This is a genomic window from Cupriavidus sp. D384 (assembly GCF_001652915.1).
Taxonomy (GTDB): Bacteria; Pseudomonadota; Gammaproteobacteria; order Burkholderiales; family Burkholderiaceae; genus Cupriavidus.
This window is the reverse complement of record NZ_BBQI01000096.1, coordinates 1-110,836: the sequence shown is the minus strand read 5'-3', so window position 1 is coordinate 110,836 and position 110,836 is coordinate 1. Positions and strand designations below refer to the sequence as shown.

General features: G+C 65.6%; 108 protein-coding genes, 1 tRNA gene and 1 pseudogene. 57 read left to right on the top strand and 53 right to left on the bottom strand.

Annotated elements, in window-relative coordinates:
• Window positions 1-108 precede the first annotated feature (108 nt).
• Entirely contained in the window at window positions 109-789 is a 681-nt protein-coding gene (locus A9J21_RS24045; RefSeq protein WP_066739894.1) for a Crp/Fnr family transcriptional regulator, read from the bottom strand.
• Between the two features lie 240 nt (window positions 790-1,029).
• Here A9J21_RS24045 and A9J21_RS24040 point away from each other — a divergent pair, with 240 nt between their 5' ends.
• The 7 genes from A9J21_RS24040 to A9J21_RS24010 all read left to right on the top strand — a co-directional run bounded on the left by A9J21_RS24040 (window position 1,030) and on the right by A9J21_RS24010 (window position 9,552).
• Window positions 1,030-2,994, top strand: a complete 1,965-nt coding sequence (locus A9J21_RS24040) for a long-chain fatty acid--CoA ligase (protein WP_066739891.1) — start codon at window positions 1,030-1,032, stop codon at window positions 2,992-2,994.
• Between the two features lie 17 nt (window positions 2,995-3,011).
• The gene (locus A9J21_RS24035; protein WP_066739924.1) at window positions 3,012-3,977 is read left to right on the top strand and encodes an ABC transporter ATP-binding protein; all 966 of its coding nucleotides are present in this window, start codon (window positions 3,012-3,014) and stop codon (window positions 3,975-3,977) included.
• An 18-nt stretch (window positions 3,978-3,995) separates the two neighbouring features.
• Complete coding sequence (locus tag A9J21_RS24030; protein ID WP_066739889.1) at window positions 3,996-4,910, top strand: branched-chain amino acid ABC transporter permease; 915 nt, start codon at window positions 3,996-3,998, stop codon at window positions 4,908-4,910.
• A 12-nt stretch (window positions 4,911-4,922) separates the two neighbouring features.
• On the top strand, window positions 4,923-5,999 hold the full coding sequence (locus A9J21_RS24025; RefSeq protein WP_066739887.1) for a branched-chain amino acid ABC transporter permease: 1,077 nt from the start codon (window positions 4,923-4,925) through the stop codon (window positions 5,997-5,999).
• A gap of 53 nt (window positions 6,000-6,052) precedes the next feature.
• Window positions 6,053-7,390, top strand: a complete 1,338-nt coding sequence (locus tag A9J21_RS24020; RefSeq protein WP_066739921.1) for an ABC transporter substrate-binding protein — start codon at window positions 6,053-6,055, stop codon at window positions 7,388-7,390.
• A 76-nt stretch (window positions 7,391-7,466) separates the two neighbouring features.
• Window positions 7,467-8,282: an ABC transporter ATP-binding protein gene (locus tag A9J21_RS24015; RefSeq protein ID WP_066739884.1), complete on the top strand. Its 816-nt coding sequence runs from the start codon at window positions 7,467-7,469 to the stop codon at window positions 8,280-8,282.
• A gap of 19 nt (window positions 8,283-8,301) precedes the next feature.
• Window positions 8,302-9,552, top strand: a complete 1,251-nt coding sequence (locus tag A9J21_RS24010; protein WP_066739881.1) for a phenylacetate--CoA ligase family protein — start codon at window positions 8,302-8,304, stop codon at window positions 9,550-9,552.
• 33 nt (window positions 9,553-9,585) lie between these two features.
• Here the strand turns inward: A9J21_RS24010 and A9J21_RS24005 are convergent, their stop codons facing one another.
• The 7 genes from A9J21_RS24005 to A9J21_RS23975 form a co-directional block, all read right to left on the bottom strand.
• Window positions 9,586-10,065, bottom strand: a complete 480-nt coding sequence (locus A9J21_RS24005; RefSeq protein WP_082926580.1) for a YbaN family protein — start codon at window positions 10,063-10,065, stop codon at window positions 9,586-9,588.
• A 30-nt stretch (window positions 10,066-10,095) separates the two neighbouring features.
• The gene (locus tag A9J21_RS24000) at window positions 10,096-11,073 is read right to left on the bottom strand and encodes a nitronate monooxygenase family protein (protein WP_066739878.1); all 978 of its coding nucleotides are present in this window, start codon (window positions 11,071-11,073) and stop codon (window positions 10,096-10,098) included.
• Window positions 11,074-11,452: 379 nt separating this feature from the next.
• On the bottom strand, window positions 11,453-12,646 hold the full coding sequence (locus A9J21_RS23995) for a class I SAM-dependent rRNA methyltransferase (protein WP_066739876.1): 1,194 nt from the start codon (window positions 12,644-12,646) through the stop codon (window positions 11,453-11,455).
• A gap of 4 nt (window positions 12,647-12,650) precedes the next feature.
• Window positions 12,651-12,959, bottom strand: coding sequence for a DUF493 family protein (locus tag A9J21_RS23990; protein WP_066739874.1), 309 nt, complete (start codon window positions 12,957-12,959; stop codon window positions 12,651-12,653).
• Between the two features lie 31 nt (window positions 12,960-12,990).
• On the bottom strand, window positions 12,991-14,196 hold the full coding sequence (locus A9J21_RS23985; protein WP_066739872.1) for a D-alanyl-D-alanine carboxypeptidase family protein: 1,206 nt from the start codon (window positions 14,194-14,196) through the stop codon (window positions 12,991-12,993).
• Between the two features lie 43 nt (window positions 14,197-14,239).
• Window positions 14,240-14,884: an alpha/beta hydrolase gene (locus tag A9J21_RS23980; RefSeq protein ID WP_066739871.1), complete on the bottom strand. Its 645-nt coding sequence runs from the start codon at window positions 14,882-14,884 to the stop codon at window positions 14,240-14,242.
• 99 nt (window positions 14,885-14,983) lie between these two features.
• Complete coding sequence (locus tag A9J21_RS23975; RefSeq protein ID WP_066739868.1) at window positions 14,984-15,304, bottom strand: ferredoxin; 321 nt, start codon at window positions 15,302-15,304, stop codon at window positions 14,984-14,986.
• A 460-nt stretch (window positions 15,305-15,764) separates the two neighbouring features.
• Between A9J21_RS23975 and A9J21_RS23970 the strand changes: the two genes are divergently transcribed.
• The 4 genes from A9J21_RS23970 to cmdF all read left to right on the top strand — a co-directional run bounded on the left by A9J21_RS23970 (window position 15,765) and on the right by cmdF (window position 22,333).
• Window positions 15,765-17,054 carry a dicarboxylate/amino acid:cation symporter gene (locus A9J21_RS23970; protein ID WP_066739917.1) on the top strand — a complete coding sequence of 430 codons (1,290 nt, stop codon included), beginning with the start codon at window positions 15,765-15,767 and terminating at the stop codon, window positions 17,052-17,054.
• Between the two features lie 130 nt (window positions 17,055-17,184).
• Complete coding sequence (locus A9J21_RS23965; protein WP_066739865.1) at window positions 17,185-19,194, top strand: sensor histidine kinase; 2,010 nt, start codon at window positions 17,185-17,187, stop codon at window positions 19,192-19,194.
• Window positions 19,195-19,217: 23 nt separating this feature from the next.
• Window positions 19,218-20,540, top strand: coding sequence for a sigma-54 dependent transcriptional regulator (locus A9J21_RS23960; RefSeq protein ID WP_066739915.1), 1,323 nt, complete (start codon window positions 19,218-19,220; stop codon window positions 20,538-20,540).
• Window positions 20,541-20,728: 188 nt separating this feature from the next.
• Entirely contained in the window at window positions 20,729-22,333 is a 1,605-nt protein-coding gene (gene cmdF, locus A9J21_RS23955; RefSeq protein WP_066739861.1) for a tyrosine 2,3-aminomutase, read from the top strand.
• A gap of 42 nt (window positions 22,334-22,375) precedes the next feature.
• Here the strand turns inward: cmdF and A9J21_RS23950 are convergent, their stop codons facing one another.
• The 3 genes from A9J21_RS23950 to A9J21_RS23940 form a co-directional block, all read right to left on the bottom strand.
• Window positions 22,376-24,487: an ATP-dependent helicase gene (locus A9J21_RS23950; protein WP_066739859.1), complete on the bottom strand. Its 2,112-nt coding sequence runs from the start codon at window positions 24,485-24,487 to the stop codon at window positions 22,376-22,378.
• A 162-nt stretch (window positions 24,488-24,649) separates the two neighbouring features.
• The gene (locus A9J21_RS23945) at window positions 24,650-25,186 is read right to left on the bottom strand and encodes a TlpA disulfide reductase family protein (RefSeq protein WP_066739854.1); all 537 of its coding nucleotides are present in this window, start codon (window positions 25,184-25,186) and stop codon (window positions 24,650-24,652) included.
• Between the two features lie 138 nt (window positions 25,187-25,324).
• A complete protein-coding gene (locus tag A9J21_RS23940; RefSeq protein WP_066739851.1) occupies window positions 25,325-25,819 on the bottom strand; it encodes a thioredoxin fold domain-containing protein in 495 nt (164 codons plus the stop codon).
• A 233-nt stretch (window positions 25,820-26,052) separates the two neighbouring features.
• On the opposite strand from A9J21_RS23940, the gene A9J21_RS23935 reads away from it, so the two are divergent.
• Both A9J21_RS23935 and A9J21_RS23930 read left to right on the top strand, forming a co-directional pair.
• Window positions 26,053-26,589 carry a hypothetical protein gene (locus A9J21_RS23935; RefSeq protein ID WP_066739848.1) on the top strand — a complete coding sequence of 179 codons (537 nt, stop codon included), beginning with the start codon at window positions 26,053-26,055 and terminating at the stop codon, window positions 26,587-26,589.
• A 91-nt stretch (window positions 26,590-26,680) separates the two neighbouring features.
• Window positions 26,681-27,334, top strand: coding sequence for a LysE family transporter (locus tag A9J21_RS23930; RefSeq protein WP_066739845.1), 654 nt, complete (start codon window positions 26,681-26,683; stop codon window positions 27,332-27,334).
• A gap of 301 nt (window positions 27,335-27,635) precedes the next feature.
• Here the strand turns inward: A9J21_RS23930 and A9J21_RS23925 are convergent, their stop codons facing one another.
• The 3 genes from A9J21_RS23925 to A9J21_RS23915 form a co-directional block, all read right to left on the bottom strand.
• The gene (locus A9J21_RS23925) at window positions 27,636-28,469 is read right to left on the bottom strand and encodes a YEATS-associated helix-containing protein (RefSeq protein WP_066739842.1); all 834 of its coding nucleotides are present in this window, start codon (window positions 28,467-28,469) and stop codon (window positions 27,636-27,638) included.
• A gap of 11 nt (window positions 28,470-28,480) precedes the next feature.
• Window positions 28,481-30,019: a YifB family Mg chelatase-like AAA ATPase gene (locus A9J21_RS23920; RefSeq protein ID WP_066739836.1), complete on the bottom strand. Its 1,539-nt coding sequence runs from the start codon at window positions 30,017-30,019 to the stop codon at window positions 28,481-28,483.
• 84 nt (window positions 30,020-30,103) lie between these two features.
• Window positions 30,104-30,367, bottom strand: a complete 264-nt coding sequence (locus tag A9J21_RS23915) for an accessory factor UbiK family protein (protein ID WP_066739835.1) — start codon at window positions 30,365-30,367, stop codon at window positions 30,104-30,106.
• Window positions 30,368-30,888: 521 nt separating this feature from the next.
• Here A9J21_RS23915 and A9J21_RS23910 point away from each other — a divergent pair.
• From A9J21_RS23910 to bfr, 10 genes are all read left to right on the top strand, one after another.
• Window positions 30,889-31,695, top strand: coding sequence for a TorF family putative porin (locus A9J21_RS23910; RefSeq protein WP_066739833.1), 807 nt, complete (start codon window positions 30,889-30,891; stop codon window positions 31,693-31,695).
• 64 nt (window positions 31,696-31,759) lie between these two features.
• The gene (locus tag A9J21_RS23905) at window positions 31,760-32,098 is read left to right on the top strand and encodes a P-II family nitrogen regulator (RefSeq protein ID WP_066739826.1); all 339 of its coding nucleotides are present in this window, start codon (window positions 31,760-31,762) and stop codon (window positions 32,096-32,098) included.
• A gap of 32 nt (window positions 32,099-32,130) precedes the next feature.
• A complete protein-coding gene (locus tag A9J21_RS23900) occupies window positions 32,131-33,666 on the top strand; it encodes an ammonium transporter (protein ID WP_066739825.1) in 1,536 nt (511 codons plus the stop codon).
• Between the two features lie 607 nt (window positions 33,667-34,273).
• Entirely contained in the window at window positions 34,274-35,569 is a 1,296-nt protein-coding gene (gene gshA / locus A9J21_RS23895) for a glutamate--cysteine ligase (protein ID WP_066739913.1), read from the top strand.
• A 101-nt stretch (window positions 35,570-35,670) separates the two neighbouring features.
• Window positions 35,671-36,624 (top strand): glutathione synthase, encoded by a 954-nt coding sequence (gene gshB, locus A9J21_RS23890; RefSeq protein ID WP_066739823.1) that lies wholly within the window; start codon window positions 35,671-35,673, stop codon window positions 36,622-36,624.
• Between the two features lie 137 nt (window positions 36,625-36,761).
• Window positions 36,762-37,217 carry a PTS sugar transporter subunit IIA gene (locus A9J21_RS23885; RefSeq protein ID WP_066739820.1) on the top strand — a complete coding sequence of 152 codons (456 nt, stop codon included), beginning with the start codon at window positions 36,762-36,764 and terminating at the stop codon, window positions 37,215-37,217.
• Window positions 37,186-37,455, top strand: a complete 270-nt coding sequence (locus A9J21_RS23880; RefSeq protein ID WP_066739816.1) for an HPr family phosphocarrier protein — start codon at window positions 37,186-37,188, stop codon at window positions 37,453-37,455. The genes A9J21_RS23885 and A9J21_RS23880 overlap by 32 nt, the downstream gene beginning before the upstream one ends.
• A 49-nt stretch (window positions 37,456-37,504) precedes the next feature.
• Complete coding sequence (gene ptsP / locus A9J21_RS23875) at window positions 37,505-39,262, top strand: phosphoenolpyruvate--protein phosphotransferase (protein ID WP_066739813.1); 1,758 nt, start codon at window positions 37,505-37,507, stop codon at window positions 39,260-39,262.
• A gap of 226 nt (window positions 39,263-39,488) precedes the next feature.
• Entirely contained in the window at window positions 39,489-39,794 is a 306-nt protein-coding gene (locus A9J21_RS23870) for a bacterioferritin-associated ferredoxin (RefSeq protein ID WP_066739910.1), read from the top strand.
• Between the two features lie 158 nt (window positions 39,795-39,952).
• Complete coding sequence (bfr, locus tag A9J21_RS23865; RefSeq protein WP_066739810.1) at window positions 39,953-40,432, top strand: bacterioferritin; 480 nt, start codon at window positions 39,953-39,955, stop codon at window positions 40,430-40,432.
• A 333-nt stretch (window positions 40,433-40,765) separates the two neighbouring features.
• Here bfr and A9J21_RS23860 read toward each other — a convergent pair whose 3' ends face one another.
• From A9J21_RS23860 to gpmA, 3 genes are all read right to left on the bottom strand, one after another.
• Complete coding sequence (locus A9J21_RS23860; RefSeq protein WP_066739806.1) at window positions 40,766-41,518, bottom strand: molybdopterin-synthase adenylyltransferase MoeB; 753 nt, start codon at window positions 41,516-41,518, stop codon at window positions 40,766-40,768.
• 97 nt (window positions 41,519-41,615) lie between these two features.
• Window positions 41,616-43,226, bottom strand: coding sequence for a S41 family peptidase (locus tag A9J21_RS23855; protein ID WP_066739804.1), 1,611 nt, complete (start codon window positions 43,224-43,226; stop codon window positions 41,616-41,618).
• A gap of 205 nt (window positions 43,227-43,431) precedes the next feature.
• Complete coding sequence (gpmA, locus tag A9J21_RS23850; RefSeq protein ID WP_066739801.1) at window positions 43,432-44,178, bottom strand: 2,3-diphosphoglycerate-dependent phosphoglycerate mutase; 747 nt, start codon at window positions 44,176-44,178, stop codon at window positions 43,432-43,434.
• A gap of 144 nt (window positions 44,179-44,322) precedes the next feature.
• On the opposite strand from gpmA, the gene A9J21_RS23845 reads away from it, so the two are divergent.
• The 5 genes from A9J21_RS23845 (at window position 44,323) to A9J21_RS23825 (ending at window position 47,991) form a co-directional block, all read left to right on the top strand.
• On the top strand, window positions 44,323-44,736 hold the full coding sequence (locus A9J21_RS23845) for a rhodanese-like domain-containing protein (protein WP_066739795.1): 414 nt from the start codon (window positions 44,323-44,325) through the stop codon (window positions 44,734-44,736).
• Window positions 44,737-44,822: 86 nt separating this feature from the next.
• The gene (gene grxC / locus A9J21_RS23840; protein ID WP_066739793.1) at window positions 44,823-45,080 is read left to right on the top strand and encodes a glutaredoxin 3; all 258 of its coding nucleotides are present in this window, start codon (window positions 44,823-44,825) and stop codon (window positions 45,078-45,080) included.
• 197 nt (window positions 45,081-45,277) lie between these two features.
• A complete protein-coding gene (gene secB, locus A9J21_RS23835) occupies window positions 45,278-45,796 on the top strand; it encodes a protein-export chaperone SecB (RefSeq protein ID WP_066739790.1) in 519 nt (172 codons plus the stop codon).
• Window positions 45,797-45,940: 144 nt separating this feature from the next.
• Entirely contained in the window at window positions 45,941-46,966 is a 1,026-nt protein-coding gene (locus A9J21_RS23830) for an NAD(P)H-dependent glycerol-3-phosphate dehydrogenase (protein WP_066739787.1), read from the top strand.
• A 41-nt stretch (window positions 46,967-47,007) separates the two neighbouring features.
• Window positions 47,008-47,991: a tripartite tricarboxylate transporter substrate binding protein gene (locus A9J21_RS23825; RefSeq protein WP_066739785.1), complete on the top strand. Its 984-nt coding sequence runs from the start codon at window positions 47,008-47,010 to the stop codon at window positions 47,989-47,991.
• Window positions 47,992-48,051: 60 nt separating this feature from the next.
• Here the strand turns inward: A9J21_RS23825 and trmL are convergent, their stop codons facing one another.
• On the bottom strand, window positions 48,052-48,522 hold the full coding sequence (trmL, locus tag A9J21_RS23820) for a tRNA (uridine(34)/cytosine(34)/5-carboxymethylaminomethyluridine(34)-2'-O)-methyltransferase TrmL (RefSeq protein WP_066739782.1): 471 nt from the start codon (window positions 48,520-48,522) through the stop codon (window positions 48,052-48,054).
• A 51-nt stretch (window positions 48,523-48,573) separates the two neighbouring features.
• The gene (locus tag A9J21_RS23815; RefSeq protein ID WP_066739778.1) at window positions 48,574-49,317 is read right to left on the bottom strand and encodes a ComF family protein; all 744 of its coding nucleotides are present in this window, start codon (window positions 49,315-49,317) and stop codon (window positions 48,574-48,576) included.
• 102 nt (window positions 49,318-49,419) lie between these two features.
• Here A9J21_RS23815 and A9J21_RS23810 point away from each other — a divergent pair, with 102 nt between their 5' ends.
• The 8 genes from A9J21_RS23810 (at window position 49,420) to A9J21_RS23780 (ending at window position 56,212) form a co-directional block, all read left to right on the top strand.
• Window positions 49,420-50,358, top strand: a complete 939-nt coding sequence (locus tag A9J21_RS23810; protein WP_156546108.1) for a methyltransferase domain-containing protein — start codon at window positions 49,420-49,422, stop codon at window positions 50,356-50,358.
• A gap of 264 nt (window positions 50,359-50,622) precedes the next feature.
• Entirely contained in the window at window positions 50,623-51,204 is a 582-nt protein-coding gene (locus tag A9J21_RS23805) for a DUF2244 domain-containing protein (RefSeq protein ID WP_082926579.1), read from the top strand.
• Complete coding sequence (coxB, locus tag A9J21_RS23800) at window positions 51,201-52,466, top strand: cytochrome c oxidase subunit II (RefSeq protein WP_066739776.1); 1,266 nt, start codon at window positions 51,201-51,203, stop codon at window positions 52,464-52,466. The genes A9J21_RS23805 and coxB overlap by 4 nt, the downstream gene beginning before the upstream one ends.
• Window positions 52,467-52,508: 42 nt before the next feature.
• Window positions 52,509-54,140, top strand: coding sequence for a cytochrome c oxidase subunit I (gene ctaD / locus A9J21_RS23795; protein WP_066739775.1), 1,632 nt, complete (start codon window positions 52,509-52,511; stop codon window positions 54,138-54,140).
• A 69-nt stretch (window positions 54,141-54,209) separates the two neighbouring features.
• A complete protein-coding gene (locus A9J21_RS32060; RefSeq protein ID WP_197497556.1) occupies window positions 54,210-54,356 on the top strand; it encodes a cytochrome oxidase small assembly protein in 147 nt (48 codons plus the stop codon).
• Between the two features lie 72 nt (window positions 54,357-54,428).
• A complete protein-coding gene (locus A9J21_RS23790) occupies window positions 54,429-55,028 on the top strand; it encodes a cytochrome c oxidase assembly protein (protein ID WP_066739774.1) in 600 nt (199 codons plus the stop codon).
• Between the two features lie 11 nt (window positions 55,029-55,039).
• Window positions 55,040-55,255 carry a DUF2970 domain-containing protein gene (locus tag A9J21_RS23785; protein ID WP_066739769.1) on the top strand — a complete coding sequence of 72 codons (216 nt, stop codon included), beginning with the start codon at window positions 55,040-55,042 and terminating at the stop codon, window positions 55,253-55,255.
• A gap of 96 nt (window positions 55,256-55,351) precedes the next feature.
• Window positions 55,352-56,212, top strand: a complete 861-nt coding sequence (locus A9J21_RS23780) for a cytochrome c oxidase subunit 3 (RefSeq protein ID WP_066739766.1) — start codon at window positions 55,352-55,354, stop codon at window positions 56,210-56,212.
• Between the two features lie 118 nt (window positions 56,213-56,330).
• On the opposite strand, the gene A9J21_RS23775 is transcribed toward A9J21_RS23780, so the two are convergent.
• Window positions 56,331-56,540, bottom strand: a complete 210-nt coding sequence (locus A9J21_RS23775) for a twin transmembrane helix small protein (protein ID WP_066739763.1) — start codon at window positions 56,538-56,540, stop codon at window positions 56,331-56,333.
• Between the two features lie 57 nt (window positions 56,541-56,597).
• Here A9J21_RS23775 and A9J21_RS23770 point away from each other — a divergent pair, with 57 nt between their 5' ends.
• From A9J21_RS23770 to A9J21_RS23750, 5 genes are all read left to right on the top strand, one after another.
• Entirely contained in the window at window positions 56,598-57,359 is a 762-nt protein-coding gene (locus A9J21_RS23770) for an SURF1 family protein (RefSeq protein ID WP_066739761.1), read from the top strand.
• A 47-nt stretch (window positions 57,360-57,406) separates the two neighbouring features.
• Window positions 57,407-58,042, top strand: coding sequence for a cytochrome C oxidase subunit I (locus A9J21_RS23765; RefSeq protein WP_231907021.1), 636 nt, complete (start codon window positions 57,407-57,409; stop codon window positions 58,040-58,042).
• A gap of 72 nt (window positions 58,043-58,114) precedes the next feature.
• Window positions 58,115-59,218 carry a heme A synthase gene (locus A9J21_RS23760; protein ID WP_066739757.1) on the top strand — a complete coding sequence of 368 codons (1,104 nt, stop codon included), beginning with the start codon at window positions 58,115-58,117 and terminating at the stop codon, window positions 59,216-59,218.
• An 8-nt stretch (window positions 59,219-59,226) separates the two neighbouring features.
• On the top strand, window positions 59,227-60,153 hold the full coding sequence (gene cyoE / locus A9J21_RS23755) for a heme o synthase (RefSeq protein WP_082926582.1): 927 nt from the start codon (window positions 59,227-59,229) through the stop codon (window positions 60,151-60,153).
• Between the two features lie 95 nt (window positions 60,154-60,248).
• On the top strand, window positions 60,249-60,863 hold the full coding sequence (locus tag A9J21_RS23750; RefSeq protein WP_066739752.1) for an SCO family protein: 615 nt from the start codon (window positions 60,249-60,251) through the stop codon (window positions 60,861-60,863).
• 105 nt (window positions 60,864-60,968) lie between these two features.
• Here the strand turns inward: A9J21_RS23750 and rpoH are convergent, their stop codons facing one another.
• Window positions 60,969-61,904: an RNA polymerase sigma factor RpoH gene (gene rpoH, locus A9J21_RS23745; RefSeq protein WP_066739749.1), complete on the bottom strand. Its 936-nt coding sequence runs from the start codon at window positions 61,902-61,904 to the stop codon at window positions 60,969-60,971.
• Between the two features lie 355 nt (window positions 61,905-62,259).
• Between rpoH and A9J21_RS23740 the strand changes: the two genes are divergently transcribed.
• Window positions 62,260-63,132: a pirin family protein gene (locus tag A9J21_RS23740; RefSeq protein ID WP_066739745.1), complete on the top strand. Its 873-nt coding sequence runs from the start codon at window positions 62,260-62,262 to the stop codon at window positions 63,130-63,132.
• A 50-nt stretch (window positions 63,133-63,182) separates the two neighbouring features.
• Here A9J21_RS23740 and ybiB read toward each other — a convergent pair whose 3' ends face one another.
• The 5 genes from ybiB to A9J21_RS23715 form a co-directional block, all read right to left on the bottom strand.
• Window positions 63,183-64,172, bottom strand: a complete 990-nt coding sequence (gene ybiB / locus A9J21_RS23735; RefSeq protein WP_066739906.1) for a DNA-binding protein YbiB — start codon at window positions 64,170-64,172, stop codon at window positions 63,183-63,185.
• A gap of 73 nt (window positions 64,173-64,245) precedes the next feature.
• On the bottom strand, window positions 64,246-65,049 hold the full coding sequence (locus A9J21_RS23730; RefSeq protein WP_066739743.1) for an ABC transporter ATP-binding protein: 804 nt from the start codon (window positions 65,047-65,049) through the stop codon (window positions 64,246-64,248).
• 14 nt (window positions 65,050-65,063) lie between these two features.
• Window positions 65,064-65,933 (bottom strand): nitrate ABC transporter permease, encoded by an 870-nt coding sequence (gene ntrB, locus A9J21_RS23725; protein WP_066739740.1) that lies wholly within the window; start codon window positions 65,931-65,933, stop codon window positions 65,064-65,066.
• A gap of 102 nt (window positions 65,934-66,035) precedes the next feature.
• On the bottom strand, window positions 66,036-67,346 hold the full coding sequence (locus tag A9J21_RS23720; RefSeq protein WP_066739733.1) for a CmpA/NrtA family ABC transporter substrate-binding protein: 1,311 nt from the start codon (window positions 67,344-67,346) through the stop codon (window positions 66,036-66,038).
• A gap of 464 nt (window positions 67,347-67,810) precedes the next feature.
• Window positions 67,811-68,446 (bottom strand): ANTAR domain-containing response regulator, encoded by a 636-nt coding sequence (locus A9J21_RS23715; protein WP_066739731.1) that lies wholly within the window; start codon window positions 68,444-68,446, stop codon window positions 67,811-67,813.
• A gap of 175 nt (window positions 68,447-68,621) precedes the next feature.
• On the opposite strand from A9J21_RS23715, the gene A9J21_RS23710 reads away from it, so the two are divergent.
• Together A9J21_RS23710 and maiA are read left to right on the top strand one after the other, a co-directional pair.
• Complete coding sequence (locus tag A9J21_RS23710; protein WP_066739728.1) at window positions 68,622-69,323, top strand: fumarylacetoacetate hydrolase family protein; 702 nt, start codon at window positions 68,622-68,624, stop codon at window positions 69,321-69,323.
• Between the two features lie 4 nt (window positions 69,324-69,327).
• Window positions 69,328-69,975 (top strand): maleylacetoacetate isomerase, encoded by a 648-nt coding sequence (maiA, locus tag A9J21_RS23705; RefSeq protein WP_066739725.1) that lies wholly within the window; start codon window positions 69,328-69,330, stop codon window positions 69,973-69,975.
• Between the two features lie 270 nt (window positions 69,976-70,245).
• Here maiA and ftsY read toward each other — a convergent pair whose 3' ends face one another.
• Entirely contained in the window at window positions 70,246-71,577 is a 1,332-nt protein-coding gene (gene ftsY / locus A9J21_RS23700; RefSeq protein WP_404851413.1) for a signal recognition particle-docking protein FtsY, read from the bottom strand.
• A gap of 60 nt (window positions 71,578-71,637) precedes the next feature.
• Here ftsY and A9J21_RS23695 point away from each other — a divergent pair, with 60 nt between their 5' ends.
• The 5 genes from A9J21_RS23695 (at window position 71,638) to A9J21_RS23675 (ending at window position 76,341) form a co-directional block, all read left to right on the top strand.
• Window positions 71,638-73,173 (top strand): pitrilysin family protein, encoded by a 1,536-nt coding sequence (locus A9J21_RS23695; protein ID WP_066739721.1) that lies wholly within the window; start codon window positions 71,638-71,640, stop codon window positions 73,171-73,173.
• Between the two features lie 27 nt (window positions 73,174-73,200).
• Complete coding sequence (locus A9J21_RS23690; protein WP_066739718.1) at window positions 73,201-74,565, top strand: pitrilysin family protein; 1,365 nt, start codon at window positions 73,201-73,203, stop codon at window positions 74,563-74,565.
• 73 nt (window positions 74,566-74,638) lie between these two features.
• A complete protein-coding gene (gene rsmD / locus A9J21_RS23685; protein ID WP_197497555.1) occupies window positions 74,639-75,280 on the top strand; it encodes a 16S rRNA (guanine(966)-N(2))-methyltransferase RsmD in 642 nt (213 codons plus the stop codon).
• Between the two features lie 248 nt (window positions 75,281-75,528).
• Window positions 75,529-76,014: a pantetheine-phosphate adenylyltransferase gene (gene coaD, locus A9J21_RS23680; RefSeq protein ID WP_066739714.1), complete on the top strand. Its 486-nt coding sequence runs from the start codon at window positions 75,529-75,531 to the stop codon at window positions 76,012-76,014.
• Window positions 76,015-76,080: 66 nt separating this feature from the next.
• Window positions 76,081-76,341, top strand: a complete 261-nt coding sequence (locus A9J21_RS23675; RefSeq protein ID WP_066739904.1) for a YfhL family 4Fe-4S dicluster ferredoxin — start codon at window positions 76,081-76,083, stop codon at window positions 76,339-76,341.
• Between the two features lie 120 nt (window positions 76,342-76,461).
• Here A9J21_RS23675 and pth read toward each other — a convergent pair whose 3' ends face one another.
• From pth to A9J21_RS23640, 7 genes are all read right to left on the bottom strand, one after another.
• Entirely contained in the window at window positions 76,462-77,058 is a 597-nt protein-coding gene (gene pth / locus A9J21_RS23670; protein WP_066739712.1) for an aminoacyl-tRNA hydrolase, read from the bottom strand.
• Between the two features lie 103 nt (window positions 77,059-77,161).
• The gene (locus tag A9J21_RS23665) at window positions 77,162-77,773 is read right to left on the bottom strand and encodes a 50S ribosomal protein L25/general stress protein Ctc (protein WP_066739711.1); all 612 of its coding nucleotides are present in this window, start codon (window positions 77,771-77,773) and stop codon (window positions 77,162-77,164) included.
• 164 nt (window positions 77,774-77,937) lie between these two features.
• Window positions 77,938-78,891 carry a ribose-phosphate pyrophosphokinase gene (locus A9J21_RS23660; RefSeq protein ID WP_066739710.1) on the bottom strand — a complete coding sequence of 318 codons (954 nt, stop codon included), beginning with the start codon at window positions 78,889-78,891 and terminating at the stop codon, window positions 77,938-77,940.
• Window positions 78,892-78,986: 95 nt separating this feature from the next.
• Window positions 78,987-79,063: transfer RNA gene (locus A9J21_RS23655), tRNA-Gln, on the bottom strand.
• Between the two features lie 65 nt (window positions 79,064-79,128).
• A complete protein-coding gene (gene ispE / locus A9J21_RS23650; protein ID WP_066739902.1) occupies window positions 79,129-80,007 on the bottom strand; it encodes a 4-(cytidine 5'-diphospho)-2-C-methyl-D-erythritol kinase in 879 nt (292 codons plus the stop codon).
• An 8-nt stretch (window positions 80,008-80,015) separates the two neighbouring features.
• Window positions 80,016-80,630: a lipoprotein insertase outer membrane protein LolB gene (gene lolB, locus A9J21_RS23645; RefSeq protein ID WP_066739709.1), complete on the bottom strand. Its 615-nt coding sequence runs from the start codon at window positions 80,628-80,630 to the stop codon at window positions 80,016-80,018.
• A gap of 178 nt (window positions 80,631-80,808) precedes the next feature.
• Entirely contained in the window at window positions 80,809-82,626 is a 1,818-nt protein-coding gene (locus tag A9J21_RS23640) for a tetratricopeptide repeat protein (protein WP_231907020.1), read from the bottom strand.
• A gap of 270 nt (window positions 82,627-82,896) precedes the next feature.
• Between A9J21_RS23640 and mutM the strand changes: the two genes are divergently transcribed.
• The 3 genes from mutM to mutY all read left to right on the top strand — a co-directional run bounded on the left by mutM (window position 82,897) and on the right by mutY (window position 87,326).
• Window positions 82,897-83,799: a bifunctional DNA-formamidopyrimidine glycosylase/DNA-(apurinic or apyrimidinic site) lyase gene (gene mutM, locus A9J21_RS23635; protein ID WP_066739705.1), complete on the top strand. Its 903-nt coding sequence runs from the start codon at window positions 82,897-82,899 to the stop codon at window positions 83,797-83,799.
• 360 nt (window positions 83,800-84,159) lie between these two features.
• Entirely contained in the window at window positions 84,160-86,103 is a 1,944-nt protein-coding gene (locus A9J21_RS23630) for a dynamin family protein (protein ID WP_066739696.1), read from the top strand.
• A 71-nt stretch (window positions 86,104-86,174) separates the two neighbouring features.
• The gene (gene mutY / locus A9J21_RS23625) at window positions 86,175-87,326 is read left to right on the top strand and encodes an A/G-specific adenine glycosylase (protein WP_066739694.1); all 1,152 of its coding nucleotides are present in this window, start codon (window positions 86,175-86,177) and stop codon (window positions 87,324-87,326) included.
• Window positions 87,327-87,378: 52 nt separating this feature from the next.
• Here the strand turns inward: mutY and A9J21_RS23620 are convergent, their stop codons facing one another.
• The 11 genes from A9J21_RS23620 to A9J21_RS23570 form a co-directional block, all read right to left on the bottom strand.
• The gene (locus A9J21_RS23620; protein WP_066739692.1) at window positions 87,379-88,032 is read right to left on the bottom strand and encodes an LON peptidase substrate-binding domain-containing protein; all 654 of its coding nucleotides are present in this window, start codon (window positions 88,030-88,032) and stop codon (window positions 87,379-87,381) included.
• Window positions 88,033-88,090: 58 nt separating this feature from the next.
• Complete coding sequence (gene rapZ / locus A9J21_RS23615) at window positions 88,091-89,005, bottom strand: RNase adapter RapZ (protein ID WP_066739691.1); 915 nt, start codon at window positions 89,003-89,005, stop codon at window positions 88,091-88,093.
• Between the two features lie 139 nt (window positions 89,006-89,144).
• Window positions 89,145-89,489: a PsiF family protein gene (locus tag A9J21_RS23610; RefSeq protein WP_066739897.1), complete on the bottom strand. Its 345-nt coding sequence runs from the start codon at window positions 89,487-89,489 to the stop codon at window positions 89,145-89,147.
• 196 nt (window positions 89,490-89,685) lie between these two features.
• A complete protein-coding gene (gene hprK / locus A9J21_RS23605; protein WP_066739689.1) occupies window positions 89,686-90,657 on the bottom strand; it encodes an HPr(Ser) kinase/phosphatase in 972 nt (323 codons plus the stop codon).
• 68 nt (window positions 90,658-90,725) lie between these two features.
• The gene (gene ptsN / locus A9J21_RS23600; RefSeq protein WP_066739687.1) at window positions 90,726-91,181 is read right to left on the bottom strand and encodes a PTS IIA-like nitrogen regulatory protein PtsN; all 456 of its coding nucleotides are present in this window, start codon (window positions 91,179-91,181) and stop codon (window positions 90,726-90,728) included.
• A 500-nt stretch (window positions 91,182-91,681) separates the two neighbouring features.
• Window positions 91,682-92,035 (bottom strand): ribosome hibernation-promoting factor, HPF/YfiA family, encoded by a 354-nt coding sequence (hpf, locus tag A9J21_RS23595; RefSeq protein ID WP_066739680.1) that lies wholly within the window; start codon window positions 92,033-92,035, stop codon window positions 91,682-91,684.
• A 50-nt stretch (window positions 92,036-92,085) separates the two neighbouring features.
• Window positions 92,086-93,567: an RNA polymerase factor sigma-54 gene (locus A9J21_RS23590; RefSeq protein WP_066739677.1), complete on the bottom strand. Its 1,482-nt coding sequence runs from the start codon at window positions 93,565-93,567 to the stop codon at window positions 92,086-92,088.
• Window positions 93,568-93,744: 177 nt separating this feature from the next.
• Window positions 93,745-94,545: an LPS export ABC transporter ATP-binding protein gene (lptB, locus tag A9J21_RS23585; protein ID WP_066739674.1), complete on the bottom strand. Its 801-nt coding sequence runs from the start codon at window positions 94,543-94,545 to the stop codon at window positions 93,745-93,747.
• Window positions 94,546-94,568: 23 nt separating this feature from the next.
• Window positions 94,569-95,213: a lipopolysaccharide transport periplasmic protein LptA gene (lptA, locus tag A9J21_RS23580; RefSeq protein WP_066739672.1), complete on the bottom strand. Its 645-nt coding sequence runs from the start codon at window positions 95,211-95,213 to the stop codon at window positions 94,569-94,571.
• A 64-nt stretch (window positions 95,214-95,277) separates the two neighbouring features.
• Window positions 95,278-95,907: an LPS export ABC transporter periplasmic protein LptC gene (gene lptC / locus A9J21_RS23575; protein WP_066739670.1), complete on the bottom strand. Its 630-nt coding sequence runs from the start codon at window positions 95,905-95,907 to the stop codon at window positions 95,278-95,280.
• Window positions 95,908-95,910: 3 nt separating this feature from the next.
• Window positions 95,911-96,894: an SIS domain-containing protein gene (locus tag A9J21_RS23570; protein ID WP_066739666.1), complete on the bottom strand. Its 984-nt coding sequence runs from the start codon at window positions 96,892-96,894 to the stop codon at window positions 95,911-95,913.
• A 149-nt stretch (window positions 96,895-97,043) separates the two neighbouring features.
• On the opposite strand from A9J21_RS23570, the gene A9J21_RS23565 reads away from it, so the two are divergent.
• Window positions 97,044-99,023, top strand: coding sequence for a monovalent cation:proton antiporter family protein (locus tag A9J21_RS23565; protein WP_066739664.1), 1,980 nt, complete (start codon window positions 97,044-97,046; stop codon window positions 99,021-99,023).
• Window positions 99,024-99,048: 25 nt separating this feature from the next.
• On the opposite strand, the gene A9J21_RS23560 is transcribed toward A9J21_RS23565, so the two are convergent.
• Together A9J21_RS23560 and A9J21_RS23555 are read right to left on the bottom strand one after the other, a co-directional pair.
• The gene (locus A9J21_RS23560; protein ID WP_066739661.1) at window positions 99,049-99,465 is read right to left on the bottom strand and encodes a ribbon-helix-helix domain-containing protein; all 417 of its coding nucleotides are present in this window, start codon (window positions 99,463-99,465) and stop codon (window positions 99,049-99,051) included.
• Window positions 99,466-99,510: 45 nt separating this feature from the next.
• Window positions 99,511-100,089 carry a DJ-1/PfpI family protein gene (locus A9J21_RS23555; protein ID WP_066739659.1) on the bottom strand — a complete coding sequence of 193 codons (579 nt, stop codon included), beginning with the start codon at window positions 100,087-100,089 and terminating at the stop codon, window positions 99,511-99,513.
• A 119-nt stretch (window positions 100,090-100,208) separates the two neighbouring features.
• Between A9J21_RS23555 and A9J21_RS23550 the strand changes: the two genes are divergently transcribed.
• Window positions 100,209-100,781 carry an adenine phosphoribosyltransferase gene (locus A9J21_RS23550; RefSeq protein ID WP_066739657.1) on the top strand — a complete coding sequence of 191 codons (573 nt, stop codon included), beginning with the start codon at window positions 100,209-100,211 and terminating at the stop codon, window positions 100,779-100,781.
• A 145-nt stretch (window positions 100,782-100,926) separates the two neighbouring features.
• Entirely contained in the window at window positions 100,927-102,603 is a 1,677-nt protein-coding gene (locus tag A9J21_RS23545; protein WP_066739652.1) for a Na/Pi cotransporter family protein, read from the top strand.
• Window positions 102,604-102,685: 82 nt separating this feature from the next.
• Here A9J21_RS23545 and uvrA read toward each other — a convergent pair whose 3' ends face one another.
• A complete protein-coding gene (uvrA, locus tag A9J21_RS23540; RefSeq protein ID WP_066739649.1) occupies window positions 102,686-105,550 on the bottom strand; it encodes an excinuclease ABC subunit UvrA in 2,865 nt (954 codons plus the stop codon).
• 468 nt (window positions 105,551-106,018) lie between these two features.
• Here uvrA and A9J21_RS23535 point away from each other — a divergent pair, with 468 nt between their 5' ends.
• On the top strand, window positions 106,019-107,197 hold the full coding sequence (locus A9J21_RS23535) for an MFS transporter (RefSeq protein WP_197497558.1): 1,179 nt from the start codon (window positions 106,019-106,021) through the stop codon (window positions 107,195-107,197).
• A gap of 217 nt (window positions 107,198-107,414) precedes the next feature.
• Window positions 107,415-107,975 (top strand): single-stranded DNA-binding protein, encoded by a 561-nt coding sequence (locus A9J21_RS23530; RefSeq protein ID WP_066739643.1) that lies wholly within the window; start codon window positions 107,415-107,417, stop codon window positions 107,973-107,975.
• A gap of 118 nt (window positions 107,976-108,093) precedes the next feature.
• Here A9J21_RS23530 and A9J21_RS32385 read toward each other — a convergent pair.
• The 5 genes and pseudogenes from A9J21_RS32385 to A9J21_RS23510 form a co-directional block, all read right to left on the bottom strand.
• Window positions 108,094-108,201: pseudogene (locus A9J21_RS32385) on the bottom strand (arsenical resistance protein ArsH); the annotation flags it as partial.
• A gap of 7 nt (window positions 108,202-108,208) precedes the next feature.
• Entirely contained in the window at window positions 108,209-108,631 is a 423-nt protein-coding gene (arsC, locus tag A9J21_RS23525; RefSeq protein ID WP_066739640.1) for an arsenate reductase (glutaredoxin), read from the bottom strand.
• 9 nt (window positions 108,632-108,640) lie between these two features.
• Window positions 108,641-109,711 (bottom strand): ACR3 family arsenite efflux transporter, encoded by a 1,071-nt coding sequence (gene arsB, locus A9J21_RS23520; RefSeq protein ID WP_066739637.1) that lies wholly within the window; start codon window positions 109,709-109,711, stop codon window positions 108,641-108,643.
• A 65-nt stretch (window positions 109,712-109,776) separates the two neighbouring features.
• On the bottom strand, window positions 109,777-110,265 hold the full coding sequence (locus A9J21_RS23515; protein WP_066739635.1) for an ArsI/CadI family heavy metal resistance metalloenzyme: 489 nt from the start codon (window positions 110,263-110,265) through the stop codon (window positions 109,777-109,779).
• Window positions 110,266-110,268: 3 nt separating this feature from the next.
• Window positions 110,269-110,598, bottom strand: coding sequence for a helix-turn-helix transcriptional regulator (locus tag A9J21_RS23510; RefSeq protein WP_066739633.1), 330 nt, complete (start codon window positions 110,596-110,598; stop codon window positions 110,269-110,271).
• Window positions 110,599-110,836 lie beyond the last annotated feature (238 nt).

The window sequence follows — 110,836 nt, the reverse complement described above, 5'->3', positions numbered from 1 at the left end:
ACAGCCCCACAGCACCACAGCCCCACAGCCCCACAGCCCCACAGCCCCACAGCCCCACAGCCCCACAGCCCCACAGCCCCACAGCCCCACAGCCCCACAGCAGCGATATCACTCCCCGTACTGCCGCAATCCCTCCAGATCGAGCACGTCGATCACGCCGTAGTCCACCCGCACCAAGCCCTGCTGTTCCAGCACCTTGAGCGCCTGGTTGGCGCGCTGGCGCGAGATGCCGGCCAGCAGTCCGATCTCTTCCTGCGAAATCTCCAGCGTCGAGCCGATGCCCGGATACAGGTGTTCGTTGAACAGCGATGACACCGCGCGGGCCACGCGCGAATCGATATCGAGCAGGCGCTCGTATTCCACCGCAGCGATGAACTGCCCAAGACGCTCGTTGAACTGCATCAGCAGAAAGCGCGTGAACGGCAGGCTGGTATCCAGCAACCACTGAAAAGTTTCGCGTGGGACGAAAGCGATACGCGAGCGCCGCAGCGCCATCACGTCGTACTTGCGGATTTCCTGCTTGAGCACGGCGCCTTCGCCGAACCAGCCGCCGGTGGGCACGCCTGTGAAGGTGACCGACTTGCCCGATGGCGAGACGGTGGTGATCTTGACGATGCCCTCGACCACGCCCAGCCAGTGCTCGGCCATTTCACCTTTGTGACAGACGTAGTCACCTTGTGCGTACTCGCGCACGGTCATCACGCGTTTGACACGGTCGCGCTGCTCGGGGCTCAGGTCGGCGGCCCAGGCGCAGCGGTCGATGAACGAGAAGGTGTCAGCGGCAGGCATTGCACTCCCGTAGGGATTAACCCGGAATTGTCGCCGGCGCGACAACCCGGCGGAAAGGCATCGGCTATCTTACGATCACCCGGAACCGCCCCTGCCAGCATTCCTCACCCAACAAGGCAAGGCGGGCGTGATGCGGTGCGGCAATCGTCGCACCGGACAAGGCGCCCAGTATAGCGACCGGTCTGGCGGCTTGATACCCGGCATGGTCCCTAGGCCATCCCAAGGGGAGAGGAGACAGCGATGCAGGAATCGTCGGCAACGACCTTCCCGCGATGGCTGCTGGCGCATGCCCAGCAGCGGCCCGACCATCCGGCCTATCGCGAGAAGGATCTCGGTATCTGGCAGACCTACAGCTGGCAGCAGGCAGCGGCCGAGGTGCGCGCGCTGGCCTGCGGGCTGGCCGCGCTGGGGTTCCGCCGCGGCATGAACCTGGCCGTGGTGGGCGACAACCGTCCGCGCCTGTACTGGGCCATGACTGCTGCGCAGGCGCTGGGCGGCGTGCCCGTGCCGCTCTATCAGGACGCCATCGCGGGCGAGATGGTCTACGTGCTCGACGATGCGGAGATCGAGTTCGCCATCGTCGAGGACCAGGAGCAGGTGGACAAGCTGCTCGAAGTGGAATCGCAACTGGCGTCGCGTGGCCGCGCGGTACGCCATGTCATCTACGAAGACCCGCGCGGACTGCGCGACTACGACCATCCGTCGCTGCTGTCGTACGAGCGCGTGCAGGAAATCGGCCGCGAATTCGATCAGGCAAATCCAGGTTTTTACGATGCGCAGGTGCAGGCGGGCGCGCCTGACGACACCGCGATCATCCTTTATACGTCCGGCACCACCGGCAAGCCGAAGGGCGTCTGCCATGCGCACGCGGGGCTGATCGGCGCGGCGCGCAATGGCTGCCAGTTCGATGGCCTGAGCGCCGATGACGACGTGCTGTCGTACCTGCCGATGGCATGGGTGGGCGACAACCTGTTTTCCTATGCACAGGCGATGGTGGCCGGCTTCACCGTGAACTGTCCGGAATCGCGCGAAACCGTGATGACCGACCTGCGCGAGATCGGCCCCACCTACTACTTCGCCCCGCCGCGCATCTATGAAGGGCTGCTGACGCAGGTGATGATCCGCATGGAAGACGCGGGCTGGCTCAAGCGCAAATTGTTCCACTGGGCGATGGGCGTGGCGCGCCGCTGCGGCGCGGACATCCTCGACAAGCGTCCGGTGTCGGTGCTGGAACGCCTGCGCTATGGAATTGGCGAAATTCTGATCTACGGCCCGCTGCGCAACGTGCTGGGCATGAGCCGCATCCGCGTGGGCTACACGGCGGGCGAGGCCATCGGGCCGGACCTGTTCCGCTTCTACCGCTCGATCGGCATCAACCTGAAGCAGTTCTACGGCCAGACCGAGACCTGCGCCTATGTGTGCCTGCAGCCCGATGGCCAGGTCAAGTTCGACTCGGTGGGACCGGCCGCGCCGGGCATGGAGATCCGCATTGCCGACAACGGCGAGGTGCTGGTGCGCGGCGTGGGGCTGCTCAAGGCCTACTACAAGCGCGACGACGCCACGCGCGAGGCCATCAATGACGATGGCTATTTCATGACCGGCGACGCCGGCGTGATCGATGCCGACGGGCACCTGAAGATCATCGACCGTGCCAAGGACGTGGGCAAGCTGGCCGACGGTTCGATGTTCGCGCCCAAGTACATCGAGAACAAGCTGAAGTTCTTTCCGTATATCAAGGAAGCCGTGGCATTCGGCACCGACCGCGACCGCGTCTGCGCATTCATCAATATCGATTTCGATGCGGTGGGCAACTGGGCCGAGCGCCGGCACCTGCCGTATGCCGGCTATGTGGACCTGGCCGGCCAGCCCGACGTAATCGCCATGATCGCCGAATGCGTGGAGCAGGTGAACGCCGACCTGGCCGGCGACGCAATGCTGACCGGCTCGCAGGTGGCGCGCTTCCTGATCCTGCACAAGGAGCTGGACCCCGATGACGACGAACTGACGCGCACGCGCAAGGTGCGGCGCGGCTTTATCGCCGAGAAATACGCGGTGCTGGTGGACGCGCTGTACGCGGACAAGCCGGAGCAGTTCATCGACACGCGCGTGAAGTTCGAGGATGGCCGCGAGGGCAGTGTGTCGGCCACGCTGAAGCTGGTGGACGTCAAGCGCTTTCCGCCCGTGGGCGGGGCGCGCGCGGCGTGAGACAGGGAGACGCACAGATGACGGCAACCCAGACAGCGTGGCAGGGGGGCGGAAGTGGTGGTGGAAGTGGCAGCATGGCGCGCGTCGATGCCACGGGCTCCATGGCTTCGCCCGGCACCATCGTTCCGCCGGGCCACGCGGACACCGTGCATGGCGACACCCTGCGCACCGGCGACGCCCATCGGCCCGACACCCCGGCCCGCACCAGCACGCGTGGCGACGTGATCCTGGACCTGCAGAACATCTCGCTGTCGTTTGGCGGCGTGAAGGCGCTGACCGATATTTCGTTCGACGTCTGCGAGCACGAGATCCGCGCCATCATCGGCCCCAACGGCGCCGGCAAGAGTTCGATGCTGAACGTGATCAACGGCGTGTATCACCCGCAGCACGGCCGCATCGTGTTTCGCGGCCAGGAGCGCCGCAAGATGCATCCGACGGCGGCCGCCTGCCAGGGCATCGCGCGCACGTTCCAGAACATCGCGCTGTTCAAGGGCATGACCGTGCTCGACAACATCATGACGGGCCGCAACACGCAGTTCCGCACCGGGCTGCTCGCGCACGCGATGTGGTGGGGGCCGGCGCGCGCCGAGGAAATGCGCCATCGCCGCAAGGTGGAGGAAGTGATCGACTTCCTGGAAATCCAGGCCATTCGCAAGACCCCGGTCGGGCGCCTGCCGTACGGGCTGCAGAAGCGCGTGGAGCTGGCGCGCGCGCTGGCGGCCGAGCCGTCGATGCTGCTGCTGGACGAGCCAATGGCTGGCATGAACGTCGAGGAAAAGCAGGATATGTGCCGTTTCATCCTGGACGTGAACCACCAGTTCGGCACCACCATCGTGCTGATCGAGCACGACATGGGCGTGGTCATGGACATCTCGGATCGCGTGGTGGTGCTCGACTACGGCAAGAAGATCGGCGACGGCACGCCGGCCGAGGTCAAGGCGAACCCCGATGTGATCAAGGCCTACCTGGGCACCTCGCACTGAAGAAATCAGGAAACTACGATGACATTCTTCTTCGAAATCCTGATCGGCGGACTGCTCTCGGGGCTGATGTACTCGCTGGTGGCGCTGGGCTTCGTACTGATCTACAAGGCGTCGGGCGTGTTCAATTTTGCGCAGGGCGCGATGGTCTACTTTGCCGCGCTGGCCGTGGTGGGGCTGATGGACAAGGGCATGCCGATGTGGGCGGCCGTGATCGGCGCCTTTATCGTCATGATCATCGTGGGCATGAGCACCGAGCGCTTCGTGCTGCGCAAGCTGGTGAACCAGCCGCCGATCACGCTGTTCATGGCGACCATCGGGCTGTCGTTCTTCCTGGAAGGCCTGGGGCCGCTGCTGTTCGGCAACGAGGTACGGCCGATCGAGCTGGGCATTGTCGACGAGCCCATCGAATCGATCCTGACCCACTTCAATATCGTGGTGTCGAAGTTCGACCTGGCCGCCGCGCTGATTGCCGCCGTGCTGGTGGCCGTGCTGGCGCTGTTCTTCCAGTACACCAAGGTCGGCCGTGCGCTGCGCGCGGTGGCCGACGATCACCAGGCCGCGCTGTCGCTGGGCATTCCGCTGCAGAACATCTGGGCGATCGTCTGGGGCGTGGCCGGCTTTGTGGCGCTGGTGGCGGGCATGCTCTGGGGATCGCGCAACGGGGTGCAGTTCGCGCTGACGCTGACTGCGCTCAAGGCGCTGCCGGTGCTGATTCTGGGCGGCTTTACATCGGTGCCGGGCGCCATCGTCGGCGGGCTGATCATCGGCGCATCCGAGAAGCTGGCCGAGATCTATATCCCGCCCGTGTTCCAGTCGATGTTCGGCGGCAACTTCGGGGGGATCGAAGGGTGGTTCCCCTACGTGTTTGCCTTGTTGTTTCTCCTGGTTCGGCCCGAGGGGCTGTTCGGAGAGAAACACATCGACCGCGTTTGACGGAGAACAACCATGCTCTACCGCGAATCCGGACAGTTCAAGACCAGCTACGTTGCCGACAGTCAGATTTTCCCGATCCGGCAAGATCGTATCTTCTTTGCTTTGCTGATGGCCGTGGCGTTTGTCGTCATCCCGTTCACGGGCAGCGAGTACTGGTTCAACGCCATCCTGACGCCGTTCCTGATCTTTTCGCTGGCGGCGCTGGGCCTGAATATCCTGACGGGCTATGCCGGCCAGCTGTCGCTGGGCACGGCCGCCTTCATGGCCGTGGGCGCGTACGCGGCCTATAACTTCCAGCTACGGATCGAAGGCATCCCGGTACTGCTGACCTTTATCCTGGCCGGACTGTCGGCGGCGCTGGTGGGCGTGGCGTTCGGGCTGCCGTCGCTGCGCATCAAGGGCTTCTACCTGGCCGTGGCGACGCTGGCGGCGCAGTTCTTCGTGGTGTGGGCGCTGACCAAGTTTCCCTGGTTCTCGAACAACAGCTCGTCGGGCGTGATCACGGCGCAGCGGCTGGACCTGTTCGGCGTGGCGATCGATACCCCGGTAAGGAAATACCTGTTCGTGCTTGCCATTGTCACGGTGCTGGCGCTGCTGGCCAAGAACCTGGTGCGCTCGGCCACGGGGCGTGCCTGGATGGCCGTGCGCGACATGGACGTGGCCGCCGAAGTCATCGGTATCCCGCTGATGCGCACCAAGCTGCTGGCCTTTGCCGTCAGCTCGTTCTATTGCGGCGTGGCCGGGGCGCTGTACGCGTTCTGCTACCTGGGTTCGGTGGAACCGGACGGCTTCTCGCTGGACCTGTCGTTCCGCATCCTGTTCATGATCATCATCGGCGGCGTGGGCAGCATCCTGGGGTCGTTCCTGGGCGCAGCGTTCATCCTGCTGCTGCCGATCTTTCTCGATAACGTACTGCCGGCGCTGGCTGCGCTGCTGCACCTGCCGTTCACGAACGCCACGGTGTCGCACATCCAGCTGATGGTGTTCGGCGCGCTGATCATTTTCTTCCTGATCGTCGAGCCACATGGCCTGGCCCGACTCTGGCAGATCGCCAAGGAAAAGCTGCGCCTCTGGCCATTTCCGCACTAGGTATCGCTGCGTCATTTCTATAACAACGCCCGTTCGAGGTGAAGGAGACTGTGATGACAACCGTATTCCGCAATGTGCAGCGCGCCGCCCTGGTGGTCAGCGTCGCGGCTGCCCTGCTGGCGCCAGCCCTGCCGGCGCTGGCGCAGGCCAATGACCAGTTCGTGGCGCTGCCCAGCTACCGCGTCGGCCCCTATGGTTCGAACGGACAATCGTTCTATGGCGGCTTTGTCGATTACCTGAATTACGTCAACCTCAAGGAGGGCGGCGTCAACGGCGTGAAGCTGTCGTGGGAAGAGTGCGAGACCGAGTACAACAACGCCAAGGGCGTGGAGTGCTACGAGCGCCTGAAGGCCAAGAACGGCCAGAGCAAGGGCACCGCGTATCACACGATGTCCACCGGCATCTCGTACGCGCTGGTCGACAAGACCGCCGCCGACAAGGTGCCGCTGGTGATGATGGGCTATGGCCGCACCGACGCCGTCGATGGCTCGGTGTTCCCGTACGCGTTCCCGCTGGTCACCACCTACCAGATGCAGGTGTCGGCCATCGTGAAGTACCTGGCGACGAAGAACGGCGGGTCGCTGGCCGGCAAGAAGATCGTCTACCTGTATCACGACTCGGCCTACGGCAAGGAGCCGATCGTCGCGCTGGAGGCCGAGGCCAAGCTCGGCAAGTTCAATCTGGTGGAGATTCCAGTGGCGCACCCGGGCAACGAGCAGGGCGCGCAGTGGCTGAAGATCCGCCAGGAAAATCCTGACTACGTGATCTTCTGGGGCTGGGGCGTGATGAACCAGACCGCGCTGAAGGCCGCCCAGAAGGTGGGCTTTTCGCGCGAGAAGATGATCGGGTCGTGGTGGGCCGGGTCCGAGGAAGACACCACGCCGGCAGGCGACGCCGCCAAGGGCTACATGAGCGCGACGTGGAACGTGGCAGGCAAGGGCGTGCCGTTGATCGCCGATATCGAGAAGGTGGTGTACGGCGCCAACAAGGGCAATATGCAGGACCGCAACAAGGTGGGCTCGGTGCTCTATAACCGCGGCGTGTCGGCGGCGGTGGTGACGGTGGAAGCCATCCGCGTGGCGCAGGGCAAGTTCGGCAAGGGCAAGGTGATGACCGGCGACGAGATGCGCTGGGCGTTCGAGAACCTCAACCTGACCAGCGCCCGCCTGCAGCAACTGGGCGCCACCGGCCTGCTGCCTGAGATCAAGACCAGCTGCGACAACCACGAGGGATCGGGCAAGGTGAAGATCCAGCAGTGGGACGGCACCAAGTGGGTGGTGGTGTCGGACTGGATCGAGGGCAACAAGAACCTGATCCACCCGCTGTTCAAGGCCACGGCCGCGCAGTACGCGAAGGAAAAGGGCATCACGCCGGCTTGCATGAAGTCGTGAGACTTCAGTGTGCCGGTGGTTGTCTCCCCTCTCCCACAAGGCGGGAGAGGGGAGCAAAACACTCAGGGATGCGGACATGACGCTTCTATCCGTCAACAACATCGAAGTCATCTACGACCACGTGATCCTGGTGCTCAAGGGCGTGTCGCTCGATGTGCCCGAAGGCCGCATCGTGGCGCTGCTGGGCGCCAACGGCGCGGGCAAGACCACCACGCTCAAGGCGATCTCGAACCTGCTGCACGCCGAGCGCGGCGACGTCACCAAGGGATCGATCGAGTACCGCGGCCAGCGCGTGGACCAGTTGACGCCCAACGACCTGGTCAAGCGCGGCGTGATCCAGGTGATGGAAGGGCGCCATTGCTTTGCCCACCTGACCATCGAGGAAAACCTGCTGACCGGGGCCTACACGCGGGGCCTGTCGCGTGGCGAAACGCGCGACGAGCTGGAGAAGATCTACGCCTACTTCCCGCGCCTGAAGACGCGCCGCAAGTCGCAGGCCGGCTACACATCGGGCGGCGAGCAGCAGATGTGTGCGATCGGACGCGCGATGATGGCCAAGCCGTCGATGATCCTGCTGGACGAACCGTCGATGGGCCTGGCGCCGCAGATCGTTGAAGAAATCTTCGAGATCGTGCGCGACCTCAACGGGCGCGAGCGCGTGAGCTTCCTGCTGGCCGAGCAGAACACGATGGTGGCGCTGCGCTATGCCGACTACGGCTACATCCTCGAAAACGGCCGGGTCGTGATGGACGGCGAAGCCGAATCGCTGCGCACCAACGAGGACGTCAAGGAGTTCTACCTGGGCGTGGCCGCCAACGATGCCGAAGGCGGCGCGCGCACATCGTTCCGAGACGTGAAAAGCTATCGCCGCCGCAAACGCTGGCTGGCCTGAATCTGCCCTGGACACCGATATGGCTGAGTACTTCGATTCGCTGGAGACGCGCGCGCCTGCGGAACGCGAGGCCGCGCTGATTGCCGCCGTGGCGCGCCAGGTCGCGCATGCGCAGGCACATTCACCGTATTTTGCCGAGATCCTGTGTGATTTCGACGCACACGAGATCACCTCGCGCGATGCGCTGGCGCTGCTGCCCGTCACGCGCAAGTCCGAACTGAGCGCGCGCCAGCGCATGGCTCCGCCCCTGGGCGGGCTCAATGCCACGCCGCTGGCCGGCCTGCGCCATGTATTCCAGTCGCCGGGGCCGATCCACGAGCCCGATGGCTTTGCCGCCGACTGGTGGCGCACGGCACGCGCGATGTTCGCGGCCGGCTTCCGGGCCGGCGAGCTGGTCTACAACACGTTCTCGTATCACTTCACGCCGGCCGGCATGATGATGGAATCTGGCGCCCACAAGCTGGGCTGCTGCGTGTTTCCGGCTGGAGTCGGGCAGACCGAATCGCAGGTGCAGGCACTGGCGAGCCTGCAGCCGTCGGCCTACGCGGGCACGCCGTCATTCCTGAAACTGCTGATCGAGAAGGGCGACGAGATGGGCCTGCCGTGCGCAAGCCTGTCCAAGGCGCTGGTGTCGGGCGAGGCCTGCCCGCCCGCGCTGCGCACGTGGCTGCAGGACCACGGCGTCACCGCGCGCCAGATGTACGGCACGGCCGATGTCGGACTGATCGCGTTCGAGACCGAAGGGGGCGACGGCTGGGTGGTCGACGAGGGCGTGCTGGTCGAGATCGTCGAGCCGGGCGGCACGAAGCCGATGCCCGAAGGCGAGGTCGGCGAGGTGGTGGTCACCGTGCTGGGCAATGGCGACTATCCGCTGATCCGCTTCGGCACCGGCGACCTGTCGGCCATCGTGGCCGAATCGCCGCACCGCGCCAGTCCGTGCGGCCGCACCAATATCCGGCTGAAGGGCTGGCTTGGGCGTGCCGACCAGACCACCAAGGTCAAGGGCATGTTCGTGCATCCGGGGCAGGTGGCCGAGGTGGTGCGGCGCCATCCCGAGATCCGTGCGGCGCGGCTGGTGGTGAGCGGCGCGATCGGCTCGGACGTGATGACGCTGCATTGCGATGCCACCCGGGTCGACGAAAGCCTGGCGCGTGCCGTGGCCGATTCGATGCGGGAGGTGATGCGGCTGCGTGGAGAGGTGCGCTTTGCCGCGCCAGGATCGCTGCCCCAGGATGGCAAATCGATCGAGGACGCGCGCAGCTACGACTGACTGCTGCCGGGCGACGGCTGGGGGCCGGTGGCGCTATGCCTGCGATGAAGGACCATCGCTGGCTTCGGGATAGCCGCCGGGCGGCCGCGTGGGCAGCCGTACCATCCAGACCGTGACGGCGATGCCAATGGCGATCAGCGTCAGCGACGACACCGGCCGCGCGCGCAGCAGCCACGCCGTGATGCTCATCGACGTCCACATCATCGACAGCGCCAGGCACTTGGCGCGAAACGGAATGCTGCGGTGGGCCTGCCAGTCACGCACCAGCGGCCCGAAGCGCTCGTGCGTGATCAGCCAGTGGTGGAATTTCTCCGAGCCCCGCGCAAAGCAGGCTGCCGCCAGCAGCACAAACGGCGTGGTCGGCAGCAGCGGCAGGAAGATGCCGATAAAGCCCAGCACCAGGCTGATGATGCCGAGCGTCACCCAGAACGCGCGGATCACGCGCTCCCGATGCGTGAGCGTTCCGGGCAGGTCGGCCGGGTCGATGGGTGTTTCGGGGTCGGGAGCAGGCAACGGTTCAGGGCAAGGGGCGCAAAAACGCCCTTATGCTACCAGCCCCAGCCGGGCACGCGCCGCGTCGTACTCGGCCTTCATGCGCGCCACGATCTCGCCGGCGGTCGGAATGTCGTGGATCTGGCCCACGCCCTGGCCGGCACCCCAGATGTCCTTCCAGGCCTTGGTCTTCGAGCTGCCGCTCGAAAAATCCATCTTGCTCTTGTCCGCCACGGGCAGGTCTTCGGGGTTCAGGCCCGAATTGACGATGCTCTCGCGGATGTAGTTGCCGTGCACGCCCGTGAACAGGTTCGTGTAGATGATGTCCGACGCGGCCGAGCTGGTGATCGACTGCTTGTACTCGGCGCTGGCATGGCCTTCCTGCGATGCGATAAAGCGCGTGCCCACATAGGCAAAGTCGGCGCCCATGGCCTGCGCGGCCAGCACCGCGTCGCCGGTGGCGATCGATCCCGACAGCGCGATCGGGCCGTCGAAGATCTTGCGCACTTCGCCCACCAGCGCAAACGGCGAAAGCGTGCCGGCATGGCCGCCGGCGCCGGCCGCCACGAGGATCAGGCCGTCCACGCCGGCCTCGATGGCCTTTTCGGCGTGGCGGATGTTGATGACGTCATGCAGCACGATGCCGCCATAGCTGTGCACCGCGTCGATCATTTCCTTGGGGGGCGCGCGCAGCGACGTGATGAAGATCGGCACCTTGTGTTCCACGCAGACCTTCACATCATGTTCCAGCCGCGCGTTGGAAGCGTGCACGATCTGGTTCACGGCGAGCGGGCCGACGGGCTTGCCGGGATTGGCGGCCTGGAACGACGCCAGTTCTTCCTGGATCTGCGTCAGCCATTCATCCAGTAGCTCGGCCGGGCGCGCGTTGAGCGCCGGGAACGACCCGACGATACCGGCCTTGCACTGCGCCAGCACCAGTTCCGGATAGCTGACGATAAACATCGGCGACGCGATGACGGGCAGGGCCAGGTTCTGCAGGGCTGGCGGAATATGTTTGGCGGCAGGCATGGAACAGTCTCCTCGGATCCGTCTGATGAAATGATGCGGACAAGCGGTGCAAAATGCACGGTCGTTCGATTATAGGGAGTTTCGCCTGCCGTGGCGCCATGGTAGAGCGCGGCCTCGGTGCTGCCCATTCAGGGGTTCGGCCGGGGCTGCAGCACCCGTGGCATCGCTGGCTCGCGCGGCGCACACGGCATGCGATGAACCAAAAAAAAGCCCCGCTGGGTTAGCGGGGCGATTACCACGAAGACTGATAAGAAGAGACGGTTCGACACCTGCCAATGCCTTACCGTGAGACGAATCTTAGGGGACGAATATGACCACCAGAAGGCAGTTCCGAGGCAATTCCGGAAAACCCGTAATCTGACGAATTTTCCGGCCCTGCCTAGATCTTTTCCAGCAGCAGGCCCTTCAGGTATTCGCCCTCGGGGAAGGCCGCCGACATCGGGTGATCGGTCCCTGCCGACAGGCGGCGCAGGATGCGTGCATCGGCGCGTGCATCGGTCGCGGCACCGGCCACGATCTTCTGGAACAGCTCCATGCTGATGGCACCCGAGCACGAGTACGTGAACAGCAGGCCGCCCGGGCGCAGCAGCTGCATGCCCACCAGGTTGATTTCCTTGTACGCGCGCGCGGCACGGTCGATATGCTGGGCCGACGGAGCGAACTTGGGCGGGTCCAGCACGATCAGGTCGAACTGGCGGCCCTCGGCGCGGAATTCGCGCAGCATCTTGAATACGTCGGCGTCGAGCCAGGTGGCGCGTTCGGGGTCGAAACCGTTCAGCGTCACATTGCTGGCTGCGATCTTGAGCGCGTCGCCCGACGAATCGATCGACGTCACCGATTTCGCACCGCCTCGCAGCGCGGCCAGCGAGAAGCCGCCCGTGTAGCAGAAGCAGTTCAGCACGTCGCGCCCTTCGGCCAGGTCGCCCACGAGCTTGCGGTTATCGCGCTGGTCGACGTAGAAGCCGGTCTTGTGGCCGTTGCGCACGTCCACGTAGTAGCGCACGCCGTGTTCGGTCACCGACAGTTGCGGATCGGGTTCGGCGCCGGCCAGCACGCCAGTGACCAGTTCCAGGCCTTCGCGCTGGCGCACGGCGGCGTCAGACCGCTCGTACACGTTCGGACAGCCGGTTTCCTTGACCAGCGCCTGTACCAGCGCATCTTTCCACTGCTCCACGCCCGCGGCGTTGAACTGGCACACCAGCTGGCCGGTCTCGCCCTGGCCGTAATAATCGACGATCAGGCCCGGCAGGCGGTCGGATTCGCCAAAGATCAGGCGCACCGCGCTGGTGTCGCTGACCCAGCGCTCGCGGTGCGCCAGCGCGGCCGACACGCGGCGCTTGAACATGGCATGGTCGACCGGCTCGTTTTCGTCGAACGTCCATACGCGCGCCCGGATTTGCGACTCGGGGCTGTAGGCGCCGCGCGCCAGGAAGCGGCCGTCCGCACTGCGGATGACCACGGTCGAGCCCGCCTCGCAGCGGCCTTCGGTGGAGGCAATGCCCGTGGCGTAGACCCACGGGTGGCGCCGCAGCAGGGATTTTTCCTTGCCGGGCTTCAGCGTGATGACATTCATGTGGTTACAGCACCACCTTGACCATCGGGTGCGACGTCAGCGCACGGTACACGTTGTCCAGGTGCTCGCGGCTCGTGACATACACGGTCACGGTCAGCCCCAGGTAGTTGCCGTTGCGCGACGGACGCATCTCCATCTTGCCGGCGTGGAAGTTGGGATCGAACTCCTGGATCAGCGTCACGATGGCCTCGGCAAAGCCGTCCTGCATGGCGCCCATGACCTTGATCGGGAATTCGCTCGGGTACTCGATCAGCGACTGCTCGGGCGGGATATCGCCCGGGATCAGCGGACCGTTGCTGGAATCTGTCGTCATCTTGCGTAACCTTGTGCGCGCTTGATTGCGCTTACTTGCGCTTGAACCAGAGGCGGATCGTATCCCACAGGCGGCCGAAGAAGCCGGCCTCCGGCACTTCCTCCAGTGCCACCACCGGGAACTCGCCCACCTTGTTGTTGCCGTCCATCAGCTTGACCGTGCCCACCTGCTGGCCCGCGGCGATGGGGGCGATCAGCAGTTCCTGGCGCTCCAGCACCGGCTTCAGGCGGCCGCCCGTGCCCTTGGGCACCGTCACGAACGTCTCGTTGGCGACGCCGATCTTCACGGTGCTGGCCTTGCCCTTGTAGATGTCGGGCGTTGCCAGGACCTGGCCCTTGTCGTACAGGCGCAGCGTGTCGAAGAACTGGAAGCCGTAGTTCAGGATCTTCAGGCTTTCCTGGGTGCGGATCTGCTCGGTGGCCGTGCCGATCACGATCGACACCAGGCGGCGCGAGCCATTCGGCACATTGGCCAGCGGGCGCTGGGCCGACGAGATCAGGCAGTAGCCGGCGGACTTCGTATGGCCGGTCTTCAGGCCGTCCACGGTCGGGTCGATGTACAGCAGGCGGTTGCGGTTGGGCTGCCTGATCTTGTTATAGGTGAACTCCTTCTGCGAGTACATTCCGTAGTACTCGGGGAAGTCCTTGATCAGGCGCGTGGACAGCGTGGCCAGGTCGACAGCCGTGGTGTAGTGATTCGGATCGGGCACGCCATCGGTGTTCGTGAAATGCGTGCCCTTCATGCCCATGCGCTGGGCCTCGCGGTTCATCATCGCGACGAAGCCGTCTTCGGAGCCGCCCACGGCCTCGGCCAGCGCCAGCGAGGCGTCGTTGCCCGACTGCACGATCAGGCCCATCAGCAGGTCGTTCACGCTGACCGGCTTGCCGGCCTCGATGAACATGCGCGACTCATCGCTTTTGACCTTGCGCACGATCTCGGTCGGCGTGATGGTCTGGTCCAGCGTCAGGCGCTTTTCCTTGAGCGCCTCGAATACCAGGTAGGCGGTCATCAGCTTGGTCAGCGACGCAGGCTCGATGCGCAGGTCGGCATTTTGCGACGCCAGGGCCTGGCCACTGGTCACGTCGTACAGCATCCACGACTTGGCGGCCACCTGCGGCATCGGCACGCCTTGTGCCAGGACGGCGGCGGGGGCGGCGGCAAGCACGGTGGCAAGCGTCGCGGCTACGGCGACGGGAGCAAGGGCGGATGCGAAATGCGGCGTGGCTCTGTTCAGCATGGGTAGTGTTCCAACAATAAAGGGATGGCGCGGACGGGACGGTTCACCGTTCCCACGCGTTGACGACAAGCTGCTTGATCAGGTGCAGCTTGCGGTGAAAAAAGTGGTCGGCGCCAGGAATGACGATGACCGGCAGTTCCTGCGGACGGGCCCAGTCCAGCACGCTGGACAGCGGCACGGTGTCGTCCTGTTCGCCATGGATCACGATGGTGTCGGCCGGCACGGCAGCCACTTCCCAGCGGCTGGTGGCCGTGCCCACCAGCACCAGCCGCTGCGCGGGCGTGCCCGCTTCGGCCAGGCGGCGCGCCACGTGCGTCTGCACGAAGCTGCCGAACGAGAAGCCGCCCAGCGCCAGCGGCAGCGCGGCCACCTCGGGCGACCACGCGGTCTGCGTGCGCATCCAGTCGATCACGGCCAGCAGGTCGTCCTGCTCTCCGATGCCCTGGTCATGCTCGCCGGCCGTGCCGCCCACGCCGCGGAAGTTCGGCCGCACCGTGGCGTAGCCCAGCGCGACGAACGTGCGCGCCAGCGTCTGCGCCACCTTGTTGTCCTTGGTGCCGGCAAACAGGGGGTGGGGGTGTGCCACCAGCGCCAGGCCACGCACCGGCTCGTTCTGCGGCAGATCGATCGAGATGTCGATGGCGCCGACGGGGCCGGCGATGGTGGTGACCTGGGTATGCGCGTTCATGGCGAGGGAGCAGGAAAATACGGCGACAAAAACAGCACGTCAAAAGCAGCACAACAAAAAACCGGGCATCAGGCCCGGCGCGGCCCGGCGGGTACCGGATCAGCGATCGACCATCAGGCGTTCAACGGGTTTGCCGTGAATCAGATGGCTGTCGATGATCTCGTCGATGTCCTGCTCGTCGACGAAGGTGTACCAGACGGCCTCGGGGTAGACCACCAGCACCGGCCCGAGTTCACAACGGTTCAGGCAGCCGGCCTTGTTGATGCGCACGCGGCCTTCGGCGCCGGAGATGCCCAGCTCCTTGCAGCGCTTCTTGGCGTATTCCTGCATCGCCTTGGCATTGTGGTCGGCGCAGCAGGCCTTGCCGTCGTCGCGCTGGTTCAGGCAGAAGAAAACGTGGTGTTTGTAGAAGCTGCTCATGGCGGCGAACTGGACTGCGTGGCGCCAGACCCGGTAATGCGGGCGGCTGGCGCGGCATGAATCTAGGAAGCTCGGAATTATACGTGGTCGCGCCCCCCGTTCCGCGCGGCGGCGCTGCCCGGAATTCCGGAAATCCCGATGCGCCGGGCCGGCCGGCCGGTGCCCTGGCCGCCGGAAATGGTCCTCCGGATGGCGATCGCGGCACTTTTCGGGCCGAAATTCGCCGGCAGGCGTCCGAATTCCCGGAGGCACCGATTCCGGATTTCCGGAATCCCGGAGCCATCCGCAGGCCTTCCGCAGAGACTTTCCTTGCAAATCAATGACTTGGCGTCGCCATGGCCCGTGGCACGGCTGTTGCAAATAGTTACTTCCAGACGCGCCGCCCGTGGTTTCGGGCCAGGCGTGCAACGTGGGCGCCTACCGAGCGCCCGGCACCGGTCAAAACACCGAGGAAGACATCATGAGGAAACCCTTTTACAAGATCCTGTACGTGCAGGTCCTGTTCGCGATTGCCGTGGGCATCCTGCTGGGTCATTTCGCGCCGGCTACCGGCGTGGAAATGAAGCCGCTGGGCGACGCGTTCATCAAGCTGATCAAGATGATCATCGGCCCGATCATCTTCTGTACCGTGGTGTCCGGCATTGCCGGCATGCGCGACATGAAGAAGGTTGGCCGCGTGGGCGGCAAGGCGCTGCTCTACTTCGAGATCGTGTCCACGTTCGCGCTGCTGATCGGCCTGCTGGCGTCGCACGCGCTGAAACCCGGCGTGGGCTTCAACATCGATCCGGCCACGCTGGACACCAAGACGATCTCGCAGTACGTGTCGAAGGCCCACGGCCAGAGCACGGTCGAGTTCTTCATGCACATCATCCCGGACACGATCTTCAGCGCGTTCGCCAATGGCGACATCCTGCAGATCCTGCTGGTATCGCTGTTCTTCGGCTCGGCCCTGGCCATCATCGGCGATCGCGCACAGATCATCCACGACATGGTTGACCAGGTGTCGAAGGTGTTCTTCCACATCGTGCACGTGATCACCAAGGTGGCCCCGATCGGCGCGTTCGGCGCCATGGCCTTCACGATCGGCAAGTACGGCCTGGGCTCGCTGATTCCGCTGCTGAAGCTGATCGGCACGTTCTACTTCACCGCCATCGTGTTCGTGCTGGTGGTGCTGGGTACCGTGGCGCGCCTGACCGGTTTCTCGATCATCCGCTTCGTCGCGTACATCAAGGAAGAGCTGCTGATCGTGCTGGGCACCAGTTCGTCGGAAGCCGCGCTGCCGCACCTGATGGAGAAGATGGAAAAGCTGGGCTGCTCGAAGTCGGTGGTTGGCCTGGTGGTGCCTACCGGTTACTCGTTCAACCTGGACGGCACCAACATCTACATGACGATGGCCGTGATCTTCATCGCGCAGGCGACGAACATCGAACTGACGCTGATGCAGCAGCTGACCATCCTGGCCGTGGCAATGGTGACGTCCAAGGGCGCCAGCGGCGTGACCGGTTCCGGCTTCATCACGCTGGCGGCCACGCTGGCCGTGGTGCCGACCATCCCCGTGGCCGGCATGGTGCTGATCCTCGGTATCGACCGCTTCATGAGCGAATGCCGCGCGCTGACCAACATCGTCGGCAACGGCGTGGCCACCGTGGTGGTGTCGGCCTGGGAACGCGAGCTTGACCGCGCCCGCCTGAACCGCGTACTGCGTGGTGGTGGCGATGACAGCGTCGAACTCGCCGACGCCAGCGCCTGACATGGCTGGGCAGGTGCCCGGCGACCCGCTGGACGGCGTCGCGGGCACCGCTCCGTATTCCCCCGCTGGCACCGCAGCCCCCCCGGGCGGCCAGCGGGTATCATCGGCGCCAGAGCTTTCGCGCGCGCCGATGCCCCATTCCGACGATTTCCTTGCCGTGCATGACCCCGCACCGCCTGACTCCGTGCATGCGCCGGAGAACAGTTCGCGCTGGTGGGGCTTTGCCATTGCGCTGCTGGCCGGGCTGCTGGTGCTGTGTACGCTGACCTGGCTGCTGTCGGTGCAGCGCGGCATCGTCGCGTTGCAGCAGTCCACCGCCATGCGTGCGGACCGGTACGCGGGCACGCTCGAATCCACGCTCGACCGCTACGAATTCCTGCCTGCGCTGGTGTCGCTGCACCCGTCCGTGCGTGCGCTGCTGGCGTCGCCGCAAGACCCGGCACGCATTGCCGCCGTCAATGACTACCTGGTGGAGGTCAACCGGCGCGCACGGGCATCCGCCACCTACGTGATCGCGGCGAACGGCCTGGCGCTGGCCGCCAGCAACCATGGCGAGCCGGGCAGCTTCGTGGGCACCGACTACCGCTTCCGTCCGTACTTCCAGATGGCCTCGCGTGGCGAGGTGGGCCGCTTCTATGCCATTGGCGTCACCAGCGACGAGCCGGGCTACTACATCGCCCAGCCGATCGAGGCGGGCGGCAAGGTGATCGGCGTGACGGTGGTGAAGCTGAACCTGGAATGGTTCCAGCGCGCCGGCTCGGGCCGGGGCGAGCCGCTGATGGTGTCCGACGACCATGGCGTGATCTTCCTGTCGTCGGTGCCGGGCTGGCAGTACCGCACGCTGCGGCCATTGCCGCCCGACCTGCAGGCCGAGCTGCACCGCACGCGCCAGTACCATGACGTGGACGTCACGCCGCTGCCGATGCACTCGCTGACATCGCCCGTCATGCGCTGGCTGGCCGACAACACGCTGTCCGACGGCCAACGGCTGGTGCGGGTGGGGCCGACCGACCGGCGCGACGGCGATGGCGCGCCAGACGGCGTGGATGGCGCCGGACTGCACTTCGGGCTGCCCGACGCCAGTGGCGACCGCTATCTGGAGATCAATCGCTCCGTGGGGCCGGCGGGCTGGAACATGCAGGTGATGGCGCCGCTCGACCCGGTGCTGGCCAATGCCCGCAGCGCGACCATCGGCGCCGCGCTGGCATATGCCTGCATCTGCCTGCTGCTGGTGAACCTGCGCCAGCGCCGCCAGCGCGCCCGCGACATGCTGTACAGCCGCCGCCTGCTGGAGGCCGCCTACGACGAACTGGAGCGCCGCGTCGAAGCGCGCACCGCCGACCTGATGGCGATCAACGAACAGCTGGAAGGCGAGGTGGCCGAGCGCACGCGCGCCGAGGGCGAACTGCGCGCGACCCAGGACGAACTGGTGCAGGCCAGCAAGCTGGCCGCGCTGGGCCAGATGGCGGCGGGCATCACCCACGAACTGAACCAGCCGCTGGCCGCGCTGCGCACGTTTTCAGACAACACCCGCGTGCTGCTGGAACGCGGCCAGCTCGATGCGGCAACGGGCAACCTGTCGGCCATCGCCGACCTGACCGAGCGCATGGGCAAGATCACGGGCCAGCTCAAGCTGTTCGCCGGCAAGGCGCGCCAGCGGCGCAACGCCGTGCGCGTGCGGGCGGCCATCGACCACGTGCTGCAGCTGATCGCCCCGCGCCTGGGCCAGGTGATGCTGCGCGTGCGCGGGCTGGACGGCGAGGCCGCCGATCTGGCGGTCTGGGCCGACGAACTGAAGCTCGAACAGGTGCTGCTGAACCTGGTGGGCAATGCGCTGGACGCCATCGCCGCCGAAGGCAAGGCCGATGGCCGGGTGGAAATCGGCGTCGCCGCCACCGAGGAGCAGGTGCGCATCGCGGTGCGCGACAATGGCACCGGGATTGCGCCGGATGCATTGCCGCGCCTGTTCGAGCCGTTCTATACGACCAAGGAAATCGGCCAGGGCCTGGGGCTCGGGCTGGCTATCTCGTCGTCGATCGTGCGCGAATTCGGCGGCCAGCTCGTGGCCGGCAATGCCGAAGGCGGCGGCGCGGAGTTTGTGGTGACGTTGCGGCGGGCGCGCCAGCCCGTGGCGGCGTGATGAGGAAAAGCGAAATGATTGCGATGCAAGACGGACTGCGCGTGCTGTTTGTCGAAGACGAACCGCTGGTGCGCCAGGCCACCGCGCAGAGCCTGGAACTGGCCGGCTTCGCGGTGCTGGCGCTGCCATCGGCCGAGGCCGCGATGCCGCACCTGAGCGCCGACTTTCCGGGCGTGCTGGTGACCGATGTGCGCCTGGGCGGCGCGTCGGGCCTGGACCTGCTGCACCACTGCCGCAACGTGGCGCCGGGGCTGCCGGTGATCCTGGTGACCGGACATGGCGATATTACGATGGCGGTGCAGGCGATGCGCGAGGGCGCCTACGACTTCATCGAGAAGCCGTTCGGCGCAGACCGCCTGACCGACACCGTGCGCCGGGCGCTGGAACGCCGCGCGCTGGAACTGGAAAACGTGGCGCTGCGCCGCGAATTGGCCGGCCCGGCAGCGGGCACGCGCATCATCGGACGGTCGCCCGCCATGGCGCAGGTGCGCGACCTGATCGCCAACGTGGCCGAAACCGACGTGCCGGTGATGATCAACGGCGAGACCGGCACCGGCAAGGAACTGGTGGCGCGCAGCCTGCACGCGCTGTCCACGCGCCGCGACGCGCCGTTTATCGCGCTGAACTGCGGCGCGGTGCCGGAATCGATCTTCGAGAGCGAGATGTTCGGCCACGAGGCCGGCGCGTTCACCGGTGCGGGCAAGCGCCGCATCGGCAAGCTCGAACATGCGTCGGGTGGCACGCTGTTCCTGGACGAGATCGAGAGCATGCCGCTGGCGCTGCAGGTGAAACTGCTGCGGGTGCTGCAGGAAGGCACGCTGGAGCGGCTGGGCTCGAACGCGTCACTGCCGATCGACGTGCGGATCGTCGCCGCCGCCAAGGGCGACATGGAGTCGCTGGTGGCGCAGGGCACGTTCCGGCAGGATCTGCTGTACCGGCTCAACGTGGTGACGATTCCGCTGCCGCCATTGCGCGAGCGCCGCGAGGACATCGTGCCGCTGTTCGAGCACTTCATGCTGGTGGCCGCCGTGCGCTACCAGCGGCCCGCGCCGATCCTGTCCGAGATGCAGCGTCAGCAACTGATGCAGCGCCCGTGGCCCGGCAACGTGCGCGAACTGCGCAACGCGGCAGACCGGCTAGTGCTGGGCGTGCCCGAAGGGGGCCACGCCGGCAAGGCCGAAGGCGGCGACGAATCGATCCCGCTGCGCGAGCGGATGGAGCGCTACGAGCGCGCCGTGATCGCCGATACGCTTGCGCGCACCGGCGGCGCCGTGAGCCAGGCCGCCGACCTGCTGCAGGTGGGCAAGGCGACGCTCTACGACAAGATCAAACGCTACGGACTGTAACGGCTGCAGCGGGACGAATCGGGGCTCGGTACACTCAGGCCCGGCCCCCTTCCCAGGCCCTTCTGCCGCCATGCGGGAGAGGGGAGAACCCAAGTGCATATCAGACGCTGGTGGTTTGCGCCCCTTTCCCGTGCGTGGGAGAGCGGCGGGGGAAAGGGCAAGCGCTTCCACAGCTACCGTCCCGACCCATGCCCCACGCCGCCCATCCCGCCGCCATCGACGGCTATCACCTGCGCCCCGATGCTGTTGCCGCCATCGCCCATGGCAAGTTGACCGCGCAAGTGCCGGCCGACGTGCTCGACAAGGTGCGTGACGCCCGCGCCCGCTTCGAGCAGGTGGCCGCCACCAACGTGCCGATCTACGGTGTGTCCACCGGGTTTGGCGAACTCGTCCACAACTGGGTGGATATCGAGCATGGGCGCGCCTTGCAGGAAAACCTGCTGCGCAGCCATTGCGCCGGGGTGGGGCCGTTGTTCACGCGCGATGAAGTGCGGGCGATGATGGTGGCGCGCGCCAACGCGTTGTCGCGAGGCTATTCGGCGGTGCGTCCCGTGGTGATCGAGCAACTGCTCAAGTACCTGGCGGCCGGCATCACGCCGGCCGTGCCGCAGGTGGGGTCGCTCGGTGCCAGTGGCGACCTCGCGCCACTGTCGCACGTTGCCATCACGCTGATCGGTGAAGGCAAGGTGCTGACTGCCGACGGCGGCACGGCACCCACCGCGGAGGTGCTGCAGGCGCATGGCATTGCGCCGGTCACACTGGCGTACAAGGAAGGGCTGGCGCTGATCAATGGCACATCGGCCATGACCGGAGTGTCGTGCCTGCTGCTGGAAACGTTGCGTGCGCAGGTCCGGCAGGCCGAAGCCATCGCGGCGCTGGCGCTCGAAGGCCTGTCGGCATCGGCCGATGCCTTCATGGCACACGGCCACGACATCGCCAAGCCGCACCCCGGCCAGGTCAGCTCCGCCGCCAACCTGCGCGCGCTGCTGGCCGGCTCGACGCGGCTGGCCGGCCACGACACGCTCAGCGCCGAGATGAAGCAGCGCGCCGGCGACGAAAAGAACACCGGCACTGGCGTATTCATCCAGAAGGCCTACACGCTGCGCTGCATTCCGCAGGTGCTGGGCGCCGTGCGCGATACGCTGGACCACTGCGCCACCGTGGTGACGCGCGAACTCAATTCATCGAACGACAATCCGCTGTTCTTTGACGATGACTCGTTGTTCCATGGCGGCAATTTCCATGGTCAGCAGGTGGCATTCGCGATGGACTTCCTGGCTATCGCCGCCACGCAACTGGGTGTGATGGCCGAGCGCCGCCTGAACCGGCTGCTGAGCCCGCACCTGAACAACCGCCTGCCGGCGTTCCTGGCCGCCGCCAACGAAGGGCTGTCTTGTGGCTTCGCAGGCGCCCAGTACCCGGCCACGGCACTGGTGGCCGAGAACCGCACCATCTGCAGCCCGGCCAGCATCCAGAGCGTGCCGTCGAACGGCGACAACCAGGACGTGGTCAGCATGGGCCTGATCTCGGCCCGCAACGCGCGCCGCATCCTCGACAACAACCAGTACATCCTGGCGCTGGAACTGCTGGCCGCCTGCCAGGCCGCCGAACTGGCGGGCGCCGTCGAGCACCTGTCGCCAGCCGGCCGCGCCGTGTTCGGCTTCGTGCGCGGGCACGTGCCATTTCTGGACATGGACCGCTACATGACCGACGAGATCGAGCGCGTGGCCGCGCTGCTGCGCGATGGAGCGCTGGTGGAGGTGGTGCGCCAGGCGGGGGTGGAGCTGGTCTAGTTCAGGCGCCGACCTCGCTTCGCGGATCTGGAGGCCGGTCTCCTACTTCCACATGTTGCGCATGCGGGTGGCGAGATCAACCTGCGGCAGCGCCGGCCTGGCCTGTTGCCCTTCGCCCGGCATCGGCGGGGGCGGCCAAGACCGGCTGTAGAAATTCGGCATCACGCGGTTCGGCAGGAAGCGCGTGCGCGACGCGTAGACGTGGCGGTCGCCAAAGCCTACCTGGTTGTGGACGTAGAACCGCTGCGGGACGATCACGTCGAGGTGGTCGCGCGCACGCGTCATCGCCACGTAGAGCAGGCGGCGTTCCTCCTCGATTTCCTCGGTGGTGCCGGTCGCCAGGTCAGACGGCATGCAGCCGTCCACGGCATTGAGCACGTACACGGCCTTCCATTCCTGGCCCTTGGCCGAATGGATGGTCGAGAGGATCAGGTAGTCCTCGTCGCGCGACGGCACGCCGGATTCGTCGCTCGATGCGCTCGGCGGGTCGAGCGTCAGCTCGGTCAGGAAGCGCTCGCGCGACGCATAAGTGGCGGCAATACGCTCGATCTGCTGCAGGTCGGCCTGACGCGCGGCGGCGTCGTCGTGCATGCGTTCCAGATGCGGCACGTACCACGCCACCACCTGTTCGAACTCGGAAGGCCACGGCGACGTGGGCGCCATCAGCGTGCGCGCCAGCGTCAGCAGGTCGTCCCATGCAGGGGCGGCGGCGGGCGGGGCTTCGAACGCCTCGAGCGCCACCAGCGGCTCGGTGGCGGCTTCCAGCCCTTCGAGTACGCGGGCGGCGGTTTTCGGGCCGATGCCGGGCAGCAACTGCAGCGTGCGGAAGCCGGCCATGCGGTCGCGCGGGTTTTCCAGCCAGCGCACCACGGCCATCACGTCCTTCACGTGCGTCGATTCCAGGAATTTCAGGCCACCGAACTTCACGAACGGGATATTGCGGCGGGCCAGTTCGATCTCGACCTGCGCGCTATGGTCGGCCGCGCGGAACAACACCGCCTGATGCATCAGCGCCAGGCCAGATTCGCGCCGCGCCAGCACCTGTTCCACGACAAAGCGCGCCTGGTCGGCTTCGTCGTTGACCACCACCACGCCGGGCTTTTCGGCCGACTCGCGCAGTGACCAGAGGTCCTTGGTGAACCGCTCGGCCGCCAGGCCGATCACCGCGTTGGCGGCCTGCAGGATCGGCTGCGTGGAACGGTAGTTCTGCGACAGCGTGACCTGTTCGGCCGCCGGCGTGAACTGCGTCGGGAAATCGAGGATGTTGCGCACGGTGGCGCCACGGAAGGCGTAGATCGACTGCGCGTCGTCGCCCACCACGGTCAGGCCGCGCCCCTGCGGCTTCAGCGCCAGCAGGATCGACGCCTGCAGCGCATTGGTGTCCTGGTACTCGTCGACCAGCACGTGGTCGAAGCGCGCACCCATGTCCTGCGCCAGCGCCGGTTCGGTCATCGCCTGCGCCCAGTAGAGCAGCAGGTCGTCGTAATCGAGCACCTGCTGCTTCTGCTTGGCCTCCACATAGCCGGCGAACAGCGCCCTGAGCGCATCGGCCCACATCGCGTAGCGCGGGAACTGCGTCTTGAGCACCACCTCGATCGGCAACTGGGTGTTGACCACGCGCGAATAGATGGACAGGCAGGTTTCCTTGCGCGGAAAGCGCGACGCCTGCTCGGATAGCCCCAGGTCATGCCGCACCACGTGCATCAGGTCGGCCGAATCGCCCCGGTCGCTGATCGTGAAGCTCGGAGCCAGGCCCAGCGTCTCGGCATACTCGCGAAGCAGGCGGGCGCCAATGGCGTGGAACGTGCCCGACCACTGCAGCGCCGCCCGCCCGGCACCGGACTGGATGCCGAGCGCCTGGTCGACGATGCGTTCGACGCGGCGGCCCATCTCGGATGCCGCGCGGCGCGAGAACGTCAGGAGCAGGATGCGGCGCGGATCGGCGCCGCCCACCACCAGGTGCGCAACGCGGTGCGCCAGCGTATTGGTCTTGCCCGAGCCCGCACCGGCAATGATCAGCAGCGGCGCGGCGCCCGCGTACTCCACGGCGGCGCGCTGCTCCGGATTCAGCTTGGACAGGTAGGCGGCCGCATCGACCGCGTCCTGGGCGAGGTCGGCGGGCACGTCGGCTTCAGGGGCGAGATCCGGTAGCACAGCGGGAATGGCAGAGGGCAGGGATTGAGAAAATTCTGGCGCCCACTGTATATCCATACAGCTTCGACTGGCAAGCCGGACGTTGCCGCGCGGCGTTCGGCCAACAAAAAAGGTGCCGCATGGGCACCTTTTCGAGCGGTTCCGGCAGGAACGGGCGTGGAATCAGGCCGCGCTTGCCAGCGCACCGTCCAGCAGCTTGTGCAGCGCATCCCACTCGGGCTCGCCCACGTAGCGCTTCAGGATCTTGCCATTCTTGTCGACCACGAAGGTCGTCGGCGTGAGCTGGACATCGCCAAACGCCTTGGCGGCCGTGCCGTCCGAATCCATCGCCACCTTGAACGGCAGTTCACGCGTCTTGGCGTAGTTCGCCACGTACATCGGCGGGTCATAGTTCATGGCGACGGCCACGAATTCCAGGCCCTTGTCCTTGAACTGCTTGTAGGTGTCGATCATCTGCGGCATTTCCTTGACGCAGGTGGCGCAGCTGGTGGCCCAGAAGTTGACCAGGTAGACCTTGCCCTTCAGGTCGGCCGTACTGACCTTCTGGCCCGACAACAGCGTAAAGGTGGCGTCGGGCACCTTGCTGGCCGGCGACATGGCGCGATAGCCGAAGAAGCCGAGCAGGGCGACGATCACGACCGCAACGGCGATCGGCCAGAGCTTGCGCGGGGAAGTTGCGGAAGTAGCAGTGTTGGACATGGGATTACGGTACCGGGACAGCCATCGGACAACGGCTATTCTACTGCGGGCGCCGGAGGCCGGCACCCGTGCTGGACAAGCGCGCCGCCGCTGCGGCAATTCGTCGCAATTTGTTCAATATTGGGCCTGATGCTTCGCTTACCGCGATGTGCCGGATCGGGCGGCCACCCTGGCGCGGGCCTCGTCGATGGCCTGTTCCAGATAGGCACCATAGAAATCGGGCTGCATACCGCGCAGGGGCTGGGCCAGGTTGCGGCCGAGGGGGTCCAGGAACAGCACGGTCGGCGCCACCGAGATGTTGTGGGCCTGCGCCCAGCGTTTGGCGGTGGTCATGGTGCCGTCGACATCCCGGATCGGCGTGTCGGCCGTCATGTCGATTTCCCGCGCTGTAATGTCGCCGGACGCCACCTGGGGCCCCAGGTAGTTGCGGCGCACAGTCTCGCAGTACGTGCAGCCGGGCAGGCTGACCAGCACCACCAGCGGCTCGCCCTGTTTGGCCGCGGCGGCTGATTGGGCGCCGACATCGGTGACAGGCGGCAGGTGCGCGGTGGCCGCCGCGGCGCCGAAGCTGGCGAGTACGGCCAGGCTGGCAAGCCAGGGCGCGGCAAGGCGGGGCAGGGAACGGAAGGGCATGGTCACCTCACGGGAAACGGCCGGCGCATGGGGGCAAGGCAGCCACAGGAGCCAAAGCGGCGATGAAAGTCACCCTTGGGGCATGCGTGGGGGCGCGGCTTCCCGGATAATACCGGCTTGCGCACGAATGCGCCCCCATTCCGATGCCCCCGACCACGCTCCGCCCCCGTTCGTCCAGTTCGCCCCGTCTCGGACTGTTTCGCCCCGGTCATTGCCTGCTGCCGCTGCTTGCCATGTTGTGGCTGTCGCTTGCGGGCTGCTCGCCGCGCTATGACTGGCGAACCATCGTCTCGAGCGACGGCAAGTACGCTGCACTGTATCCGGCCAAGCCGACCAGCGCCGCGCGCGATGTATCGATTGCCGGCCACAAGCTGCCGATGACCATGGAGGCCGCGAACATCGACGGTACGCTATTCGCGGTGGGCGTGGTCACGCTGCCCAGCGACGATGCCGCGCTGCGCCGCGAGGCCATGGACGCCATGCAGGCGGGGCTGATTGCCAACCTTGGCGCGCACCCCGACGCGCCGGCCCGGTCGCGACAGATCACGGTGATGTCGGCGGCCCAGCCGCCCGTGCCGCTTGACGGCGTGGAACTGTCGGTGGCCGGCGTGTCGCCTCAGGACAAGGCCCCCCGCCGGCTGACCGCGCGGCTGGTGGCGTCGGGCGCCCACGTGTACCAGGCTGTGGTGCTGGAAGCCGGCGACGCCGCCCGCGATACGCGCCAGGCCGAACAGGTCGACCAGTTCCTGACCGGGTTCCACCCGTTCTGATTTCGTGTTTCGCCGTGACTGACTTGATGGATCGATCGCTCCAAACAGCTTTGATCCGCTTTGAACCGTTGTTAACTCCAGGAGTGCAGTGATGCGTTGGGAAGTGTGGCTGGCCTATTTTGCCGCGTGCTGGGTGATCGCCGTTTCGCCAGGCTCGGGTGCGGTGCTGTCGATGAGCCATGGCCTGTCTTATGGCCTGAAGAAGACGTCGACCACGATCCTGGGCCTGCAGACCGGCCTGGTCATCATCCTGCTGGTCGCCGGAGGCGGCCTGGGCGCGCTGCTGCTGGCGTCCGAGGAAGCGTTCCTGATCGTCAAGACGATTGGCGCGATGTACCTGATCTACCTGGGCGTCCAGCAATGGCGCGCCAAGGTCGAGACCGGTCCGCAGGATGGCGCCAGCGGCCCGCCCGGCGCGGTACGCGTGTCCACCATGAGCCGTCGGCGACGCTTTGCCACCGGCCTGCTGACCAATGTCACCAATCCCAAAGGCATCATCTTCATGGTCGCGGTGCTGCCGCAGTTCATCGACCCGGGCCATCCGCTGGGCGTGCAGCTGGCGATCCTGGCCGCCACGATGTGCTTTGTCGACCTGATCGTGATGCACGGCTACGCGCTGCTGGCGTCGCGCATGCAGGGCCTGTTCCGCAACGCGCGCGCCGTGCGCTGGCAGAACCGGTTCTTCGGCGGCGTATTGGTCGCAGTGGGCACGGCGCTGTTTTTTGTGCGCCGGCATCACACCTGAATCGACGATGGCGGCCTGAACGGCTGGCGTAGTGCGGCAGCGTTTGCTTCAATGGGGAGTGACCCGGCGTATATGGAGCCCCAGATGCACGATGTCGACCTGACTGCCCACCGCGAACCCCCTCCCGACGAGCCGCCCCCGCCCGGCTTTCCGGCAGACCAGCCTCCCATCGAGGAGCCGCCCCCGCCGCCGCTGGAACCACCAGTGTGAAATGAATGACAAAGGCCCGCGCAAGTTCAACGCGGGCCTTTCTTCTTTCTTCTCTGGGCACTGCATGCTTAGTGGGTCGGAGGGGTGTCGCTCATGAGGCTTTCCTTTCGAACGTTGAGACAAGGGCGGAGAATTCTGGATCGTTGCGCACGCGCTCAAGATCGTTCTCGGACGCGAGTGCAGCAATGAGCCAATCGCGTTGGCTCGAGGTGGCACAGTGCCACGCTCGCAGCAGCAGGGGTTTGATCTGGATAAATGGCGTGTCGACTAGCGCGCGATAACAGGCGGCGTTGAACAGCCAGCTAAACACTTCGGTTCCCTCCAGCGCCAGTGCGCGATCAATGGCGCCCACCGCCTCTGCTGGCCGGTGAAGGCGCTTGAGACAGTAGGCGCGCCATGCCTGGCAGCCCGCGTGATCGGGGTCGGTGGCCAGAACACGGTCAGCTGCCGCAAGGGCATCTGCATACTGGTTGTTGTCCACCAGCTGCATGACTTTCCACATGGCCACGGCGCGATTGTTCGCGCGATGCGCGTGATCCGTTGCACTTCGTGCCGTCCGCGCGGCCGTCTTCGCAATGGCCTTCGCCTCACGCGATATCCTGAGGGCCCGGCGGCCCACTGAATCGATGAACTGTTGCGCAAAATATGCCGCTGCGACGCAAAAGCCGATCAGTACGAAGAGCTTTTCCGGGTGCTCTCTGGTTTGCGCAATCAGGGCGCTCGAAATCGAATTCAGGAACATTGGCACAAGAAACGCCGCGGCAACGCCCACGACGGCGCTGGCTATCCAGCCGGGCTCCTCTGTTTTGGCGCGCCACTGTATGAAACGCGCAATGCCACCGCCGACCCCGGAGAGCAAGATGGTCGCGAAGACAATCCACCACCAGAGTTCGGCAAACCATTCAAATGCACTAAGAGTAGTCATTGTTCATTTTCCTATCCCGTCCGCAACACCCGCCGATACTGGATGGCTTCCGCCACATGCGTGGCGTTCAGCACCTCGGTGCCTTCCAGGTCAGCGATGGTGCGGGCCACTTTCAGCACCCTGAAGTACGCACGTGCCGACCAGCCCAGCTTGTCCATCGCGCCGCGCAGCAGGGCCTGCGCGGGGTGGTCGAGCGGGCAGTGGGTGTCGATGGCGCGGCCGGACAGTTCGCAGTTGGGCGTGCCCTGGCGCGCAAGCTGGCGGTCGCGCGCTGCCACGGCGCGGGCGCGGACGGCTTCGCTCGGTTCGCCAGGCGGGCCGTCCAGGATTTCGCGCTGACCCTGGGCCGGCACCTCGATCTGCAGGTCCACGCGGTCGAGCAGCGGGCCTGAAATGCGCGACTGATAGCGCTGCACCTGATCTGGCGTACAGCGGCACATGCGGGTGGGATGGCCCAGGTAGCCGCACGGGCACGGGTTCATGGCCGCGATGAACTGGAAGCGGGCGGGGAAGTCGATCTGCGCCGCCGCGCGTGAGATCGTGATATGGCCGGTTTCCAGCGGCTCGCGCAGGACTTCCAGCACCCGGCGTTCGAACTCTGGCAATTCGTCTAGAAACAGAACGCCATGGTGGGCCAGCGAGATTTCCCCGGGGCGCGGGTTGCCGCCGCCGCCCACCATTGCGGGCCCGCTTGCGGTGTGATGGGGGCTGCGGAACGGCCGCCGGCCCCATTGCGATGGCTGGAATCCGCCCGGTGTCAGGCTCAGCACGGCGGCGGCATCGAGCGCCTCGGCCTCGGTCATCGGCGGCAGCAGCCCCGGAAAGCGCTGTGCGAGCATCGACTTGCCGGTGCCCGGCGGGCCCACCAGCAGCACGGAATGCTGGCCGGCCGCGGCCACTTCCATGGCGCGCCGTGCCTGAAGTTGCCCGCGCACATCGCGCATGTCCGGCGCATCGCCCGCATCGGCCACCCGCTGCGGCGGCCGGGCGCGCCGTAGCGCCTGCTCCGGCAGCAGTCCCACGTGATGGCACACCTCGCGCAGCGTGGCGCCGGCGTGCACCGCCAGATCTTCCACCAGAGCGGCCTCCGGGCCGTTTTCCAGCGCCACGATGAACGCGCGCGCAGGCTGGCCGGCGGCCAGCCGTGCGCGGTTGTCGCGCGCCAGGCCCATCGCCATTGCCAGGGCGCCGCGCACCGGCCGCAGGTCGCCGGCCAGGGACAGCTCGCCGGCAAATTCGAACGCATCGAGCCCGTCGACCGGCAACTGGCCGCCGGCCGCCAGGATGCCCAGCGCGATGGCCAGGTCGAAGCGCCCCGATTCCTTCGGCAGGTCGGCCGGGGCCAGGTTGACGGTGATGCGCCGGTTCGGGAATTCGAAGTCGCTGTTGAGCAGCGCCGCCCGCACGCGCTCGCGGCTTTCGCGCACTTCGGTATCGGCCAGGCCGACGATATTGAACGCCGGCAGGCCGTTGGCAAGATGGATCTCCACCGACACGGGCGGCGCGTCGATGCCGTTCAGGGCACGGCTGCGCAAGACAGCAAGGCTCATACGTTTGCGGATTTGTTAAAGAAAAAGGCCACCGGGATACGGTGGCCTTTGTGGCGATGCGGGTAGGCGGCTGGCGCCTGCGGGTCATACCCCGGTCGATGGCGGCGGATTGACGCCGGCACGGGCTTCGAGTGCCGCCACGCGGGCTTCCAGTTCCTCCAGCCGTGCGCGGGTACGCGCCAGCACCTGCGATTGCACGTCGAACTCCTCGCGCGTGACCAGATCCAGGCGCGCAAAGCCCTGGGTCATCATGCTGCGCACGTTTTTCTCGATGTCCTTGGCCGGCGAATTGCGCAGCGCCTCGCTGACCTTCTGCTGCAGGTCGTTGAAGAGATCGGTCGGTTTCATGGTGAAGCTCCTGTTGTGACCAATTTGGATCGTTCGGGTCAGGCCGCGCCGGGCACGCACCCGCCAGGCGTCCGGCTTGTGGCGATCCGGCCAGTCATGCACCGCATTGGGGCGATGACCTGTGGCGTCCGGCACACCGGTCTGGCAGGGCGATGCACCTGACTGGGGCGTATCGCGCCGCGCCATCTCCGGGCGGCCCGCTTGCTCCCCTATACGCCAAGCACGCAGCACTTGACCCTTCATGACGCGGATTATGGCGCTTCGGCGCCCGCCATGAAAGCTCTGACAAGGGCTGGTCACATCTTTTAACGCTTTTCGGGGGTGTCGGCGGGTACCGCCCGCCATCCCTTCGTGTGGTTCCGGGGCCTCGCCGGGGCCGATGCCGGCGTGCGCCGGGACAGGGCGGGGCAGCTGGCACGGCAGTTGCAGTACTGGTTGCCAGGAGCGTCAAGACCACAAAGCAATAAAGCAGATCCCTTAAAACGAGCCCACGAAGATTTCAAGGAAAAGGAGAGAACCAGATGAAGACGTCGAGCCTCGCAGTCAGCGCCGCTGCGGTCCTGTTCAGCCTGGCAGCCCCGGTGGCGTTCGCGCAGACCGCCCCGGACGCCGCCGCGCCTGCAGCAGCCGCACCCGCCGCCGAGCCGGCATCGCCCCACACGTTCAGCGCCAACGTGTCGCTGGTGTCTGACTACCGCTATCGCGGCATCAGCCAGACCAACCTGCGTCCGGCCATCCAGGGCGGGTTCGACTATTCGCACGAGAGCGGTTTCTACGTCGGCAACTGGAACTCGAGCATCAGCTGGCTCGAGGATTCGGACTCGTCGGTCTCGGCACCCGTGGAAATGGACTTCTACGGCGGCTTCAAGAACAAGTTCGCGGTGGGCGGCGAGGAATTCAACTACGACGTCGGCGTGCTGCAGTACTACTACCCGGGCGGCTACACGACCACCCGCCCGTACACCACCGAACTCTATGCCGGCATCGGCTGGGGCCCGGTGTTCCTGAAGTACTCGCACGCGGTGACCAACCTGTTCGGCATCGACGACAGCAAGAACAGCTACTACGTCGACCTGTCCGCCAATGTGCCGCTGAATTTCTGGGACCTGACCCTGAACGCGCACGTGGGCTACCAGGGCGTGACGCATCACAGCGACGCGTCGTACACCGACTGGAAGATCGGCCTGACCAAGGACCTGGGCAAGGGCTTTGCGCTGTCGGTGGCCTATGTGGACACCAACGCCAAGGAGTCGTTCTACACCAGCGCCAACCGTGGCCGCTACCTGGGCAAGGCAGCCGCCTGGGCATCGATCACCAAGACTTTCTAACTCAAACAGCACACATCCCAGCCGGGCGGCCTGAACCCATCGGGCTGTCTCAAGGAGAATCCCAATGAAACTGATCATTGCAGTCATCAAGCCGTTCAAGCTCGACGAGGTGCGCGAAGCGCTCTCGGACGTGGGCGTGTCGGGCATCACGGTCACGGAGGTCAAGGGCTTTGGCCGCCAGAAGGGCCATACGGAGCTCTATCGCGGCGCCGAATACATCGTCGACTTCCTGCCCAAGGTGAAGATCGAGGTGGCGGTGCCGGACGACGTGGTGGAACGCGCCATCGAGGCCATCGAGAAGTCGGCCCGCACCGGCAAGATCGGCGACGGCAAGATCTTTGTCGCCCCGGTTGAACAGGTCATCCGCATCCGCACCGGCGAGACCGGCGGCGACGCGCTGTGACAACAGAACTACGAGAGACAGAGGTTAGACCCATGAAAACCTGGTTCAAGCGATTCCTGACGGCTGGCGCGATGACGCTGGCGCTCGGCACGGCCGGCCTCGGCCTGTCCACCCATGCCGTGGCGCAGGACAAGCCCGCCGCCGAGGCCTCGGCTCCCGCAGCGGCCACCGCCCCCGCAGCGGCCCCGGCTGCAGCGGCAGCCGCTCCCGCAGCTGCAGCGCCGGCCGAAGCCGCGCCTGCCGCCGCCCCGGCCCCCGTGCCCAACAAGGGCGATACCGCCTGGCTGCTGGTGGCTACGGCGTTCGTGATCCTGATGACGCTGCCTGGCCTGGCGCTGTTCTACGGCGGCCTGGTCCGCTCGAAGAACATGCTGTCGGTGCTGATGCAGTGCCTGGTGATCTTCTCGCTGGTGGCGATCCTGTGGGCCATCTATGGCTACAGCTTCGCGTTCACCGAAGGCAACGCGTTCTTCGGCGGCACAGACCGGCTCTTCATGAAGGGCCTGAACGTCGACGCCGTGACGGCCACCTTCAGCAAGGGCGTGGTGATCCCGGAACTGGTGTTCTTCGCGTTCCAGTGCGCATTTGCCTGCATCACCTGCGGCCTGATCATCGGCGCCTTCGCCGAGCGCGCCAAGTTCTCGGCCGTGCTGGTGTTCGTGGTGCTCTGGTTCACGTTCGCCTATATCCCGATGGCCCACATGGTCTGGTTCTGGCCGGGTCCGGACGCCTACACCGACGCCGCTGCCGCAACCGCAGCCACGGCCAAGGCTGGCTGGCTGTTCCAGAAGGGCGCGCTTGACTACGCCGGCGGTACGGTGGTGCACATCAACGCCGCCGTGGCGGGCCTGGTGGGTGCCTTCATGTTCGGCAAGCGCATCGGCTTCGGCCGCGAGGCGATTCGTCCGCACAGCCTGACGTTCACGATGGTGGGCGCCTCGCTGCTGTGGTTCGGCTGGTTCGGCTTCAACGCCGGTTCGGGCCTGGAAGCCAACGGCGGTGCCGCGCTGGCCTTCGTCAACACGCTGCTCGCCACCTGCGCCGCCGTGCTGGCCTGGACCTTCGGTGAGTGGATCGGCAAGGGCAAGCCGTCGATGCTGGGCGGTGCCTCGGGTGCCGTGGCTGGCCTGGTGGCGATCACCCCGGCCGCCGGCTTCGTCGGCCCGATGGGCTCGATCGTGATGGGCCTGGTCGCTGGCCTGCTGTGCCTGTGGGGCGTTACCGGCCTGAAGCGCATGCTGGGCATGGACGATTCGCTGGACGTGTTCGGCGTGCACGGCGTGGGCGGTATCGTCGGCGCGCTGCTGACCGGCGTGTTCGCGGCTCCGAGCCTGGGCGGCGTGGGCATCTACGACTACGTGGCCAACAAGGTTGCCGACGACTATTCGATCGCCGGCCAACTGTGGATCCAGTTCGAAGGCGTGCTGACCACGGTGGTGTGGTCGGGCGTGGTGGCCCTGGTGGCCTACAAGCTGGTGGACATGCTGATTGGCCTGCGCGTGCCGGAAGAGGAAGAGCGCGAAGGCCTGGATATCACCTCGCACGGCGAAACGGCCTATGAAGGTTGATATCCACAACAGAGTTGTGCTGGAGAGCTGATTGGGAATCTTCTCTCAGGAGTTTTGCCCCGGCCTTGCGCCGGGGCTTTTTTCTTGTCGGTGGGGTGAAATGTGTGTGTGACTGCTGACCAACATTCCGCGCTGCGGAACCGCCTGGAAGGCGCGCCCACGGTGGGACAAGGGCTCCCGGCCTTATTCGCAGGGTGCTTAAATCGGATCTTAAAAAGTCTCAATTGTATTTAACGGGGTGGACGCATAGAGTGCCACTGAGGCAGTTTCCTCCACCTGCAGAACGCTCCCCGTATCTGTCAGGCCATTTGAAAGCGCGGCACCACGCCGCGCTTTTTTTTTGCCTTTTTGTCCTTGACCGCCCCTGGCCGCCCCTGACCGCCCTTTGCCGCCCTTTGCCGCCCTTTGCCGCCCCTTGCCGCCCCTTGCCGCCCCTTGCCCCACGCGTTACGGCGCGTGCCGCCGCCGGGGTTTGAAAACCGCCGATCAGCCCCATATGCCCATCCCCGGCCAGGCTCCGTATAAGGTTATACAAGGCGAGCCTGCAGCCCGATAGCCGTTCCCTTACAATCGGGGCGGACAATAAAGCTGATTCCTTAGGATGGATATGGTCCCGCATCTCATCACCGCGCTGAACGGTCCGCTGCTCGAACTGGAAAAGAAGATCCTGGACGCCACCCCGTCCATCGAGCGCTGGTTCAGGCTGGAATGGCAGGAACATACCCCGCCGTTCTACTGTTCCGTCGACCTGCGCAACGCTGGCTTCAAGCTGGCCCCGGTCGACACGAACCTGTTCCCGGGCGGCTTCAACAACCTGGCGCCCGAGATGCTGCCGCTGGCCGTGCAGGCCGCGATGGCCGCGATCGAGAAGATCTGCCCGGACGCCAAGAACCTGCTGCTGATCCCCGAACGCCACACCCGCAACATGTTCTATCTGCAGAACGTGGCGCGGCTGTCGCTGATCATGCGCCAGGCCGGCCTGAACGTGCGGCTGGGCTCGCTGTCCGAGGAAATCACCGAACCGACCCCGATCGAGCTGCCCGACGGCCAGACGCTGGTGGTCGAGCCGCTGGCGCGGCTGGGCACCAAGGGCCGCCGCCTGGGGCTCAAGGACTTCGATCCCTGCTCGATCCTGCTCAACAACGACCTCTCGGCCGGCATTCCGCCGATCCTGGAGAACATCAACGAGCAGTACCTGTTGCCGCCGCTGCATGCGGGCTGGTCCACGCGCCGCAAGAGTAGCCACTTTGCCGCCTATGACGAAGTGGCCAAGAAGTTTGCCAAGCTGATCGATATCGATCCGTGGATGGTGAACCCCTACTTCGCACGCCAGTCGGGCGTGAACTTCCACGAGCGTATCGGCGAGGAGGAACTGGCCGATTCCGTGGAGGGCGTGCTCAAGAAGATCGCCAAGAAGTACCGCGAATACGGCATCAAGGAAACGCCGTACGTGGTGGTCAAGGCCGACGCCGGCACCTACGGCATGGGCATCATGACCGTGCGCGATCCGTCCGAGATCAAGGGCCTGAACCGCAAGGAACGCAACAAGATGAGCGTCGTGAAGGAAGGCCTGGAGGTCTCCGACGTCATCATCCAGGAAGGCGTGCACACGTTCGAGAAGGTCAACGAGGCCGTGGCCGAGCCAGTGGTCTACATGATCGACCGCTATGTGGTGGGCGGCTTCTACCGCGTGCATACCGGCCGCGGCAACGACGAGAACCTGAACGCGCCGGGCATGCATTTCGTGCCGCTGGCGTTCGCCCCGAACGGCATTCCGGACAGCCACGCCAAGCCCGGCGCGGCCGTGCCGAACCGCTTCTACATGTATGGCGTGGTGGCCCGCCTGGCGCTGCTGGCGGCCTCGGTGGAGCTTGAGAAGACCGATCCCAACCCGATCCTCTGACCGGCGGCGCTGCCGCCGCCTGTCACGCACGCCCCCGGTCCGGCAGGGTTGATCGAAACCCGCCGGACGCTTTTCACCTGACGCCATCGCGACGAGCCATCATGCGCATCCTTTTCATCACCGACCCGCTGGAAACCTTCAAGACGTACAAGGATTCCACCTACGCCATGATGACCGAGGCGGCGGCGCGCGGGCACGAGTTGTTCTTCTGCCTGCAGTCGCAGGTGTCGCTGTCGTCCGGCGTGGTCGAGGCCGTGGCGCGTCCGCTGGCGCTGCTGGACGATGCGCACGACTGGTTCCGCCTGGGCGAAGCCGCGCTGCTGCCCCTGGCGACGTTCGATGCGGTGCTGATGCGCAAGGATCCGCCGTTCGACATGGAATACGTCACCAGCACCTGGCTGCTGGAACTGGCAGAAAAACAGGGTGCGCGGGTGTACAACAAGCCGCAGGCCATCCGGGACCATTCCGAGAAGCTGGCGATTGCCCAGTTCCCGCAGTTCGTCACGCCGACGCTGGTCACGCGCGACGCGGGCCGTATCCGCGCCTTCCACGCCGAACACAAGGACATCATCGTCAAGCCGCTGGACGGCATGGGCGGGATGGGCATCTTCCGCGTGGGGGCCGATGGCATGAACCTGGGGTCGATCGTCGAGACGCTGAGCGACAACGGCGCCCGCACGCTGATGGTCCAGCGCTACATTCCCGAAATCAAGGCGGGCGACAAGCGCATCCTGCTGATCGGTGGCAAGCCGGTGCCGTATTCGCTGGCGCGTATTCCGCAGGGCAGCGAGATCCGCGGCAACCTGGCCGCCGGCGGCGTGGGCAAGGCCCAGGAACTCAGTGCGCGCGATCGCGAGATCGCCGAGACGCTGGCACCGGGGCTGTGGAAGCAGGGCCTGCTGCTGGTGGGGCTGGACGTGATCGGCGACTACCTCACCGAGGTAAATGTGACGAGTCCGACCTGTTTCCAGGAAATCACGCAACAGACCGGCTTCAACGTGGGCGCGATGTTCATCGACGCACTGGAAGAGGCCGTAGCCAGCGACCGCCGCTGAGGCCGCTGAGGCCGCAGGCAGGGCAGGGCACGCCGGGATTGATGCGAAGGCGCCACAGTCCCGGGTGGGCGCGCAAACACGGGGAGAGGCCGCAAGGCTGCCTGCTACAATTTGGGCAGTCCAACGGATTCACCATCATGGCAGGAATTCTGATCATCGCGCATGCGCCGCTGGCTTCGGCGCTGCGTGATTGCGCTGCCCACGTGTACTGTGGCCAGCCGCCCCGGCTGGCAGCCATCGACGTTGTCGCAGACGCCGATCCGGCCGCGGTACTGGCCGAGGCGCAACGCAGCCTGGCCGCGGTATGCGAAGACAACGGTGCCCTGGTGCTGACCGATATCTTTGGCGCCACGCCCGCCAACATTGCCGCGCGCCTGGCCGAGCCAGGCCGGGTCAAGGTGCTGGCAGGCGTGAACCTGCCGATGCTCGTGCGTGCCATCTGCTATCGCGCCGAAAAACTCGACCAGCTGGCTACCAAGGCACTGGCCGGCGGCTCGCAAGGTGTGCTGCAGATTGGTACGACCGCTGTCCAGAATCAAACCGCAAATCATCCCGACAAATATGCTGCAGAGGGACACCACCATCATCAATAAGCTCGGGCTCCATGCCCGCGCATCCGCCAAGCTGACGCAGCTGGCGGGCAATTTCAAAAGCCAGGTCAAGATGTCCCGGAACGGCCGCCAGGTCGATGCCAAGAGCATCATGGGTGTCATGATGCTGGCCGCCGGCATTGGCTCGACGGTCACGATCGAGATCGACGGCCCCGACGAGCAGGAGGCGATGGACGCGCTGCTGGCGCTGATCGCCAACCGCTTCGGCGAAGGCGAGTGAGGCCCGGCGCCACAACCAGAATTCCTTAACGTTCCTGACGGAGCGGGTCATGCCCTTTGCCTTGCACGGCATTCCGGTTTCTCGTGGGGTCGCCATCGGGCGGGCCCATATCCTCGCGCCGGCGGCGCTGGATGTTTCGCACTACCTGGTCGACGAAGACCGTCTCGACGCCGAGGTGGAGCGATTACGCTCGGCGCGCGCAGCCGTGCGGGCGGAACTGGTGACCCTGAAGCGCGACCTGCCGCGCGACGCACCCGAGGAAATGGGCGCGTTCCTGGATGTGCACGCGATGATCCTCGATGACGAGGCGTTGTCGCGCGAGCCCGAGGAGCTGATCCGGCAGCGCCGCTACAACGCCGAGTGGGCGCTGACCACGCGGCTCGAAGAGCTGATGCGCCAGTTCGACGAGATCGAGGACGAATACCTGCGCGAACGCAAGGCCGATATCCAGCAGGTGGTCGAGCGGATCCTGAAGGTGCTGGCCGGCGCGCCTGTGCTGGCACCGGCGCCGGTGCCGGCACTGGCTCCCGACGGCGAGGCCGCGCCCGGCGTGATCGTGGTGGCCCACGACATCGGCCCGGCCGACATGCTCCAGTTCAAGCACACGGTGTTCCACGGGTTCGTGACCGACCTGGGCGGCCGCACGTCGCATACGGCGATCGTGGCACGCAGCCTCGACATCCCGGCCGCCGTGGGCGTCAAGAGCGCCAGCGAGCTGATCCGCCAGGACGACTGGATCATCATCGACGGCGATGCCGGCCTGGTGATCGTCGATCCGTCGGCCATCATCCTCGAGGAATACCGCCACCGGCAGAGCGAGCGCGCGCTGGAGAAAAAGCGCCTGCAGCGGCTGCGGCACATGCCCGCCGTCACGCTGGACGGTCTGGAGATCGAACTGCTGGCCAATATCGAACTGGCCGAGGATGCCGGCGCCGCGCTGGCCGCCGGTGCGGTCGGCGTGGGCCTGTTCCGCTCGGAATTCTTGTTCATGAACCGCCGGGAGGCAATGCCCGACGAGGACGAGCAGTTCCTGGCCTACCGCAACGCGGTGGAGGCCATGCACGGCCTGCCCGTGACGATCCGCACGATCGACGTCGGCGCGGACAAGCCGCTGGACGGCCTGGGCGAAGACTTCGAGACCGCGCTGAACCCGGCGTTGGGACTGCGGGCCATCCGCTGGTCGCTGTCGGAACCGGCCATGTTCCTGACCCAGTTGCGCGCGCTGCTGCGGGCGTCGGCGTTCGGGCCGGTGCGGCTGCTGATACCGATGCTGGCGCATGCCAGCGAGATCGACCAGACCCTGGACCTGATCGAGCAGGCCAAGCGCCAGCTTGACGAGCGCGGCCAGCCGTACGACCCGGGCATCAAGATCGGAGCCATGATCGAGATTCCGGCGGCCGTGCTGCTGCTGCCGCTGTTTCTCAAGCGGATGGACTTCCTGTCGATCGGCACCAACGACCTGATCCAGTACACGCTGGCGATCGACCGTGCCGACAACGCCGTGGCCCACCTGTACGACCCCCTGCATCCGGCCGTGCTGCAGCTGATTGCACGCACGATCCGTGACGCCAACCACGCGGGCGTGCCCGTGGCGGTCTGCGGCGAAATGGCTGGCGATCCGGCGATGACCCGCCTGTTGCTGGGCATGGGCCTGCGCGAGTTCTCGATGCATCCGGCCCAGTTGCTGCGGGTAAAACAGGAAGTCATCCACGCCGACTGCGAGCGCCTGTGCAAGGCGGTGGACCAGATCCTGACCTGCTACGAGCCTGACGAGCAGGCGGCAGCCCTGAAACTGTTGTCGGCATAGCACAACCCTTGATTCATTAGGGTTTTTGTCTGCGTTGTCAGCGGTCCAGGCGCCACTTTCCTGCGCGGAAAGTGGCGTTCCCGAATCCTTTTCCCATCATTTTGCAGAGACTGTGCGCGACCCTTCCCATGTGCATTAATGGGAATTGTTATCATTTTCGATCTCTGTTATTCTGCCTCTCATCGCGTGCGGCATGCCGGTGCCGCCAGCCCCCAGGAGGCAAGTTGTGTACGTCTGCATCTGCAATCAGGTTACCGACCATGAGATCCATGGTGCCGCTCATCTTGGCGTGTCCACGCTCGACGAGCTGGCCGAAACGCTAGGCGTGGGAACCTGCTGCGGCCGTTGCCGCGACTGTGCAAGGCAGGTGCTTTGCGAAGGCGTTGCCGCCGTGCAGACCATCAAGGCCTCCACCATCTCGACCATCCAGGTCGTCGAAATTTCAGCCTGTTCGCCGGCTGCGTCACATGCCATAATGGACGCTCGTGACCCGGCAGTCGCGAACGACCAGCGTACCGCGCTGGTTGCCTGATTCAGGAAGCGTTCACACCGAACAACGCGTGGATTGAAAAGCGCGCCCACGGATTCGTCCGCGGCGCGTTTTTTCGTTCCCGACCGTTGTATCTCGTTGCGTTCCTTCGCCTTTGTCCATTCGCCGGGTCCGTTTGTTGTCGGTAACAGGAGCCCCGAATGAAAGGTGACAAGAAGGTCATCCAGCATCTGAACGCCCAGCTCAGGAACGAGCTGACCGCGATCAACCAGTATTTCCTCCACGCGCGCATGTACCGCCACTGGGGCCTGAAGAAGCTCGGTGACGTCGAGTACAAGGAATCGATCGGCGAAATGAAGCACGCCGATCGCCTGATCGACCGCATCCTGATGCTCGACGGGCTGCCCAACCTGCAGGACCTGCACAAGCTGCTGATCGGCGAAGACACGCCCGAAATGCTCAAGTGCGACCTGAAGCTGGAGCAGACCGCGCACGCGACGGTCAAGGAAGGCATTGCGTACTGCGAATCCGTTGGCGACTACGTCAGCCGCGAACTCCTGGTCGATATCCTCACGGACACCGAAGAGCATATCGAGTACCTGGAGACGCAACTGGACCTGATCGACAAGGTTGGCCTGCAGAACTACCTGCAGTCGCAACTGGAGCCGGGCGAGCAATAAGCGCTGGCTTCCGACCCAGCCGCGGCCTGACCGATCCACTGGCAGGCGCGGCCGGGCAAGCGCGTGGCGCAGGATGGCGCCACGCCCCGGTGTGAGGCAGGTTGGTAACCCTTCTCATTCGGATTCTTGTCTCCATCCAGTCACATCGCGCCAAAAAAATGGCGACCCGGCGGGGAGGGGGCTCCACCGCGGGTCGCCAGGTTTCCGGGCGCTATCCCAGGCTGGTTTCAGGGCAATTCCAGATTGCCTTCAGGTCAGTTTCAGGCCGATTTCAGGCTGGTTTCAACCTTCTTTTCTGCCTGATCCCCGCCTTTTGGTTCCATGCAGTCGCTGTCAATGTGACTGCCCACAGACCTCGCAGCCGGGCGTGCGCGCCAGGCGCATCGTAGTCCATTCCATCGTCATCGCATTGACCATCAGCAGCCGGCCGGCCAGGGTCTCGCCCACGCCGGTCAGCAGCTTCAGCGCCTCGGCGGCCTGCACCGTGCCGACCATGCCAACCAGCGGTGCGAACACGCCCATCGTGGCGCAGGCCGCTTCCGGGGCAGGCTCCGACGGCGGGAACAGGCAGCCGTAGCACGGGGCTTCGGGGTTGCGCAGGTCGTACACGCTGACCTGGCCGTCGAAGCGCAGCGCGGCGCCCGAGACCAGTGGCCGGCGATGTTTCAGGCAGGCCCTGTTGACGGCCTGGCGCGTGCCGAAGTTGTCGCAGCAATCGAGCACGACATCGGCCTGCGCCGCCAGTGCATCGAGTTCGGCATCGCCCACGCGCTGCGCCACCAGCCGGATATCGACATCGGGGTTGATGCGCAGCAGCCCTTCCCGAGCCGACTCCACCTTGGGGCGGCCCACGTTGGCGGTGGTGTGAAGGATCTGGCGCTGCAGGTTGGTCAGGTCGACATCGTCGTCGTCGACGATGGTGATGCGCCCCACGCCCGCCGATGCCAGGTAGGGCAGTGCGGCCGCGCCGAGCCCGCCGGCACCGATCACCAGCGCATGCCCGGCCAGCAGGCGTTCCTGGCCCTCGATGCCGAGTTCATCCAGCAGGATATGGCGCGAATAGCGCAGCAGCTGATCGTCATTCATGGTTCGGCGACAAATGAAAACGGCCCGACGGTGGCATGCCGCGGGCCGCAGGATTTCGGGGATAGCGCCGCACGCCAGGGGCGGCGGCGCGGATCCGTTACTTCTGACCGGTCGGCGTGCCCAGCGGCTGGCCGATCGGCGCGCTCGCGGGCGGCTGGCTGGCTGGCGCAGGCTTGGCCGGTGCCGGAGCCGGCTTGGCGGCAGGCTTGGCCGGGGCCTTGCCGGTCTTTTCTTCCTTGGTGTCGGGCTTGCCGGCCGTACCAGTGGCTTCCAGTCGCGACTTCGACTTCTGCACCGGCTTGCCGTCGAGCTGGGCGATGGCCTGCTGCAGCATGAAATCTTCGGCCGAACCGAATTCCACAGGCTTCTTCTTGCGATCCTTCTCGCGCTCTTCTGGCGTCTTCTTCGCGTTTTCCTCTTCCAGACGGCGAAGTTCCTCAACGCGGCGCTGTTCGCGCTCGTTCATTTCCGGCTCTTCCGACTCCTGCTTGTTGTGCAGGTGGCGCTCGGTGTCGATCTCGCGAGTGATCAGTGCGTCATCCGGATCGCCTTCCGGGTTCTGGTCGACCGGGATGTCCGGGCGGATGCCCTTGGCCTGGATCGACTTGCCCGACGGCGTGTAGTAGTACGCAATCGTCAGCTTGATGCCGGTGTCGTTGGTCAGCGGACGCACGGTCTGCACCGAACCCTTGCCGAACGTGGTCTTGCCCATGATCAGCGCGCGCTTGTGATCCTGCAGCGCGCCGGCCACGATTTCCGAGGCCGATGCCGAGTAGGCGTTGGTCAGCACGATCATCGGCAGCTTCTTGAACTGCGCGGGCAGGTCCTTGAGCGGATCGTCCTCGACCGACGACAGGCGGTAGTTGTTGAACGTGGCCTTGTAGACGCGCTTGGCGTCCGGCACCTGGCCGTTGGTCGACACCACGGTGGCGTCGTCCGGCAGGAACGCTGCCGCCACGCCCACTGCGCCCTGCAGCACGCCGCCGCCGTTGTTGCGCAGGTCCAGGATGATGCCCTTCAGGTTCGGGTTCTTGTCCGCCATGTCCTTCAGGCGGCGGCCCAGGTCGGCCACGGTGCGTTCCTGGAAGCTCGTCAGGCGCACCCAGCCAATGGTGTTGTTGTCGAGCATCTTGGTCTTGACCGACTGCACGCGGATCTCGGCGCGCGTGATCGAGACCGGGAACGTGCGTTCCTCGCTCTTGCGGTAGATGGTCAGCGTGACCTTGGTGCCCGGCTCGCCGCGCATGCGCTTGACCGCCTGTTCCAGCGGCAGGCCGCGCACGGGCTTGTCGTCGATGCGGGTGATCAGGTCGCCCGGCTGGATACCGGCGCGGAAGGCGGGGGTGTCCTCGATGGGGTTGATGACCTTGACCAGGCCTTCTTCCTGCGAAATCTCGATGCCCAGGCCGGCAAAGCGGCCGCGGGTGCCTTCCTGCAGTTCCTTGAAGTCCTTCTCGTCCAGATAGGCCGAGTGCGGGTCGAGGCTGGCGACCATGCCCTTGATGGCTTCGGTCAGCAGCTTCTTGTCGTCGACCGGCTCCACGTACTCGCGCTTGATCTGCCCGAAGATGTCGGACATCAGCCGCAACTGGTCGAGCGGCAGCGGTCCCGAGCTGTTCTGCGCGGTGGCCGAGATTTGCAGCGTGGCCAGCACGCCGGCGACGACGCCGACTGAGACGAGGCTAATGTTCTTGAGCGTCTTACGCATGAGGGCAGCCTGAACTTTTGTGGATGATGCGAAAGGGAAATTCCTGGCCGGATGGGTTACATCCGGCGCAGATTGACCGACAGTATAAGAGGGTGCGCAGAAAAAGACCTGCGGGCCCCCACACCATGGTGGGGGCGGCCACACAAGCCCTGGGCGCGCCTACCCGGATGCCGCCCGGGCCGGCGCGTGGGCGCACCGGCGGCGGTCAGCGGGACTTGCCCTGGTTGGCCACGGCGGCCAGCGAAGCGGCGATCGCTTCCTGGTCGCCCAGGTAATAGTGGCGCAGGGGGCGCAGGTCGGCGTCCAGCTCGTAGACAAGCGGGGTGCCGTTGGGGATGTTGAGGCCGACGATATCGTCATCCGAGATCTGATCCAGATACTTCACGAGCGCGCGGATGCTGTTGCCGTGGGCGGCAATCACCACGCGCTTGCCGGATTTGATGTCGGGAGCGATGGATTCGTTCCACAGCGGCATGACGCGGGCCACCGTGTCCTTCAGGCATTCGGTCAGCGGCACCTGCTCGCGCGGCACATTGGCGTAGCGCGGGTCGTTGAACGAGGCGCGTTCGTCGGTCGGCTCCAGCGCGGGCGGCGGGGTGTCGTAGCTGCGGCGCCACACCAGCACCTGGTCGTCGCCGTACTTCCTGGCCGTCTCCGCCTTGTTCAGGCCGGCCAGGGCGCCGTAGTGGCGCTCGTTCAGGCGCCATTCGTTGCGCACCGGAATCCACATCAGGTCCATTTCGTCCTGGACGTGCCAGAGGGTGCGGATGGCGCGCTTGAGCACCGACGTGTAGGCCACATCGAACGTGAAGCCGGCTTCCTTCAGCAGTTGGCCGCCTTGCCTGGCCTGGGCCACGCCGGTATCGGTCAGGTCGACGTCAACCCAGCCGGTGAAGCGGTTTTCGAGATTCCACGTGGATTCGCCGTGGCGGATGAGGACGAGCTTGTACATTGCAGCTTCCAGGGTAGTGAGTAACCTGCGGCGCGCGGCGCCCGCGTCACGCCCGGGCGTGGCAGGCGCCACCCGAAATAATCGGCGCTGGCGCGAAACCGCGTATTTTATAATGCCGCCGACCCAACCCAACGGAATGCCAACGTGAATTTCTTCGCCGATTACAACAACCTGGCCCTGATCGCGATCGCCGTGGTCTCGGGCGGCCTGCTGGCCTGGCCGCAAATCAAGGCCGGCACGGGCGGCAAGCGCGTCAATACGGCTGCCGCCACGCAGCTCATCAACAAGCGCAACGCCGTGGTGGTGGACATCCGCGACGCCGCCGAATTTGCCAAGGGCCATCTGCCGCAGGCCAAGAGCGCGCCACTTGCCGATATCGGCAACCGCGCCGCCGGCCTTGCAAAGGACAAGGCGATCCCCATCATCGTGGTGTGCCAGAACGGCCAGCGCTCGAGCAAGGCCCAAGCAGCACTGAAGGAAGCCGGTTACAGTGAGGTGTATGCGCTGGAAGGCGGCATGGCTGCCTGGCAGCAGGCCGGCCTGCCGGTCATCAAGTAAATCAGCCCCATTCAACATGCAGCACGCGGCGCGGTACTGCCCTGGGCGGTCCGCGCCGCTGTTTTTTTCAGTCAAGGAGATTCCGCATGGCCCGCGTCGTCATGTACAGCACGGTAGTGTGCCCCTATTGCCAGATGGCCGAGCGCCTGCTCAAGCAGCGTGGCGTGGAAACGATCGAGAAGATCCTGATCGACCGCGAGCCTGGCCGGCGTGAGGAAATGATGACCCGTACGGGCCGTCGTACCGTGCCGCAGATCTATATCGACGAGACCCATGTGGGCGGCTTCGACGACCTTTCGGCACTGGATCGCCAGGGCGGCCTGGTACCGCTGCTGGCAGCCTGAAGGCTGCCTGCGGGCGCCTGGTGCGCCGGGTTTCGCTGCGCTGCAGCAGATCAGGCGACAATTCTGATAAAGCCGCGGTACGGTGAATTCGCCATCGGCGTCATGTACCATATGCGCTTTCCAAACAGCCGCCGGGGCTTCGGCACCCGGCTGCGCATGGCGCAGCGCGCCCAAACCGATCCATCCGGAAGCCTTTCATGAGCGACCAGCAACAAGCCACCCAGCAGGACGATCAGCCCTTCTTCAACATCCAGCGCGTGTACCTGAAGGACATGTCGCTCGAGCAGCCGAACTCGCCGGCCATCTTCCTCGAATCGGAAGCCCCGTCGGTCGAAGTGCAGGTCAACGTGGGCGCGGCCCAGCTGCAGGAAGGCATTTTCGAAGTGGTGGTGACGGGCACCGTGACGACCAAGGTGCAGGACAAGGTCGCGTTCCTGGTGGAAGCCCACCAGGCCGGTATCTTCGACATCCGCAACGTGCCGGCCGAACAGCTGGACCCGCTGCTGGGCATTGCCTGCCCGACCATCCTGTACCCGTACCTGCGCGGCAACATTGCCGACGTGATCACGCGTGCCGGCTTCCAGGCCATCCACCTGTCGGAAATCAACTTCCAGGCGCTGTACGAGCAACGCCTGCAGGCTGCCATGGAAGAAGCGCAAGCCCAGGGCGGCGACTCGGGCATCGTGCTGCCGGACGGCAGCCAGGCTCGCCACTGATCCGCGCCGCGGCCGGATTAGACGAAAAACGGGGCTTCGGCCCCGTTTGCGTTTTCTGACAGCTCGCAGCCCCGCGACATCCTGCCGTGACGTCCATACTGTCTGCATGACCGCGCAACCGTGCGGCCCGATCCTCGATCTGCCATGAAACTGACCATCCTCGGCGCCGGTGCATGGGGCACCGCTCTGGCCAGCCACGCTGCCGCCGACACCCGCCACGACGTGGTGCTCTGGGGACGCGATGCGGACCAGCTGGCCGCCATTGCCACCACCGGTACCAACGCCACCTATCTGTCTGGCGTGACGCTGTCGCCCCGGCTGGCCTGCGAGGCCGATTTCGACCGTGCCGTCGACCATGCGCTGGCCGACGCACAGGGCCTGCTGGTGGTGGCAACGCCGGTATCGGGCCTGCGCGAGATGACGCGCAGGCTGGCGGCGCGGCGGCGCGGCCCGCTGGCCATGCTGTGGCTGTGCAAGGGTTTCGAGGCCGGAACCCACGCGCTGCCGCACCAGATGGTGCGCGAGGAACTCGATACACTGGGCGGGGCACCGGGCGAGATCGAATATGGTGTGCTGACCGGGCCGAGCTTCGCCAGGGAAGTGGCACAGGGCCTGCCGTGCGCGCTGACCGTGGCCGGGTCCACGCACGCGCTGACCGACCTGGCCCAGGCGGCATTCCATCATCACGCGATGCGCATCTATGGCAGCGACGACCTGATCGGCGTGGAGGTCGGCGGTGCGGTCAAGAACGTGCTGGCGATCGCCACGGGCGCCAGCGATGGCCTGGGACTGGGTCTCAACGCGCGCGCCGCGCTGGTGACGCGCGGCCTGGCCGAAATGACGCGCCTGGGGTTGGCGCTGGGCGGCCGCATGGAAACCTTCATGGGCCTGGCGGGCATGGGCGACCTGATCCTGACCGCCACGGGCGACCTGTCGCGCAATCGCAAGGTAGGCCAGCAACTGGCCAGCGGCAAGACGCTGGAGCAGATCCTGCATGACCTGGGTCATGTGGCCGAAGGCGTGCGCTGCGCGCAGGCGGTGGCCGACCTGGCCGCGCGCAAGGGCGTGGAAATGCCGATCACGCGCGCGGTGTGCGCGGTGCTGTTCGAGGGCTTGCCGGCGGCCGATGCGGTGGAGCGGCTGCTGCAGCGCGACGCCCGCGACGAGTAAGCACAACAACACGCACCCGAACTCGCACCCGAACAAGCACCATGGTCTCCCGACGCCGCGCCCTCGGGGCGCTGGCTGCCTGCGCAGCCGCTGGGGCGCTGCCCCGTATCGCGATGGCCGACGCCTGGCCGTCGAAGCCGATCCGCATGATCGTGCCGTTTCCGGCCGGTTCGTCGCCGGACCTGATCGCCCGCATCGTTACCGAAAAACTGGCTGCGGTGCTGGGCCAGCCCGTGGTGGTCGAAAACCGGCCTGGTGCGGGCGGCAACATCGGCACGGGGCTGGTCGCCAAGGCGGCGCCCGATGGCTACACGCTGCTGTTCACGATCAACGGCCCGCTGGTGACGGCGCCATCGCTGTATCGCCATCTGAACTATGACCCGATGAAGCAGCTGGCGCCGGTGACGCTGGTGGCTACGTCGCCGAACGTGCTGGTCATCGATGCCCGCCTGCCGGTGCATAGCCTGCGCGAATTCGTGGCGCTGGCGAAGTCGAAGCCGGGCGTGCTGAACTATGGATCGGTGGGTAACGGCAGTGCGGCACACCTGGCGATGGAGCAGCTCAAGGCCATGGCCGGCATCGATCTGCAGCACGTGCCCTATGCAGGCTTTCCGCAGATCACGACGGCGATCGTCGGCGGACAGGTGCAGGCGGGGTTCATGGTGCCGGCGATTGCCATGCCCTTGGTAACGGCCGGCAAGCTGCGGCTGCTGGCGGTGACGTCGTCGGGGCGTACCGGCGTGCTGCCGTCGGTGCCGACGGTGGCGGAATCCGGCTTTCCCGGCTTCGAGGCGATTTCGTGGCAGGCGATCCTGGCGCCGGCAGGCACGCCCGCGCCAGTGGTGGACCGGCTCTATCGCGAACTGGTCACGATCATCGGCAGCGCCGACGTGCGCGACAAGATGCGCGCGCAGTATTTCGTCCCGGCCGGTACGGCGCCGGCATCGCTGCGGCAGACGATGGTCAGCGAGAAGGCGCGCTGGGACAAGGTGATCCGCGCCGCCAACGTGCAGCCCGAGGATTGAGGGCGGGCAGGGCGGCGGGACAGGCCCGGACGGGGGAAGCGCCCGGATGGTGACAACGGCTCAGGCGCCGCCTGCGAAACCGTTCTGGCGCCAGGCCTCGAACACCACCACGGCCACCGTATTCGACAGGTTGAGGCTGCGGTTGTTGGGGCGCATGGGCAGGCGGATGCGCTGCGCGGCCGGAAACCATTCGCGCCGCTCGGGCGCCAGGCCGCGCGTTTCCGATCCGAACACGAACCAGTCGCCCGGCTGGAAACTGACCTGGCCGAACGGTGTGGAGCCGTGCGTGGTCAGCGCGAACATGCGTGCCGGGTCGGGCTGTTCAGCCGCCATCAGCGCGTCCCAGCTTTCGTGTACGCGCATCGTCGCGTACTCGTGGTAGTCCAGCCCCGCGCGGCGCATGCGCGCGTCTTCCAGCGGAAATCCCAGCGGTTTGACCAGATGCAGCTGCGCGCCCGTATTGGCGCACAGGCGGATCACATTGCCGGTGTTCGGCGGAATTTCGGGTTCGACAAGGACGACGTTGAACATGGGATGGCAGCCAAAAAACGGAGCGCAGCTTACCGCGAGCGCTCCATCGTGTCACGGAGTGCGCAGGGCCACCAGCGCGGTGACGCGAGCGGCCCCGTGCGCTTTCAGCACGCGGGCCGCCTCGCGCAGCGTGGCGCCGGTGGTCATTACATCGTCGATCAGGCCGACGTGCAGCCCCTGTAGCTCGCGTGGCGCCGCTGCGTCGCGGATGACAAACGCCTGGCGCTGATTGGCTAGCCGCGCGGGCAGGTCCAGGGTGCGCTGGCTGGCGGTGTCGCGGTGGCGCGACAACAACGTGGCCGATGCACGCACGCCCAGGTGACGCGCCAGCGGCCGCGCGATTTCCCACGCCTGGTTGAAACCACGTTCTGCCAGGCGGGCCGGTGAAAGTGGAATCGGCACCAGCAGGTCAGGAAGATTGCCCTGTGTGTGGCAGGCGCGCGACACAAGTGCCAGGCGCGCGGCAATCCATCCGGCAGCGGGCAGCCGGGCGCCGAACTTGAGCCGCAGCACCAGCTTGTCGAAGGGGGCGGCATAGTCGCCGAGCGTCAGCGTGGCATCTAGCGGATCGCCGGCCGGATCCTCAACGGGATCGACATTGGCACACCGCCCGCAGTACCCGCGGCTGCCCGGCGTGGCGCACCGTGGGCAGCGCGCTACAGGCCGCATCAGCGTGCCGGCGCAGTCTGCGCACACCACATCGCGCTGTACCGCCGCGCAGACCAGGCAGCCCGATGGCAGCGCCGCGTGCCACAGACGCGCGGCCTGCCGGGCAAAGCCCCTTCCGGCACGCATGGCCCCCGGCGCGTATACTTCCGGCGGCCCGCCCCGTGCGGTCTCCGATGGTGCGACACTTTGCCGCATCTGCCGATCCGACCCTTGCTGCCCCGTCTGTCCGTGTCCCTGCATGCCTCCGACTCCCCAGATGCCTGGTTGCCGCCCGCGCGGCTGACCCGGCTTGCCTTCGACCGCCGTAGCCCGCGCTTCGGCCAGCTCGATTTCCTGCTTGGCGAGATAGGCCAGCGCATGCAGGAGCGGATGGAAGTGGTCAAGCTGTCGCCTGGCCGCGCGCTCGATATCGGCTGCGGCCATGGTCAGGGGCTGGCGGGTTTGCGCGCCCGGTTTCCCGATGCGCAGATTGCCGGGATCGATATCTCCGGCGCGATGCTGCAGCAGGCCGGCGAGCGCGATCCGCAGCGCCGGCCCGGCTGGGTCGGCCGCCTGCTGGGCAAGCGCCCGATGTTCGACCTGGTGCAGGGCGATCTTGCCACACTGCCCTTTGGCGCCGCCAGCTTTGACCTGCTGTGGTCGAACCTGGCGCTGCACTGGCATCCCGAGCCGCACCACGTATTTCCGGAATGGCATCGGGTCACGGCCGACGACGGGCTTGTCATGTTCTCGTTGTTCGGCCCCGATACGCTGAAGGAACTGCGCGCCGCGTTCGCCGAGGTGGACCTGGACGCGCACACGCTGCGCTTTGTCGACATGCACGACATTGGCGACATGCTCGTGCATAGCGGCTGGTCCACGCCCGTGATGGACATGGAGACGTTGACCGTCACCTACGAATCGCCCGAGAAGCTGCTGGACGAGGTGCGCGCCTTCGGCGGCATGCGCCGTCCGGGCCCGGTGGGGCTGCGTGGCCGCAAATGGCATCGCGCCGTGATTGCCGCCCTGCATCGCATGCGCAACCAGGATGGCGTAATCCCGTTGACGTTCGAGATTGTCTACGGCCATGCATGGAAAATCCCGGCGCGTGGCAAACAGGCAACTGACGATCAGGGCCGCGCGATCATCCCCATCGACAAGATCGGCCGCGCGCAAACGCGCCGCTGAAGCGCGCCAGCAGTACGGTTGCCCGACAATCGGGGCTGATCGTTTGTGTTGCCTATCGGGGCTAAAAAGCTCATGCACAAATTTGTGCCGATGGCAAGCACTTCGGTCAAATCCTATGTTGTTCAGGTATGCGAAGCGCCATATAATGGGCCGGTTTGTCGCAGTGGTCCCCTGGCACAAGAACGTTCCTGGAAGGCACTCCGCACGTGCGCTCCTGGGGACGGATTTCGTCCCGGGCGTGCATCCGATGCAGAGTGGTTGGCGATGCAAGACTTGGGTATCGCATTCCAGACGGCAGTAGGTGACTCCGGCGGAAATCTCGACGGACGCACCCCCTTGCCGGTCAACGACTGGCTGATGAAGCGGAATTGTTCTCTCTCTCCGCGCCAGGTCGGCTGGTTCTACTTCTCCATCGCATGTTTTTCCATTGCCATCGCGGCGTTTCTGACCGTGTGGCATGGGGCCTGGCTCGTGCTGCCGTTTGCTGGCCTGGAACTGACCGGGCTGGGGATTGCCCTGCTGGCGTATGCGCGCCATGCGACGGATCATGAACGCGTGAGTGTGACCGACGGCATGCTGGTCGTGGAGACAGCCAGCGCCAGTCGGGTCACGCGGGAAGTATTCAATCCACAGTGGGTGCGGATTGAACTGGGTGAATCGTTCCGGGCGCTCGTGATTCTGCGGTCGGGCAAGCGCACCGTGCGGGTGGGGTCGTATCTGGACCCGCACCGGCGGCGCAAGTTCGCGCAGGAACTCGCGGCGGCCCTGCATGACGTCCAGACCGGACGGGGTGCGGGGCAGGGCGGGGACAGATTTGAATCTGTAAATTGGGTAGATAAACAATGAAAATGTGGAAGAAGGCATCCGCAGCATGTCTTGCAGGCACGTCCCTGCTTGTCAGCCAGGCGGCCTCCGCGGTCAGTGACATGCCGGGTGGCCCCGCCGTCCGACAGCTGAACCTGGCCGAACCCGTTACAAAAATCGCCGAACAGATTCACTGGCTGAACTGGATGATGCTGATCATCTGCACGGTGATCTTCATCGCCGTGTTCGGCGTGATGTTCTATTCCATCTTCAAGCACCGGAAGAGCAAGGGCGCGAAGTCGGCCTCGTTCCACGAGAGCATCACCGTGGAAGTGGTCTGGACCATCGTGCCGTTCCTGATCGTGATCGCCATGGCGCTGCCGGCGACCAAGACCGTGGTGGCGATGAAGGACACCACGAACTCCGACATCACGATCAAGGCCACCGGCTACCAGTGGAAGTGGGGGTACGACTACCTCAAGGGCCAGGGCGAGGGCATCTCGTTCGTGTCCACGCTGACCACGCCGCGCGAGCAGATCAACAACCAGCAGGAAAAGTCGAACACCTACCTGATGGAGGTGGACAACGAGCTGGTGGTGCCCGTCAACAAGAAGATCCGTATCGTCACGACCGCCAATGACGTGATCCACGCCTGGATGATCCCGGCGTTCGGCGTCAAGCAGGATGCGATCCCGGGCTTCGTGCGCGACACGTGGTTCCGCGCCGAGAAGACCGGCATCTACCGTGGCCAGTGCGCGGAACTGTGCGGCAAGGAACACGCGTTCATGCCGATCGTGGTGCGCGTGGTGTCCGATGGCGAATACGCCAAGTGGGTCGACGACAAGAAGAAGCTGATGGCGGCGGCGGCCGACGATCCCAACAAGACCTGGACGCTGGACGAGATCAAGGTCCGTGGCGAGAAGGTCTACGCGTCGAACTGCGCGGTCTGCCACCAGCCAACCGGCAAGGGCGCGGGCGCGTTCCCGGCGCTGGACGGCTCGAAGATCGTGAACGGCCCGAAGGCCGGCCAGATGCACATCCTGCTGGAAGGCAAGGGCGGCATGCCGTCGTGGAAGCAGCTCTCGGACACCGAGCTGGCCGCGGTCATGACGTACACGCGCAACAGCTGGAGCAACAAGACCGGTGAAGTGATCCAGCCGGCGGACTTCGCGCAAGCCCGTGCTGGCAAGTTCCCGGAAGGCGGCGGTGCACAAGCCGCAGCCGGCGACGCGGCCCCCAAGAAGGCCGCCACGCCGACCAACGACAAGCAGGCCAGCCTCGCGGGCAACCGCGTCGCAGGCTGACCCGCGGCAGCCCCGCATTCAGGAATTGATGGAGTCATTGCGATGAGTACCGCTACCCCGGAGACACTGGGCCATCCGCACGACCACGCGCACGATCACGACCATGGTCACGGCCATGACGATCACGCGCACGATCATCCGCATGGCTGGCGCCGCTGGCTGTTCGCGACCAACCACAAGGACATCGGCACGCTGTACCTGCTGTTCTCGTTCACGATGCTGCTGTCGGGCGGCGTGCTGGCACTGCTGATCCGCCTGGAGCTGTTCGAGCCGGGCCTGCAGTTCTTCCGCCCCGAACTGTTCAACCAGTTCACCACGATGCACGGCCTGATCATGGTGTTCGGCGCGATCATGCCCGCGTTCGTGGGCTTCGCGAACTGGATGATCCCGCTGCAGATCGGCGCGTCGGACATGGCGTTCGCGCGCATGAACAACTTCAGCTTCTGGCTGATGCCGCCGGCCGCGCTGCTGCTGGTGGGCTCGTTCTTTGCACCGGGCGGCGCCACCGCCGCCGGCTGGACGCTCTACGCGCCGCTGTCGGTGCAGATGGGCCCGGGCATGGACATGGCGATCTTCGCCATGCACATCATGGGCGCGTCGTCGATCATGGGCTCGATCAACATCATCGTGACCATCCTCAACATGCGCGCCCCCGGCATGACGCTGATGAAGATGCCGATGTTCTGCTGGACGTGGCTGATCACCGCCTACCTGCTGATCGCCGTGATGCCGGTGCTGGCTGGCGCCATCACGATGGTGCTGACCGACCGCCACTTCGGCACGAGCTTCTTCTCGGCCGCCGGCGGCGGTGACCCGGTGATGTACCAGCACATCTTCTGGTTCTTCGGGCACCCCGAGGTGTACATCATGATCCTGCCCGCGTTCGGCATCGTCTCGCACGTGGTGCCGGCCTTCGCGCGCAAGCGCCTGTTCGGCTACAGCTCGATGGTGTACGCCACGGCCTCGATCGCCATCCTGTCGTTCATCGTGTGGGCGCACCACATGTTCACGACCGGCATGCCGGTGACGGGCCAGCTGTTCTTCATGTACGCGACGATGCTGATCGCGGTGCCCACGGCCGTGAAGATCTTCAACTGGATTGCCACGATGTGGCGCGGCTCGATGACGTTCGAGACCCCGATGCTGTTCGCGATCGGCTTTATCTTCGTGTTCACGATCGGCGGCTTCACGGGCCTGATGCCGGCTGTGGCCCCGATCGACATCCAGCTGCAGGACACGTACTTCATCGTGGCGCACTTCCACTACGTGCTGGTGGCGGGCTCGCTGTTCGCACTGTTCGCGGGCTTCTACTACTGGGGTCCGAAGTGGAGCGGGTTCATGTACGACGAGATGCGCGGCAAGATCCATTTCTGGGGCTCGCTGATCTTCTTCAACGTGACCTTCTTCCCGATGCACTTCCTGGGCCTGGCCGGCATGCCGCGCCGTTATGCCGACTACCCGACCCAGTTCACGGACTTCAACGCCGTGGCGTCGCTGGGTGCGCTGGGCTTCGGCCTGATGCAGGTGTACTTCTTCTTCGCCGTGGTGCTGCCGTCGTACCGTGGCGGCCAGGCCGCCGGCGACAAGCCGTGGGATGGCGCCGAAGGCCTGGAGTGGACCGTGCCGTCGCCGGCTCCGTTCCACACCTTCGAGGAACCGCCGGTTGTGAAGTAAGCGCAGTGTTGTCGTAATTTTACGAATTGGCCGGATGCCCGAGGGCGTCCGGCCAGCGAGATCCCAAACATGCAGCCCTCAGCAAAAAGCCCGTCGCAACTGGAACGCCAGGCCACTCAGAAGGCCGCCAACCGGCGCCTGGGATGGATCCTGTTGTCGATCGTGGCGGTCTTTTTCCTGGGGTTTGTTGCCAAGATGGTGTTTCTTGGCGGCTGACCAAAGCAGGAAAACGAGCTAGCGGAATTCGCGGAAGTCGCGGAAATCGGCGGAACCAGCAGGAGACAAGGCGTGGATGCGCAGGACAAGGCCCTGGAAAAGCGTTTCAACCGCGGCATGATGATGCGGCTGCTGGTGGTGGTGACGCTGATGTTCGGTTTTGGCTACGCGCTGGTGCCGCTGTACAAGGCGATCTGTGACATCACCGGCCTGAACGTGGTGACCACGCGCGACCTGTATGGCGCCGGCGCGGCGGTCAAGAACACGCAGGTCGACACGTCCCGCACGATTACCGTGGAGTTCGATTCGAATACGCGCGGCCCGTTTGCATTCCGGCCGGTCAAGCATTCGATGGAAGTGCACCCGGGCGAGCTGACGACGATCGTCTACGAAGTGGCCAACGGCCAGTCGCGCGATATCTCGGCGCAGGCGATCCCGAGCTACGCGCCCAAGCAGGCCACGGAGTATTTCAAGAAGGTGGAGTGCTTCTGCTTCAAGCAGCAGACGCTCAAGGCGAACGAGGCGCGCGAGATGCCGGTGGTCTTCGTGATCGATCCGAAGCTGCCGAAGGATGTGAAGAACATCACGCTGTCGTACACGTTCTTCGAGATCGGCGCGCCGGTGGCACAGGCTCCGGAAGCCGGGGTGACGGCAACGCAGAAGGGCAGCTGAGGAGGCTGGGCATGGCGACGGACGATCCGGTGCATCGCAAGGCGTCATTCGTGCAGACGGTGCGCGCGGTGTTGTGGTCGTTCATCGGGCTGCGCAAGGGGTCGGAGCACGAATCCGACATGGCGCGCCTGAACCCGGTGCATGTGATCATCGCCGGGCTGATTGCGGCGGCAGTGTTCGTGGCGGTGTTGATCGTCATCGTGCGCGTCGTGGTCAGCCAGGCATAGCAGGGCAGCAGATACAAAGCGAGCACGCCGCCGGCCAGATGTCGGGGCCGGACGGGCGGATAACATGAATCGAGACTTTGAGCTGGAGATAGAAGAATGAGTGCGAATCGCGCAAACGCCCCGTACTACTTCGTGCCGGGCCCGTCGCGCCATCCGATCACGGCGGCGTTCGGCCTGCTGATGACCGGCGCGGGAGCCGCCGGTTGGGTCAACGGGCAGCCGTGGGCGCCGTACCTGTGCGGCTTCGGCCTGGTGTGGTTCCTGTTCGTGCTCAAGAGCTGGTTCGGCGATGCCATCGGCGAATCCGAGGGCGGGTTGTACGGCAAGAACATCGACACGTCGTTCCGCTGGTCGATGGGCTGGTTCATCTTCTCGGAGGTGATGTTCTTCGCGGCATTCTTTGGCGCGCTGTTCTACGCACGCACCATCGCCATGCCGTGGCTGGGCGACCTGAACAACAAGATCATCTGGCCGGACTTCTCGGCCGTGTGGCCGAACACGGGCCCGGCGGGCACCGTGGAGAGCTTCCAGACCATGGGTCCGTGGCCGATCCCCACGATCAACACGGCGCTGCTGCTGACTTCGGGCGTGACGCTGACCTGGGCGCACCACGCGCTGCTGGCCGGCAAGCGCAACCAGCTGATCCAGGGCCTGGTGCTGACCATCCTGCTGGGCGCGATCTTCATGTGCCTGCAGGTCTACGAATACATGCACGCGTACCATGAGCTGAACCTGAAGCTCACGTCGGGTGTCTATGGTTCGACGTTCTTCCTGCTGACGGGCTTCCACGGCTTCCACGTGACGATGGGCGCGATCATGCTGGCGGTGGTGCTGGGCCGCGTGCTCAAGGGCCACTTCACCCCGGACCATCACTTCGCGTTCGAAGGCGCCGCCTGGTACTGGCACTTCGTGGACGTGGTCTGGCTGGGCCTGTACGTGGTCGTGTACTGGTTGTAGGAACGGGTGGTTGCTCCCCTATGCCGCGCGGCGGGATAGGGGAGCAACGCCAGCCACAAACGAAAAGCGCCGCGTGACGTCAGTCTCAGCGGCGCTTTTCGTTTGGTATCCCCGCGGCTCAGGGCGACATGTGGATGCCGGTGCTCTGGATCCAGCCCATCCAGTGCGAGAACAGGATGAACAGGAACAGGGCGATCGAGAAGCCGACGCGCAGCATCAGCGAGCGCATCATGTTGGGCGTGCGGCCACGGTCGCGCATCATGAAGAACAGCGCGGAAGACAGGCTGCCAATGATCAGGATGAAGGCGACGATGATGACAAAGCGCATGTGGGGGCTCTTTTTGGCAAGCGCCCATTATGGCACCGCCGCCGCCGGAGGAAACCCGTGACGACCCGCAGGCGCTGGCGTGCGCCGGGCCCGGTGCCGATGATTGCCGCGCTGGTGGTGATCGCGGTGACCTGCGCGCTGGGCAACTGGCAACTGGGCCGCGCCCACGAGAAGACCGACCGCGCCGCGCGGCTGGCCGCGCTGGCGGCCCAGGCACCGGTGGATCTGTCAGCACGCCAGGCCGACGCTGCGGCACTGGTAGACCGCCACGTGCGTGCGCGCGGCCGTTTCGACGATGGCCGGACCCTGCTGCTGGACAACCGGCCGCACGGCAACGGTACCGACAGCCGTGCCGGCTTTCTGGTGCTGACGCCGCTGAAGCTGGCCGATGGCGGCCAGGTGCTGGTGCTGCGCGGCTGGCTGCCGCGCGACGCGCAGGACCGCACGCGCATCGCGCCATTCCCGACGCCGGCCGGCGAAGTCACCGTCGAGGGCACCGCGCTGGCCGCCGTGCCGCGCGTGTACAGCCTGGGCCAGGACCCTGCCGCGGAGGCCGGGCGCAAGATACGTCAGAATATCGACCTTGCCGCGTATGCGCGTGAGACCGGTGCGCCACTCCTGCCCGTGGTGCTGGAACAGTCGACCAACAATGGCGACGGCCTGGCGCGCGACTGGGCGCCCGCCGATTTCGGGGCCGACCGCCACTATGGCTACGCCGCGCAGTGGTTCGGCCTGGCCGCGCTGACCGTGGTGCTGGTGGCCGTGATGGGCTGGCGCCGCGCCCGGCGCGATGCCGGGCAGGCCACGGTAACCGAATGATCGACAGAGATCAGATTGATCGAACGATGAACGTACAGACATCCCCCATGCCGCAGCAAGACCCCTCGGCCACGCCCGACCCCCGCATCGACGCCCGCACGCGCCGTGGCCGTCTGCAAATGCTGATGCTGCTGCTGGTGTGCGCATCGCCGGTGCTGTTCTCGTATTTCACCTACTACGTGATCAAGCCGACGGGCGGCAGCACCAACTATGGCGCGCTGGTGGACCCGCAGCGCCCGATGCCGGCGGCGCAACTGGTGAACGAGCGCGGCGAGGCGGTGCCGCTGACGTCGATGCGCGGCAAGTGGCTGATGCTGATGACCGATCCTTCCGCCTGTGACGATGCCTGTGCGCGCAAGCTGTTCACGATGCGCCAGATTCGCGCGGGGCAGGGCGAGGACCGCGAGCGGATCGTGCCGGTCTGGCTGATCCAGGATGCCGGTAAAGTGGACGATCGGCTATCTACCGCCTACAACGAGCCGTATGCCGGCGTGCGCTTCCTGCGCATGGACCATGCGGCCATCGCGCAATGGCTGCCGGCCCAGGAAGGCAGCCGCGTCGAGGACATGATTTATCTGGTCGACCCGCTCGGCAACCTGATGATGCGCTGGCCGAAGGACCCCGACCCCAAGAAGGTGAGCAGCGACCTCAAGAAGCTGCTCAAGTATTCCCGCATCGGCTGACGCGCCTGACATACCTGATGCGCCAACCGATCTGACCTGATCGTTTTTTATTGAATTACCGGCTGTACCGAAATGCTGCTCCAGCTCGCCATCATTGGCATCCTGATCGCCCTGCTGCCACTGTCCTATGTGATGGTGCGCGGCAGCCGTGACAAATATCGCAAGCTTGTGTGGATCACGGCGTTCCTGACGCTGGACCTGATCATGTTCGGCAGCTTCACGCGGCTGACCGACTCCGGCCTGGGCTGCCCGGACTGGCCCGGTTGCTATGGACATTCGAACCCGCACGCGGCGATGGAGCCGATCCGCGCCGCCGAGACGGCGCTGCCAAGCGGCCCGGTAACGCTGGTCAAGGCCTGGATCGAGATGATCCATCGCTATTTCGCCATGGCAGTGGGCGTGCTGATCATCTCGCTGATGGTGCTGGCGTGGGTAAAGCGGCGCGAACTGAGGCAGTCGCCCTGGTTCGCCACGGCGGTGTTCGTGCTGGTCTGCGTGCAGGGTGCCTTCGGCATGCTCACGGTCACCATGAAGCTGCAGCCGATCATCGTGGTCACGCACCTGATGCTTGCCATGCTGCTGCTGGCGTCGCTGATCTGGCTGGGCTCGCGCAACGACCGCCCGCATGGCGTGGCACCACAGGCCGCATCGCTGCGCTGGGCGGGGTTGCTGGCGATCGTGCTGCTGGTGATCCAGATTTTCCTGGGCGGCTGGGTCAGTACCAACTACGCGGTGCTGGCCTGTACCGATTTCCCGCTCTGCAACGGCCAGCTGGTGCCCGAGATGGACTTCCGCCACGGCTTCACGCTGTGGCGCCAGCTGGGCATGACGGCCGATGGCGACTACATCCCGCACGCCGCGCTGGTGGCCATCCACTGGGTGCATCGCGGCTTTGCGTTCGTGGTGCTGGGCTACCTGCTGTGGTTCGGGCTGCGGGCGCGCAGGCTGGAAGGGCTGGCGCGCCACGGCAAGTGGCTGCTGGCCGTGCTGGCGCTGCAACTTGCCACCGGCATGTCCAACATCGTGTTCGACTGGCCGCTGGTGGCGGCGGTGGCACATAACGGCGGAGCAGCCCTGTTGCTGATGCTGTTGCTCCGTCTCAACTACAATATCGGCCTCGCGACCCGCTCCGCAGGCGCCGCCGCCCAATCCGCAATTGCGGCGCGCGCCACATGAAGGACAAGATGCCCCCCGTGGTTACCGCTACCCACCCCCACTCTTCCGTGGGCCGGATTCGTCACCTGGCCCGTCAATATGCCGCCCTGACCAAGCCGCGCGTGACGCAGCTGGCCGTGTTCTGCTCCGTCATCGGCATGTTCCTGGCTACGCCGGGCATGGTGCCCTGGTCAGTGCTGATCGGCGGCGCCGCCGGTATCTGGCTGCTGGCCGGCGCGGCCTTTGCCATCAACTGCCTGGTGGAACAGAAGATCGACGCGCTGATGCGCCGCACGGCCTGGCGCCCGTCGGCCACCGGCGAGATCACCACCACGCAGACGCTGATCTTCTCCGCCATCCTGGGCGGCGCCGGCATGTGGCTGCTGCACGTATTTGCCAACGACCTGACGATGTGGCTGACCTTCGCCACGTTCCTGGGCTACGCGGTGGTCTACACGATCCTGCTGAAGCCGGCCACGCCGCAGAACATCGTGATCGGCGGGCTGTCGGGCGCCATGCCGCCCGCGCTGGGCTGGGCCGCCGTGGCGGGTACCGTGCCGGCCGAGGCCTGGTTCCTGGTGCTGATCATCTTCACGTGGACGCCGCCGCACTTCTGGGCGCTGGCGCTGTATCGCCGTGCCGACTATGCCAAGTCGGGCCTGCCGATGCTGCCGATCACCCACGGCGAGCGCTATACGCTGCTGCATATCCTGCTGTACACGCTGGTGATGATCGCGGCCACGCTGCTGCCGTTCGTCTATGGCATGAGCGGTGTCATCTACCTGGCCGCCGCGCTGGGTCTGGGCCTGGTGTTCCTGGGCTACGCCTGGAAGCTGTTCCGCAACTACTCGGACCAGCTCGCGCAACGCACCTTCCGCTACTCGATCCTGTACCTGTCGCTGCTGTTTGCGGCACTGCTGGTGGATCACTACTTCAAGTTCGTGCCGCAGGTCTGATCGGTCTGCCTGCGGCATCTTGCCGCGCCCGGAGGTCACGGCCGGCATCATCGGCGATACTTCCGGGCGTATCTTGCTTCCCATCGCTTCGACGCATGCCGAATCTCGCACCTGGCTTTTTCGCCACATTCCGCCGCCTTTGCCTGCTCGCCCTTTGCACCGCGCTACTGGCCGCCTGCGGGCAGCCGAAGCCGTCGTTCAAGAATGTCGATATCTCGGGCGCCAGCGATTTCGGCAAGGACTTTGCCCTGCAGGACCCCACGGGCAAGATCCGCACGCTGGGCGACTTCAAGGGCAAGGTGGTGCTGATGTTCTTCGGCTACACGCATTGCCCGGACGTCTGCCCGACCACGATGGTCGAGCTCAAGCAGGTGATGGAGCAGCTGGGCCCCGATGCCGACAAGGTGCAGGTGCTGTTCGTGACGGTGGATCCGGATCGCGATACCGGTGCGCTGCTGGGTCAGTACGTGCCGGCGTTCGACGCACGCTTCCTGGGCCTGCGCCCGGCCGACGAGGCCGCGCTCAAGCAGGTGACCAAGGACTTCAAGGTGTACTACGCCAAGGTGCCGGGTTCGTCGCCGAACAACTACACGATGGATCACTCGGCCGGCAGCTATGTGTTCGACCAGAGCGGCCAGTTGCGGCTGTTTATCCGCCACGGCCAGGGCCCGGAGCCGATTGCCCACGACCTGAAGGCGCTGATGTCCTGACGGACGCCGGCGGGCGCCTGGCGGCGATGCCGGGCGTCTCTGGCAAACAAAAAGGCCGGTCAATCGACCGGCCTTTTGCATTTCGCGTTGCCGCGGGAACGTGGATCAGGCAAATGCCGCCAGCGCACCCTTCATCTTCTTCATCGCGGCCGCCTCGATCTGGCGGATACGCTCGGCCGACACGCCGAATTCGTCGGCCAGCTCATGCAGCGTGGAGCCGCCAGAGCCGTCGTCGTTGACGTCCAGCCAGCGCGCTTCGATGATGCGGCGGCTGCGCGGGTCGAGCTTGCCCAGTGCTTCTTCCAGGCCTTCCACCTGCAGGCGGTCGTTGTGCTTGGCCTCGATGACCTTGGTCGGCTCGTTGTGGTTGTCCGCAAGGTACGCGATGGGGGCGAATTCTTCCTCGCCATCGTCAACCTGGCCTTCCAGCGCCAGATCGCCACCCGACATGCGGGTTTCCATTTCCATCACTTCCTCGGGCTTCACGTTCAGCTCGCGCGCAACGGCCTCGATCTGCTCGGGCGTGAAGGTATGCGCACCCTGCTTGTGGCTGCGCAGGTTGAAGAACAGCTTGCGCTGGGCCTTGGTGGTGGCCACCTTGACCATGCGCCAGTTCTTCAGCACGTATTCGTGAATCTCGGCCTTGATCCAGTGCATTGCATACGACACCAGTCGCACGCCCTGCTCGGGGTCGAAGCGCTTCACGGCCTTCATCAGGCCGATATTGCCTTCCTGGATCAGGTCGGCGTGCGGCAGGCCGTAGCCCAGGTACTGGCGGGCAATCGACACGACCAGGCGCAGGTGCGACATCACCATGCGGCGGGCGGCATCGACGGATTCGTTGTCGCGCAGGTCGCGGGCCAGGCTCAGCTCTTCCTCGGGCGTGAGCATCGGAATGCGATGGACCGCCTGGATATAGCTTTCCAGATTGCCCAGGGTGCCCGGAAACGTCAGCGCAAGGCTGTTCGCGGCAGCACTCTGGGGCGCCGTCGGCAGACGGCGAGAAACTTGGGTTTGATCGGCAGACAGGACTGCGTTCACTATGACTCCTTTCGCATCCGGCGGTGGGTTGCCGGTGTGTCCCGGAAGGACACCGCATTGCAACGCATATTAGCACTCGAACCGGACGAGTGCTAAGTTAGAGGGTCTATGGGGTTGATAGTTCCGTCACATCGCCTTCGGTCATCCGATAGCTTGAGGCGGCGGGCGTGTCCGGCCCGGTCCCAGTATCCACAAGGCCTGGCGGGCAGCTTTCTCTCCCGACAGGAATATTAGAGAAGGCGCTGGTCAATCGGTTTCAGACGAATTCACTGCAATTTCGGGATGGTGAATTGCGGGATTCGCTACACTGAAGTTGTTTTCCAGCCGCATTGCACCATTCCTTGGAGAGGTTTCCATGTCTGCTATCGAACACTTGCTGAAGCCGCATGTGCGGGATATCGGCGAGTTCACCGTACGCCGCCTGCTGCCCGCCGCCACGACCCAGACCGTGGGGCCGTTTATTTTCTTCGATCATATGGGCCCGGTAGAGATGACGCCGGGGCAGGGCATGGATGTGCGCCCACATCCACATATCGGCCTGGCTACCGTAACGTACCTCTTCGAGGGCGAGATCACGCATCGGGACAGCCTGGGCAGCGAGCAGGTGATCCGGCCGGGTGACGTCAACTGGATGACGGCCGGCACGGGCATCGTCCATTCGGAACGCTCGCCGGACGCCGCGCGCGAGGCGGGCCCCCGCCTGCACGGCATCCAGACCTGGGTGGCGCTGCCGCTGGCCCATGAGAACGATCCGCCATCGTTCCACCATCATCCGGGCGCCACGCTGCCCAAGCTGGAACTGCCCGGGGTGCGGATGACGGTGATTGCCGGCGATGCGTTCGGTGCCGAATCGCCGGTGCGCGTGTACAGCCGCACGCTCTACGTGGCGATCGAGATGGATGCGGGCGCCAGCCTGGTGATCCCGGCGGAACACGTCCAGCGCGGCGTCTATCCCGTGGACGGCAACCTGGAAATGGATGGCGAGACGCTGCCGGCCGAGCACCTGGTGGTGCTGACGTCGGGCGAGCCGGTGACGATCACCGCCACCATGCCGTCGCGCGTGATGCTGCTGGGCGGCGACCCGACCGACGGCCGCCGCTTCATCTTCTGGAACTTCGTGGCCAGCAGCAAGGAAGCCATCGAGGAAGCCAGCCAGCGCTGGCAGGACGACAAGTTCCCGCACGTGCCCGGCGAAACCGAGCGCATCCCGCTGCCGGTACGGCGCTAGGCAGCCCGGAGGCTGCCGACGCATGCCGGCCGCCCCACACCGGCAGCCGGTCAGACCGGGCTGGCCCAGGCCACCCGCGTGGCCTGCTGCAGGCAATCCTTGATCGTGGCAACCTGGGTGGCGATGGGCGCGGGCACCGGCTCCGCGCCATCGAGCACCTTGCGGATCCAGGCCGCCGTGTCGGCCACGTCGGTACCAGCCGGCAGCGCCGGCACTTCGCCGATGGACCCGCCCACCGGGTCTACCATCGTGCGCTGATGGCCGTCGTGCAGCCAGTCGATGCGCGTGCTGCGGCGGGCATCGGCCACGACCTCGCCCTCGGTGCCCCGGCCCAGCAGCACGTTGGCCGGTTCATGCGAGAAGTAGTCGGTCAGCGTTTCGCGGTATTCGGGGTGGGTGTAGCTGTACAGGCGCAAGGCCTCGGCCGGCGTGTGCGCGCCCACCGGCTGCAGCATCTTCACGATCGTGTGCGACGAATTGCGCAGGCCGATGATGGCGCGCTTGTCGAGCAGCGCGGACAGCGCGGGCGACAGCACGTCGATGGGCAGCACGGCCAGCGGGTTCGAAGCCGCGCGCAGCTGGTCCTGGGCCGCCTGGGTGGTGGCGCACAGCGGCACACCCAGGGCATCGAACAGGGCCAGGCTGGTGACGCGGCCCTGGAATGCGCGCACGCCATGCACCAGCGCCGGCACGCCATCGCGCGCCAGCAGCATCGCCAGCAACGGCACCAGGTTGGGCTGCTTGCGCGCGCCGTTGTAGCTGGGGATGACCACCACGGGCCGGTCGGGCGGCGCGGCCAGCGGCTGGCAATGCTGGTGCGCGGCCTCCAGCATGCCCGCCAGTTCGTGCGGGGCCTCGCCCTTGATGCGGTACGCCATCAGCACGGCGCCCAATTCGATATCGGAAACGCGGCCCGCCAGCATGGCGTCGAACAGCGCCTGGGCGTCTTCACGCGGCAGCGCGCGGGCGCCGTTGACGCCGCGGCCGATTTCCTTGATGTACTTTGCCGCCGAAAATGGCGAATCTGTTGCAGTGGTCATGATGACTGCCGGAATCGTGGGGTTGGGGTTCATGATAGCCCACGATTCCGTCGGCGAAACGTCCCGCGGAGGGTCAGGCTGCTTCCTGCAGTGCGGGGTTACGCTGCTTGCGATACAGGAAGTCCAGCACGGCCGTGCGGCAGGCGTGGTAGGTCCTGTCGTCGGCCAGCGCCACGCGGTCGCGCGGACGCGGGATATCGACGTTCAGGATCTCGCCGATGGTGGCTGCGGGGCCGTTGGTCATCATGACGATGCGATCGGCCAGCAGCACGGCCTCGTCCACGTCGTGCGTGACCATGACCACGGTGCTCTTCGTGCGCGCCACGATCTTGATCAGCTCGTCCTGCAGATGGGCACGGGTCAGCGCATCCAGCGCACCGAACGGCTCGTCCATCAGCAGCACCTTGGGCTGCATCGCCAGCGCCCGGGCAATGCCCACGCGCTGCTTCATGCCACCCGAGATCTCGTGCGGATATCTGGCTTCCGCGTGGGTCAGGCCCACCAGCGCCAGGGTGTCGTGCGTGCGGGCCTTCAGCTGCGCCTTGGTCTCCGTGGCGCCGAACACGCGCTCCACGCCCAGGTGGACGTTCTCGAAGCAGGTCAGCCACGGCAGCAGCGAATGGTTCTGGAAGACCACCGCGCGCTCGGGCCCCGGCCCGGCGATCTCGCGCCCGGCGCAGATCAGCGCGCCGGCGGTGGGCGTGGTCAGGCCGGCGATCAGGTTCAGCAGCGTGGACTTGCCGCAGCCCGAATGCCCGATCAGCGTGATGAACTCGCCTTCGGCAATCGACAGGTTGATGTCGCGCAGCGCCACGAACGGGCCCTTGCGCGTCTTGAACGTCTGGCCGACGTTTTCGATGCTGACGAATTTTTCCATGACAGGGGCTCCGTTCAGGCGTTGCCGTAGCTGAAGCGGCGCGCCAGGGCCAGCAGCAGGTGCTCCAGCACCAGGCCCACCACGCCGATGATGAAGATGGCGATGACGATGTGTTCGACCTTGAGGTTGTTCCACTCGTCCCACAGCCAGAAGCCGATGCCGGTGCCGCCGGTCAGCATCTCGGCGGCCACGATCACCAGCCACGCGGTGCCGATCGACAGCCGCACGCCGGTGAGCATGTACGGCAGCACGGCCGGGAACAGTACGCTGCGGAAGATCTTCCATTCGGACAGATCGAGCACGCGCGCCACGTTCAGGTAGTCCTGGGGCACGCGCGTCACGCCCACGGCCGTGTTGATGACCATCGGCCAGATCGAGCAGATGAAGATGGCCCAGATCGCGGCCGGGTTGGCGGCCTTGAACAGCAGCAGGCCGATGGGCAGCCACGCCAGCGGCGACACCGGCCGCAGCAGGCTGATCACCGGCGCGGCCATCGCGTTCAGGAACGCGAAGCGCCCCAGCAGGAAGCCGGCCGGGATACCGATCACGGCGGCCAGGCCAAAGCCGGCCGCCACGCGCGCCAGCGACGCCAGCACGTTCCATCCGATGCCCTGGTCGTTCGGGCCGTTGCGGTAGAACGGATCGGCAAACAGCGGCACGGCGGCATTCCACGTGGCCCCGGGCGTGGGCAGCGCCGGGATCAGCGTGGCGACGCCGTGCCAGACCAGCAGGAACAGCACGAAACCGGCCAGCGGCGGCACGCACTTGAGCACGAGACCGGTAACGGCGTCGCGCCGCGCGGCCTGCCTGGCCTGGACGGCAAGCTCCTGGGCGCGGCGGCGCGTCTGTTCCTTGGCTTCCGTATCGAGGACATCGGCATCCATGGCGGCTCCATGCGGAGAAGGGGGGGTAACGGCAGGGGCGATGGCATTCACGGCAGGCTCCTTTCCAAGAGGGCGATCAGGTCGCGAACAACGCGTGTGGGATCAGAGGGCGCCTGCCCTGATCTTGAAGCCGTCGGCGTAGGCCTTCGGGTCCTTGGTGGCGTCCCAGGTCACGCCGTCGATCAGCTTCGCGGTGCGGAAATCGCTCTTGGGCAGCGGCACCTGCGCGGCGGCGGCGGCCTGCTTGAACACGTCGATGCGGTTCACCTGCTTTGCCACGGCCAGGTAGTCGGGGTGATCCTTCAGCAGGCCCCAGCGCTTGTGCTGCGTCAGGAACCACATGCCGTCGGACAGGAACGGGTAGTTGGCAAGGCCGTCCTGGTAGAACTTCATCGAATCGGGGTCGTCCCAGGTCTTGCCCAGGCCATTGCTGTAGCGGCCCAGCATGCGGTCCAGGATGATGTCCATGTCGGTGTTGACGTAGGACTTGGCCGCAATGGTCTCGGCGGTCTTGCGACGGTTCGAGGCCGACGCGTCGATGAACTTCGACGCTTCCAGGATCGCCGCCACCATCGCCCGGGCCGTGTTCGGATTTTTCTGGACGAAATCCGATGTGGTGCCGAGCACCTTCTCGGGGTGGTCCTTCCAGATGGCCTGCGTGGTTTCGGCCGTGAAGCCGATCTTGTCGGCGATGGCGCGCGCGCCCCAGGGTTCGCCCACGCAGAAGCCATCCATGTTGCCCACGCGCATGTTCGCCACCATCTGCGGCGGCGGCACGGTGATGGCCTTGGCGTCCTGCATCGGATTGATGCCGTTGGCGGCCAGCCAGTAGTAGAGCCACATGGCGTGCGTGCCCGTGGGGAAGGTCTGCGCGAACACGTACTCGCGCTTCTCGCGGGTCATCAGCGCCTTCAGGGTGGCGCCATCCTTGACGCCCTTTTCCGCCAGCTTCTGCGACAGCGTGATGGCCTGGCCGTTGTGGTTCAGGTTCATCAGCACTGCCATGTCCTTCTTCGGGCCGCCGATGCCGAGCTGCACGCCATAGATCAGGCCGTAGAGCACATGCGCGGCGTCCAGTTCGCCATTGACGAGCTTGTCGCGCACGGCCGCCCACGATGCTTCCTTGCTCGGGGTGATCTTGATGCCGTATTTCTTGTCGAGGCCCAGTGTCGACGCCATGACCACCGATGCGCAGTCGGTCAGCGGGATGAAGCCGATCTTGACCTCGGTCTTCTCGGGCGCGTCGGAGCCGGCTGCCCAGGCACCGCTGCGCACCAGCGGGTCGACCAGCGTCATCACGCTGGCGCCGGCAATGGTAGCCAGGGCACGGCGGCGGCCGTGGCTGGCGGGCGCATGGTCGGCGGCGGCATTGTCGGCGACGTTGGGCTTGGCAATCTTGAGGCGAGAGGGCATTGCGATGGCTCCGAGAAGAAAAAAGGCGTCCTGACCGCAGCCCCAGGATTCGCCAGAAGCCGGGAGGTGCGGTGCAGGACGCCGTTGTCCGCTGCCGCGCGTGCCGCCTTTGGCACGCGTGCAAACATGTTGTGGTGATGCCGGGTACTGCCAGGGTGATGCCGGCCGTCGTTGGCCTTGCCAGCGATTACGCAAGCGCCATGCCATGCACATTGCGGTGCACAAATCCGTGCGGCTGGCGGCGCTTTTCACCAGCCAGAGGCGCCAGGCATGCGGACGGTGCACGCAACGGCCCGCGGGCTGCCGTCTGGGAACGGGGCGACCGTTCGAAATCGTGCGGGAAGGGGGGCGAGCCGGCGGGAGTGGTGCAGCGCCAGGCCCCTGCATGCACCGGGCTGGCGAGGGAGACGGTGCGGAGGACGGGTGCGGAAGGGAGATTGCAGACCGAACGGCGCGGGTGGGCGTCAGCCCATCACGTCGATCACGCGCTGGGCGGCTTCCACGAGCTTGATGCCGCGTTCCATCGCCATCGAGCGCAGCCGCTTGTAGGCCTCGTCCTCGGTGATGCCGCGCGACTCCATCAGCAGGCCCTTGGCGCGTTCCACGGTCTTGCGTTCGGCCAGCTTGAGCCTGGTGGCGTCCAGTTCCGCGCGCAGTTGCTGGTCGAGTTCGAACCGGGCATAGGCCACGTCCAGCACGGTCTTGACGCGTTCGGCGCGCAATCCGTCGACGATATAGGCGGTAATGCCGGCCGACAGCGCGGCCTTGATGCGCTGGGAATCGTCGTTGTCGGTGAAGAGGACGATCGGGCGCGGCGCGTGCTGGGTGGAGACGCAGACATGCTCGATGGTGTCGCGGGCGGCCGATTCGGACGCGATGATGACCAGGTCGGGCAGCGTGGCCGCGATCACCTCGGGCAGCCGCAAGTCGGCATCCACGGTCTGCACCGCCGTGAAGCCGGCCTGCGCCAATCCGGCGCGGATGGTCTCCACGTTGAGCGGATCGGCGTCATGCGGATCCCGCACCAGCAGGATGCTCAGGGTGCGGGAGCCTGCGGCCGGCGTGGGACTGGCAGGTGGAGGCGAAGTGCGGCGGTTCATGGCGGTCGCTTGGTTGCAGTGCAATATGCAAGATTCGCGCCGGGTTTGCTTTCACTGTATGCCACCGTACGCCGGGTGTATGCTTTGCCCCTGCCGCGCCCCCGATTTTCGATCGGGGCACGCCGAATGCACCGGCGCGGCATTCCATCAAAAAAGAGAAAGCAGGAGAGTTTGGATGACCGAGTTCGTATTTGCCCCCCAGGCCCCCGTGGGGGTCCCGGTCCGTGGCAGCAGCGCAAGCTTCCCCGTGCGCCGGGTGTATTGCGTGGGCCGCAATTATGCCGCGCATGCGCGTGAAATGGGCTCGGATCCCGACCGCGAACCGCCGTTCTTCTTCTGCAAGCCGTCCGACGCGGTCAGCTACGTGGCCGATAACACCGAAGGCACGTTCCCGTACCCGCCGGGCACCGGCAACTGCCACTACGAGGTGGAACTGGTCGTGGCCATCGGCAAGGGTGGCAAGGACATCCCCGTGGACCAGGCTGCCAGCCACGTCTACGGCTACGCCATCGGCCTGGACATGACGCGCCGCGACCTGCAGAACGAGTCGAAGAAGACCGGCCGCCCCTGGGAAACGGGCAAGGCGTTCGACAAGTCGGCGCCGATCGGCCCGATCGTGCCGGTGTCCGCCATCGGCCACCCCGAAAAGGGCGCCGTGACGCTGGCCGTGAACGGCGTGGAGAAGCAGCGCGGCGACCTGTCGGACCTGATCTGGTCGGTACCGGAGATGGTGTCGTACCTGTCGAAGCTGTTCGACCTGCAGCCGGGCGACCTGATCTACAGCGGCACGCCCGAAGGCGTGGGCCCGGTGGTCAAGGGCGACATCATGCAGTGCCACGTGGCCGGTGTGGGCGACCTGACCGTCAAGGTGGTCTGACGCCATGCTCGCGCTCCACAGCTACTTCCGCAGCTCGGCCTCGTTTCGCGTACGCATCGCCCTGAACCTGAAGGGCCTGCCGTACGACTACAAGGGCGTGCATCTGCTCAAGGAAGGCGGCATGCAGCTGAAGCCCGAGTACCGCGCTCTGAATGCCGACGGCGTGGTGCCCACGCTGGTAGTCGACGGCCGTCCGCTGATCCAGTCGATGGCGATCATCGAATACCTCGACGAGACCCATCCCGAGCCGGCGCTGCTGCCGAAAGACCCGTTCGACCGCGCCGTGGTGCGTGGCCTGGCCCAGGAAATCGCCTGCGAGATCCATCCGCTGAACAACCTGCGCGTGCTCAAGTACCTGAAGCACGAGCTGAAGGTGTCGGAGGAAGCCAAGGACGCCTGGTACCGGCACTGGATCGAACAGGGCTTCGCGTCGCTGGAGGTGAACCTGCAGCAACTGGGCCGTGTGGGCCGCTACGCGTTTGGCGATACGCCGACGCTGGTGGACCTGTGCCTGGTGCCGCAGGTCTTCAACTCGCAGCGCTTCAACGTGGACCTGACCCCGTTCCCGACCAGCGCGAAGATCCACGCCAACTGCATGGAACTGGAAGCGTTCCAGAAGGCGGCACCGGGAGCGCAGCCGGATAGCGAATAGGCGTTTGGCCAGTTTGGATTAATCTGGCGATATCCATTCTGGGATTCCAGCACGAATGGAAATTGGCTTTGGCAACCGCGCATTCGGGACCGCTGGTAGCGCTCTGGATCTCACTACTTGTCTGCGGCCTCCAGCACCATGAAGTCGTTCGTGAGGACGGAGAGTAGCGTATCGCGGCAAGTCCACTGTTAGGACAAGGCGTCATCTGCAAAGGCAAAGCCCCGCGTCAGCGGGGCTTTGCCTTTGTAGGGCCGGAACGCCGGCTGGGTATCACCCCAGCAGCGCCTCCGCAAATTCCTCGGCCTTGAACGGCTGCAGGTCTTCCACCTTCTCGCCCACGCCGATGAAGTACACCGGCACCGGGCGCTGGCGGGCGATGGCGGCCAGGATGCCGCCCTTGGCCGTGCCGTCGAGCTTGGTCACGATCAGGCCGGTCAGGCCCAGCGCGTCGTCGAAGGCGCGCGTTTGTGCCAGGGCGTTCTGGCCGGTGTTGGCGTCGATCACCAGCAGGCACTCGTGCGGGGCCGTGGGCATGGCCTTGCCGATCACGCGCTTGACCTTCTTGAGTTCTTCCATCAGGTGCAGCTGCGTGGGCAGGCGGCCGGCGGTGTCGGCCATCACGATGTCGATCTTGCGGGCGCGCGCGGCGTTCACGGCGTCGAAGATCACGGCGGCCGGGTCGCCGCTTTCCTGGGCCACCACGGTCACGTTGTTGCGTTCGCCCCAGATGGTCAGCTGTTCGCGCGCGGCGGCACGGAACGTGTCGCCAGCGGCCAGCAGCACCGACTGGTGGTAGCTCTGGAAGTGCTTGCAGAGCTTGCCGATGCTGGTGGTCTTGCCCGCGCCGTTCACGCCGGCGATCATCATCACCAGCGGCTGCTCGCGGCCCAGTTCCATGGTCTTTTCCAGCGGCTTGAGCAGCTGGACCAGCAGGTCTTTCAGCGCGGCCTTGACGCCGTCGGCCGTCTCGATCCGGTCGCTCTTCACGCGGCGGCGCAGTTCGCCGAGCAGGTACTCGGTGGCCTCGACGCCTGCATCCGACATCAGCAGCGCGGTTTCCAGTTCTTCGAACAGGGCCTCGTCGACCTTCACGCCGACAAACAGTACACCGATATTGCGGCTGGTCTTGGACAGCCCGGCCTTCAGGCGCGACATCCAGCCGCGCTTGGCCTCGGCCGTCTGCACGGGCGGCGGCACCAGTTCCATTTCCTCGACCACAGGCGGCTCGTAGGCGACCGGGGCGGGCGGGGGCGGCGGCACCTGTGCCGGCACGGGCACGGGGACAGGAACCGGAACCGGCGCAGGGGCGGGGGCAGGAACCGGCGCCGGCGCGGGGGCGGGCATCGGCACAGGGACCGGCACGGGCACCGGCACCGGCACCGGCACCGGGACGGGAACTGGCACCGGCACGGAGGCCGGAGCAGGTGTCGGGGCGGGAAGCGGTGCGGGCGCGGGGACAGGCGCTACGGCCGGCGTGGGGACCAGCGCCGCGACAGGCGCAGGGGCCGGTGCCGGCGAGGGAGCGGGCGAAGGCGCAGCGGCCGGCGGCTCGACGGGCGCGGGAGCCGGCTCGGCCTTGCGCTTCTTCCAGAAACTAAACATTGGGAAAGGGGTCAATACCCCGGTAGAATCAATCGCCAAAATTCTAGCAGACGGGGTCGCATGAACCATTGCGCTGACTTGTCCGGATCGGGCGCTGCCCGCATCGTATCGCCGTCCACCGGCGCCGCCAGATTCTCGCGGCGCCTTCTTTCCACCCTGATCGTCGCCTCGCTTGCCGGCCCGCTGGCGGGCACCGCCTGGGCGCAGGCCAAGGGGGAAACCGCGCGGGCGACCACCCCGCAGGGGCCACCGTCAGGCATGGCCACGGCCGGCCAGGTGGGACAGACGGAGGCCGGCACGACCGAATTCCGCCTGTCCAACGGCATGCGCGTGATCGTCAAGGAAGACCATCGCGCGCCCACGGTGGCGCACCAGATCTACTACCGGGCCGGCGGCAGCGACGAAGTCAGCGGCACCACGGGCGTGGCCCACATGCTCGAACACATGATGTTCAAGGGTACGCCCAAGGTGCCGATCGGCGAATTCTCGCGCCAGATCGCCCTGCTGGGCGGGCGCGAGAACGCGCTGACCAACCGCGACTTCACGCTTTACTACCAGCAGATCGCCAAGCAGTACCTGCCCAGGATGATGGAGCTGGAGGCCGACCGCATGGCCAACCTCATCATCAAGAAGGAAGAGTTCGACCGCGAGATGAAGGTGGTGATGGAAGAACGCCGCCTGCGTACCGATGATTCCCCGCGCGGCAAGGTCTACGAGCAGCTGCTGGCTACCGTATATACGGCCATGCCGTACCGGCATCCGGTGATCGGCTGGATGGACGACCTGGTCAACATGCGCGTGGAAGACGTGCAGGACTGGTACAAGACCTGGTACGTGCCGAACAACGCGCTGCTGGTGGTGACCGGCGACGTCAAGGCCGACGAGGTGCGGGCAATGGCCGAGCGCTACTACGGCAAGCTGAAGCCACGCCCGCTGCCGCTGCGCAAGACGCAGCTCGAGGCGCCGCAGCAGGGCATCAAGCGGATCTGGGTCAAGGCGCCGGCCGAGAACCCGTACATCGTGCTGGCCTACAAGGTGCCGCGCCTGCACGACGTGGAAAAGGACGTCGACCCGTATGCGCTGGAGGTGCTGTCGGCCGTGCTCAACGGCTACGACAACGCCCGCCTGACGCGCGAACTGGTGCGCCAGCAGCGCCTGGCCGATGACGTGAACGTGGGCTACGACAGCATCAACCGCAACGAATCGCTGTTCGTGCTCGACGGCACGCCGGCCAGTGGCCACACCACAGAGGAAATCGAGAAGGCGCTGCGCGAGGAACTGCAACGCATCGCGAAGAACGGCGTGTCCGAGGAAGAGCTCAAGCGCGTCAAGGCGCAGGTCGTGGCCGGGCAGATCTACAAGCGCGACTCGGTGTTCGGGCAGGGCATGGAGATCGGCGTGGCCGAGATTTCGAATATCTCGTGGCGCCAGATCGACCGCATGCTCGACAAGGTCAAGGAAGTCACGCCGGCCCAGGTGCAGGCGGTTGCCGCCAAGTATTTCAGCGACGACAACCTGACCGTGGCAACGCTGCTGCCGCAGCCGATCGACCCCAACAAGCCGAAGGCCGCAGCCCCTGAAGGCCTGCGCCACTGAGGACAGAGTCCAAGGAAAGGAGAAAGAATGTCCCTGTCCGTCATGACCATCGCGTCTCCGCGTCTGTTGCGCCGCCTGGCTGGCGCCGCCTGCGGGGCCGCCGCGCTGCTGGCCGGCACCGTTGCACAGGCCGCCATTCCCATTGAAAGCTGGACGGCATCCACCGGCGCCAAGGTGTTTTTCGTGCCGAGCCCGTCGATTCCGATGCTGGACGTCAATATCGACTTCGACGCCGGCAGCCGCTATGACCCGCCCGGCAAGTCCGGCCTGGCCACGCTGACCGCGGCGCTACTCGACAAGGGCGCGAACGCGCAGGACGGGCAGCCCGCCCGTAACGAGGCCCAGATTGCCGACGCGTTTGCCGATACCGGCGCCGATTTTGGCGGCGCCGCCGGCGGTGACCGGGGCGGCATTGGCCTCCGTACGCTGACGGCTTCGTCGGAACGTGAGCAGTCACTGCGCCTGGCTGGGCAGCTGATCAAGGCGCCGGCCTATCCCGACGCGGTGGTGGCGCGCGAAAAGCAGCGCCTGATCACCGCCATTCGCGAGGGCGATACGCGCCCCGGTGTGATCGCCGACAAGACGCTGTCGAAGGCGATCTATCCTGCCCATCCGTATGGCGTTTCGGCCACGCCGGAATCGGTGGGGTCGATCACGCGCGATGACCTGCTGAAGTTCTGGCGCGACAACTACACGGCCAAACGCGCCGTGGTGACCCTTATCGGCGCCATCGACCGCAAGCAGGCCGAGCAGATCGCCGAGGACATGACGCGTGGCCTGCCCGATGGCACGGCGGCACCGAAACTGCCCGACGTGCAGATGACGATTCCGGCCAGCGAGAAGCGTATTCCGCACCCGGCGCAGCAGGCCAGCGTGGCGATCGGCGCGCCGGCCATCGCCCGTGGCGATCCCGACTATTTCCCGCTGCTGGTGGGTAACTACGTGCTGGGCGGCGGCGGCTTCAGCTCGCGCCTGACCGACCAGGTGCGCGAAAAACGGGGCCTGACCTACGGCGTGGACAGCTACTTCGCGCCGTCCAAGCAGCCGGGGCCGTTCAGCATCACGCTGCAGACCAAGAAGGAAAACACCAACGAGGCGCTGGGCCTGGTGCGCCAGATCCTGGCCCAGTACGTGGCGCAGGGCCCGACCGACGCCGAGCTGAAGGCGGCGAAGGACAACCTGGTCAATGGCTTCCCGCTGCGCATCGACAGCAACCGCAAGCTGCTGACCAACGTCGCCAATATCGGCTGGTACGGCCTGCCGCTCGACTATCTGGACACGTGGACCGCCCAGATCAACAAGGTGACGCGCGATCAGGTGCGTGCAGCCTTCCAGCGCCACGTGCATCCGGACGCCATGGCGACGGTCATCGTCGGCGGCCCGGAAAAGTGATCTTCCGGCCTGATCGTGGGGCAGGGCACGTCGCGGCGCTGTGCCGGGGCGTGGCAGGCTCTACAATCACGGCATGAATCCGCAATCCCGACCTTCGCCCGCACCGCGCGGGCGAACTTCCCTGTCCAGCCAGCCCCGCCAGACACCGGCCCAGGTGCGCATCATCGGCGGCCGCTGGAAACGTTCGCTGCTGCCGGTGCTTGAAGCCGAGGGACTGCGTCCCACGCCTGACCGTGTCCGGGAAACGTTGTTCAACTGGCTGGGTCAGGACCTGGCCGGCCTGATATGCCTGGACCTGTTCGCGGGCTCGGGGGCGCTGGGATTCGAGGCCGCCTCGCGTGGCGCGGCGGCGGTGACGATGGTCGAAGCCAACCCGCGCGTGGCGAAGCAGCTGCGCGACAACCAGTACAAGCTCGACGCCTCGCAGGTGCGGATCGTCCAGGCCGATGCATTCGCCGCAGCGGCACAGATGCCGGCTGCCGGCTTTGACGTGGTGTTCCTGGATCCGCCGTTTGCCGAGGACTGGATCGGGCCCGCGCTGGAGCACGCGGCGCGCCTGACCCGGCCAGGCGGCGTGGTCTACGTCGAATCGGACAAGGCCCTGATCGGCGCCGACGCGCCGGTGCCGGCGTCGCTGGAGATCATTCGCCAGGCGCGCGCCGGCGCCGTGCATTTCCACCTGCTGCAGCATCGCGCAGGCCACGGCGCGGACTAGGAACGCGTACCAATCAGGTACCTTCGAATTACGCCGGTCATATGACAACTGCCAGGCGGTTTGCCGCGCCGGGCAAGCGTTTGCGGCCCTGCTGCAATGCGGCAAAAAGGCAGCCGGGCGGACTTCCAAAAGCTGCGTTTGGGGTTACACTACGCCGCTGTTGTTTGTCCAACGCCCGTCACGTAGGCAGTATTCGAGAGCGGCCCCGGTATCGCGGGCCGGCAACGGGCAGCCCCAAAGGAGGAAACATGGTCGTCGCCGTCTATCCCGGTACTTTTGATCCCATGACCCGGGGACACGAGGATCTCGTCCGTCGTGCGTCGAATATCTTCGACGAACTCGTGGTCGGCGTGGCGCACAGCCCGAACAAGCGCCCGTTCTTCTCGCTCGAAGAGCGTATCGGCATCGCCCGCGAAGTGCTGGGCCACTACCCGAACGTCAGGGTGGAAGGCTTTTCGGGCCTGCTCAAGGATTTCGTGCGCAAGAACAATGCGCGCGTAATCGTAAGGGGCCTGCGGGCGGTCTCGGATTTCGAATACGAATTCCAGATGGCCGGCATGAACCGCTACCTGTTGCCCGATGTCGAGACGATGTTCCTGACGCCGTCCGACCAGTACCAGTTCATTTCCGGCACGTTCGTGCGCGAGATCGCCGTGCTTGGCGGCGATGTCAGCAAGTTTGTCTTCCCCTCCGTGGAGCGCTGGCTTCAGGAGAAGATTGGCAAACCGGAATAAAATACGGGCTTCGATTCCGCCGACGTGGCCAGTCCGGGCGCGGGCGGGTCGCTGGAAGGAACCATCATGGCGCTACTGATCACCGACGACTGCATCAATTGCGACGTTTGTGAACCCGAGTGCCCGAACGAAGCCATCTCGATGGGGCCCGAGATCTATGAGATCGACCCCAACAAGTGTACCGAGTGCGTCGGCCACTTCGATGAACCGCAATGCCAGCAGGTCTGTCCTGTGGCCTGCATTCCGAAGGACCCGAACCGCATCGAAACGCACGAGGTGCTGATGCAACGCTACCGGCTGCTCACGGCGGCCAAGCACGCGGCCTGAAGCCGGAGGCACATCCGGCCACTTCGTTCCGGCCCCACAAAGCAGACAAGCAGAAACGAAAAACCCCGCACGACCGCAAGGCCGGCGGGGTTTTTTCATGGCGCGACGCCGCTTGGCGGATCAGCGGCCCGTGTGCAATTCCATCATCGCGCGCTCGCTCTCGCCGCGCGCCAGGGTACCCAGTGGGCCCATGCAGCGGTCGATCGCTTCGTCGATGGCCTGCTGTTCTTCCTTGCGTGGCGGCTTCAGCACAAAGTTGACCACATCTTCGCGTCCGCCGGCGGAGCCGCCGGGGGCATTGCGCGGATGGCCTACGCCCAGGCGCAGGCGCCAGTAATCCTGGGTGGTCAGGTGAGCCGAGATGTCCTTCAGGCCGTTGTGGCCGCCCGAGCCGCCACCGCGCTTGAGCTTGACCGAGCCGGCCGGCAGGTCCATCTCGTCATGCGCCACGACGATTTCGTCAGGCAGGATCTTGTAGAAGCGCGCCAGCGACACCACGGACAGGCCCGAGCGGTTCATGAACGTGGACGGCTTGAGCAGCCAGATGTCCTGGTCCCACAGCCGCGCACGGCCGGCCAGGCCGTGGAAGCGGCCTTCCACGCGCAGCGTGGTGCCGCCCGCGCGGGCGAGCTGGTCGACCAGCCAGAAACCGGCGTTGTGACGGGTGGCCTCGTATTCCGCCCCGGGATTGCCGAGGCCGACGATGAGCTTGATCATGGGCTGAAGAAAGCGAAAAAGCAGGCGTGAAAGGATACGCGAAAACGGCGTACGAAAAAAAACCGCCGGCGAACCGGCGGTCTTTTCGTGAAGCGCAGGCAGCTTAGGCAGCCGGCGTTTCGCCTTCGCCTTCAGCAGCTTCGGTCGACTGGGCACCAGCCGGCAGCGAGATGCTGGCCACGGCCGGGTTGTCGTCGCCGTGGGTGATGGCGGTCACGCCCTTCGGCAGCTTCAGGTCCGACAGGTGGATGGTCTGGTTCAGCTCGGCTGCAGCCAGATCCACTTCGATGAACTCGGGCAGGTCGGCCGGCAGGCACGACACTTCCAGATCGTTCATGATGTGGTTCACGATGCCGTGGCCCAGCTTCACGCCAGGAGCGGTTTCCTGGTTCATGAAGTGCAGGGGCACCTTCACGTGGATCTTTTCCGTGGCCGACACGCGCTGGAAGTCAACGTGCAGAACCATCGGCTTGAACGGGTGCATCTGGAATGCACGCAGCAGGGCCTTTTCAGCCTTGCCAGCCACTTCCAGGTCCAGGATCGACGAGTGGAACGCTTCCTTCTTCAGGGCGTGCCACAGGGCGTTGTGATCCAGTTCGATCATCTTCGGCTCGGCGGCGCCGCCGTAGATGATGCCGGGGGTCTTGCCCGAATTGCGCAGGCGGCGGCTCGCACCCGTTCCCTGTACGCTACGCTCGAAAGCGACTACTTTCATGTTCAACTCCAGATGTGAAGAAGGCTGTCCGCGACCAGACAGCCTCGACTAACGATACGACACTCAAATCGTACCGCATGAATCACATTGGCCACCCTGAGGTGGCCAATGCGGTAAACCCAAAATTCTAGCAGGCTTTTACCAGCCCTGCGCTTGTTTACCGATCAGTGGTCGGCAAACAGCGACATGATCGAGTCACCCTTGACGATCCGGGTGAAGGTTTCGGCCAGCAGCGGGGCGGTCGAAACCTGGCGGATCTTGCCGGACTGGCGGGCTTCGTCGGACAGCGGAATCGTGTCGCAGACCACCACTTCGTCCAGTTCCGAAGCCGCGATACGGGCAGCGGCACCGCCCGACAGCACCGGGTGCGTACAGTACGCAAACACCTTCAGCGCGCCACGCTCCTTCAGCACCTGGGCAGCCTTGCACAGCGTGCCGCCGGTATCGATCATGTCGTCCATGATCACGCAGTTGCGGCCAGCCACTTCACCGATGATGTTCATCACCTCGGACACGTTGGCCTTGGGACGACGCTTGTCGATGATGGCCAGGTCGCAGTCGAGCTGCTTGGCCAGTGCGCGGGCACGCACCACGCCGCCGACGTCCGGCGAAACCACCAGCAGGTCGCCGTAGCTCTTTTCGCGCAGGTCGCCCAGCAGTACCGGCGAAGCGTAGATGTTGTCGACGGGGATATCGAAGAAGCCCTGGATCTGGTCGGCGTGAAGGTCCATCGTCAGGACGCGGTCCACACCGGCAACTTCGAGCATGTTGGCCACGATCTTGGCCGAGATGGCGACGCGGGCGGAACGCGGACGGCGATCCTGGCGCGCATAGCCAAAATATGGCATGGCGGCGGTGATGCTGCGTGCCGAGGCGCGCTTGAGCGCATCGACCATCACCATCAGTTCCATCAGGTTGTCGTTGGTCGGCGCGCAGGTGGACTGCAGCACGATGACGTGCTTGCCGCGAACGTTTTCCTGGATTTCGACCTGAACTTCACCGTCGGAGAAACGGCCAACCAGGGCCTTGCCCAGCGGAATGCCGAGGTGCTGTACGACAGCCTCCGCGAGTTTAGGGTTGGCGTTGCCGGTAAATACCATCAAGCCTTCGACGCTCATTCGGGGCACCTGTCTTGCTGCTGGGGGAGCTTTGCGCCACCGGCCAGCGCCGGTAGCGATATCTGCATGTCCGTTCCGGACACTATAGGAAGTAATGGCAGGGGAAGAAGGATTCGAACCTTCGAATGCCGGAATCAAAATCCGGTGCCTTGACCAACTTGGCGACTCCCCTACACAACCTTTAACGTCTGTCGCCGAACCGAACTTTACTTCAGTACTTCGCCAAACGAAAACCTGCTATGCGAACGTTGCGAGCGGGTGGTGAGACAAGCTTTTCACACACCTGCCATCCCAATCGGATGGCAACCTTTCCATCACCTTCTGCGCATCGTGCTCGTCTTCGAAACGGGCAAATACGCAGGCTCCGGAACCGGTCATCCTTGCATGCGGACTGTATTGTCTCAGCCATTCAAGGGCTCGGGCAACTTCGCCGAACTTCGCTGTTGCTATCGCTTGCAAGTCGTTGCGACCGAAAGCGAATTTGTTTGTGCAAGCAGCGAAGTCCGCAACTATAGAGATCGGGGAATCCCTTGTCAAGCGCTCGTCCGAAAAAATTGCAGCAGTCGGTACATGCTGGCGCGGATGGATAACCACGAACCAGCTGTCGGGCAGGTCCACGGGCGTCAGTTCCTCGCCCACGCCTTCGGCAAAGGCGTTCTGGCCGAACACGAAAACGGGCACGTCGGCGCCCAGCGCCAGGCCGATGCGCATCAGTTCTTCGCGCGGCAAGCCCGCGCCCCAGAGATGGTTCAGCGCCAGCAGCGTGGTGGCGGCGTCGGACGATCCGCCACCGATACCGCCGCCCATCGGCAGGATCTTGTCGATGGCGATGTCGGCGCCGAACGGCGTGCCGCAGACCTGCTGCAGCGCGCGCGCCGCACGCACCACCAGGTCGGTGTCGGCCGGCACGCCGGGGATGTCGTTGACCCGCGCGATCACGCCGTCGTCGCGGCGGCGGAAGTGCAGGGTGTCCGACCAGTCGATCAACTGGAACACCGTTTGCAGCGTGTGGTAGCCGTCAGGGCGGCGGCCCGTCACGTGCAGGAACAGGTTGAGCTTGGCCGGCGCGGGGCAGTTGCGCAGTTCGGCGGGCGGCAGGGCGGTGCCTGCGGTCATGGCTTGCGTCATTTTTCGGATGTCGGGTCAATCACCAGCCGTACGGAGAGCGGCGCTTCATTGCCGTCGCGTGCCATGTCGATGCGGCGCGGCTGGGTCGATGGTGCGGAGTTGCCTTCCGGGGTGTCCTGCCAGACCACGTAGCGCACGGTCCAGCCATTCTGCTTCAGCGTGTCGGGGCGTCCGTTCGTGTCGCGCGTGACGCTGGCGGGCGCGCCTGGCGCCGGCCGCGCATGGAGCCAGTCGCGCATGCCGGACACCGGCAGCGAGAAGCCCAGCGCCTGCTCCATCAGGCTGTCCACCTCGGGTGCATTGCGCGGCTTTTCGTTGGGCAGGTCGAGCGTGGCGCCGGACGGGGTGCTGGTGACCACGGCCAGGGTCTGTCCCAGCGGCGAGATCAGGTCGAGCCGAACGTTGCGGCCCTGTTCCTGCCACCGGAAGCTGCCCTGCACGCCTTCGCTGCGGCCGTAGCGCGTGTAGTTGGCGGCAAAGCGCCCGGTGTAGTGCTCGCTGCGCGCCGACTCGCCGGCGTCGAAGCTGCGGGATGGCGTGATGGTGCTGCACGCGGCAAGCCAGAGCGGGGCGGCCACGCAGAGCAGGGCCAGGCGTCGGGATCGGAGCATGTGCAAGTTGGCGGAAGTTGAACGGCGTTGGATGTTTGCTGGCGACACAAGGCGGCGGTTGATGGATGGTGACGGCATCGGCCAGGCCTGTCGTGAAGGGCCGCGACGCGCGATGGATCGCCAGAAAGCAGCGCCCGGGCGCAAGGCCCGGGCGGCTGGTCATGTTACGCGATGCGGACTACTTGGACAGCGACACGCTCTGGTTGTAGCGGCGCAGCGTGTCAATCAGCGTAGGATTCTCGGGCTCTACCCTGGCGGACTCGGTCCACGTCTTGCGCGCTTCCTCGTGCTGCCCCAGTTGCCAGAGCACCTCGCCCAGGTGCGCGCCGATCTCGGCTTCGGGCGCCTTGCTGTAGGCGGTCTTCAGCAGGTCGGCGGCGGGCTGCAGTTCACCCTGGCGATACTTCACCCACGCCAGGCTGTCCATGATGTACGGATCGTCCGGGCCCAGTTCCGATGCGCGTTCCAGCAGCTTGCGCGCTTCGGGCAGGCGCTCGTTGCGGTCGGCCAGCGAATAGCCAAGCGCGTTGTAGCCCTGCTTCTGCTCCGGCTGCAGGGCGATGACCTTGCGCAGGCCCTTTTCCATGCTGTCGTAGCGCTTCTCGCGTTCGTCGAGCATCGCCAGCTCATAGAGCCAGTCCGCATTGTCGGGCTCAACCTTCACGCGTTCGTTCAGCAACTTGCGCGCGCGATCGTAGGCCTTGACTTCGAGCAGTGCGCCCACTTCGGCCTGGCGGATCGCGGTCATGCGCTGGGCGCGCTGCACCGGATCGGAAATATCCTCGGCATCGGCCAGCAGGTCGCCGAACACGGCCTGGGCATCGTCGAGCTTGCCCATGCGCGCCAGCAACTGGCCGCGCTTGGCCTGCGCGGCGGTGGCGAGGCGGCCGTCCTCGATCTTGTCGAGCCAGCCGATGGCCGCCGCGTAGTCTTTCTTTTCCTCGGCGATCTGGGCCAGGTACTGGTACGCGATGTCGGGGCTGGCGGCCGGCGACTTCTCGGCCATCTGCAGGTATTCCTTCAGATAGCGTTCGGCGTCGTCATAGCTGCGGGCCTGCAGGCTGGTCAGCCCCAGTGCCAGCGGCACGCGCGGGTCGTTCGGGGCCACCTTGCGCAGCACCTCGAATTCGGCACGCGCGGCCTCCATGTCGTTCTTCTGCAGGTACAGGCGCGCCAGCGTGATGTGACCATTGACCGACGATGGCGATTTGGCCAGGAACCGCTTGAGCAACTCGATCGACTTGTCGGTGGCAGATTCGGCCTGGAGTTCGGCTGCCATCAGTGCGGCGGGCTCCAGGTCGGGCTTGATGCGCAGCGCCTGGTCCAGTTCGGCCAGTGCGCCGGCATTGTCGCCGGCGGCCTCGCGCGCACGCGCCAAGGCCAGGTGCGTTTCCGCCAGCTTTGCGTCGTTGGCCGTGATGCGCTGGAGCACGCCGACCGCGCCGGCCGGATCGCTGGTGCGCGCCATCTGCTGCTGCAGCAGCAGGATCGCTTCGCCGCGATGGTTGGCCGGGGCCGCCGCCAGTTGCTGTACCAGCAGCGGTTCAGCGTCCTCCCAGCGTCCGTTCAGGACCAGCAGGGTCGACAGGACCTGCCGTGCCGCGGGCGATTTCGGTGCCAGGTCGGCCCAGAGGCGCGCCCCGTCGAGTGCCTGCTGCGCAACGCGCGCATTGAAGGCGATTTCCGTGGCCCGTTGCGCCAGGCGCGGATCGCGGGTTTCGCGGGCCAGATCCATGTAGGTGCGGTAGGCCGGTCCCACCAGCCCGCGCTGCATCGAGATTTCGGCTGCCAGCACGCGGTACAGGATGTCCGGCGTCAGCGCGACATCCGGCAGCGGCGTACGCGCGGCCTTGGCCTTCGACGGCGCAGGCACTTCGATGACTTCGTCATCGTCCTGCGCGACCGTTGCCGGGGCGGCATGGGCCAGCGAAGCAAATGCCAGGCACGCGGCCACGCCCAGGGCGCGCGCATGGCGACGGAAACGGAATGTGTTCATGGAGATGGCTTCCGGGCGCATGGCTTGAGAGGGCAAGATTTGGTCCGGCATGAAATCAAAGCTCCGGCGCACGGGGCGTGGGAATGGATGGGGCCATTGTAGCCTGCCGCTACAATGCGCTGCTTGCCTCGCAGGGCGCTTACGTATGGGAACCCGCACAATGGTGGCATGGCGGCAGGGAATTCCCTGCGTCATTGGAGCGCAAAAGCTGCCCATAGGTTCTGCGAGGTTGAGAAAGCTGGGCCGGATTCCGGCCGGGAGACGGGGCGGATGCCAGAACTACCGGAAGTCGAAGTCACGCGGCGCGGATTGCTGCCGCATGTGGTGGGCCGCCGCATCGTCCACGTGACCGTGCGTCATCGCGGGCTGCGCTGGCCCGTGGAGCCCGAACTCGAGGCGCACCTGACCGGCCGGGTGATCGGCCGTATCGAACGGCGCGGCAAATACCTGCTGCTCGAATGCCTGCCGGCACCCGCCGGCGAGAAGAGCCCTGCCCCCGGGGACGACGCCCCGGGCTGGCTGCTTGTCCACCTGGGCATGACCGGCACGCTGCGCGTGTACCCCGACGCGCCGCCGGCCGGCGCCCACGATCACCTCGATATCGCGCTGGCACCGCCCGACGCGCCGGGTGCGCCGCAGGACCATGCCGCCATGGTGCTGCGATTCCGCGACCCGCGGCGCTTCGGCGCCATTATCTGGACGCCGCTGGCCGAAGCGGCACTCTCCGAACACCCGCTGCTGCGGCGGCTTGGCATCGAGCCATTCGACCCGCGTTTCGACGGCGCCTGGTTCCACAGGCTCACGCGGGGCCGCTCGGTGGCGATCAAGCAGGCGCTGCTGGCCGGGGAAATCGTCGTCGGCGTGGGCAATATCTACTGCTCCGAAAGCCTGTTCCGGGCGGGTATCCGTCCGACCACGCCTGCCGGCAGGATCAGCCTGGCGCGCTACGACAAGCTGGCCGCCGCCGTGCGCGAAACGCTGACCGAAGCCATCGCCCGGGGCGGCAGCACGCTGCGCGACTTCGTGGGCAGCGACGGCAGCAGCGGCTACTTCCAGCTGGATTGCCTGGTCTATGACCGCGCCGGCGAGCCATGTCGCGTTTGCGGCACACCGATCCGGCAGATCGTCCAGGGGCAGCGCTCGACGTTCTACTGCCCGCATTGCCAGCATTGAGGCCGGTGCCAGGGACGCCCTCCGGCAGCGGTTGAGCCGGAAACGGCCGGTGCAGGCTGACGCGGCGCCGGGCATGGCAATCCGATGGCGGAAATATTGTTGCAATACATTGCCGATGGGTCGGCGCAACACTCCAGGCACAGAACCGCCACAAGGGACGCGAATTCCACAAAATGTGTCCGGAAACCTGTATCGTGTGCGCAGTCATAAAAAGTTACAAAAACTGCCGGATTCGCCCATATGACAAGGGCATCTGGCGGGACGACTGGCTTCGGGTCCGCGGGTCAACGGACAAGCCCGGCGCCAGTCGTGCGATACGCGCCCAAAACCATAAATCCGAGCCGACACAGCGAATCACTCATGACGAGCCTCGCCCATCAATTCGAACAATATGGCGCCTGGAGAACCGGGGTCCTTCAGTCACTCGCCGAATTCCAATCCTGGCTGCAACAGTACGACCTGCATGACGCTACCGCGGACGACCGCGCCCAGCGCATCCAGAGCGTGCTCAAGAGCGACCGCCTCAAGGTGGCGTTCATTGCCGAGTTTTCGCGTGGCAAGAGCGAGCTGATCAACGCCATCTTCTTTGCCGACTACGGTCGCCGCATCCTGCCTTCGTCCGCCGGACGGACGACGATGTGTCCGACCGAACTGCGCTACGACGAAAACGAGCAGCCCTGCATCCGGCTGCTGCCGATCGAGACGCGCCTGCAGGACGCCTCGACGGCCGACTTCATGGAGCCCGGCTCGTCCAACTCGCACTGGACCACGGTGCCGCTGGACCCGTCGTCGCCCGAGGGCATGCTGGCCGCCTTCCAGCACGTGGTGGAAACCACGCGCGTGACGCCGGCCATGGCCGAATCGCTGGGCCTGTACAACGAGAACGATCCCGATGCCGCGTATTCGGTAGACGCCGACGGCATGGTCGAAATCTCGCGCTGGCGTCATGCGGTGATCAACTTCCCGCATCCGCTGCTGCGCCAGGGGCTGGTGATCCTGGACACGCCGGGCCTGAACGCCATCGGTACCGAGCCGGAACTGACGCTGCGCCTGATTCCCGATGCGCACGTGGTGGTGTTCGTGCTGGCCGCCGATGCCGGCGTGACCAAGAGCGATCTGGCACTGTGGCGCAGCCATGTGGGCGCCGGCCACCGCCGCGGCTGCTTGGCCGTGCTGAACAAGATCGATGGCCTGTGGGACCCGCTGAAGTCGTCGCCCGAGATTGCCGGGGAGATCGCGCGCCAGGTTCGCACCACGGCGCAGACGCTCGGAATCGAGGAACGCCGCGTCTATCCGGTGTCGGCACAGAAGGGCCTGGTGGCCAAGGTCACGCACGATCAGCCCATGCTGGTGCGCAGCAACCTGATGCAGTTCGAGCACGTGCTGTCCGACCAGCTGATTCCGCAACGGCGCGAGATCGTGTCCGACCAGGTGCATCGACTGGTGCAGGACATGTCGCGCGGCGCGCAGCAACTGCTGCAGAGCCGCCGTCGCGATATCGTCGAGCAGCTGTTCGAGCTGCGCGGCCTGCGTGGCAAGAACCACGCGATGGTCAAGCACATGCTGATGCGCGTGCAGAGCGAGAAGGAAGAGTTCGAGCAGAGCATCGCCAAGTTCCAGGCGCTGCGCCTGGTGTTCGGCCGCCACAGCGCCGACATCATCAAGAGCCTGCAGCTGCGCGACGTGCGCCGCACGATGCGCGACAAGCGCGAGCAGATGAAGGAGCGGTTTTTCTCGCGCGGCCTGCGCGAGGACATGGAGGCGCTGTTCGGCCAGCTGGCCGGCCTGATCCAGGACGCCGACCAGAAGATCACCGGCCTGCATCAGCTGGTGGACAGCATGTACCGCCGCTTCAATGCCGAGCATGGCTTCACGCTGCCGTCGCCGATGCAGTTCGTGACATCGCGCTACACGGCCGAGCTGCAGGAGACGCTGGCGCTGGTCAACGCGCATTTCGGCACCGTGAACATGCTGACGCGGTCGCGTCCGCAGCTGGTGCAGAACGCCTTTGCGACGATGGCCAGCCGCGTGCTGGAGAATTTCCGCGACCTGAACCGCGATATCGAGATCTGGCTCAAGTCGGTGATGACCCCGCTGGAAGCGCAGGTGCGCGAGCATCAGAAGCAGTTGCGCCGCCGCGTGGATTCGATCGAACGCATCCACGAAGCCACCGACACGCTGGAAAGCCGCATCGCCGAGCTGGAGGATGTGCTGAACGGCCTGGACGAACGAAGCACCAGGATCGAGTCGTTCACGCGCAAGCTGCTCGAAGTGCCGGTGGAGGCCGCGGTGCGCGCGGCATAGCCGTTGCGTCATCGTTGGTATCATGTGGCGCCGCCTTCGAGCGGCGCTTTTTCTTTTCCAGACACCCCGCAATGCCCCGCAAGCCTGCCGCCGCTCCCGTGCTCCCCGATGAAACCGCCGTACCTGCCGATTTCGGCATGCGTGTGGTCACCTGGCAGCGCCAGCATGGGCGGCATGACCTGCCGTGGCAGAACACGCGCGATCCATACCGCATCTGGCTCTCGGAGATCATGCTCCAGCAGACGCAGGTGGCGGCCGTGATCGAGTACTTCCAGCGCTTCGTCTCGGCACTGCCCACCGTGGCCGCGCTGGCCGCTGCGCCCGCCGACGAGGTGATGGCATTGTGGGCCGGCCTGGGCTACTACTCGCGTGCGCGCAACCTGCATCGCTGCGCCAAGGTGGTCATGGAAGACCACGGCGGCGTGTTTCCGACCGATCCGGCGGTGCTGGTCACCTTGCCGGGTATCGGGCGCTCGACGGCGGCTGCCGTTGCCGCCTTCAGCGCGGGCGTGCGTTCGCCCATCCTGGACGGCAACGTCAAGCGCGTCTTTGCGCGGGTGTTCGGTATCCACGGCTATCCCGGCGAGCGCGCCATCGAGACGCGCATGTGGGCGCTGGCCGAACAGGCGCTGCCGCCCGCCGGCCAGAATCAGGCCGAAGACATGGTGGCCTATACGCAGGGATTGATGGACCTGGGCGCGACGATCTGCTCGCGTGGCAAGCCGGCGTGCCTGGGCGATGCGGACAACTGTCCGCTTGCCGTGGATTGCGTGGCGCGCCGGGACGGCCTGACGGCATTGCTGCCGACCCCCAAGCCGCGTGCCGCGATACCCGAGCGCAGCACCGTGATGCTGATCGTGCGCCATGGGCGCGATGTAATCGTCAACCTGCGGCCTGACAGCGGCATCTGGGGCGGCTTGTGGAGCCTGCCCGAGATCGCGGTGGACAGCCTGCCGTTCGACGCCGAAGCCGCCGAGGATGCCGCGCTGGAGACGGCACGGCAATTCGGCCAGCCGATACGCGCGCATCTGACAGGTGAACTGACACACGTTTTTACGCACTTCCGCCTGCTGATCCGTGCGATCCGCGTGGATCTGGACGCGGCAACGCTGCGTGCCAACGGCGAGACGCGCTGGCTGTCGCTGGACGACCTGGACGCGCTGGGCACGCCCGCACCCGTGCGGCGGCTGCTCGAAGACCAGGCGCGTATCGGACTTTTCTGAATTTCTGACGGCCCTTGATGGCCGTGGGGCGCTCGAAGCGCGCGAACGGCGATCAGACGATGTGGTGCTGCCGCATGTAGCGATGCACGATCTCGATGCGCATGCCGGCGTCGGGCAGAGCCATCAACATCTGCTTGGCCTTGAGCGGCACCGGCAGCAGTTCGCAGAGCCGGTTCGCCACCCAGGTAGGGTCGTCCCAGAGATAGGGTTCGGCAAACGGCAGCCTGGACTTGTCGGGCTGTTCGCTATGCACCGATGCCACGATGCGGCGCAGCGCCTCCAGGCATTCGCTCAGCAGTTCGAGCTTGCAGTCGATGACATCCTCGGGCAGCACTTCGGCCTGGGCCACCAGCAGGCCGTCGTCGCGCGTGGTGTGCGACAGGATGCGGAAACGGTGCCGGCCGCGAGTCTCGATCAGCAGCACGCCCAGTTGTTCCATGTTGCAGTCGACGATCTGCGCCAGGCAGCCGATTTCCTCGGGCACCGTGTCGTGGCCCGGGCGCGCCACTTCGTCGCCACTGGAGATCAGGCACACGCCGAACGGCGTGCCATCGCGCATGCAGTTGCGCACCATGTCGACGTAGCGCTTCTCGAACACGCGCAGCGGCAGGCGTCCGTCGGGGAACAGTACCGTATTGAGGGGAAACAGCGGCAGCGCCTCGATGATGGCGCCGGCGGATGCGGTGCCGGGGGGAAGTGTCGACATGCGATGGGCCGCTCCAGTGGCGGGACGGCGCCGGGGGCCGTCCCTTCAAGCCCGCGTGTCAGCCGGGCGGGGCCAATTCGCGGTGTCTGACCAGCACATTACCATGGGCCCGGAAATAGTTGGCGAGTCGTTCGGCAATGAACACCGAGCGATGCTGGCCGCCCGTGCAGCCGATGGCCACTGTCAGGTAGCTGCGGTTGTCGGCAATGAAACTCGGCAGCCACTTCTCGACATAGGCGCGGATGTCCTCGGCCATCGCCAGCACCATCGGCTGGCTCTGCAGGAAGTCCACCACCGGGGCGTCGCGGCCGGTCAGCGGCCGCAGGGCCAGGTCGTAGTACGGATTTGGCAGCGAGCGCACATCGAACACCATGTCGGCGTCGCTTGGCACGCCGTGCTTGAAGCCGAACGATTCGAACAGCAGCGTCAGCGACTGGCTGCTGGCGCTGTCGTTGCGGATCAGCTCCTTGACCCAGCTGCGCAGCGTGTTGGTGCGCACATTGCTGGTATCGATGCGATGGGCCGACTCGGACAACGGGCTGAGCAGCTCGCGCTCCATTTCGATGGCTTCGATCAGCGACGTGCTGACCGTTGCAGCGGGGCTGGCCGCGTTGGCGCCTTCCTGGATACCCCCCGGCCCGTCGCCGACGCGTGTCGACAGCGGGTGGCGGCGGCGCGTCTCCGAATAGCGCTGCACCAGCGCATCGGTATTCGCCGTCAGGAACAGCACCTGCACCTGGTGATGGGCGGAAAGCTCGCGGACGGTGTCCGGCAGACGCGCCAGCGACTCGCGGCTGCGAATGTCGGTGGCCACGCCAAGATGGGAGTACCCCTGGTCGGCCAGATAGGCCGTAAGCTCGGGGATGAACTGGGCCGGCAGGTTGTCGACGCAGTAGTAGCCTGCATCTTCCAGGACGTTCAGGGCGACAGACTTGCCGGAGCCGGAAATTCCGGTGATGAGAATGATCCGCATAGCGACGCAAGGATAGCACCGCAAGGTAACCGCGTCATGACAGGGTGCCCCAGACAAAAATGGCGAATCGCAGAGGATTCGCCATTTTCGAGGGGGAAATCGCCGTAGGCGGGGCGCCTATCGGGCTGCCGTGCGCCGATCAGGTTGCCGGCTTGGCCGACAGGCACTCGCTCTGCGCCTTCTTGTATTCGTCGCCCTTCTTGCCCTTGTTGGCCTTGGAGCAGGCGGCCATCTTTTCCTGCTGGGTCTTCGGCTCGGCGGCGGCTGCCGGTGCGGGGCCGCTGCCCGAGAGGCACTCGCTCTGTGCCTTCTTGTATTCGTCTCCCTTCTTGCCCTTGTTGGCCTTGGAGCAGGCCGCCATCTTTTCCTGCTGTGCGGTCTTGCCGGACTTCTCGGCAGCGGCCGGGGCCGAAGCGCTTTGGGCAAACGCGCCCGTGGCGAACAGGGGGGTAACCAGCACACACATCGCGATCAGCTTCTTCATGCTTCTCTCCTGGCTGTGGAAACACATCGTGGCCGCGCGCCATGCCGGCGTCTGGCGGAACCTGGGCTCGGCGCCCATTACAGCACAAAACGGCGCCCGTCAGCAGTTCGTTGACGAGGCGCCGCGCCGGGCTTGTAAGCAAATGAAAAACGCCCGCATGAAGCGGGCGTCTGCACGATTTGGGTGCGGCGGCGGCTCAGAGCAGGCGGCCCTGCCCACGCGAGACCACGTCGGCCTGCATGGCAGCCCGCTGGCGGTCCATGAAGTCGCGCAGCGTGTCGATGCCGCGCAGGCGCAGGATCGTGTTGCGCACTGCGGCTTCCACCAGCACGGCCAGGTTGCGGCCGGCCGCCACCTGGATCTTCACCATGTGGATCGGCAGCCCCAGCACATCGAGGTACTGGGAATCGAGCGGCAGCCGCTCGAACTCGCCGTCATTGCGGCGTACCAGTTGCACCACGAGCTTGAGCTTCATCTTCCGGCGCACCGCCGTTTCGCCAAAGATCGTCTTGATATCGAGCAGGCCCAGGCCGCGCACTTCCAGCAGGTTCTGCAGCAGGGGCGGGCAGCGGCCTTCGATGAAGTCAGGGCCCAGCCGGACAAAATCGACGGCATCGTCGGCCACCAGGCCATGGCCGCGCGAGATCAGTTCCAGGCCCAGTTCGCTCTTGCCCAGGCCCGATTCGCCCATGACGAGCACGCCCATGCCCAGGATGTCGAGGAACACCCCGTGCATCGTCACGCGTGGTGCCGAGATGCGCGACAGGTACAGGCGCAGGTGATCGATCACGGCCGCCGAGGACACTGGCGTGGTGAACAGCGGCGTCGACGAGCGCGTGCAACGCAATTCCAGGTCGGGCGGTGGCTCCATGCCATCGGCCACCACCAGGAACGGCGGTTCCAGCAGGATCAGTTCGCCCATCTGGCGCTTGCGCGGTTCGTCGTCCAGCCGCTGGTAATACTGGATTTCGGGCTTGCCCAGCACCTGGATCCGGTTCGGGTGGATCAGGTTCAGGTGGCCCACCAGATCGGCGGCCGAAGTGGCTTCGCGAGCGAATTCGACGTCGAAGGCACGGTCGGCCCCTTCCAGACCGGCGACCCACGACAGTTTGATGTCGGCTGCGTTGTCGTCGAAGATCGACTGCGAGGTGACGCCGGTGAGTTCCATGCGGGATGACTTTCTACGAGGGGGCAGGGTATGGCTTCAGCCGGCCAGCCGGGCCGGCCTGCGGATCGTCACGGATGCCATTCGGTCAGCAACTGGTGGACGGCTTCGGGCGTGGGCAGCGTGGCCAGGCCTTCGCGCATCTCGCGATCCGACAGCAATTGTGCGATTTCCGAAAGAATTTCGAGGTGCTGCTGCGTGGCCTGTTCGGGCACCAGCAGGAAAATCAACAGCGAGACCGGCTTGCCGTCGGGCGATTCGAACGGAATCGGCTCTGCCAGGCGCATGAAGCCGGCCAGCGGCTGCTTCAGGCCCTTGATGCGGCCGTGCGGGATGGCCACGCCAGCACCCAGGCCAGTGGAGCCAAGCGATTCGCGCGCAAAAAGGTTGTCCGTGACGGTGGCCCGGGCCACACCATGGTTGTTCTCGAACAGGAGCCCGGCTTGCTCGAAGACCCGCTTCTTGCTGGTGACGGTGACGTCGAGGTGGATGTTGCCGGGTGGCAGCAATTTGGCCAAACGATTCATGGGCGATGCACGAGAAGTCAGGTTGGCGATACGGCGCACAAATGCCGTCCCGCCGGATGGGGCAATTCAGGATATCGAGTGCTTGGTGGACGCCCGCATTGGAACGTCCGGCTCATTATAGAGCAGGGCCACAGCGCGCTTGTGCGCTGCAGCGCCGGTGCCGCGGGTGGTGCCGCGGTTTGGCCGGCCGGATTGCCCACCCGGATATTGCCGCCAGCGCCTGCATGATCTTCCGTCATGCGGTATGCCGTGCGGGTCACCGGGACCGTTCTGCCTGTCGTTATTGTATGGCGCAGCATACACCGAGCGGCGCAAGATGCGAACACCCCCGGTGAATCAAATGGTTTCAGACGTGGCGCGAAGGTAACGGAGAGTTTCGGCCCGCCAGCGGCGTGCGCCCATCAAAAAAGCCGCGCAGATGCGCGGCTTTGCTTTCTTCCTATCAGTCCTTCAGGCGGACGCTGAAGTCCACCTCCAGGGGCAGTTCAGGAGTTGCCAGCCTATTGTTGCTGTAGTTGGGCTTCAGCCATCTGGTACTTGACCGCTTCCCGGTCATGGCCTTGCACGCGGTCCTTGTAGCGGATCACCTGCCGGTCGAGCTTGTCGACCAGACAGTCGATCGCCGCGTACAGGTCTTCATGGTGCGCTTCGACGAAGATGTCCTTGCCCTTGAGATGAAGATTGATTTCCGCGTACTGACGCTTGTCCTTTTCCTTGTGGTTGTCGACAGATAGCAGCACGCTCACGCCAATGACCTGATCGAAATGCCTGACAATTCGCTCCAGTTTCGTTTCCACATACTCACGCAGCGGCGGCGTGATGTCGAGGTGGTGTCCACTGATCTTGAAGTTCATAGCGCTTCTCCTTCTGAAAGAGCCGCACCAGGCAGGCGGTTGCGGCTCGGCTACAAAGACTTGCGGAGATTCACTGCGGGGATCTTCAGCGCTTCGCGGTATTTGGCCACCGTGCGGCGTGCGACCACAAAGCCCTGTTCGCCCAGCAATTCGGCGATGCGGCTGTCGGAAAGAGGATTCCTGGGGTCTTCGGCTCCTATCAGTTGCTTGATCAGCGCGCGGATCGCCGTGGATGAGGCCGCGCCGCCCGTCTCCGTGGAGACGTGGCTTCCAAAAAAGTACTTCAACTCGAAAGTACCCATTGGCGTGGCCATGTATTTGTTCGTAGTCACCCGGGAAATGGTCGACTCATGTAAACCGAGTGTATCGGCTATTTCCCGCAAAACCAAGGGGCGCATTGCTATTTCGCCGTGCGAAAAGAAGTTCTTCTGACGCTCCACAATTGCCTGCGACACCCGCAGGATCGTGTCGAATCTTTGCTGAATGTTCTTGATGAGCCACCGCGCTTCCTGCAGCTTCTGCTGCAGGCCCGCCGCACCCGCTTCCCCTTTTGCACCGCGCAAAATCTGCGCGTACATGTCGTTGATGCGCAGGCGCGGCATGACATCCGGATTCAGCTGTGCAATCCAGCCGCTGCCGCTCTTGCGCACGAACACGTCGGGCACCACGAAATCCGCTTCGGGGCGGCTGTACGCATGCCCCGGGTAGGGTGCCAGCGAGCGGATCAGATCGTGCGCTGCCTTTAATGCAATTTCGTCAACCTGCAGCGCTTTCTTGAGACGCGTGTAATCCCTGACGGCCAGCAGTTCAAGATGATGGTTGACGATGGACAGGGCCAGTTCGCGTTGCGGATGCTGCAGCCGCTTCAGTTGCAGGCTCAGGCATTCGGCGGCGTTGCGCGCGCCCACGCCTGGCGGATCGAAGCTCTGCAGCAGCGTCAGCATGGCCTGCACTTCCTCGATCTCGAATTCCAGCTCTTCGGGCAGTTCGGTGCAGATTTCCTCGAGTGACGCACTCAGGTATCCGTCGTCGTCGAGCGATTCGATCAGAAAAATGGCCAGGCCCTTGTCGCGCGCCGAAATCTTCAGCGGCGTCAGCTGTTCCATCAGGTATTCGCGCAGCGTGGGGTCCGCGTCGCGCAACTGCATCGGCGTCTTTTCGTCTTCGTCGTTCTGCGGACGGCGAGCGAAGTCGTCCAGGCTCCAGTCGCTGCCATAGTCTTCGCCCGCGGAATCGCCAAAACCTTCGTCGTCGCCACCGGCCGCGTGCTCGCCGCGGTCGTCGCCGTTGGCCTGCGGCTCGGCCGGCGCCGGCGCCGGGGCGCTCTGCAGGTTGACGGAGCCGTCTGCCGCCACGCGAAGCGGGCTTTCGATCCAGTCGTTCTCGCGTTCAAGCAGCGGGTTTTCCGTCAGCGCCTGTTCCACCTCCTGTTGCAGTTCGAGTGTGGAAAGCTGCAGCAGTCGAATGGACTGCTGCAGTTGCGGCGTCAGGGCCAGATGCTGGGAGAGGCGGAGCTGAAGCGAAGGTTTCATGCGACCTATTCTATGCGCATCTTTCCGTTGTTGGAACGGAATTTGCTACATCCTATCGCTTCGGGTTCCTGATCGGAAACGGCTTTGGAAAAACCGTTGGCAAGTGCGGTAAAAATGACCTGCCGACGACGCGCCGGACGGCGCGTCGGAAGAGTGGCCGCAAGGGCGGCCGGGGCCTCACATGCGGAAGTTTTCGCCCAGGTAGACGCGTCGCACCGACTCGTTGGCGATGATTTCCTCAGGCTGGCCGGCGGCCAGCACGGTGCCTTCGCTGATGATGTACGCGTGGTCGCAGATGCCCAGCGTTTCGCGCACATTGTGGTCGGTGATCAGCACGCCGATATTGCGCGCCTTCAGGAAGCTCACGATCCGCTGGATTTCGCCCACGGCGATCGGGTCCACGCCTGCAAACGGCTCGTCGAGCAGGATGAAGCGCGGCGACGACGCCAGCGCGCGGGCGATTTCCACGCGGCGGCGCTCGCCGCCCGACAGCGACAGCGCGGGGTTGTTGCGCAGGTGGGCAATCTGCAGGTCGTCCAGCAGCGAATCCAGGCGGCGTTCGATCTCGGCCTTCGGCAGCGGCTTGCCGTTCTCCAGCTGCAGCTCCAGCACCGCGCGGATGTTCTCTTCCACGTTGAGCTTGCGGAAGACCGACGCTTCCTGCGGCAGGTAGGACAGGCCCATGCGGGCGCGCTCGTGAATGGCCAGGCCGCTGATGTGCTCGTCGTCCAGGACGATGTCGCCTTCGTCCAGTGCCACCAGGCCCACGATCATGTAGAACGACGTGGTCTTGCCCGCGCCGTTGGGACCAAGCAGCCCCACCACCTCGCCGCTTTTCACGTCGAGCGATACGTCCTTGACCACCGTGCGCGTGCCGTAGCGCTTCTTCAGGTGACGCACGACCAGCGTGCTGCTGTCGGTGCGGACGGCGGATGCGTTGGACGGGGCAGAGGCGGCGAGCGTGGCGGTATCGTTCATCAGGACTGGCTGGAGGTAAAACGTTAAGGCTTGGGCGCAGTGGACGGCTTCAGGTCCAGCGGCGCGCCGGACGCGGCCGGGGCGCTGGCGTCCGCGCGCGGCGACAGCACCGCGCGCACGCGGCCCGACGTATTGCCGGCCGTGGTGTTGGTGTCGCCACCGGTGGCGGTGTAGTACTCGTTGCGGCTGTCATAGGTAATCACCGCGCCACGGATCTCGTCGATGATCTTCGCGCCGACGCCGGACACGCGTGCCGCGCGGGCATGGCCGATCAGCTTGTTGATCTCGGACTTGCCGTCGTATTCGATGCGGTCGCCCCAGCCATCGATGTACTCGTCCACGCCGTCGCGCTTCTGGCGGATATACGCCTGATGGCCGGGCTTGGCCGTGGCGATGGCGTACTGGTAGCCCTCGGGGTCGGTGCGCAACTCGGCCGCGTCGGACTTCAGCACCATCGTGCCCTTGGTCAGCACCACGTTGCCCGTGAGGGTGTAGATCTGCTTGACGTCATCGTAGTTGGCGTTGTCGGCCTCCAGCACCAGCGGCTTGCCCTGGTCGGCGCGTTCGGCAATGGCCGGCGCGGCCAGCGTCAGGCCGAGAGCGGCGATGGCCGCCAGCAGGGCGGGCGCGAGGCGGCGACAGGGCGATGTCGTCAGGGATGCAGTCATGTTTGGCAAGTGGTGAGATAAAGACGGCGGCCAGGATGCGCCGGAGCGTTTGCGTCCCCCGGGGTCACTGGGTCCTGGCCTGCCCCTGCGGCGAGTTCATGATGATCGTGCCGCGTACGTTACCCAGCAATTGTACTTCGCGGGTGACGTTGTTGAAGATCATGCCGTTGGCATTCATGACCGACGGGCCGCGCGTCAGCTGTACCGCCTTGTCGGTCTTGACGATGTCGTCGTTGACCAGCAACTGGAAGTATTGCGATGCCGCGGTCATGCGCGGGTCCTTGGACGGGTCGACGCCGGCCTGACGGACCACGAACGCATTGCCGTAGAGATCGATGATCGAGCCCTCGGCGTTCATGGTGCCGCGGTCGGAGTTGGCCGTCACGGGCGGGCGGTCCGGCTCGTACGAGCGCATGGCCGGGGTGGTCACCTCGTAGGTCTGGTCGTCCTCGAAGTGCACCATCTTCACGCCCGTGAAGCGCAGCTTGGTGGTGCCGTCCTCGGCCAGCTCGGTGGACGAGAAGCGCTCCATCCAGTAGTCCGGCTCATGGCGCTTGACGCGCGACTGCTCGCTGGCCTCGCGCGGCGAGTTCAGCTGCACCAGCCAGAACGTGCTGCCGGCGACGATGGCCATCAGCAGCAGCGGCAGCAGCCGCATGATCAGGCCGGTGAGTCTGGACAGGAAGTCCGGCATCGTTCAGATGACCTTGGCGCGCGTCAGGTCATGGATATGGAGCGCGCCCACCAGGCGGCCATCGCCATCGACGACCAGCAGCTGGTTGATGCGGTTCGTTTCCATGATCTGCACGGCTTCCACGGCAAGCTGGTCCAGATGGACCGTGCGCGGATTGTGGTGCATGACCTCGCCGATCGGCACGGTCTTCCAGTCGCGAGGGGTTTCCAGCAGGCGGCGCAGGTCACCGTCGGTGAACACGCCCACGGCGCGGCCGTCGGGGTCCACCACGGCGGTCATGGCCATGCCCTTGCGCGTGATTTCCATCAGGGCCTGGGCCAGCGGCGTATTTTCGCGCACTTCCGGCACCGCGTTGCCAGTGCGCATGACGTCGCGCACGTGAGTCAGCAGCTTGCGGCCCAGCGCGCCGCCCGGGTGCGAGCGGGCGAAGTCTTCCTCGCCAAAGCCGCGCGCATCGAGCACCGCCACGGCCAGCGCATCGCCCAGGGCCAGCGCGGCCGTGGTGCTGGCGGTGGGGGCCAGGTTCAGCGGGCAGGCTTCCTGCGCCACGGCGCCGTCCAGGTGGGCGTCCGAGAGCTTGGCCAGGTTCGATTCGGGGTTGCCCGTGATCGAGATCAGGCCGGCGCCAATGCGCTTGACGATCGGGACAATCGACAGCAGTTCGGCCGTTTCACCGGAATTCGAGAAGGCGATCAGCACGTCGTCGCGCGTGATCATGCCGAGGTCGCCATGGCTGGCCTCGGCTGGATGGACGAAGAACGACGGCGTGCCGGTGGACGCCAGCGTGGCGGCCACCTTGCGGCCGATATGGCCGGACTTGCCGATGCCCGAGACCACCACGCGTCCGGTGCAGCCGAGAATCATCTCGACGGCCCGGGTAAAGGCGGGGGTCAGGCGGCCGGCCAGCGCCGAAACGGCGTCGGCCTCGATCTGAAGGGTGTGGCGAGCGAGCTCGAGTGCTCGATTCGCATCGAAATTGGCTATCATGGCGCTGGAGTATACCAACGAATGCGATGGCGTCTGGCCCGGCAATCCGCCCGGCGGCCGTGACGACCGCCGCGCTTGCCGTCTTTTGCCGGCGGGGTGCAGATGCCGGCTCAGGCGCGTGCCCGGCCGGCGTTTTTGAAGCCTGCCGAATGCATTCTCCGCTGGAACTGACCCTTGTGCTGCTGGCCGCCGCCGTTTTTGGCGTGGTGGCCTTCCGCATGCTCCAACTGCCGCCCATGCTGGGCTACCTGGCGGTTGGCATCCTGATCGGCCCCCATGCGCTGGGGCTGGCCAGCGATACGGGCCAGACCAAGTACCTGGCCGAATTCGGCGTGGTCTTCCTGATGTTCTCGATCGGCCTGGAGTTCAGCCTGAGCAAGCTGCGCGCCATGAAGCGGCTGGTGTTCGGGCTGGGCGGCTCGCAGGTGGTGCTGTCGCTGCTGGCCGTGCTGCCGGCCAGCTGGCTGTTCAGCTGGGCGTTTCCGCTGACCTGGCAGGCGTCGGTGGCGCTGGGCGGCGCACTGGCCATGTCGTCGACGGCCATCGTCGTGAAGATGCTGTCCGAGCGCATGGAACTGGAAAGCGAGCACGGCCGCAACATCATCAGCGTGCTGCTGTTCCAGGATCTGGCCGTGGTGCCGCTGCTGATCATCATTCCCGCCCTGTCGCGCGACCCGGGCGACCTGGCCTGGGCGCTGGGGCTGGCCACGGTCAAGATCGTGGTGGCCCTGGGCCTGATTTTCTTTGTCGGCCAGCAGCTGATGAGCCGCTGGTTCCACATCGTGGCGGCGCGCCGGTCGCAGGAACTGTTCATGCTGAACCTGCTGCTGGTCACGCTGGGCATGGCCGCGCTGACCGAGCGGCTGGGCCTGTCGATGGCGCTGGGCGCGTTCATGGCCGGCATGCTGATCTCCGAGACCCCGTACCGCCACCAGGTGGAAGAAGACATCAAGCCGTTCCGCGACGTGCTGCTGGGGCTGTTCTTCGTCACCATCGGCATGTTGCTGAACGTGCGCGTGGTGTTCGACCATATCTGGCTGGTGCTGGGCCTGCTGGTGGTGCCGATCCTGTTCAAGCTGGTGCTGATCACCGGGCTGGCGCGGCTGTTCGGGTCGCGCCAGGGGGTGGCCATCCGTACCGGCCTGGGGCTGGCGCAGGCCGGCGAATTCGGCTTCGTGCTGCTGAACCAGATCGACGGCATGGGGCTGGTGGACCCGGTGCTGATCCAGGTGATCCTGGCATCGATGCTGCTGTCGATGCTGGCGGCGCCGTTCCTGATCCAGTACAGCGACGCCATCGTGCTGCGCTTTGCCGCCAACGAATGGCTGATGCAGTCGCTGAACATGACCCGTATCGCCGCCCAGAGCCTGCAGACCGAAAAGCACGCCATCATCTGTGGCTACGGCCGCAGCGGGCAGAACCTGGCGCACATGCTGGAGCGCGAGGGCATTACCTATGTGGCGCTCGATCTGGACCCCGACCGCGTGCGCGAGGCCGCCGCGGCCGGCGATACCGTGGTCTATGGCGATGCCGGGCGGCGCGAATCGCTGATCGCCGCCGGTATCCACCGGGCCGCGCTGGTGGTGATCACCTACGCCAATACGCCGTCGGCGGTGAAGGTGCTCCACCACGTGCAGGAACTGGAGCCCGCCATGCCGGTGATCGTGCGGACGGTGGACGATTCGGAGCTGGATACGCTGCAGAAGGCCGGGGCCACCGAAGTGGTGCCGGAGATCATCGAGGGCAGCCTGATGCTGGCGTCCCACGCGCTGGTGCTGCTGGGCGTGCCGATGCGGCGCGTGGTGCGCGGCGTGCAGCAGGCGCGCGATGCGCGCTACAGCCTGCTGCGCGGTTACTTCCACGGCCGCGACGACGAGGAAGACATGGTCGAGCGCGATACGGTGCGGCTGCATTCGGTATCGCTCGGGCCCGAACATACGGCGGTGGGGCGGCGCCTGGGCACGCTGGGGCTGGAGCGCATCGGCGTGGAAGTCACGGCGGTGCGCCGGCGCGGCATCCGGGCCTTCGATCCCCAGCCCGAAACCGTGCTGGAGCCGGGCGACATTGTCGTGCTGCGCGGCACGCCGGAGGCGCTGGAATCGGCGGAAGAGCGGCTGGTGCGGCAGTAACCGCCCGAATTTCCCGGGCGAGCGGTCAGGCGGTGCGGGTTTGCCGTCCGTCCTGGGCTGCCGGACGGCGCGGGCCGCCACCATCGACCCACGAGGCGGGCAGGTCGCTTAGCACCGCCCGCGCATCAAGTGACCGGATCGGCACATTGGTATCGGCGGGGATACGGCCCTCGTTCTGCAGCAACAAGTAACGCATGCAGCACACTCGCAGGAACGAGGCGAAGTTGGCCGACAGCGACGCCTCGCCGCGATGCTCGGCCAGCTCGTCGTGCAGCCGGGCCAGCAACTGGTTCACGCTCATGCCGTCGCGCTGCGCCAGTTCTTCCAGCACTTCCCAGAACAGCGTTTCCAGCCGGATGCTGGTCGCCACGCCGTGCAGGCGCAGCGACCGCGACTGGGTCTGGTACGAATCCGGATTGGCCCGGATAAAGATTTCACACATGCGAACTCCCGTGAGCCGCGGCCGGGTGGCCGCGTTCGGAAGCCTCTACTCTACGATCCGCGTTCCCAGCACGGCAAGAAACTGTGCCAGCCAGGCCGGATGTGCGGGCCACGCCGGGGCCGTCACCAGGTTGCCGTCCGTATGGGCCTGGTCCACCGGGATATCGGCGTACTTGCCGCCGGCCAGCCGCACTTCGGGGGCGCAGGCCGGGTAGGCGGAACAGGTGCGGCCTTCCAGCACATCGGCCGCGGCCAGCAGCTGGGCGCCGTGGCAGACCGCCGCGATGGGCTTGTTGGCGTGGGCGAAGTGACGCACGATCTCGATCACCCGGTCGTTCAGGCGCAGGTATTCGGGCGCGCGGCCGCCCGGGATCACCAGCGCGTCGTAGCTGGCAGGGTTGACGTCGGCGAACGTCGCATTGAGCGTGAAATTGTGGCCGCGCTTCTCGGTATAGGTCTGGTCGCCCTCGAAATCGTGGATGGCGGTGGCGCAGGCGTCACCGGCCTTCTTGTCGGGGCAGACCGCGTGGACCGTGTGGCCCACCATCTGCAGTGCCTGGAACGGCACCATGGTCTCGTAGTCCTCGGCAAAATCGCCGACCAGCATCAGAATCTTCTTTGCCATAGCTGTCTCCTGTATGGTTACGGGTTGCGGACGCCCAAGCAGCCGGGCCATTGTGCGGCGGCAAGGCTGGGCGCGGGTGGTAACCCGTTACCGCATGAACTCATTCCAGACAGATTCCCATGGCAGATCCCATCATCCAGTCCCCCGATCTCGGCGATGTCACCGGCTACCTGCGTGACCGCATCCGCACCGTACCGGACTGGCCCCAGCCCGGCGTCCAGTTTCGCGATATCACGCCGCTACTGCAGAATCCCAAGACGCTGCGCGTGCTGATCGACGTGTTCGTCCACCGCTACATGGACCAGCAGCTGGACCTCGTGGCCGGCATCGACGCGCGCGGCTTCATCCTGGGCTCGATCATCGCGTACGAGCTGAACCTGGGCTTCGTGCCGATCCGCAAGAAGGGCAAGCTGCCGTTCCAGACCGTGGCCGAGGAATACGAGCTTGAATATGGCAGCGCCACCGTGGAAATCCATGCCGACGCCTGCAAGGCCGGCGACCGCGTGCTGCTGATCGACGACCTGATCGCCACGGGCGGCACCATGATGGCCGGCCGCAAGCTGCTGGAACGCCTGGGCGCCACCGTGGTGGAGGGCGCGGCCATCGTCGACCTGCCCGAGCTGGGCGGATCGAAATTGCTGCATGGCAGCGGGCTGCCGCTGTTCACGGTCTGCAAGTTCGAAGGGCACTGACGGCGGCGCAACGCTTCAGCGGGCGTCAGACCCCGTCCAATTGCCCCGTGTGACAGCGGGGCGCATAATGCCCCATTGATAACAACGCGATGACCGGGCGGCACGCCTCCTGCCACCCGCCGGCACCGGTCACAAGGGACGCACAATGGGCGTACTGCTTCATCTTCTCTCCGGCGTGGCGCTCCTTGTCTGGGGCACCAACATCGTCAAGGTCGGCATCCTGCGCGTGTACGGGGCCAATCTGCGCCACGTGCTCTCCGCCAGCGTGTCGAACCGCTTCAAGGCATTTGTCGCGGGCCTGGGTGTGACCGGGCTCGTGCAGAGCAGCAATGCCACTGCCGTCATCGTCAGTTCGTTCGTGGGCCAGGGCCTGATTGCCGTGGCCCCGGCGCTGGCCATCATGCTGGGCGCCAACGTGGGCACGGCCGTGATGGTGCAGGTGTTCTCTCTCGACCTGTCATGGCTGTCGCCGCTGCTGATCTTCGTCGGCGTGATCCTGCACCTGAGCTGGAAGGGCAGCAAGGCCGGCCATGTGGGCCGGGTGCTGATCGGGCTGGGTTTGATCACGCTGGCGCTGGAGCTGATCTCGATCGCCACGCGCCCGGTGGTGCAGGCTGCCGGCGTCAAGGTGCTGTTCAGCACGCTGACCGGCGATGCCGCGCTGGACATGCTGATTGGCGCCTTCCTGACCATCCTCTGCTATTCGAGCCTGGCCGTGGTGCTGTTCTGCGGCGCGCTGGCGTCGGCCGGCGTGGTGTCGATCCACGTGGCGATGGCGCTGGTGCTGGGCGCCAACCTGGGATCGGGCATCTCGGCCTTGCTGACCACGTCGGGCAACAACCAGCCCGGCAAGCGCGTGACGCTGGGCAACCTGCTGTCGCGGCTGCTTGGCTGCGTGATCGCGCTGCCGCTGCTGACCCAGGCCGAGGACCTGCTGGCCCATTTCGATGCCGACCCCCAGCGGCTGATCGTCAATTTCCACCTGCTGTTCAACGTGGCGCTGGCCGTGGTCTTGCTGGGCGCCACGGCGCCATTGGCCCGCCTGTGCGAATCCATCCTGCCCGGCCGCAACACCGGCGACAGCCAGGTGACGCCGCGCCACCTGGACCCCGCTGCGCTGTCCACGCCCACGCTGGCGCTGTCCAACGCCGCCCGCGAGGTGCTGCGCATCGGCGACCGCGTGGAGCAGATGCTGGAAAACCTGCTGCGCGTGCTGCGCACCAACGACCTGAAGCTGGCCAACGCCACGTGCCGGATCGACAACGAGGTGGACGACCTGTACACCGCGATCAAGCTCTACCTGACCCAGATCAGCACCGAGGCGCTGGACGAGCGCGACGGCCAGCGCTGGACCGAGATCATCTCGCTGACCATCAACCTGGAGCATGCGGGGGATCTGATCGAGCGTGTCATCGTCGATGCCCGCGAGAGGAAGATCGCGCACAACCTGTCGTTCTCCGAGGCCGGCATGCAGGAAATCGCCGAGATGCACGCGCGCGTGGTGGGCAACCTGCGGCTGGGCCTGTCGGTGTTCCTGACCGGCGACATCCGCAGCGCGCAGCAGTTGATGGCCGAGAAGGCCAATTTCCGCGACCTGGAACGCAAGTACGCGCGCTCGCACCTGCAGCGCGTGGCCGTGCAGACCGTCGAAAGCATTGAAACGAGTTCGCTGCACCTGGACGTGATCAGCGAATTGAAGCGGCTCAACTCGCTGTTCTGCGCCACCGCCTATCCGGTGCTGGAGCAGGCCGGGCTGATGAACCGCAGCCGCATGAAGGAAGACACGCCGGACAAGATTGGCGATGTGGCGGAGGCGCGCTAGCAGCTAGCAGTATCTGCCGTGCCCGCCGCGCCTGCCGTGCCCGCCGCGCCGTCCGCCTGGACGGCTGCGGCCCTGTCTTTCCTTATTTCCGCTTCAGCAGCGGTGCCAGGTACCTGCCGGTAAAGCTCGCCTTGCTGGCCGCCACGGTCTCGGGCGTGCCCTTGGCAATCACCTGGCCGCCGCCCGCGCCGCCTTCCGGTCCCATGTCGATCAGCCAGTCGGCCGTCTTGATGACGTCGAGGTTGTGCTCGATGATCACCACCGTATTGCCATGGTCGCGCAGCTTCTGGATGACGGCCAGCAGCAGTTCGATGTCATGGAAATGCAGCCCGGTGGTCGGCTCGTCGAGGATGTAAAGCGTACGGCCCGTGTCGCGCTTGGACAGTTCCAGCGACAGCTTCACCCGCTGCGCCTCGCCGCCCGATAGCGTCGTAGCCGATTGTCCAAGCCGGATATAGCCCAGGCCCACGTCCAGCAGCGTCTGCAGCTTGCGGCGCACCACGGGCACGGCGCTGAAGAATTCGTGCGCCTGCTCCACGGTCAGATCCAGCACCTCGGAGATGTTCTTGCCCTTGTACAGCACTTCGAGCGTCTCGCGGTTGTAGCGCTGGCCGTGGCAGACATCGCACGGCACGTAGACGTCCGGCAGGAAGTGCATCTCCACCTTGATGACGCCGTCGCCCTGGCAAGACTCGCAGCGGCCGCCCTTGACGTTGAACGAGAACCGGCCCGGATCGTAGCCGCGCTCCTTGGCCGCCGGCACGCCGGCAAACAGTTCGCGGATCGGCGTGAACAGGCCCGTGTAGGTGGCCGGATTCGAGCGCGGCGTGCGGCCGATGGGGCTCTGGTCGACGTTGATGACCTTGTCGAAGTTCTCCAGCCCCTCGATCTGGTCGTGCGGCGCCGGTTCGGCCGTGGAGCCGTACAGGTGGCGCGCCACGGCGTTGTAGAGCGTGTCGTTGATCAGCGTGGACTTGCCCGAGCCCGACACGCCGGTCACGCAGGTCAGCAGGCCCACCGGGATCTCGGCCGACACGTTGCGCAGGTTGTTGCCCGTGGCGTTGACGATGCGCAGCAGCCGTTCTTCGTCGGGTGCGGCGCGCTTTTTCGGCACCTCGATGCTGCGCTGGCCCGACAGGTACTGGCCGGTCAGCGACGCTGGCGACTGCTCGATCTGCGCAGGCGTGCCTTCGGCCACGATCATCCCGCCATGCACGCCGGCCCCGGGGCCGATGTCCACCACGTAGTCGCAGGCGCGGATCATGTCCTCGTCATGCTCCACCACCAGCACGGAATTGCCGATGTCGCGCAGGTGCTTGAGCGTGCCGATCAGGCGGTCGTTGTCGCGCTGGTGCAGCCCGATCGACGGCTCGTCCAGCACGTACATCACGCCGGTCAGGCCCGAGCCGATCTGCGAGGCCAGCCGGATGCGCTGCGCCTCGCCGCCCGACAGCGTGTCGGCGCTGCGCTCCAGCGACAGGTAGTCGAGCCCCACGTTGTTCAGGAAATTCAGCCGGGCCGAGATCTCCTTGACGATCTTGTCGGCAATCTCGCGCTTGGCGCCGTGCAGGTTCAGCGTCAGGAACCACGTCAGCGCGTCGCGCAGCGGCAGGCCGTTGATCTCGTAGATCGCGCGCGCCTGTTCGTCCTCGCCGATCTTCACATGGCGGGCCTCGGTGCGCAGGCGCGTGCCGTGGCAGGCCGGGCAGGCCTGGTTGTTCTGGTACTTGGCCAGTTCCTCGCGCACGGCCACCGAATCGGTTTCGCGATAGCGGCGCTCCAGGTTCGGGATGATCCCCTCGAACGCATGCGAGCGCACCGTGGTGCGGCCGCGCTCGTTGATGTACGTGAACGGGATTTCCTGCTCGCCGGAGCCGTGCAGCACCACCTGCTGCACTTCGGCGGGCAGGTCTTCGAACGCGGTCTCGGTGTCGAAATCGTAGAACGCCGCCAGGCTCTGCAACATCTGGAAGTAGAACTGGTTGCGGCGGTCCCAGCCCTTGATGGCGCCCGACGCCAGCGACAGGTTGGGAAAGGCCACCACGCGCTTTGGATCGAAGAACGTGATCTGGCCCAGGCCGTCGCAGTGCGGGCAGGCACCCATCGGGTTGTTGAACGAGAACAGGCGCGGTTCCAGTTCCTGCAGCGAATACGAGCAGATCGGGCACGCAAAGCGCGAGCTGAACACGTGCTCGTGGCCGGTATCCATCTCCAGCGCAATGGCGCGGCCATCGGCCAGGCGCAGCGCGGTTTCGAACGATTCGGCCAGGCGCTGCTTGATGTCGGCGCGCACCTTCACGCGGTCCACCACCACGTCGATCGAATGCTTCTCGGTCTTCTTGAGCTTCGGCAGGCTGTCCACCTCGTAGACCCTGGCCTCGGCCTCGTGGGCCGTGCCGCCGCCCGAGCGGATGCGGAAGCGCACGAAACCCTGCGCCTGCATCGAGTCGAACAGGTCGGAATGCTCGCCCTTGCGGTCGGACACCACGGGCGCCAGGATCATCAGCTTCGTGTCTTCGGGCAGCGCCAGTGCGGCATCCACCATCTGCGACACGCTCTGGGCCTGCAGCGCGATATGGTGGTCGGGGCAGTAGGGCGTGCCGGCGCGGGCGTAGAGCAGGCGCAGGTAGTCGTGGATCTCGGTGACCGTGCCCACCGTGGAACGCGGGTTGTGGCTGGTGGCCTTCTGCTCGATCGAGATCGCGGGCGAGAGCCCTTCGATCAGGTCGACATCGGGCTTTTCCATCAGCTGCAGGAACTGGCGGGCGTAGGCGGACAGCGATTCGACGTACCGGCGCTGCCCCTCGGCGTATAGCGTGTCGAACGCCAGCGAGGACTTGCCGGAGCCGGACAGGCCCGTGATCACCACGAGCTTGTTGCGCGGCAGGTCCAGGTTGATGTTCTTCAGGTTGTGGGTACGCGCCCCACGGATCTTGATTTCTTCCATATACCGTTCATTCGCCCGGTGGGCGGCCTGCGGAGGAGCAGGTCGGTCCCGCGGAAATTCGATGTGCCTGGCCAGACGCCTGGGGCGCCCCCCAAAGGGCGCCAGCCTGCCGCTTCACGCACATTTCACGCCTGGCCGAAGCCGGACGTGATGGAACAAGCGCGAGAAGCAAACCTGCTAATATACCGAACTTCGGTTTCCGGGGTTGCCCGGCGCCAAACGGGCTTTGGACGGCGAGGTGCCGGCGGGGTCGCGGGCATCGCGGCAACGTCTGTTGCATGGATGTCTGCGATGCCAGACAAGGCAACGTCCGGGCAACTTGCGGGCGCCCTTGCGTGTCGAAGCTGCCAGGCTGACCGACCCAGCGACCGAGCCAGATTTCCACATACGACCGCAATGCCGTCGAACCCCCCTTCCACTCCAAGTCTTTCCACCGAGCCCACCCGCGCCGAACCCGTGCGCGACCGCATGACCCGGGGTGAATTGCGCGCCAGCCTGTCGCTGGCCAGCATCTTCGCCCTGCGCATGCTGGGACTGTTTCTGATCCTGCCCGTCTTTGCCGAATACGCGCGGACGCTGCCCGACGGGCAGGACGCCCAGCGCGTTGGCCTGGCGATGGGCATCTATGGCCTCATGCAGGCCTTCCTGCATATCCCGCTGGGCTGGTTGTCCGACCGCGTGGGCCGCAAGCCCGTGATGGTGGCCGGCCTGGTGCTGTTCGTGGCCGGTGCGCTGATCGCCGCCTACGCAGACACACTGACCGGCATCACCGTCGGCCGTGCGCTGCAGGGCATGGGCGCGATCTCGGCGGCCATTACGGCCTGCATCGCCGACCTGACGCGCGAGCGGCATCGTACAAAAGCCATGGCGATGGTGGGCGGCAGCATCGGCCTGACCTTTGCGCTGTCGCTGGTGATTGCCTCGCCGCTGCTGCACAGCATCGGCATGTCCGGTATCTTCGGGCTGATGGGCGTGCTGGGCGTGCTGGCCATCGGCGTGACGCTGTTCCTGGTGCCCACGCCGCCACCGCCGCATCCGGTGCAACTGCCGTTCCGCAAGGTACTGCTCAATGCCGACCTGATCCGCCTGAATGTGGGCGTGCTGGCGCTTCATGCCAGCCAGGTGGCAATGTTCATGGTGGTGCCGGCGATGCTAAGCGACGCTGGCATGCCGCTGGACCAGCACTGGAAGGTGTACCTGCCCGTGGTGCTGGTGTCGTTCCTGCTGATGCTGGCGCCGATGATGGCCGCCGAGCGCTACGGCAAGGTGCGGCCGGTGCTGCTGGCGTCGGTGGCGCTGATGACGGCCGTCCAGCTGCTGTTTGCCACCGTTCACGGGCTGTGGCCGATCGTCGGCGTGCTGCTGCTGTTCTTCGTGGCGTTCAACGTACTGGAAGCCATGCAGCCGTCGCTGGTGTCGCGCTACGCGGCCGCCAGCCGGGGTGCGGCACTTGGCGTCTACAACACCACGCAGGCGATGGGCCTGTTCCTGGGCGGCGTGGTGGGCGGCTGGCTGCTCAAGCACGAAGGGCGCCCGGCGGTGTTCGTGGGCTGCGCGGCAGTGCTGCTGGTCTGGCTTATAATCGCCTGGAGCATGAAGGCGCCGCCGGCCCGCAGCAAGGACGGCGCCCCGGCAGTGGCGGCTTAGACACACTTTTTCACCTATCCGCAAAAGCCCGACACGCTTTTTCCCCGTATCAGCGGTAGCATTCGACACGCGCCCGACGGAGCCTCCGAACGGCGCGTGATGTCGTTTACGGTGGGGACGCGGGTCGCCGGCCCGCCGGTCTCAACTCACAATTTCGCGAATCTCGCACTACGTTTAACGCCGCGCTGAAAGGGCGCGGTCCTTGGAGAACTTCTATATGGCATCGGTCAACAAAGTCATTCTCGTCGGCAACCTGGGTGCCGACCCCGAAACCCGCTACATGCCCAGCGGCGACGCCGTGACCAATATCCGGCTCGCAACGACCGACCGCTACAAGGACAAGCAGAGTGGCGAGTTCAAGGAAGCGACCGAATGGCACCGCATCGCCTTCTTTGGCAAGCTGGCCGAGATCGCCGGCCAGTACCTGCGCAAGGGCTCGTCGGTCTATATCGAAGGCCGCATCCGCACCCGCAAGTGGCAGGACCAGTCGGGCCAGGACAAGTACAGCACCGAAATCGTGGCTGACCAGATGCAGATGCTGGGCGCTCGCCAGGGCGGCGGCGGTGGCGATGAAGGCGGCTACGGCGGCGGTGGCGGCGGCGGTGGTGGTTACAGCCGCGAATCGCAAGGCGGCGCCGGTGGCGGTGGCGGCGGCTACGGCGGCGGCCGCGCCCAGGGCGGTGGCGGCGGCGGTGCCGGCCAGCAAGGCGGCCAGCGCCGTCAGCAGCAGGCCCCGTCGAACGGCTTCGAAGACATGGACGACGATATTCCGTTCTGATCGCCCATAAGCAGGTGTCGCAAGAAAGAAAAACCCCGCATGGATGAACTGCACCCCAAAAGTTGGACACCCGTCCAACCTTTGGGGGTCAGTTCAGGAAGCGGGGTTTTTCTTTTGGCAGCGAGCCGTAAAGCAACAGGATTCGTGGCGGGTGGGTGCCGCTGCGTGCGGGCTTCAGCTTGCGGAGGTCGGGCGTATCGAACACCGCTGGGACGATATTTGGCAGATCCGGGTCATCGGACCCTCCGGCCTTGTGGGTCGACCACGGCCTCTCCGTCTTCCTTGGCAAAGGCGCCTTGCTGCGGTGCTGGCAGGATATCCAGCACGACTTCGGACGGCCTGCACAGTCGCACGCCAAGCTCGGTGACGACGAAGGGGCGGTTGATCAGGATCGGGTGGGCCAGCATCGCGTCCAGCAGCCGGTCATCGGTCAGTGCTGGATCGGCCAGGCCAAGCTCGGCATAGGGCGTGCCCTTCTCGCGGATCGCCTCGCGCACGGTGAGCCCGGCATCGCGAATCATTGCCTGCAAGGTCTGCCGATCAGGCGGCGAGGTCAGGTACTCGATGACGGTTGGCTCGATGCCCGCGTTGCGGATCATCGCCAGCGTGTTGCGCGACGTGCCACAGGCCGGGTTGTGATAGATGGTGACGGTCATGGCAATTCCTCAGTGCGCTTCGTACCAGTGCTGCGAACGGTTGACGACGCCAACGACGAACAGCATCACCGGCACTTCGATCAGTACGCCGACGACGGTGGCGAGCGCCGCGCCAGATTGGAAGCCGAACAGGCTGATGGCGGTGGCCACGGCCAGTTCGAAGAAGTTGCTCGCGCCAATGAGTGCCGACGGGCCGGCCACGCAATGGGCCACGCCGAGCTTGCGGTTCAGCAGGTAGGCCAGGCCGGAGTTCAGCAAGACCTGGATCAGGATCGGCACGGCCAGCAGCAGGATGATCAGCGGCTGTTCGACAATGGCATTGCCCTGGAAGCCAAACAGCAGCACCAGCGTAGCGAGCAGTGCGGTGATCGAGTAGGGGCCAAGGGCACCGACCACGCGCTGGTAGGTCGCTTCGCCGCGCGCCAGCAGTACCTTGCGGATGACCTGCGCGATCAGCACTGGCACGACAATGTAGAGCGCGACCGATGTGATGAGCGTGTCCCACGGCACGGTGATCGACGACAGACCCAGCAGCAGCGCGACGACGGGCGCGAAGGCCACGACCATGATCGCGTCGTTGAGCGCCACCTGCGACAGCGTGAAGTAGGGATCGCCCTTGCAGAGTTGCGACCAGACGAACACCATCGCCGTGCAGGGCGCCGCCGCCAGCAGGATCAGGCCGGCGATGTAGCTGTCGAGTTGTTCGGCTGGCAGCCAGCCCGCGAACAGGTGACGGATGAAGATCCAGCCCAGCAGCGCCATGGAGAACGGCTTGACCAGCCAGTTGACGAAGAGCGTCACACCGATGCCGCGCCAGTGTCCCGCGACCTGGCCCATGGCGCCGAAATCGATCTTGATCAGCATCGGAATGATCATGATCCAGATCAGCGCGCCGACCGGCAGGTTCACCTGTGCGACCTCCATGGTGCCAATGGCCTGAAAGACCGGGGGCAGCCATTGGCCGAGCAGGATGCCGGCGACGATGCAAAGCGCCACCCAGACGGTCAGGTAGCGCTCGAAGAAGCCGATGGCGGGGCGAGGCCCGGTGTCGGCCAATGCGATGTCGAGTTGTTCAGACATGATGTGTGATGCGTAGGCGCACGTGCCACCTCATTCGAGTGCAGGCATCGGCGCGCCGGAAAAACTCAGCAGCAGCCGGATTCCGGCGTGCAGCAGGTGGTCTTGGTGGATGGCTTCGGCGTGACGGTCACCGGGACCGGTACGCAGCACGCGGCGGTTTCGGCGCTGCGATCGCGTGATTCGCCATAGGTCGGGGCGCCACCGAGCGTGTGGAACGACTCCCAGGCGATGCCGGTGGGGTCCACCGACCAATGCTTGTTCGACGTCGCGTAGCAGCAGTTCGTTTCGGACTGTGACTGTGTGGGCAACTCGGCGCTGGTCAGCCGTGCCTGCATTTCTGCAAGCTCCGCGTCCGTCTCCACCTGGATGCCCAGGTGGTCCACGCCGAGCTTCCCGGTGCGATTGGAGATCGCGAAGTTCACGCGCGGGTCGTCCAGCGCCCACTTGGCGTAATCGTCCCGGACGACGGTCGGTTCGGCGGCGAAGAGGGCAGCGTAGTAGCGGATGCTGGCCGGCAGGTCGGCCACGCTCACGTGGACGTGGAAGCGTTTCATGGTTCAGGACTCCGTGGTGGCGCAACAGGCGGCAACCGGCGAACACGGCACGCCGCCGCAACAGTTCTCGGTGAGGTAGCCCAGCAGGGCGTTCATGGTCTCGAAGCGAGCCATATAGATGATCGAGCGGCCCTCCTGGCGGCTTCCCAGCAGTCCCGCGCGGTGCAATTCCTTGAGGTGGAAGGACAGCGACGACGCTGGCATCTCCATCTGTTCGGCAATGCGCCCGGCTGGCAGGCCTTCGGGGCCGGCCTGTACTAGCAGGCGGAAGACAGCCAGGCGAACAGCGTGGGCCAGCGCAGCAAGCGCTTCGAGAGCGTTATCGGTTTCCATGATTCGAATATAGTCGAATAATAGAAATATGACAATCAACGTTGCTGACGAAGGGCGGTACTCGTTTATTCAATTATTTTGAATAACTATGACGACGATAGCCCACTTTCTCCGGGGTGGCGGTCGCTATAGTTCTGCACATGGACAGCGCAGCAACGCAGCGAAACGAACGAAGCGAAGCCAGCGCCGCCCGATAAATCCTCAAACTTATTGAATCACCCTTTATTCCGGAGAACAC

Coding starts and splice junctions, on each gene's coding strand:
- A9J21_RS23910 (WP_066739833.1), top strand. CDS start 30,889: ATGAAGACGTCGAGCCTCGCAGTCAGCGCCGCTGCGGTCCTGTTCAGC.
- A9J21_RS24025 (WP_066739887.1), top strand. CDS start 4,923: ATGCTCTACCGCGAATCCGGACAGTTCAAGACCAGCTACGTTGCCGAC.
- A9J21_RS23740 (WP_066739745.1), top strand. CDS start 62,260: ATGTCTGCTATCGAACACTTGCTGAAGCCGCATGTGCGGGATATCGGC.
- A9J21_RS24020 (WP_066739921.1), top strand. CDS start 6,053: ATGACAACCGTATTCCGCAATGTGCAGCGCGCCGCCCTGGTGGTCAGC.
- A9J21_RS23885 (WP_066739820.1), top strand. CDS start 36,762: ATGGCAGGAATTCTGATCATCGCGCATGCGCCGCTGGCTTCGGCGCTG.
- gshA (WP_066739913.1), top strand. CDS start 34,274: ATGGTCCCGCATCTCATCACCGCGCTGAACGGTCCGCTGCTCGAACTG.
- A9J21_RS23750 (WP_066739752.1), top strand. CDS start 60,249: ATGCCGAATCTCGCACCTGGCTTTTTCGCCACATTCCGCCGCCTTTGC.
- A9J21_RS23945 (WP_066739854.1), bottom strand. CDS start 25,186: ATGTCCAACACTGCTACTTCCGCAACTTCCCCGCGCAAGCTCTGGCCG.
- A9J21_RS23985 (WP_066739872.1), bottom strand. CDS start 14,196: ATGCTGAACAGAGCCACGCCGCATTTCGCATCCGCCCTTGCTCCCGTC.
- A9J21_RS23780 (WP_066739766.1), top strand. CDS start 55,352: ATGAGTGCGAATCGCGCAAACGCCCCGTACTACTTCGTGCCGGGCCCG.
- A9J21_RS23555 (WP_066739659.1), bottom strand. CDS start 100,089: ATGGCAAAGAAGATTCTGATGCTGGTCGGCGATTTTGCCGAGGACTAC.
- A9J21_RS24035 (WP_066739924.1), top strand. CDS start 3,012: ATGACGGCAACCCAGACAGCGTGGCAGGGGGGCGGAAGTGGTGGTGGA.
- A9J21_RS23535 (WP_197497558.1), top strand. CDS start 106,019: ATGACCCGGGGTGAATTGCGCGCCAGCCTGTCGCTGGCCAGCATCTTC.
- trmL (WP_066739782.1), bottom strand. CDS start 48,522: ATGTTCAACGTCGTCCTTGTCGAACCCGAAATTCCGCCGAACACCGGC.
- lptA (WP_066739672.1), bottom strand. CDS start 95,213: ATGACTGCATCCCTGACGACATCGCCCTGTCGCCGCCTCGCGCCCGCC.
- A9J21_RS23905 (WP_066739826.1), top strand. CDS start 31,760: ATGAAACTGATCATTGCAGTCATCAAGCCGTTCAAGCTCGACGAGGTG.
- A9J21_RS23660 (WP_066739710.1), bottom strand. CDS start 78,891: ATGAGCGTCGAAGGCTTGATGGTATTTACCGGCAACGCCAACCCTAAA.
- A9J21_RS23610 (WP_066739897.1), bottom strand. CDS start 89,489: ATGAAGAAGCTGATCGCGATGTGTGTGCTGGTTACCCCCCTGTTCGCC.
- A9J21_RS23960 (WP_066739915.1), top strand. CDS start 19,218: ATGCAAGACGGACTGCGCGTGCTGTTTGTCGAAGACGAACCGCTGGTG.
- A9J21_RS24010 (WP_066739881.1), top strand. CDS start 8,302: ATGGCTGAGTACTTCGATTCGCTGGAGACGCGCGCGCCTGCGGAACGC.
- ptsP (WP_066739813.1), top strand. CDS start 37,505: ATGCCCTTTGCCTTGCACGGCATTCCGGTTTCTCGTGGGGTCGCCATC.
- grxC (WP_066739793.1), top strand. CDS start 44,823: ATGGCCCGCGTCGTCATGTACAGCACGGTAGTGTGCCCCTATTGCCAG.
- A9J21_RS24040 (WP_066739891.1), top strand. CDS start 1,030: ATGCAGGAATCGTCGGCAACGACCTTCCCGCGATGGCTGCTGGCGCAT.
- A9J21_RS23940 (WP_066739851.1), bottom strand. CDS start 25,819: ATGCCCTTCCGTTCCCTGCCCCGCCTTGCCGCGCCCTGGCTTGCCAGC.
- arsC (WP_066739640.1), bottom strand. CDS start 108,631: ATGACCGTCACCATCTATCACAACCCGGCCTGTGGCACGTCGCGCAAC.
- A9J21_RS23695 (WP_066739721.1), top strand. CDS start 71,638: ATGAACCATTGCGCTGACTTGTCCGGATCGGGCGCTGCCCGCATCGTA.
- lptB (WP_066739674.1), bottom strand. CDS start 94,545: ATGAACGATACCGCCACGCTCGCCGCCTCTGCCCCGTCCAACGCATCC.
- A9J21_RS23855 (WP_066739804.1), bottom strand. CDS start 43,226: ATGCGTAAGACGCTCAAGAACATTAGCCTCGTCTCAGTCGGCGTCGTC.
- A9J21_RS23510 (WP_066739633.1), bottom strand. CDS start 110,598: ATGGAAACCGATAACGCTCTCGAAGCGCTTGCTGCGCTGGCCCACGCT.
- coxB (WP_066739776.1), top strand. CDS start 51,201: ATGAAAATGTGGAAGAAGGCATCCGCAGCATGTCTTGCAGGCACGTCC.
- cmdF (WP_066739861.1), top strand. CDS start 20,729: ATGCCCCACGCCGCCCATCCCGCCGCCATCGACGGCTATCACCTGCGC.
- A9J21_RS23785 (WP_066739769.1), top strand. CDS start 55,040: ATGGCGACGGACGATCCGGTGCATCGCAAGGCGTCATTCGTGCAGACG.
- A9J21_RS23970 (WP_066739917.1), top strand. CDS start 15,765: ATGAGGAAACCCTTTTACAAGATCCTGTACGTGCAGGTCCTGTTCGCG.
- A9J21_RS23930 (WP_066739845.1), top strand. CDS start 26,681: ATGCGTTGGGAAGTGTGGCTGGCCTATTTTGCCGCGTGCTGGGTGATC.
- A9J21_RS23920 (WP_066739836.1), bottom strand. CDS start 30,019: ATGAGCCTTGCTGTCTTGCGCAGCCGTGCCCTGAACGGCATCGACGCG.
- ptsN (WP_066739687.1), bottom strand. CDS start 91,181: ATGAATCGTTTGGCCAAATTGCTGCCACCCGGCAACATCCACCTCGAC.
- A9J21_RS23860 (WP_066739806.1), bottom strand. CDS start 41,518: ATGAATGACGATCAGCTGCTGCGCTATTCGCGCCATATCCTGCTGGAT.
- ybiB (WP_066739906.1), bottom strand. CDS start 64,172: ATGACCACTGCAACAGATTCGCCATTTTCGGCGGCAAAGTACATCAAG.
- ctaD (WP_066739775.1), top strand. CDS start 52,509: ATGAGTACCGCTACCCCGGAGACACTGGGCCATCCGCACGACCACGCG.
- bfr (WP_066739810.1), top strand. CDS start 39,953: ATGAAAGGTGACAAGAAGGTCATCCAGCATCTGAACGCCCAGCTCAGG.
- A9J21_RS23560 (WP_066739661.1), bottom strand. CDS start 99,465: ATGTGTGAAATCTTTATCCGGGCCAATCCGGATTCGTACCAGACCCAG.
- A9J21_RS23690 (WP_066739718.1), top strand. CDS start 73,201: ATGTCCCTGTCCGTCATGACCATCGCGTCTCCGCGTCTGTTGCGCCGC.
- A9J21_RS23675 (WP_066739904.1), top strand. CDS start 76,081: ATGGCGCTACTGATCACCGACGACTGCATCAATTGCGACGTTTGTGAA.
- A9J21_RS24015 (WP_066739884.1), top strand. CDS start 7,467: ATGACGCTTCTATCCGTCAACAACATCGAAGTCATCTACGACCACGTG.
- A9J21_RS23590 (WP_066739677.1), bottom strand. CDS start 93,567: ATGAAACCTTCGCTTCAGCTCCGCCTCTCCCAGCATCTGGCCCTGACG.
- A9J21_RS23530 (WP_066739643.1), top strand. CDS start 107,415: ATGGCATCGGTCAACAAAGTCATTCTCGTCGGCAACCTGGGTGCCGAC.
- A9J21_RS23550 (WP_066739657.1), top strand. CDS start 100,209: ATGGCAGATCCCATCATCCAGTCCCCCGATCTCGGCGATGTCACCGGC.
- A9J21_RS23640 (WP_231907020.1), bottom strand. CDS start 82,626: ATGAACACATTCCGTTTCCGTCGCCATGCGCGCGCCCTGGGCGTGGCC.
- A9J21_RS24030 (WP_066739889.1), top strand. CDS start 3,996: ATGACATTCTTCTTCGAAATCCTGATCGGCGGACTGCTCTCGGGGCTG.
- mutM (WP_066739705.1), top strand. CDS start 82,897: ATGCCAGAACTACCGGAAGTCGAAGTCACGCGGCGCGGATTGCTGCCG.
- hprK (WP_066739689.1), bottom strand. CDS start 90,657: ATGGAACTCACCGGCGTCACCTCGCAGTCGATCTTCGACGACAACGCA.
- A9J21_RS23990 (WP_066739874.1), bottom strand. CDS start 12,959: ATGACGACAGATTCCAGCAACGGTCCGCTGATCCCGGGCGATATCCCG.
- rsmD (WP_197497555.1), top strand. CDS start 74,639: ATGAATCCGCAATCCCGACCTTCGCCCGCACCGCGCGGGCGAACTTCC.
- A9J21_RS23515 (WP_066739635.1), bottom strand. CDS start 110,265: ATGAAACGCTTCCACGTCCACGTGAGCGTGGCCGACCTGCCGGCCAGC.
- A9J21_RS23665 (WP_066739711.1), bottom strand. CDS start 77,773: ATGAAAGTAGTCGCTTTCGAGCGTAGCGTACAGGGAACGGGTGCGAGC.
- A9J21_RS23935 (WP_066739848.1), top strand. CDS start 26,053: ATGTTGTGGCTGTCGCTTGCGGGCTGCTCGCCGCGCTATGACTGGCGA.
- A9J21_RS23760 (WP_066739757.1), top strand. CDS start 58,115: ATGCTGCTCCAGCTCGCCATCATTGGCATCCTGATCGCCCTGCTGCCA.
- A9J21_RS23710 (WP_066739728.1), top strand. CDS start 68,622: ATGACCGAGTTCGTATTTGCCCCCCAGGCCCCCGTGGGGGTCCCGGTC.
- secB (WP_066739790.1), top strand. CDS start 45,278: ATGAGCGACCAGCAACAAGCCACCCAGCAGGACGATCAGCCCTTCTTC.
- mutY (WP_066739694.1), top strand. CDS start 86,175: ATGCCCCGCAAGCCTGCCGCCGCTCCCGTGCTCCCCGATGAAACCGCC.
- A9J21_RS23995 (WP_066739876.1), bottom strand. CDS start 12,646: ATGAATGTCATCACGCTGAAGCCCGGCAAGGAAAAATCCCTGCTGCGG.
- A9J21_RS23765 (WP_231907021.1), top strand. CDS start 57,407: ATGCCGCAGCAAGACCCCTCGGCCACGCCCGACCCCCGCATCGACGCC.
- A9J21_RS23975 (WP_066739868.1), bottom strand. CDS start 15,304: ATGAGCAGCTTCTACAAACACCACGTTTTCTTCTGCCTGAACCAGCGC.
- A9J21_RS32060 (WP_197497556.1), top strand. CDS start 54,210: ATGCAGCCCTCAGCAAAAAGCCCGTCGCAACTGGAACGCCAGGCCACT.
- pth (WP_066739712.1), bottom strand. CDS start 77,058: ATGATCAAGCTCATCGTCGGCCTCGGCAATCCCGGGGCGGAATACGAG.
- A9J21_RS23570 (WP_066739666.1), bottom strand. CDS start 96,894: ATGATAGCCAATTTCGATGCGAATCGAGCACTCGAGCTCGCTCGCCAC.
- A9J21_RS23630 (WP_066739696.1), top strand. CDS start 84,160: ATGACGAGCCTCGCCCATCAATTCGAACAATATGGCGCCTGGAGAACC.
- A9J21_RS23965 (WP_066739865.1), top strand. CDS start 17,185: ATGCCCCATTCCGACGATTTCCTTGCCGTGCATGACCCCGCACCGCCT.
- lolB (WP_066739709.1), bottom strand. CDS start 80,630: ATGCTCCGATCCCGACGCCTGGCCCTGCTCTGCGTGGCCGCCCCGCTC.
- A9J21_RS23775 (WP_066739763.1), bottom strand. CDS start 56,540: ATGCGCTTTGTCATCATCGTCGCCTTCATCCTGATCATTGGCAGCCTG.
- A9J21_RS23720 (WP_066739733.1), bottom strand. CDS start 67,346: ATGCCCTCTCGCCTCAAGATTGCCAAGCCCAACGTCGCCGACAATGCC.
- A9J21_RS23925 (WP_066739842.1), bottom strand. CDS start 28,469: ATGACTACTCTTAGTGCATTTGAATGGTTTGCCGAACTCTGGTGGTGG.
- A9J21_RS23830 (WP_066739787.1), top strand. CDS start 45,941: ATGAAACTGACCATCCTCGGCGCCGGTGCATGGGGCACCGCTCTGGCC.
- A9J21_RS24000 (WP_066739878.1), bottom strand. CDS start 11,073: ATGCCTGCCGCCAAACATATTCCGCCAGCCCTGCAGAACCTGGCCCTG.
- ftsY (WP_404851413.1), bottom strand. CDS start 71,577: ATGTTTAGTTTCTGGAAGAAGCGCAAGGCCGAGCCGGCTCCCGCGCCC.
- A9J21_RS23730 (WP_066739743.1), bottom strand. CDS start 65,049: ATGGAAAAATTCGTCAGCATCGAAAACGTCGGCCAGACGTTCAAGACG.
- A9J21_RS23565 (WP_066739664.1), top strand. CDS start 97,044: ATGCATTCTCCGCTGGAACTGACCCTTGTGCTGCTGGCCGCCGCCGTT.
- rapZ (WP_066739691.1), bottom strand. CDS start 89,005: ATGCGGATCATTCTCATCACCGGAATTTCCGGCTCCGGCAAGTCTGTC.
- lptC (WP_066739670.1), bottom strand. CDS start 95,907: ATGCCGGACTTCCTGTCCAGACTCACCGGCCTGATCATGCGGCTGCTG.
- uvrA (WP_066739649.1), bottom strand. CDS start 105,550: ATGGAAGAAATCAAGATCCGTGGGGCGCGTACCCACAACCTGAAGAAC.
- coaD (WP_066739714.1), top strand. CDS start 75,529: ATGGTCGTCGCCGTCTATCCCGGTACTTTTGATCCCATGACCCGGGGA.
- A9J21_RS24045 (WP_066739894.1), bottom strand. CDS start 789: ATGCCTGCCGCTGACACCTTCTCGTTCATCGACCGCTGCGCCTGGGCC.
- gshB (WP_066739823.1), top strand. CDS start 35,671: ATGCGCATCCTTTTCATCACCGACCCGCTGGAAACCTTCAAGACGTAC.
- A9J21_RS23880 (WP_066739816.1), top strand. CDS start 37,186: ATGCTGCAGAGGGACACCACCATCATCAATAAGCTCGGGCTCCATGCC.
- A9J21_RS23815 (WP_066739778.1), bottom strand. CDS start 49,317: ATGCGTGCCGGAAGGGGCTTTGCCCGGCAGGCCGCGCGTCTGTGGCAC.
- A9J21_RS23715 (WP_066739731.1), bottom strand. CDS start 68,446: ATGAACCGCCGCACTTCGCCTCCACCTGCCAGTCCCACGCCGGCCGCA.
- gpmA (WP_066739801.1), bottom strand. CDS start 44,178: ATGTACAAGCTCGTCCTCATCCGCCACGGCGAATCCACGTGGAATCTC.
- hpf (WP_066739680.1), bottom strand. CDS start 92,035: ATGAACTTCAAGATCAGTGGACACCACCTCGACATCACGCCGCCGCTG.
- A9J21_RS23620 (WP_066739692.1), bottom strand. CDS start 88,032: ATGTCGACACTTCCCCCCGGCACCGCATCCGCCGGCGCCATCATCGAG.
- arsB (WP_066739637.1), bottom strand. CDS start 109,711: ATGTCTGAACAACTCGACATCGCATTGGCCGACACCGGGCCTCGCCCC.
- ntrB (WP_066739740.1), bottom strand. CDS start 65,933: ATGGATGCCGATGTCCTCGATACGGAAGCCAAGGAACAGACGCGCCGC.
- A9J21_RS23915 (WP_066739835.1), bottom strand. CDS start 30,367: ATGAAACCGACCGATCTCTTCAACGACCTGCAGCAGAAGGTCAGCGAG.
- A9J21_RS23805 (WP_082926579.1), top strand. CDS start 50,623: ATGCAAGACTTGGGTATCGCATTCCAGACGGCAGTAGGTGACTCCGGC.
- maiA (WP_066739725.1), top strand. CDS start 69,328: ATGCTCGCGCTCCACAGCTACTTCCGCAGCTCGGCCTCGTTTCGCGTA.
- A9J21_RS23825 (WP_066739785.1), top strand. CDS start 47,008: ATGGTCTCCCGACGCCGCGCCCTCGGGGCGCTGGCTGCCTGCGCAGCC.
- cyoE (WP_082926582.1), top strand. CDS start 59,227: ATGCCCCCCGTGGTTACCGCTACCCACCCCCACTCTTCCGTGGGCCGG.
- A9J21_RS23545 (WP_066739652.1), top strand. CDS start 100,927: ATGGGCGTACTGCTTCATCTTCTCTCCGGCGTGGCGCTCCTTGTCTGG.
- A9J21_RS23900 (WP_066739825.1), top strand. CDS start 32,131: ATGAAAACCTGGTTCAAGCGATTCCTGACGGCTGGCGCGATGACGCTG.
- ispE (WP_066739902.1), bottom strand. CDS start 80,007: ATGACCGCAGGCACCGCCCTGCCGCCCGCCGAACTGCGCAACTGCCCC.
- A9J21_RS23980 (WP_066739871.1), bottom strand. CDS start 14,884: ATGAACGCGCATACCCAGGTCACCACCATCGCCGGCCCCGTCGGCGCC.